This is a genomic window from Gilliamella sp. B3367, from assembly GCF_026536825.1.
Taxonomy (GTDB): Bacteria; Pseudomonadota; Gammaproteobacteria; order Enterobacterales; family Orbaceae; genus Gilliamella; species Gilliamella apicola_E.
In genome coordinates, this window is sequence record NZ_JAFNNJ010000003.1 from 230685 (window position 1) to 325922 (window position 95238).

The following is a 95238-nucleotide window of genomic DNA, read 5'->3' on the forward strand; positions in this document are numbered from 1 at the left end:
TGATACCAACAACGATTGTCATTTCGGCTGTGGTAACCATCATTGCGTGTTTGATTCCGGTAAAACGTGCACTTGAAGTTGAACCAGCATTAGTTTTACGTGGCGAATAGGATAGTAAAGTATGAATATGCTAGAAGTTAATAATGTTTCAAAGATCTATGGCTCTTTACATGCCTTGTCAGAAGTTAACTTAACCGTTGAAGAAGGTAAATGGCTATCCATTATGGGACCTTCAGGCAGTGGTAAAACCACGTTAATGAATATTATTGGTTGCATGGATAAACCGTCGCTGGGTTCAGTAATTCTAGATGGACAAGATATTACCCAACTTTCATTACCCCAACTAACGGAAATTCGGCGTGATAAAATTGGTTTAATCTTTCAACAGTTCCATCTTGTCTCTTATCTAACCGCATTAGAAAACGTAATGGTGGCGCAATATTATCACAGTATGGTAGATGAAAAGGAAGCCTTACAAGCATTAGAACGTGTGGGACTTGCAGCGCGGGCCAAACATTTACCTCGTCAATTATCGGGTGGGGAACAGCAACGCGTTTGTATTGCTAGGGCATTAATTAATTACCCAAAACTGATTTTAGCTGACGAGCCAACTGGTAATTTAGATGAAAGCAATGAAGCAATGGTCATGAACTTACTACATCAACTTCACGAAGAAGGAAGTACAATTATCGTTGTTACGCATTCGTCCGAAGTATCAAAACATGCGCAAACAACGGTAGTTCTTGAACATGGTAAAGTAGCAAGTATTATCAATAATTAATGATTAAAAGGTCTAAATTTATGAAAAATCGCATTGTTTCATCTGTACTATTTATCTTAATCGGAGCGTTACTTATTCTGTTCCCGCTCTATATTTTACCAGTCTGCCCACTACCGGATGTGCAATCTATGCCAGCCGATGCTATGCATTCTGCGCCAATGGATGGGCACATGCACAATGCTGGTGGCAAAATCATGAAATGTTTTTGGACATCAAGGGCGGAAATAGGTATTGGTAGTTTAGTGATAGCCCTTGGTGCCTTAGTATTACTTAGCCGTTCGTTATTTGTACGTATGGGATTAAGTATGGCTATAGCTTGTACTGCGGTCTTAGCAGCTGCGATTCCAACTATTTTAATTGGTGTATGCGGTAATGAGATGATGCGTTGCAATATGGGGGCTAAGCCAGCATTGATATTATTGTCAGTAGTATTAGCGATTGTTGCTATTATCAATGTGATATATTTAAATAAACAAGCTAATCGCTAGTAACTATTAGCAACTATTAAAAGCATTAGTCAGCCTTAACACCAATTATAGAGAACTCCAACATGCAAGAAATAACTATAGCGAATTTAGCATGGCGAAATATCCAACGACGACCATTTCGAAGTTGTTGCTTGATTATCATCATTATGCTTTTTTCCGCTACGCTATTTGGTGGTAGTGTATTGATGAAAAACCTAAGCTTAGGAATTTCAGGCATGGCTAATCGGTTAGGTGCGGACATTCTTATTGTGCCTTATGGTTATGAAAAAAATCTTGAAGTCGCCTTATTAAGAGGCGAACCAAGTAGCTTTTATCTAAAAGCTGACTTAATTGATAAAATCAAAGATATCAAAGGAATCGAAGCGGTCTCACCACAACTATTCATTGCTTCGTTAAGTGCTGGTTGTTGCACATCAAAAGTTCAATTAATTGGTTTTGATCAGCAAAGCGATTTTGTGATCAAACCTTGGCTACAAACACAGTTAGAACAACCACTGCAAGACGATCAGGTCGTGGTAGGCAGTAAAATTACCTCAAATGTAGGTGATGAAATTAAATTTTTCAATCATCCCTTTAAAATTGCCGCTAAAATGGATAGTACAGGAATGGGTTTTGACACCTCAGTTTTTATGACCATCCCTGCTGCTCATTCGCTTATGAAAGAAGCCAATTTAATTGAAGGCGATACTGACCACTTTGCTAACTATGTGTCATCGATTTTTGTTAAAGTCGACCCTGACTATCAGTCTAAAGATATTGTTAATCAAATCATGCCCAAATATGCTATCGATTACAATATTGATTTTGTGATGACCAAAGGTATGTTAAGTAATATATCTAAATGGTTAAATGGCTTCTCAACTATTGTCTATAGCTTATCGGCAATATTTTGGGTGTTAGCGATTATTGTGATCTTTGTAATATTTTCCTCATCCCTTAATGAACGAAAACGCGAAATCAGCTTATTACGTATTTTGGGTGCATCGCGCAGTGATCTGGTTAAAATGTTACTGCGAGAATCCCTTATCATTAGTGCTTTAGGTGGCCTTGCTGGTATAGTGGTTGCTGGCGTATTAATTTATGCCTTCAGCTTATTGATATGCCAAACGATAGGTTTGCCATGTATGAATATTTCAATTACCGATGGATTAATTTATGCCTTCATCGTATTTTTGCTGACATTAATTATTGGTCCGCTGTCTAGTATTTATTCAGCATTATCATTAACTAAGTTTGATACTTATCAAACATTAAGAGAGGGTGAATAATGTTATTGGATATCAAAAACCTTCGCAAAGATTACAAGCGCGGATCACAACACTTTTCAGCGGTGAATAATGTTAGTTTTTCAATGGCACAAAGTGACTTTATCAGCATTATGGGTAAATCAGGTAGTGGTAAAACGACGCTGCTTAATATGATTGCTGGGTTGTTAACGCCTACTCAAGGTAAAATCACGATTAACGGCACCAATTTATTCGATCTTGATGACAAACAAGTATCGGCGTTTCGTAATCAAAATATTGGTTACATTCCACAAGGTAGCAGTTTATTACCTAATTTAACTGCTCTGGAAAATATTCGCTTACCGTTTTCTTTAACGAAACGTGAAAACCAATCGAGCTTAAATTCTGCAATGGAATTGCTAGAAAAAGCCCAAATTAGTTATTTAAAAGATGCTTATCCAGCCAACATGTCAGGTGGTGAAATGCGTCGAATAGCTATTTTACGTGCACTAATTTGCCAGCCACAAATAGTCATTGCCGACGAACCTACCAGCGATCTTGACGATGAAAGTTCAACACAAATTATGGCATTATTAGCCGATATTCATCAACAAGGCACAGGACTATTGATTGTTACTCATGATAATGATGTAGCAAGTTACAGCCAAAAAACATTAAAAATGTCAGCGGGGCGGTTAATCGATTAAATTCGGCGCTGTCATTATCATCAATTATAAAAACAGCGGATTACAGCCCATATCAATCATAATTTTATTTAACTTTATTAGCGGTAATCCGACTAAAGAATTTATATCATCGCCTTCAAGCTTATCGAAAAGAGTAATCCCTAATTCATCACATTTAAAACTGCCAGCACATTGTAGTGGCATCTCTTTAGCGATATAAGCGTCAATTTCTGCATCAGTTAACTGACGAAAGGTGACTTTAAACGGTTCACAAATCGTTTGCGATTGGCCTGTGTGAGTATTAATGACCGTCATTCCAGTATAAAAGTAAAACGCTTTACCACTGCTATTTTTTAATTGTTGCTGGGCGTTTTCAATAGTAAGTGGTTTACATACAATCTTTCCATCTAAAACACCTACTTGGTCGGAACCAATAATTAAACTATCAGGATTGCTTGCCACCAATGACTGCGCTTTAGCATTAGCCAATCGTACCACCAGCTGCTGTGCACTTTCATTTGGTAGAGGTGTTTCATCACAAATCGGTGGCACACAATCGAAAGGAATAGCTAATTTTTCAAGTACTTTTTTACGTGATAGTGATGTTGATGCTAGGATAATTTTCATTTTAACTGTTCTTGTAAAATCCATGCGGAAGGATGAGCATTAAAACCAATATGACCATAATAATCGACTGCTTGAGGTGCTGCAAGCAAAGTAATTGCACATTGATTGTCGGTGTGATTTTGAACCTCTTTTATCAACTGTTTACCAATACCTGATTTTTGATAAGCTTCATCAACGGCTAAATCAGCTAAATAAGTTATGTAGACAAAATCAGTTAAACAGCGGGCAATACCGACAAGTTTCTGATCATGCCATGCGGTAATGACTAAATTAGCATTATCTAACATTGCTTGAAAACGAGGTTTATCACTTATTGGTCGACGTTCCGCCAATGAGCAGCGAGAATATAATAATGTCGCTTGTTCTATACTGGGTTTGATGTCATGGCGATAAATAATATTATCCATAGTTGATCTCCATCATGATTTTGCAAAAAAGTTATTTCAATATTTTAAATTAGCGTTAGGATAACAATATTAGATTTGATTTAAAATTAACACCATCTTAAATTAATTAAGAAAGATAAGTTAAAATGAGGAGGCGGTATGTACAAAAAAATATTAGTTCCGATTGATGTCCTTGAAGATGAACTCACTCAAAAAGTGATCCCACATGTTGAGTGTTTAGCGAAGTTATCCAATGCGCAAGTTATCTTTTTTCATACCTTACCGGTTGCATCGGCTATTGTAAATGCTTACTCATTTGGTTTTGATGAGTTTAAAGATCAAGCTACAGTACAAACAGAGCAATGGCTACATCGCTTGATTGACTCAATTAATTTACCAAAAGAAAATTTATCTTTTTCAATCGCGTTTGGTAATCCACGAGATGAGATCTTACATCTAGCGGAAGAGATTGAGCCCGATCTAATTATCATAGGGTCAAGACGCCCAAATATCTCAACACATCTACTTGGATCAAATGCTTCTGGTGTAGTGAGAGGTGCACAAACATCAGTGCTAGTAGTACGTTAATTTTTATTTTTCTGATGTCCTCCAAAAGGACATCAGTTTTTGCTCAAAATCCTCAACCTTTTTTGATTTTAAAAAAGCTTTTAAGCTCCAATATATTCACAAAAAGTAAGTGCTGGAAACGATAATAAAGAATTTATTTACTCCAAATAAGATTGTTGTGCAAAAGGTTGTCTTTTTATAAATTAGAGATAATTAATGGCATAATCTAGTGTACGCGAAGACGGAATGATGGGGTAGGGGGTATGCCGTCATGATTTCTCGTTGGGCTTTCCTAAAGAATTGAACATCATAGCTAAGCTAAGATTATACCGCCTTTCGGCGGTATTTTATTATTGATGTTTAACAAGAAAACAGCAGTGGATCTGTTTATTGCGTCTGAAATCGAGCGATAAGGTTTTGTCGGTGATGTCTTGAAACGTCAGATTTAATTTTTGCATACCGTCGGCATCCATCTTGAAGCCTCGTTTGTTATTAGAAAAGACAATTACACCGTTTGGTCTTAATAATCGTTTTAAATTACTCATTAATTTAAGATGATCGCGCTGAACATCAAACGTATCGTTCATCCGTTTAGAGTTGGAAAATGTTGGAGGATCGATAAAAATTAAATCAAACTGCTCATCAGCTTGAGATAAATAGAGCAAGCAGTCAGCCTGTATTAATCGATGATTTTTACCGGTTAAGCCATTTTGTTTTAGATTACGATCGGCCCACTCTAAATAGGTGCGTGACATATCAACTGTCGTGGTCGATTTTGCTCCACCAAGACCTGCGTAGACGGTTGCACTACCCGTGTAGGCAAATAGATTTAGAAAGTCTTTGCCTGCACTCATTTGTCCGATCATTTTTCTGGCTAAGCGGTGATCTAAAAATAAACCTGTATCCAAATAATCCACCACATTAACCCAAAACTGCGTTTTTTTGTGATTAATTGGATATTCATGGACTAAAAAATAATCCTGTTTTTGCCCAAGTTTTTGATATTGCTGTTTTCCCTTTTGCTTTTCACGGGTTTTTAGTACCAATTGATCGGCGGTTAATTTCAATACCGACATGGTAGCATTAATAATATCAAACAGTCGTTGTCGCGTTTTTTGTGGATCAATATTTTTAGGTGCAGCGTATTCTTGTACCACAATTTTATCTTTGTAACGATCGATAGCCACATTATATTCCGGCAAATCAGCATCATAAAGACGGTAACATTCAAGTTGTTCTTGGTTGGCCCATTTTTCCAATTTTTGACAATTTTTACGTAAACGATTGGCAAAGTCGGCAGCTGGTAAATTTGTTGATATGACCGCCTGATCCACTTGACGATCCGCAATCGAATAATTTTTTTGTAGACAATCTAAAGGGCCATTTTTGGCTTTAAATTGTTTGTCAGCACGCATTTGTAAACAATCTAAAAGTTGTGGCGCGCCACTAAATAACGATAATCTCCACCCACCAAATTGTTGTTTAATTTGGCGACCGAGTGCTGAGTGTAAGGCAATTAATGCTGGCTCACTTTCTAATCGTTCTCCGTAAGGCGGGTTACTGATGATCATGCCATGTATATGGTGATCAAGTGGATTGGTTAATTGTGTCACATCCTGCAATGCAAACGTAATTAAATCACCAACTCCTGCTTGGATCGCATTTTGTTTGGCTCGCTCCAGTACTGTAGGGTTATTATCATAACCGATAAAAATCGTGTTAGTTTTTTTTACATTATGCTTAGCGCTAAACAGTAAGTCATTCCAAAGTGTCGGGTTAAATTCTTTCCAAGCAAAAAATCCCCATTGTTTGCGTAGCAGCCCTGGTGGGATATGAGACGCCATCATCGCAGCTTCAATCAGTAACGTTCCTGAACCACACATTGGATCGATAAGTGGTTCATCAAACCGCCAGCCAGAACGGAGAATAATAGCTGCGGCTAGACTCTCTTTTAACGGTGCTTGCCCTGTTTGTTGGCGATAACCACGTTGATGTAAGCTTTCACCGCTCAGATCTAATGATAGTGTAACTCGATTTTTGCTAAGATAAGCATGTAAACGAACATCAGGATTTTGCTTTGCAACATTTGGGCGCTGATTGGTTTGTCGCATAAAGTGATCAACAATGGCATCTTTGATCTTTAGCGCGCCATATTGACTGTTACGAATAAAGTCATTAACACCAACAAAGTTGATAACAAATGAGTTATCTACCGCGAAGATATCGGTCCATTTGATATTCATCACACATGAATAAAGATCTAAATCACTATAGATGTCAAACTCGGCAATTGGCAATAAAATACGAGAGGCTAAACGAGACCACAATAACGATTGGTACATAGTTGACTCATTAGCATCAAAATAGACACCACCCTGCGCCACCCGACAATGATTCGCCCCAATATTTTCTAACTCTTTTTTTAATAACTCTTCAAGCCCGCGTGATGTGCTGGCAAATAGCGTTTTCATGCATAATCCACTTAACAATAAAATTGCAGGCATTATACCGACTAATTACCAGAGTGGGAAATGATTGCCCTAAACAACAGCCAATCTAACCAAAAAGCAATCAAAAAAAGTTGAGGAGCGGGGTTTTTGAGCTTAAAAATCGCCCAATTTTTGACTATCTACTTAACATCCTTTTTATATTAATACTTAAAATTCATCTTTATAAATTAATATTACTCAGGGAAATAATCAATTTTCTGTTTATTTACGATACGTAAGGTTAAATCTGTAATGGCGATGATCAACGCTGAGCGAATCATTTGTTGATAACGGTTTTGGTAAATGGATGATTTTAAGGTATCGACAATACCGTTCTCTTGCGGGTTATTTAATGGAGAGTTAGGGGGAAGGATCATGTCGTGCAGTAAGCTGATTGGACCTAGGATTTCGTCATCCAGATAGGTGTAATTTTTATCGTCTTGTTCTAGCTCATCTAAAATTGCCATTAACAATTCAATATCTTCATAATCTTCACGCGTGATGATGCCTAGTGCATAAAGTAATTTCAAACAGACAGAGGTATCATTAAGTGGGCCATTCTTGCCCACCAATGATGGAATAACAAACTTGATAGCATGAGGCTCTTTACGAAAAACCTTTAAAATCAATTGATTGACACTGTCATTAATCAAATTGATCGCAACCTTTAGCAAGCTGTGTATATCCGCTTGCTGATTGAGTTTTTCGAGGATGGTGTCTTCTGCTAATGTTTGCATTGTCACTTAAAATTGATGATTTTGCATAGCAGTATAAAGTTGTTCGATTTGGCTAACAACTGGATTATCACTTTCAATACCAGAAATATCGCAAAATGCTTGTTTTAAACCCTTGTTAGCAATTTGATTTGCCAGTTCGATTGCTTGTTCGTCGTCATCATTACGATAGTTAAGTGCAGCTGCAATACCGATAAGCAGATTTTGATTGCTAAGTTTATATTCAAATGTGCCAAGTAATGGTTTGATCAAACGATCGCCAGGACCTAGTTTGCGTATTGGTTGACGTCCTACTCGTGCGGTATCATCATGTAGATAAGGATTCTCAAATCGAGTTAGGATTTTTTCAATATAGGCTTGATGTTTGGCTGGATCAAAATCATAGCGTTTGATCAGTACTTGTCCACTTTCTTCCATGGCTCCACGTACAATTTTACGAATTTTATCGTTTAAAATCGCATCCCGAATGGTTGCAATATTGTTATAAAAACCGAGATAGGCTGTAATAGCATGTCCGGTATTTAAGGTAAATAGTTTACGCTCCACAAAGGCCATTAGGTTATCAACGGGCTCCATACCTTTGATTTGAGGGATTGTGCCAATAAATTGAGTTTTATCGACAATCCATTCAGAGAATGTTTCAACCGTCACCTCTAAAATATCACCTGTTTTAGAAGTTGCAGGTGGCACAATGCGGTCAACCGCAGAATCAACAAAACCAATATGCTCATTAACCCATTGGTGAAGATTTTCTGGTAGATACTTTACGATTTCCTGTTTGAACTGGCTTGTGCCACGTACCATGTTTTCACAAGCAATAATATTGAGTGGAGCGTTATTACCTTGAGCATGTCGAGCAATAATGCCTTGTGCCACACTTTGCGCAATGCGTGCTAAAATTTGAGGACCGACCGCAGTGGTAACTAGATCAACTTTCGCGATGTAATCAGCGACTTTAGGTGAAGTACTGTTGATGGCATCAACATTCTTCACCGTTTCGGTAACCGATTGCTCACCAACCACATTGACTGGATATTGATGACGGCTAGCAAGTTCATCAATAACTTGTTGATTAACATCTGCAAAAGTGACGTGGACACCGGCATCAGATAATAATTTACCAATAAAACCACGACCAATATTGCCGGCGCCAAAATGTAATGCTTGCATAATAATAATCCTTAATTTTGAATCATTTTTAATCTGTTAAAACACTTCCTACCTTCGTAGGAAAGTTAGCTTAATATTGCTAGGACTTCTTCAATATCATTAGTGGTAGTCAGTTTTGCAATAATCTTTTCGTCATCAAGTGCATTGGTTAACTTGGCGATAACATCAAGATGTTCATTGTTACGAGCAGCAATTCCAATTACGATTTTTGCTTTATCTTGCTCTTCTTCGCCAAACTGTACACCTGCTGGATATTGGCAAAATACGATACCTGTATTAATCACATCATCTTTAGATTCAATTGTGCCGTGAGGTACAGCAATCGATTCGCCTAAATAGGTGGATGTTAATCGTTCACGTTCTAACATGGCATCAATATAAGCTGTTTTTACGTAACCATTTTCGACTAGTTTTTGGCCTGCAAAACGGATGGCTTCTTCTTTAGTTTGCGCCGTTAAACCTAAAAAGACATTTTTTGCATTCAACTTAAACAGCGGTTGGTGGGTAGGTGTTGGTTGTACAACTTGTTGACCACCTTTTGCTTTGACTAAATCATTCACTAACTGAGTATATAAATCACTATCTAAAAAGTTAGTTAATGAAATATGATAAGCGTTTGGTGCATATTGTTTTGCTCGTGCGGTTAAATCTTTATGTGTGATGATGATATCCGCATCAGTTGGCAAGTTATTAATTGCTAAATTGGTAACACTGATATCTAAATGAGCATCTTCTGCTTTTTTACGTAAAACACCCGCACCCATAGCACTTGAGCCCATACCTGCATCACAAGCAACGATGATTTTTTTCACTTTAGCAAGATCAAGTTTACTATTTTCGCTTACTCCTTTGGCTTCGCTTTTCATTGCAGTGACATCAGACATGGCTTCGTCTAAACTTTTGCCATTATCTTTTGTTGTTTTTAATAAAATAGCCGACACAATAAATGATACTGTAGTTGCTGCAAGCACAGATAACGTTACACCTAAATATGAACCTTTTGCCATACTCATTACCGCAAAAATAGATCCTGGTGATGCTGGTGCTGTTAAACCTGCATTAAATAAAGTTAAAGTAAATACACCTGTCATGCCACCTAAAATTACAGCAATGATTAGTCGAGGATTCATTAAAACATAAGGAAAGTAAATTTCATGGATACCACCAAAGAAGTGAATAATTGCAGCACCGCTAGCAGATCCTTTTGCCGCACCTTTACCAAAGAACATATAAGCAAGTAATAAACCTAAACCTGGACCAGGGTTCGCTTCAATCAAGAAGAAGATTGACTTACCTGTTTCTGCTACTTGTGTTACACCTAGTGAAGTAAATACACCATGATTGATAGCGTTGTTAAGGAAGAGTATTTTTGCAGGTTCAACCAAAATTGAAGTAAGTGGTAATAAACCATGATCAACCATGAATTGTACTGCAACAATAAGTACATTAGTTAACGAAGCAACAGCTGGACCGATTCCAAAATAAGCGATAAGCGCAAGAATCATACCAATAATGCCAGCTGAAAAGTTATTAACTAACATTTCAAAGCCACTTTTGATTTTACCATCAATGAATTTATCGAACTGTTTAATGCACCATCCACCTAAAGGTCCAGAGATCATTGCGCCTAAAAACATTGGAATCGATACGCCAACAATTACCCCAATTGTGGTGACCGCACCAACTACACCACCACGATCACCGTAAACCAATTTACCACCAGTATAACCAATTAATAATGGAAGTAGATAAGTGATCATTGGTCCAATAAAAGCAGTTGATACGCCTTCATTTGGGAACCATCCTCCAGCAGATGGATCGTTAGCATTATATAAAAAAATTGCAGTAATAAAGCCCCAAGCAATAAATGCGCCGATATTGGGCATCACCATATTACTCAGAAATCGCCCAAAATTTTGGACTTTAAGTTTAATGTTTGATGTACTCATACAAATCTTTCCTTATTGATTGATATAATCATTATGCTGTTATTGTAGAAGCATTTAGTTACACGATTCATCCAAAATAATCAAAAAATGTGACATACATCACACTGTTAAAAGTGGGGTATTTTTAGGTTTTGTGATCTGGATCACGTTTTATTGTCGGATAGAATAAAAATAGAGGGATTTGATAGTGATTTAATCAGTGCTATATTCCTTTCAGCAATATTAGCACTCATTGCATCTGAAATGCATAGCACAGAAGAAAATGGAATCAGCATGTATCTGTTTCATATGGGGGACATGTTGTGTTAGGGGGGTATCATATTTTATAACGTTTTTTATCTCTAAAAAGATATAAGAAAAGTTTTTTTCTATTTATTTAAATGATGTTGAGGATGAACATTATTAAATGTAAAGAAATAAATATTATTCAGTTACACCAGGAAAATTATTTTAGAAATATTCAAAGGAAAGCCTAAAAACGCTATATTTTTTATTGCAAAAATGAAATTAAATCGTTTGTGAGCGATTAAAAATACGTTATTATGATCGTAAATGTCAATTTATTCGATTATTGTAAAAGATTCAATATTTGATATTGAACCGATAAAGCAATAATTATGAGAGGAAAATAATGAAAAAATTATTAGTATTATTGTCTTGTTGTGTTTTGTTATCCGCTTGTAAAGTAGAGTTATCACCAAGTGTTAATTTAAGTGACCTGAGTAGCGAAACACCTAAAATAATTAAATCAGATCTTACTTTAGAAGTTACTGCTTGTGGTGATTATCAAGATTCTAGAAAAGAATCTTCTTCTTTAATTGAAGCAAAACAAAAAATTACAGAAATATTTCCAAATGCAGAATATGTCGAGTGTTACAAAGAAAAATTTGATTCAAAAGCTTTATTTAAAATTCCTGTTGTTGTGGGTGGTAAACAACCTTCTGGTGATATTCAAATCACTAATGGTAACTGGGGTGATGGAATGATTGTACTTGTTTCAAAAGAATTAAGTAATAAAATGAATAATATGAAAAAATCGCCAGTAGGAAAGTTAGACTTCGATATTAAAATAAATCTTAACAATGATTCTGGTAATGAACGAAATATTACTGCAAATGGAGTATATATTGATGAAAATCCTGTTCTTCTTAACCAATATGTACTTCAAAAAGGAAATAATACATTTCGATTATCAAATGTTTCCGTTGATTTTCTTTTAAAAAATAACATAACGTTTATTTATGAAGATTATAAAAAGAAGGGCGAAACTCAGTAAGGTTTAAGTCTAAGTAACTTTAGTTAAATGAGAAGGCATCTTAATTGATGCCTTTTTAAATAGATTATAATTAGCTAGGCGTTATCAATATTATTACAAAAATAAATCTTCATTTGCTTTTAAAATATATAGGTATTTTTGTAATTATTATTTTGTAAAACATCCTTTAAATAGTCTATCAATAAGTAACAACTGTCCATGTTGCATACAAATTTGCAAAATAAACTATAATAAAATCAGATATATTTTTTATCGAAATACATTGGGTTTTATTACACAGATAAAATAAATTCGGGCAGATGTGAAAATATTCGGTGTATAACCATTCTAAATAAATTCAGATGATTTGCCAATTTACTTGAAAACCATCCTTTATTAACTAGAGCTAAAATATTTTTTAACAACTTGAGATAGTGGTTTCTATCTATATGCAATTGATTTAATGTGAGAAAATTGGTTTTGATTATGATATCAAAACCATCCACTAACTTCTCACATTAATACAACGAACTTTACTCCACAGTCACAGATTTTGCCAAATTACGAGGCTGATCGACGTCTGTGCCTTTGATTAAAGCTACATGGTAAGCAAGCAATTGGGTTGGTACCGTGTAGTAGATTGGCGCTGTAAGTTCTTCAATATGAGGTAAGTTGATGATATGCATTGTGTCATCACTCACAAAGCCTGCATCTTGCTCTGCAAATACATAAAGTTGTCCACCACGGGCACGAACTTCTTCGATATTAGCTTTAAGTTTTTCGAGTAGGTCATTGGTCGGAGCCATAACAATAACTGGCATATCTGCATCGATAAGCGCTAAAGGACCATGTTTTAATTCACCTGCGGCATACGCTTCTGCATGAATGTAGGAGATCTCTTTTAGTTTTAATGACGCTTCCATTGCGATTGGATATTCATCGCCACGGCCTAAAAATAGGGCGTGATGTTTATCGACAAAGTGTCCAGCAAGTTTTTTGATTTCTGGCTCGGCCATTAACACTTGCTCAATGCGATTTGGCAAAGTTTGTAAGGCATGGACGATCGCTTGTTCAGTGATTTCAGCCATGTCATTAAGTCGGCCTAATTTGGCAACTAAAAGCAATAATACGGTTAATTGCGTGGTAAAGGCTTTAGTTGAAGCAACGCCAATTTCAACGCCAGCTTTGGTTAGTAACACCAAATCAGCTTCACGAACTAAGGTCGAGGCAGCCACATTACAAACGGCAAGAGTGCTTAAGTAATTATTCTCTTTTGCTAAGCGTAATGCTGCAAGCGTATCTGCCGTTTCACCTGATTGTGATAGGGTGATGAATAAACTGTTTTTACGTCGAGCGGGTTTTCGATAGCGAAATTCCGAAGCGATCTCCACATCACAAGGAATACCAGCTAATGCCTCAAACCAATAACGAGCAACCATTCCGGCATTATAGGCGGTACCACAAGCAACAATTTGCACATGTTCAACTTGCTTAAGAATATTTTCCGCATCATCGCCAAGTTCAGATAAATCCACTTTGCCATGAGCCATTCGTCCTTCAAGGGTATTTTTTATAGCATTAGGTTGTTCGTAAATCTCTTTTTGCATGTAGTGATTAAAGCCAGCTTTACTGCCTGCGTCATATTTCGCATCAGATTCGATGCATGGACGGTTAACTTCTTGATGGTTTTTATCAAAAATATTCACAGTGCGGTGGGTGATTAGTGCAATATCACCCTCTTCTAAGAAGATAAATTGACGAGTAACCGGTAATAAAGCTAATTGATCTGAAGCAATAAAGTTTTCACCAACGCCACAACCAATCACTAGTGGACTACCTGAACGTGCCGCGACAAGAATATCGGGATTACGCGTATCCATTACAACGGTGCCATAAGCACCTCGTAATTGTGGGATTGCTTTTTGTACTGCTTCAAAAAGTGAGCAATCTTCGGTTGAGATAATATCGTGAATTAAGTGGGCAATAACTTCGGTATCGGTTTCTGAACGGAATTGATATCCTTTTGCGATGAGTGTTTCACGCAGAGGCTCAAAATTTTCAATAATACCATTGTGCACAACGGCAATAAAACCCGATACATGAGGGTGTGCATTGTGTTCGACTGGTTCGCCGTGCGTCGCCCAACGAGTGTGAGCAATCCCAGTTGAACCTTTGATTGGATGCTCATCTACCGCATCTTTAAGCGCTTTTACTTTTCCGACACGTCTTACTCGCTGTAATTCACCGGTTGGAGAGATAATAGCAAGCCCAGCAGAATCATAACCACGATATTCTAATCGTTTTAAACCTTCTAATAATATTTCTGCCACATCACGTTTGGCGATCGCGCCCACAATACCACACATTGTTTATTCCTCTTTCAATTTAGTTGGTCTTTTCCAACCTGCAAGTTGTTTCTGTTTTACCCGGCTAACCACAAGCTCATTGTCATTGACATCATTGGTTACCGTTGTTCCAGCTGCAATGGTTGCACCTTTGCCAATTTTAACTGGTGCAATTAGTTGAGTATCGGAACCCACAAATACATCATCCTCGATCACGGTTTTAAATTTGTTCGCACCATCATAGTTACAAGTAATTGTGCCTGCACCAATGTTGACGTTACAGCCAATTTCGCTATCACCTAAATAACTTAAATGTCCTGCTTTGGTAGCATGACCAAGATGAGCTTTTTTCAATTCGACAAAGTTACCAACATGGGCATGATCATCCAGTTGGCTACCAGGTCTTATTCGAGCAAAAGGTCCGATAGTACAGTGTTTGGCAATGATTGAATCTTCAATTACTGAGAAAGGGCTAATTACGCTATCATCAGCGATGGTGCAGTTTTTTAAAATACAACCTGAACCGATAACGACATTGTTTCCCAATGTAACATCACCTTGAATAATCACATTTGTATCAATAGTGACATCCTTGCCATGAGTCAATTTACCACGTAAATCAAAACGCGCAGGGTCAAGCAACGTGACACCGGCAAGTAAAAGTTGCTCAGCTTGATGCTGTTGATAATGCCGTTCTAAAGTTGCAAGTTGCAAGCGATTATTGACGCCTTCAACTTCGAATTTTTTAACTGGGTGAGACGTTAAAATGTCGTAACCATCTTGGTGGGCAAAGGCAATAATATCGGTCAAATAATACTCTTTTTGCGCATTATTATTAGTTAAGCGAGATAGCCACTTTTTAAGTAACTTGCCGGTAACCAGCATAATACCGGTATTAATTTCGTTGATTTTTTGTTGTTCAACATTGGCATCTTTTTGTTCAACGATCGCTACCACTTTACCGTCTTTGCGTTCGATTCGCCCATAGCCAGTAGGATCATCTAAAATCACTGTCAATAAGGCAATGCCTTCATGTGGTTTACTGGCAATTAAATTCTGCAAAGTTTCAATTGAGATAAGAGGTGTATCACCATATAAAATCAAGATATCTTCATCATCTTCAATAAAGGGAATAGCTTGTTGAACAGCATGTCCTGTACCCAACTGTTCTGCTTGATAAACAAGTTGCACAGGTTGATCTTGTAACGATTTTTCTAACTCGCTTTTGCCATGACCATAAACAATATTGATGCGATCAGTATTAAGTTGTTGAACTGTATCAATAACATGTTGTAACATCGGCTTACCGCCGATTTTATGTAAAACTTTAGGTAGGTTGGAATACATCCGTGTGCCTTTTCCTGCCGCCAAAATAATTGCACTACGTTTTGGAGGTGAAATTGCCATAATCAGTTCCGGTCTGGTTAAATAAGGCTAATACTATAATCAAAGTTTTCCACGAAATCATCCCGTAATTGTTAATTTTTATCCTAAAAAAAGAATTATTGAAATTTACCAAGTGTTTTAATAAAAGGAAGCATTGTTATGAATAGCATTACCAAGGTCTTATTGCTTTACACCACTCACGAAAAGCAAACCCTTAAAATTATGCAACGAATAAAAACACATCTTGAGGGTAAATGTGATTGTGATTTGATTGAGTTATTGCCCGATACCAAGATTGATCTTGGTAACTACAAAGCCGTATTAATTGGTTGTTCAATTCGATATGGTTTTTACAGTAAAACCATGAAGAAGTTTATTGATGCCAATTATCAGCAATTAAATGCGTTAAAAACTGGTTTTTTTGGGGTAAATGTGGTGGCTAGAAAACCAAATAAAAATACACCTGAAACTAACTTATATACTAAAAAATTCCTTGCCAAAATTGCCTGGCAACCGACTATCAAAGCGGTATTTGCTGGTGCGCTTTATTATCCTAAATATAACTGGTTTGATCGTAATATGATTCGATTTATTATGTGGTTAGGTAAGGGTGATACAGATGTGACAAAAGAAGTAATAGAGTACACAAATTGGACAAAAGTGGATGAATTTGCCGAGCAATTTGTGGAACTTATTGATAATTAATCTTAGTTATCTTGATAAAATAAGTCACTATTTTCGTTAAATATCAAGTCTTAAAGTTGTTTTGAAGAAACTTTGTGATATAGATCAACTTTTTTACTAAAAAGGTGTACAATATTGCGCCTAAAGAATCTGTCTCCTAACTGGGATTTTAATTGTGATTGAAAATTTAAGAAATATAGCCATTATTGCTCACGTTGACCATGGTAAAACAACCTTGGTTGATAAACTATTAAAACAATCAGGCACGCTTGATAATTTGCGTGGTGATGACAATGAAAGAATAATGGACTCAAATGCGCTTGAAAAAGAGCGTGGTATTACTATTTTAGCTAAAAATACGGCTATCGATTGGAATGGTTACCGAATTAATATCGTTGATACTCCAGGCCATGCCGATTTTGGTGGTGAAGTTGAACGTGTAATGTCAATGGTTGACTCTGTACTACTGCTTGTTGATGCAATGGACGGACCAATGCCACAAACACGTTTTGTGACTCAAAAAGCATTCGCTCATGGTTTAAAACCAATTGTGGTTATTAATAAAGTTGACCGTCCGGGTGCGCGCCCAGATTGGGTTGTGGATCAAGTATTCGACTTATTCGTTAACCTTGGTGCAACTGATGAACAACTTGATTTCCCAATCGTTTATGCATCAGCTTTAATGGGGATTGCAGGTCTTGATCATGAAGATATGGCACAAGACATGACACCACTATTTGAAGCAATTGTTGAACATGTAGAACCACCTAAAGTTGATTTAGATGGTCCATTCCAAATGCAAATTTCTCAACTTGATTACAACAATTATGTTGGTGTTATTGGGATTGGTCGTATTAAACGCGGTCGCGTTAAACCAAATCAACAAGTTACTATTGTCGATAGCGAAGGTAACAAACGTACTGGCAAAGTCGGACAAGTATTAGGTCACCTAGGCTTACAACGTTATGAAGCTGAAGTTGCAGAAGCAGGGGATATCATTGCTATCACTGGATTAGGTGAACTTGGTATTTCTGACACAATTTGTGATAACAGCTGTGTTGAAGCTCTGCCAGCACTAAGCGTTGATGAACCAACCGTTACCATGTTCTTTAATGTAAATAGTTCACCATTTGCAGGTAAAGAAGGTAAATATGTAACTTCTCGTCAAATTCTTGAACGTTTAAATAAAGAACTTGTACATAACGTGGCTCTTCGTGTTGAAGAAACCCCAGATCCAGATGCATTCAAAGTTTCTGGTCGTGGTGAATTGCACTTATCTGTTCTTATTGAAAATATGCGTCGTGAAGGTTATGAACTTGGGGTATCTCGTCCTAAAGTTATCTACAGAGAAATCGATGGCAAAAAACAAGAGCCTTTCGAACAAGTTACTTTAGATATCGAAGAACAACACCAAGGTTCAGTGATGGAAGCCTTAGGTTTACGTAAAGGTGATTTGACCAATATGTTACCTGATGGTAAAGGACGTGTACGTCTAGATTATGTGATTCCTAGCCGTGGTCTTATTGGATTTAGAACTGAATTTATGACCATGACATCAGGTACTGGTTTACTTTACTCAACATTTAGCCATTACGATGATGTGCGTCCGGGTGAAATCGGCCAACGTAATAATGGGGTAATGATTTCAAACGGTACTGGTAAAGCTTTGGCTTATGCGCTTTATAGCTTGCAAGATCGTGGTAAATTATTCCTTGGTCATGGTGCTGAAGTTTATGAAGGGCAAATTATTGGTATCCATACTCGCTCAAATGATTTAACCGTTAACTGCTTAACGGGTAAAAAATTAACTAACATGCGAGCATCAGGTACTGATGAAGCGACGACCTTATCACCACCAGTAAAAATGTCGTTAGAACAAGCGTTAGAATTTATTGATGATGATGAATTAGTTGAAGTAACACCATTATCTGTTCGTCTACGTAAACGTCATCTAACTGAAAACGATCGTAAACGTGCATTTAGAAGTAATAAAGAATAATGTGAATTATGATTTAAATAATCAAACAACAAAACCTCGCTAATTAGCGAGGTTTTTTTTGGCTCTAACGCGAGCAATAGCATCGGCAATCGATTGTTTACGATCTTTCTGAGTAGTCGCACTGCTTGCTGGCATCGACTTAGGAAATAAAATAGTCGGCGGAACCAATTGATTACGATTTAAGCGTTGTTGTTTCTTCTCAGTTAACAGCAACTCTTCTTGCTCACTTAATTCAACGCCAAGAGTGCTTAAGGTAATACAATCAGTTGGACAGGTATTAATACAATTACTACACGCAGTGCAAAATTGCGGTAATACCGTATGTAACACCTGTTTACTACCAACAATAGCATCAGTAGGGCAAACACGGATACATTTACCACAACCAATACAATTTTCTTCATCAATAAAGGCTTTATATTGCATAATAAAATTTAAATTAACTTAAACCAACAATATTACCATCTTTGTCAATATCAATATGTCGATAAGCTGGATTCGTGCCAAGCCCTGGCATTGTCATCACATTACCAGCATAAACTCGAATAAAACCAGCACCGGCTGAAATGGCTAAATGGCTGATATCAACATCAAAGTCAGTTGGTACATTCTTTAAATTAGCATCAGCGCTAATCGACATCGGCGTCTTGGCAATACAAAGTGGTAAGTGATCAAGTTTTAACGCTTCAATCTCTTTAATATTTTTAAGCGCGGTTTCAGACAAGTTCGCTTTATTGGCGCCGTACTTTTTAACCATGGTTTGGATCTTATCCATCAATGACATACTGTCAGGATAAGGTAATTTGATTTCGCTTGGCATATCACATGCCTCAATAACATGTTTAGCAAGTTTTTCAGCACCTTTACCACCTTGAGTGAACACTTCGCTTACTTCGCAAGCAAAAGCACCATGTTCAACGGCATATTTTTGTAAAAACGCCAACTCTTCTTCACTATCATGTGGGAATCGATTGATCGCAACAATCACTTGTAAACCATAGCTCTTGGCATTCTTAATATGCCAAGCTAAATTGGCCGCACCAATTTCAAGTAACTCCACATTTGATTCTGAAATCTCTTTAGGGATAGCTTGTCCTGGTTTGATATTATATTTACCACTATTGGATTTTAAGCTACGAACCGTTGCCACTAAAACCACGCAAGAAGCCTTAATGCCAGCTTGACGATATTTAATATTAAAGAATTTCTCCATACCCATGTCAGAACCAAAACCAGCTTCGGTTATCACATAATCGGCTAAATTCATTGCAATGCGATCAGCGATAACTGATGAATTACCATGAGCAATATTAGCAAATGGTCCAGCATGGATTAGTACAGGCGTATTCTCAACGGTTTGCATCAAGTTAGGATTAATCGCATTTTTAAGAAGTACTGTCATCGCGCCTGCAACTTCGAGCTGTTCAGCTGTGATTGGCTCGCCTTGCGTATTATAGGCCAAAATAATACGACCAATACGCGCACGCATATCATGTAAATCAGAAGCCAAAGCCAAAATTGCCATTAGCTCAGACGCTGCCGTAATCTCAAATCCGTCACGGCGTTCAACACCATTCACACCGCCACCAACACCGACAGTGATATTACGCAGAGCACGATCATTGTGATCGATAACCCGTTTCCATACAATGCGATTAACATCAATATTTAAACGAGGTAAACCGGTTTGTGCGGTAAACTCATCGCCAAGACGATCTTCATGATAAAGACGAGAATCCAACGCGGCAGATGCTAAATCATGTGCTGCAGTTATTGCATGAATATCACCAGTAAGATGAAGATTTAGCGTCTCCATCGGCAAAACTTCTGCTTGCCCACCACCGGCTGCACCGCCTTTTACGCCAAAAACAGGTCCTAAGCTTGGTTGACGAATACAAGCGATAGCTGATTTACCTAAATAATTAAGGCCTTCACTTAGACCAATGGTATTGACGGTTTTACCCTCACCGAGTGGTGTTGGTGTAATAGCGGTAACTAAGACTAATTTACCATTAGCGCGATTTTCCTTTGCATTAAGGATTGATAAATCAATTTTGGCAACATATTTACCGTAAGGAAGCACGTATTGTTCAGGGATCTGACATTGTTTAGCGATTTCAGTTATTGGGCGTAGTGGCATTTTCATTCTCGTATAACAATAAATTAGGCTGTCAGTATAAAGAATTTAAAATGCCGAATAAAGCAACAATTTAATCTTTATTGATTTTCGGCACAATCTCTAATTATCTTGTTATAATAGCGAAAATTTTCAACTAAAGGATAATGATTAAATGAACTGGTTTTCGCAGTATTCTCTCTTCTTGGCTGAAACAGCAACGGTGGTTATTGCTATTTTAGCGGTATTAATTTTTATTTTAAGTCAACGCCGAAAATCATCAACAATTGCTGGACGTTTATCTGTCAAAGATATTAGCGAAGAATATGAACAAGTCAAAGATGACATGCTAACGTCGAGCATGGATGAAATCGAAGCTAAACAGTTTACAAAAGATCTCAAAAAACAAAAAAAACTTGAAAAGAAACAAGCTAAACAAGCGGCTAAAAAGAAAGATGATAATGCTAAATCATCAGATGCAAAGCCTAAATTATTTGTCTTATCGTTTAACGGCAGTATGGATGCACATGAAGTTGAAGAACTGCGTCAAGAAATCACTGCTGTACTAGCTATCATTAAACCAGATGATCAAGTTGTCGTAAAACTTGAAAGTCCTGGTGGAGTAGTGCATGGATATGGCCTTGCTGCCTCACAACTATTACGATTTAGAACGCGTAACATTCCATTTACTGCTGTAGTTGACAAAGTTGCAGCCAGTGGCGGTTATATGATGGCCTGTACTGCTAGCAAAATTGTCGCAGCGCCATTTGCAATTGTGGGTTCAATTGGTGTTGTTGCCCAAATTCCTAACTTCAACCGATTGCTAAAAAAACATGATGTCGATATTGAATTACAAACGGCAGGAGAATACAAACGAACCCTAACTATGTTTGGTGAAAACACGGACGAAGGTCGCCAAAAATTCAAACAAGAACTTGAACAAACGCATCTATTATTTAAAGACTTTGTAAAAGAATATCGACCAAATATCGATATAGATCAGGTTGCAACAGGCGAACACTGGTTTGCTACTCAAGCCAAAGAAATGGGGCTGGTTGACGAAATTAGCACCAGTGATGATTTTATCTTATCGCACCTAGAAACGCATAAAATCATTGCCGTTAACTATCAACGCAAACAAAAACTGTCCGAAAAACTCTCCAAAAATGTCGTGAAAGGCATGGAAAAGTTATTTTTTAGACAAGGAAACGGACTGTAAAAGGTTTAACCTAAAATCACTATTTTACATCTTTAAAACCCCGATTCCTCAAAAAAAAGTTGAGGAGCGGGGTTTTTTAACCCTAAAATTTGATCTAAAAATCTCAAAATTACTAAAAAGTCTAATTTCTAATACAAAACAATTTATCTTAAAAATGTGATCCTTTAAGAATTGTAAATGAACTGTTTTTAAATTAAACCGCATCTGCTCGGTTATTTTTGTTTTTTTAGATGTTTTTCTTTACAAAGATTAACGATCTTAAGTGAAAAATTGTTGCATCGTATTTTTTCAGTCACTATACTTTTACACCGTTTTATATAAGCGATCCAAATTTAAGTAAAAACATAAAGAGTAAATAAATCATAAATTTAGTTGACAGGATTAAGTAATATGCACTATAATTTTCAACAGGCAACAGGCAACAGGCAACTTGGCCAACCTATAAGTTAAATTCGTCAAAGTTAAGCTCTTATTTTTCATTTTTCACTAAAGTCTATTTTTTCACCAAGATCTATAAAATTACGCAAAATTTTTCGCGATCATCACATAGATCAATATCATCCCGACAGATCTTATTACCTTTAGTACCTAGTATATTGTTAGCGTTTTCATTTACTAGTACAGCGTTAACATCCACAACATCTAATTTTATTCACGGTGAAGTGCCTTATTTTACGTTCGACGGTGGTAATACACGAGTAACGGATACCGAAGGTTTGCTCGGGATCCATCTTTCTAATGGTCAACAATACTCGCCATCAAATAATAATTCTAGTGCAACCAATCCTATCGAATTACCAACTATTGATGAAAGTTTTGCTGATATTAGCATGTTGGTGCCAGTTGATAGTAATACCGTTGATTTAAACACCATTGTCGCTGCACCATATAATTATTGGGGCGATGATGATGGAGATAGTGAAGTCACTGCTACTGGCAGTATAAGCTTGTCTATTGTTGATAAAAACAATCAAACTGTATCACGAAATACTGTACCGATGTATTGTAAAGCGCCTTATAAAGCGACATTAACTAATACTGAAGGCACATTGACCACTCGTTATGGCGTTCCTAATAGCATTAAGTTCGGAGCAGGTAGTGTTACCTATTATTTTAAGCCTAAAGAATCACCAGCGATTTGTTTTGCTAAACCGAATAATCTAGCGTATACCGCACCTCCCTATGTAGGCCCCGAAACTGTCTGGAATTATGGTAAAGGCTTTCTAACTCAAACCGCGACGCCATCATCTTATGGTTTAAATTTCCCGACTACTGGCGCTAATGGTTTGTACTTTGATTTAGATATTAGCAATAATGATCAGGCATTAACGTGGGATCCGGTTTCTCATAGTGGAATTACTGCGACGATGACCAATTCAACAAATACTAGTGTCCGCGTTACATTAACGGGCCCTGCTGCAACCTTAGAACAGTGGAATTCTAGTAATCCGGAAAAAGTAGCTAAACCATCTTTACCCCAGACATTCGAGATAGTCGGTCGTGACAGTAGTGGTAACGCTGTCGTTAAATATGGATTTGAATTAAAGCAGTGGTTTGTCAATCGTGGGAACGTTATCGGAAATCACGACAACCAATTATCTTGGTGTACAAATATAGGTTATCACCTTCCTAATGTAAGGGATTTAACCAATGCGGTTTATCCATCAAATGACCAATTGATTACCGCTACACCTCCATCACCGGGTAATCATTACCAACGTAACATTGGGGCAGGTCTTATTACCGAGTGGGGCTTTCTGTTATATTACGCGAATACTAACTTTAATTTGTATTATTGGACTAATGACATGTACACCCATGGTGGTGATTATAAGTATTACTTTTACGCGCACGCCGACCACGGACTTATTCATTGGGTAGATCCTGCAACCTTCTACAACGGGGTTTGTGTTTCAGATCTCACCCCTTAATTCTTATTTTTTGAGGGAGAGATAGTAAAATAGCTTATATTTTTCTAGTAACTTATGGTGTCGAAACTTAAACCATCCGCCTCAATTGGGGCGGTTTTTTGAGTTTTTTATTGCAAAAAAAGTTGAGGAGCGGGGTTTTTGAGGTTTTAAATTTCACTTAAAAACTTTTAAATGATCAAAATCACTAAATTTCTAATCCAAAGCCTTAGAATAAAATTCTTGAGGATCAATTGCTCTAATTTTAAAGATTTATAACTGCGATATATTCAATTAAAACAATAATTAAATAATTATAACCCAGATCCTTTTTAGATCCTATTTACAAAAGTTAACGTAAATGAGCGAAAAAAAGTGTTGCATCGTGTTTTTCCAATCACTATACTTTTTACACGGTTTTAGCTACGAGGCTAAAATTTAACAGAAAAGTATAAAATTGTAAATTAATCAAAAAATTACTTGACAGGGTAGTCTAAAATGCATTATAATTTTCAACAGGCAACAGGCAACCTGGCCAACCTATCTTTTAAATTCGCCTAAATCCATCTCCCAGTTTAAATTTTTCACTGAAGCTTATTTTTCTACTCAATCAAGTGAAATTCTGCGAATTTTCGCGCGATCGCTTCCGCGATCCTCTTTTCGAACGTTTTTCCGATCGTTTTCCGGATCCATTTTCAGATCCTTTTCTCGATCCTTTTTCGGATCCTGTTTTCGATCCTTCGATTTTTCCGAATTATCCCGGCAGATTGTTTTTTTCGTGGTCTTTTTCCTTCCTTTTTCGGGTCACGCATTGACATCACAGACAACAGCAAATCAGATACAGGGTAGTGCACCTTATCTGACTTTCGACGGTGGTCGTACTCGTGCAGTTGATGCTAACGGTCTGCTTGGGATTACGCTATCTAACGGAGCTAATTACACGCCTTCAACCAATACTTCATCTTCTTCAGCACCAATCGTCTTGCCGGTTGCGGGTCAGAGTTTTGCTGATATAAGTATGTTCGTTCCTACTGATACTAATTCAGTCGCTTTGAGTTCTCTTATCGGTCCTCCTAATAATTATTGGGGTGATGATGATGGAGATTCGGGTGTTAGTGCTACAGGTTCATTAAATTTATCTATCGTCGATAAAAACAATCAAGCTGTATCACGTAATTCCGTGTTAACAATTTGTAACGCACCTTATAGGATTAAGTTATCTAGTACTGACGGTACATTATCTACTCGTTATGGTTTTCCTAATCGTAGTACTTTCAGTGCTCGTAATGTGACTTATTACGTCAATCCTAAGGCTTCGCCTGTGGTTTGTTTTGCCAAACCAAATACGTATCACTATGATTCTAGCCAAAATGGCCCAGCTTCAATGTGGGACCCAGCTAATGGTTTTCTCACTCAAGAAACAGACCCGTCACTTTACGGTAGAAACTTTCCTACAACTGGTGCTAATGGATTGTACTTTGATTTACTCATTAGTGGTGTAAGTCAGCCATTGTCTTGGTCTCCTGTTTCCCATGGAGGTATCACTGCTACTATGTCTAATCCTACTGCTACAAGCATACGCGTTACTTTAAGTGGTCCTTACGCTACCGAATCCCAGCATAGTTCAGACAATCCTGGTCCTATTTCTAAACCTACTTTGCCTCAGACCTTCGAGTTGGTTGGTCGTGATACTAATGGTGCTCCAGTCGTCAGATATGGTTTTACTTTAAAGCAGTGGTTCGTGAACCGTGGTTCTAAGCTGGACAATTATGCTAATACATTATCTTGGTGTAATAGTATTGGTTATCGCCTTCCTAGCGTAAGGGATTTAACCAACGCGGTTCGTACATCCGATGGAGTTATCTCTGGCGCCACCCCTTCCTCGCCGGGTAATCATTTTATGCGTCATATAGGTTCTGGTTTTTTCACTGAGTGGGGCAAAATGTATGATTATTCAGGCGTTGGCTTCTACTCCGATTGGTGCTGGACTAGTGACCCGAATGGTAGGTACCAGTTTGTCGTGGATACATACTACGGTAGCGTGACTTGGTACTACGCCTACCCTGACAACTACGGACTTTGCTCCCATCCTTAGTTCTTATTTCTTCGTCCTTAATCCTTAGGGCGGGGGTTGGAGTGATAAAAAATAGTATTAGGTGATTAAAAGTAAGCTGACTCAAGGAGTCAACGTCGTTTAGCCATAAAAAGCGATTTTGCGGCTAAGCGGCGCTTCAATTACCCGCTTCGGCGGGTTTATTTTTGAGGCGATTTTATCGCAAAAAAAGTTGAGGAGCGGGGTTTTTGGGGTTCAAAATTCTGCTTTGCAATGTTGCCTCAAGTAAATAATTCCGCTTTAACTGTGGTGCTTTTTAGTAGTTCTATTTTTCCATCAAAAAAGTTGAGGAGCGGGGTTTTTGAGGTTTTAAATTTCACTTAAAAAGTTTCAAATGATCAAACTTACTAAATTTCTAATTCAAAGCCCTAAAATAAAATTTTTGAGGATCAATCGTTCTAATTTTAAAGATTTGTAATTGCAATATCTCTAATTAAAACATTAATTAATCAATTATAATTTAGATCCTTTTTAGACCTTATTTACAAAAGTTAATGTAAATGAGCGAAAAAAAGTGTTGCATCGTGTTTTTCCAATCACTATACTTTTTACACGGTTTTAGCTAACAGGCTAAAATTTAACAGAAAAGTATAAAATTGTAAATTAATCAAAAAATTACTTGACAGGGTAGTCTAAAATGCATTATAATTTTCAACAGGCAACAGGCAACCTGGCCAACCTATCTTTTAAATTCGTCTAAGTCCAGCTCCCAGTTTAATTTTTTCACTGAAACTTATTTTTCCACGCAATCAAGTGAAATTCTGCGAATTTTCGCGCGATCGCTTCCGCGATCCTATTCTCGATCTTTTTTCCGATACTTTTTCCGGTCGTTTTCCGGATCCTCTTTCAGATTTCGATCCTTTCCCAAATTATCCCGGCAGATTGTTTTTTCCGTGGTCTTTTTCCTTCCTTTTTCGGGTCACGCATTGACATCACAGACAACTAGGAATGCGATACAGGGCACTCCTCCTTATCTGACTTTCGACGGTGGTCGTACTCGTGCAGTTGATGCTAACGGTCTGCTTGGGATTACGCTATCTAACGGAGCTAATTACACGCCTTCTAACAATTCATCATCTGCAACTCCAATCGTCTTGCCGGTTGAGGGTCAGAGTTTTGCTGATATTCGTATGTTCGTCCCAACTAATACAAATTCAGTCGATTTAAGTGCTCTTATCGGTCCTCCTAATAATTATTGGGGAGATGATGATGGTGATTCTGGTGTTACTGCTACTGGTCGTTTAAGTTTATCTATCGTCGATAAATACAATCAGGCTGTATCACGTAATTCCGTGTTAACAATTTGTAACGCACCTTATAGGATTAAGTTATCTAGTACTGACGGTACATTATCCACACGTTATGGCGTTCCTAATCGTAGTACTTTCAGTGCCCGTAGTGAGACTTATTACGTCAATCCTAAGGCTGAGCCGGTGGTTTGTTTTGCTCGGCCTAACTTATTGTATGGTAAGCCTAATGAGAATGGTTGGGGTATGTATTTCCAAGGCCCAGCTTCGATGTGGGACCCTGCTAAGGGTTTTCTCACTCAAGAAACAGACCCGTCACTTTACGGTAGAAACTTTCCTACTACAGGTCTTAATGGATTGTACTTTGATTTAGATATTAGTGGTAGTAGTCAGCCATTGTCTTGGTCTCCAGTTTCTCGGAGTGGTATCACAGCTACAATGTCTAATCCTACTGCTACAAGCGTACGCGTTACTTTAACTGGTCCTTACGCTACTCCATCCCAGATTAGTTCAGCCAATCCTGGTCCTCTTTCCACTATTTCTTTGCCTCAGACATTCGAGTTGGTCGGTCGTGATAGTAGTGGTAATCCAGTCGTCAGATATGGTTTTACTTTGAAGCAGTGGTTCGTCAACCGAGGTTCTAAGTATGACACTTATCCTAATACATTATCTTGGTGTAATAGTCTTGGTTATCGTCTTGTTAAGGTAAAGGATTTAACCAACGCATCTTGTCCTAGCAATAGTTCTGCCTGTCGTGGTTCAGTCGGCGCCACTCCTTCCTCATCTGGTAATTATTACCAGCGTAATATTGGTGCTGGATTTTTCACTGAGTGGGGTCGTATGTATGATTATTCAGGCGTTGGCTTCTACAACTCTTGGTACTGGACTAGTGGCCCGAATGGTAGTACCCAGTTTATCGTGAACACAAGCTACGGTGGCGTGGATTGGAACTACAACTACACCCACGGACTTTGCTCCCATCCTTAGTCTTTATTTCTTCGTCCTTAATCCTTAGGACGGGGGTGGGGGTAATAAAAAATAGTATTAAGCAATTAAAAGCAAGCTGACTCAAGGAGTCAACGTCGTTTAGCCATAAAAAAGCGATTTTGCGGCTAAGCGATGCTTCAATTACCCGCTTCGGTGGGTTTATTTTTGAGTTTTTTTATTGCAAAAAAAGTTGAGGAGCGGGGTTTTTGGGGTTTTAAATTTCACTTAAAAAGTTTTAAATGATCAAATTTACTAAATTTCGAATTCAAAGTCCTAAAATAAAATTTTCGAGGATCAATTACCATATTTTTAACTATTTGTAATTGCAATATATTTAATTAAAAAAAGTAATTAACCAATCATCAGTTAGATCCTTTTTTAGATCCTCTTTACGAAAGTTAACTGTACTGAGTGAAAAAAAAGTGTTGCATCGTGTTTTTCCAATCACTATACTTTTACACGGTTTTGGTTAAGCAGCTAAAACCTGACCTAGAAGTATAAAATCTTAAATAAATCAAAAAATTACTTGACAGGATTGTCGTATATGTTTTATAATTTTCAACAGGCAACAGGCAACAGGCAACTTGGCTAACCTCTAATTTAAATTCGTCTAAGTTAAACTTCCAACGTTCATTTTACACCGAGACTTATTTTTCCACGCAATTATGCAGAATTCTGCGAATTTTCGTGCGATCCTCTTTTCGATCCTTTCATTCTTCCAGTTTAGTTCTGAGGATTATTTTAGGTTTATTCGTGTCGTTTTTGCTTTCTATTTCTTTTTCCGGTCAGGCATTAACTTCACAAACTACAAATAATCAGATTCAGGGTAGCGCGCCTTATTTAACTTTCGACGGTGGTCAGACTCGTGCCGTTAATACCGACAGTCTGCTCGGGATTACGTTATCTGATGGTACGCAATATACGCCATCAACCAATCCCTCTTCATCAACAACACCAATTGTGTTACCTGCCACAGGTCAGACTTTTGCTGATATTGGTATGTTGGTTCCTACAGATACTAATTCAGTTGCTTTAAGTACGCTTATTGGTCCACCTTATAACTATTGGGATGATGAAGACGGAGATGGTGATATTAGTGCTACTGGTAGTTTAAGCTTGTCTATCGTGGATAATAATAATCGACCTGTATCGCGTGATACTTTACTAACGAATTGTAATGCAGCTGCACCTTATCGAGTAACATTAACGAGTACTAATGGTACATTAACTACCCGTTACGGAGTTCCTAATAGTAGTAATTTCAATGCAAGTAATGTGACTTATTATGTTAAGCCTAAGCTTGGGCCGGTGGTTTGTTTTGCGAGGCCTAACTTAAAATATGGTAAACTTAACGAAGATGGTTTCTCTTACGATTTCCGTGGTCCTGCTACAATATGGGATGAAAATAAAGGTTTCCTCACACAATCAACTGCACCATCATCTTATGGTTTAAACTTCCCTACAACTGGCGGACATGGTTTGTACTTTGACTTGCTCATTGATGGTAATAATCAGGCCTTGTCTTGGGCACCTGTTTCACATAGTGGTATAACAGCTACTATGACTAACTCATCAAGTACGAGTGTACGGGTTACATTGACAGGTCCTGTTGCGACAGAATCTCAATGGCGTTCGAGTAATCCGGGTATTATACCTAAACCAACTTTGCCTCAGACCTTCGAGTTAGTTGGTCGCGACAGTCATGGTAAAGAAGTTGCCAAGTATGGTTTTGTCTTAAAACAGTGGTTTGTCAATCGTGGTCCTTACAATTCTTCTTATACAATATCTTGGTGCAGTAACATAGGTTATTTTCTTCCTAAACATCATAACGAATTAACTAATGCTACGCGAATAACTGCAAGTACTCCTAGTTCGTCACCAGATAATCATTACCAACGTAGAATTGGTGATGGATTTTTTGCAGAATGGGGCAAAATGCCTGACTACTCTGGAGCTAACTTCAGCGGTGATCCTTATCCGCTTGGACCTCATGATAGTTCCTATCATTATTACATTAACCCGTACGATGGTTCTCAAGGTTGGTTAAATGTTCAGCTTCCTGATAGACTTTGTGTTTCAGACTTATTACAGCCATGATGATTATTACCAATCTAGGTTTGGCGATGGGATCTTTGTGAATTAGGGATATATGGTCTTACTATTCTAAGGTTAACTTTATTTAAAGTTAACCGATTGTATCCTATACTTGTTTTTACTACTTTTAATTGATGTGAATATTTTCGAGACGCTATAAGATATAAGCCGAATACCCCTCTTTTCACCCCCTAAAACATTAAGTAACCCTTTTTTTAAAGTTCCAAAAAGCAATCTCCATTTTAAGTTATACAACTCTATGTTATCCTTAACGCAACATTCGATCACAGGACGTTCTATATGATAAAAGATCCATTTTATGATCGTGAGGCGAAAAAGTATGAATCGCCGATCGCCAGTCGTGAACTGATTTTGGATTATCTTACCAAAGAAGCAAAACCAGCCAGTTTAGAAAAAATAGCTAAAGCCGTATCAATCAAATCTGACGAGCAAAAAGAGGCTTTACATCGCCGATTGCGAGCGATGGAACGTGATGGTCAGGTGGTTTACACGCGTCGTAAATGTTATGCCTTACCTGAAAAATTCGATATGGTTAAGGGCAGTGTTATTGCACATCGTGATGGTTATGGCTTTTTACGGGTTGAAGGTAAGCCGGAAGACTATTTTTTGTCACACGAGCAGATGAAAAAGGTTTTACAAGGCGATGTTATTTTGGCTCAGCCAATCGGTAGTCAATACCGTGGTAAGACTGAAGCGCGAGTGGTGCGGATTTTAGAGCCGCGTACTAATCTGATTGTTGGTCGTTATTTTATTGAGCAAGGCGTTGGTTTTGTGGTGCCGGATGATAGCCGTTTGAATTTTGATATTTTAATCGCTGGCAAGCCAAATCGTACGGTTAGAATGGGCTCAGTTGTTGTGGTTGAATTGCAGCAAAGACCTGAACGACGCCAAAAAGCGGTCGGTGTGATTAAGGAAGTGCTTGGCGAGGTAATGGGCACGAATTTAGCCATCGATATTTCATTACGTAATCATGAGATCCCTTATGAATTTCCAAAAGCGGTTGAAAACGCGGCTAACAAGTTTAGTGAGCAAGTACCTGAAAGCGCTAAAAAAGGCCGTAAGGATCTACGTGATTTGCCGTTAGTAACCATTGATGGTGAAGATGCACGAGATTTTGATGATGCGGTCTATTGTCAAAAGAATCGTGGTGGTGGCTATCGTTTGTGGGTGGCGATTGCTGATGTGAGCTATTATGTGCGAACCGGTAAGGCGCTTGATAAAGAAGCTTGTTTGCGTGGGACTTCAGTCTATTTTCCGTCGCGCGTGGTTCCGATGTTGCCGGAAGTTTTATCCAATGGCCTTTGTTCGCTCAATCCTCAAGTTGATCGCTTGTGTTTAGTGTGCGAAATGACCGTGTCGAATAAGGGGCGTTTGACCGGTTATCAATTTTATGAAGCGGTGATGAATTCACACGCGCGTTTAACTTATACCAAGGTAGCTAAGATTTTGGAAGGTGATAAGGATTTGCGTGAGCATTATCGTGAGTTGGTTCCTCACCTTGAAAATCTTTATGGTCTTTATAAGGTGCTTAATAGTGCTCGAATTGCCCGTGGCGCAATCGGGTTTGAGTCGGAAGAGCCTAAATTCATCTTCAATGCTGATAAACGTATTGAGAGCATTGAGTTAGTTCAGCGAAATGAAGCGCATAAGATCATTGAGGAGTGTATGATTTTGGCCAATGTTGCCGCAGCAAAATTGGTGATTGATGCTGAGATTCCGTCGCTATTTCGTGTGCATGATAAACCGGATGAAGATCGCATAAATAATTTACGCAGTATTTTAAGTGAACTTGGTTTGTCTCTCGGCAAGGGTACCAGTCCAAAAGATATCGCTAAGTTGATGGTTGAGGTTGAAGCAAGACCTGATCATGAGATGTTGCAAACGGTCATTTTGCGCTCAATGAAGCAAGCAATTTACGATCCTGAAAATCGTGGGCACTTTGGGTTAGCACTTGAGGAGTATGCGCACTTTACATCGCCAATTCGTCGTTATCCTGATCTGTTATTGCATCGTGCGATTAAATGGGTTATTGCTGATCAGCAACATAGTAAACAACATGATAAAACCGGTGGACACCGTTATACGACTAGCGAGATGCTCTATTTTGGTGAACACTGTTCAATGACTGAGCGCCGAGCGGACGAAGCGGTTCGTGATGTCGTTGATTGGTTGAAATGTGATTATATGCAAGATCATGTCGGCGAGGTATTCAATGGCACTATTTCGAGCGTTGTTAATTTCGGCTTTTTTGTGCGATTAGATGATCTATTTATTGATGGTTTAGTGCACGTTTCATCACTCGAAAATGATTATTATATTTTTGATGCATCACGTAATCGTTTAATTGGTGAAAATACCCGTTTTATTTATCGTTTAGGTGATAAAGTTCAAGTAACAGTCGTAAATGTTAACCCTGACGAGCGTAAAATTGATTTTTCATTGGTTGGCAGTAATAATAAGCCACAACGCCAAGGTAAGACAGCCAAAGATAAGGCGAAGAAAGTCGATAGTGATGCTGAACTGCCAGTTAAGCGCAAAAATAAAAGCCAAGCTAATAGTAAAAAAACGAGCGCAAAGGTTGTCGCAAAGAGTAAAAAACGCAGTAAGCCAAAAACAGCTGCTAAAAAAACGTCTAAATCAGCATCGACCTCAAGCAATCAGAGAAAAAAGAGTAAAAAATAGATGAGTGAAACAGTTTACGGTATCCACGCGATTGAAGCTTTGTTAGCGCGTGCACCAGAAAGAATTATTGAAGTTTTTATCGTTAAAGGCCGAGAAGATAAGCGCCTTAATGACCTTGTTCGTGAGTTGGAGCAGTTGGGTTTAGCAGTAAAAGTGACCAATAGGCAGTATTTAGATGAAAAAACGAAAAATGGTGTTCATCAAGGTATTTTGGCGATGGTTAAACCAAGCCGTGGTTATCAGGAAAATGATATTCCATTATTAATGGAGCAAAATTCCAATCCGATTATTTTAATTTTAGATGGTGTGACTGATCCACATAATTTAGGCGCTTGTATTCGTACTGCCGATGCCGCTGGTGTGAGCTTTATTGTTGTTCCTAAAGATCGTTCTGCACCACTTAATTCAACCGCTCAGAAAGTTGCATGTGGCGCGGCTGAAAGCGTGCCAGTGGTTAGAGTCACCAATCTGGCGCGTACTATGCGTATGTTACAAGATGAATATCAAGTTTGGATTGTGGGTACCGCTGGTGAAGCAACCAGCACACTTTACCAAACTGACTTTTATAAAAATTCAACAGCATTGGCCTTAGTGATGGGGGCAGAAGGTGAGGGGATGCGTCGCTTAACCAAAGAGCATTGTGATGAGTTAGTCAGTATACCGATGGCAGGTATTGTTTCTTCGCTTAATGTGTCTGTTGCAACAGGCGTTTGCTTATTTGAGATTGTTAGACAAAAAAATAAATAGTTAGAGTTATAGTATGTTAGGATTTTTGAAAAAGCTTTTATCAGGGAATAAAGAAAAAAATGCTCCGGCGCTGTCTGAGCGAGATTTGAATGGTCGTAATCGTGTCGGATATCCGACAATGCAATTATCGCGTGAGATTGATAATTTAGTTAAATTGAAATACCGTCCTCTTAAACGTGTAATTAAGGTGTATAGAGACACGCTGTTTTTTAAATGGGGTCCTGCAGTTATCAATAATACTTTATCAGATGAGCAGTTGGCTAATTTGTCCGGACGGAATGTTCAGATGGTTTATTTATTGCTGTTTCGTGATATGTTAAGACATATTTCAGGTTTAGCTAAATTTAAGCATTTTGCCGAAGATTGGCCGGAACAATTTGCGAATGAGTTATTAGATAATTGCAAAATGTTAGGCGATAGTGATGATGTTGATGTCGCTAAAAAAGAAGCGTTATTTGCTAACACTGAGCTTTATAATGTTGATAATCCCATCGATCCTAAACACCCAGAAAATACGCAAATCCCTGATTGGACAGCGCCATTAGCGGAATTAATTATGCTGCCACCGGATATGATTTATAAGTGTCATCGTCCTTTAATGGCTGCAATTGACCGTCGCAAAAAGCGCTAACTTTAACGATTGATTGAGTTGAAGCTGTAATATCGATTCACTCAATCAATTTTGTTAACTTAATTTATTCCCTTTCCTAAATAACGTTATTTATTACCAATAACTTTGCAATTTATCTTTGTAACAATACCCACAGCAAATTCCTCTCACTGCTTGAATTTTGCATTTATACAATTCAATTTCTTTTGTCATAACTAGTCAGCCCGATAAGTTCGACAAAGTCTAACAATTATGTGAGGAGAGATAGTAAAGGTATTAACACTTATTTCTATTAAGATAAAGGTCAATGCCGACACAATGGTGTCGGCACGATTATTTTGCTTTTTAGCTTTTGATTAGATCAACTTCAATACCTAACCCTTTTGCTACACCTGAACCATAATCGGGATGGACTTTATAGAAGTGTTTAAGCTGTCTAATTTGAATATCACGATCGACGTTTTTCATCGAAGTGACAATATTATCAATAAGCAGTTGTTTTTGATCTGGACGCATTAAATTAAATAATGCACGTGGGTGCGAATAGTAATCACCATCAACACGATGATCGTGTTTATCCATTGTGCCGGCAGGGACATGCATCGGTGGCTCAGCATACTGCGGTTGTTGTTTAGGTGCACTATCAACACTATTTGGTTCATAGTTTGGTGCATTATCTGGCGTATAAAAGCGCATAGCTCCGTCACGTTGATAATTGTGTACCGGGCATTTAGGTGCATTGATTGGTAATTGTTGGTAGTTTGTACCGATACGATAACGGTGCGCATCAGCATAAGCAAATATTCGCCCTTGTAACATTTTATCCGGTGATAAGCCAATACCAGGTACAATATTACTTGGTTCAAATGCAGATTGTTCTACTTCAGCAAAATAGTTTTCCGGATTACGGTTAAGCTCCATAACACCGACTTCAATAAGCGGAAACTGTTTTTGCGACCAAACTTTTGTGACATCAAATGGGTTTTCTGGATGGTTATTGGCTTGTTCTTCACTCATCACTTGTATATAAAGTCGCCATTTAGGGTAGTTACCTTGTTCAATGGCATTAAAGAGATCTTCTTGCGCTGAATCAGGGTTGCTTCCGTCGAGTTCTGCGGCTTTTTTAGGATGAATATTTTTAATGCCTTGTTCTGTTCTAAAATGCCATTTTACCCAAGTTCGTACATTATCTTTATTGATTAAACTATAAGTATGGCTACCAAAACCATGCATATGTCGAAATCCGTCTGGAATGCCTCGGTCAGAAAATAGAATTGTTACTTGATGAAGTGATTCTGGCGATAAAGAGAAAAAGTCCCACATCATTTGCGGATCTTTTAAGTTGGTCTTAGGATCGCGTTTTTGGGTGTGGATAAAGTCCGGGAATTTGATTGCATCACGAATAAAAAATACTGGCGTGTTATTACCGACAATATCCCAGTTACCTTGATCTGTGTAAAATTTTACTGAAAATCCACGTGGATCACGTGCCGTGTCAGATGAACCACGTTCACCTCCAACAGTTGAAAATCGAGCAAAAACGGGAGTTTGTTTGCCAACTTCGGCAAAAATGCTGGCATAGCTATATTGAGTAATGTCATTGGTGACGGTAAATGTTCCGTGTGCGCCAGAGCCTTTGGCATGGACTCGTCTTTCCGGAATATTTTCACGGTTAAACTGAGCGAGTTTTTCGATTAATTGATAGTCGTCAATCAATACCGGTCCACGAGGGCCAGCAGTGCGAGAGTTTTGATTGTCGGCAATAGGGGCACCATTATTGGTGGTGAGTTCTTTTTTTTCTGACATTGCAATACTCCTTATTAGATTGTAACTTTATAGTTAAAGAGTTGTGATTGATTTTATTGAAAAACTAATTTACTAAGGAATAAGATAAAGACGGTGATGCGTGTAAAAAAAGATATTGCTCGATTTATTATATAACTAAATTGGCTGTTAATTGTAGAAAAACGAATTAATTATTTTTTAATCTAGTAATGAGCGATAGTGAATATAAAAATGGGTCCTTAACCCGATTAAGCATAAATGATTTCCGGTAATTTAACATCCCAATGCTGATTATCAACATGATCAACTTTTTGGCAGGCAAATGCTAGCCCAATAGGATAAATTTGCTGTTGTTGGTAGTTTTCAAGCAAGCGATCATAATAGCCACCGCCCATACCAATACGAAATCCTCGGTCATCAAAAGCCACAAGTGGCGTAAAGATGATATCAAGTTGTTCTATATTTATGATTTTAGTTTTATCGATTACTGGTTCTAAGATACCAAAGCTATTTCTTACTAGTGGTGTATTTGGGGTGTAATTTAAGAAGATTAGTTTATGTTCAGCAACTGGGACAGGTAAATAGACCGATTTATTTTGTTGCCATAGATATTCAATAATCGGTTTAGTGTCGACTTCTCCATCAAATGATAAGAATATTGCAATATGTTGTGCTTGGCTGACGGCAGGATGGTTTTTTATTTGTTGGTAGATTATGGCCTGTGCGCTGTCGCGTTGTGCCTGAGATAATTCACGTCTTTTTTGACGTATAGTTTGCCGAATGTCCATAAGTTTTTATTTGAAAGAGAGAAGGAATAAAGACTCCAAGATGCCGTTAGGGGCGTAACCCTTGAACCCGAGGTTCAAGGTGAATAGCATGTTTTAATTTTTAGGTTTCCTAAGTTAATTAGGCATACACACCAATTAAAAATCACACCATTCTAAATTAAAGATTATCGGCTCAGGGGACTAACCCATATCGCGAACATCTCAGAGATGTTTACTATGATACAAAATTTAGAAAATCATACAATAGTCTTTGTGGTTTATTTACATTTCATCTAACTAATTGTTAGTATTTAATGCGGAATCAAGTAATTGCTGTAGCATTTTTAGTCGATTTGCAAATTCATCGCTTTTTTCTTTTTCTTTCGTTAGTTCGTAAGAGATATTCAATGCAGCAGTCATGATAAGTTGATCGCTTCCAACTTGGGGGGATTTTTCTCGTAAATTTGTTAATCGCGCATCTAAATCTTTAGCTGCATTTGTAAGTGCGTCAACTTCATCGACTGGACAATTAAATTTTAACGTTCGCCCAAAAATCTGAACGGTGACAGCTTGATTTTCCATATTTAACCTATAGTTTGATAAATTTATTAATTTTGTCGATTATATGTTTAGCGTTTAATCCGACTTCATCGCGCATTTCTTGCTGTGAGCCTTGCGGGATAAAAATATCAGGCAATCCGATATTTAAAATATCACATTTTATTTTTTTCGATAACAAAAATTCATTAACAGCGCTTCCTGCTCCACCTTTGATGCTGTTTTCTTCGATGGTGACCAGTATATTATGGCTTTGGCTAATGTGCAAAAGGACTTTTTCATCAAGTGGTTTTACAAAACGCATATCTATCACTGTAGCATTTATTTGTTCGGCTACTTGTAAAACTTCAGGTAATAGTGTGCCAAAATTGAGTAAAGCGATCTCTTCGCCCTGCCGGCAGCATTTTGATTGCCCTAGTGGTATTGTTTTTAGTGGCTCTAAATGTGCGCCAGTGCCTTCGCCTCGAGGGTAGCGTACTAATGCTGGTCCATCATGTAAATAGCCTGTATAGAGCATTTGTCGGCATTCGTTTTCGTCACTTGGGGTCATGATGACTAAGTTTGGAATACAGCGTAAAAAGCTTAGATCGAACGCACCTTGGTGGGTTTCACCATCAGCCCCCACAATGCCCGCGCGGTCTATCGCAAATAAAACCGGTAAGTTTTGGATGGCAATATCATGAATGACTTGATCGTAAGCTCGTTGCAAAAAGGTTGAGTAGATAGCAACCACTGGTTTTAATTCGCTAATAGCAAAGCCGGCAGCTAATGTGACTGCATGTTGTTCAGCAATGGCGACATCAAAGAATTGATCTGGAAATCGTTTAGCAAATTCAGTCATGCCAGAACCTTCGCTCATGGCTGGCGTGATTGCCATTAGGCGTTTGTCTTGCTCTGCTATTTCACATAGCCAGTCACCAAAGATTTTGGAATAAGTTGGGGTAATTTTATTTGTGCTTGGTAATATTCCTTCATTTGGATTAAATTTAGGAACGCCGTGCCATAAGGTTGGGTTTTGCTCGGCTGGAGCATAACCTTTTCCTTTCTGGGTGATAATATGCAGTAATTGTGGGCCTTTTAGTTGTCTGACTTTTTGTAAGGTGGCAACTAATGTTTCAATATCATGTCCATCAACAGGACCAATATAGTTAAAACCTAATTCCTCAAATAAAATAGCCGGAGTGACTAAGCCTTTTAGGTGCTCTTCCGTTTTTTTGAATAGTTCTTTTAATGGTGGAATATTGGAAAGCACTTTTTTGCCACTTTCACGAAGTGAGGTGTAGGCTTTGCTTGATAATATTTGTGCCAAGTGTTGATTAAGTGCACCTGTGTTTTCTGAAATGGACATATCGTTGTCATTAACGATAACTAGCATATCTGGTTTTATGTGCCCAGCATGGTTCATCGCTTCAAATGCCATACCAGCAGTTAAGGCCCCATCACCAATAATAGCGGCGACTTTTTTACCTGACTGTTTTTTTTGCTCTGCGATCGCAATACCCAGCGCTGCACTTATTGAGGTTGATGAATGTCCTGTTGTTAATACATCATATTCACTTTCATTTCGGTGAGGAAACGGGTGTAATCCCCCTTTTTGGCGAATAGTTAGCATCTGATCGCGTCGACCCGTTAGAATTTTATGTGGATAAGCTTGATGACCTACGTCCCATATAATTTTGTCAAATGGTGTTTGATAGACGTAATGCAACGCGACTGTTAATTCGACCACACCAAGACCTGAAGCTAAATGACCACTAGATTGGCTGACACTGTCTAATAAAAATTGTCGTAGTTCCTGACTAATTGCTGGCAATTGTGCGAGCGGATATCGCCTAAGATCCGCAGGTGAATTGATTTGCTTTAATAGAGGATATTTGTTTAAATTCATTTTTATCATCTAGTTATTTAGTTAACTATTTCGATTAATAATAAAACCAGCAAGGTCTTGTAATGGTTGGCTATTATAAGGTATTTGCGTCAGACTATCGATAGCTTGTTGATATAACTTGTGTGTCATTTCGATGGCATTTTGTAAACCCATCAATGCTGGATAAGTGCTTTTTTCTAGCTTAAGATCAGAGCCTTGTGGTTTACCCATCAGCTCTTGTTCACCAATGACGTCTAATATGTCATCTTGTATCTGGAATGCTAGTCCGATTGCTTTAGCATAGTTGTCTAACATTGGGTAATAGGGTTGAGATACCTCATCGCATGAATAAGCACCGAGCCTTACTGCCGCTTGAATTAAGGCGCCAGTTTTATAGTTATGGATAGTTTGTAAGTGTTCCAACGTGACTGTTTGGTGTTCTGCTTGTAAATCCAGTGATTGACCTAAACACATTCCAGCAAGGCCACTTGCACTTGCTAGTTCAGTAATCATTTTTATTTTGCTTTGGTTGCTGATTTGTTGGTTTTCGGATAATAGGCTGAATGCTAGTGATTGTAGTGCATCACCAGCGAGGATGGCTTGTGCTTGGCCAAATTTTATGTGGCAGGTTGGTTTTCCTCGCCTTAGATTATCATCATCCATTGCGGGTAAGTCATCATGAATTAATGAGTAGGTATGCATCGATTCAATGGCTGCAGCAACTGAATCGAGTTTGGTTAGCGGACAATTAAACATTTGTCCGGTTAAATAGACCAGAATAGGGCGTATTCGCTTGCCACCAGCAAGCAGGCTGTAACTCATCGCTTGTTGCAAATTAGATGGTGCAAACTGCGAAATATATGTTGTTAGATAGTTATCAATACGTTCTTGTAATGGTTTTAGGCTATTCATTATTATCAATGGAAAATTCAGATAATTGTGCATCACTATTTTCAGATAATAAAATTTGGATGCGTTGCTCAGCTTCATTAAGTTGTTTTTGACCAGAACGAGCTAGTTTGATGCCTTTTTCGAATTCATTTAGTGCTTCATCTAATGGTAAATCACCATTTTCAAGTTGAGTGACAATTGCTTCAAGTTGCTTGATGGTTTCTTCGAAACTGACTTCATTATTGTTTGACATATCGTACTCCTTCTTATACCAAATGAGTATACACGTATTTTTTATGATGGTGAATTAAGATGTTTTAGTTAACAATTTAACTAAGCTGTTCTTTTTCATTTTCAAGTTCATCAACTGATAGTTGAGCAATATCCGGATTAATTGGTTTTTTTACTTCAATCCCTAATTCCCTAAATCGTTCTATTTGACCAATCACGTTACCACGTCCTTTCGAGAGTTTGTTCATTGAGTTTTGATAGGTCTGTTGGGCTTTATCCAAACAGTTGCCTAGATTTTCCATATCTTCGATAAATCCACGTACTTTGTCATATAGTTTACTGGCTCTATCAGCAATAAGCTCAGCATTGCGATTTTGGTATTCAAAACGCCATAAATTATGAATAGTTCGCAAGGCAACCAATAGGGTAGTTGGGCTAACAATCATGATGTTACTTTTTAATGCATCATTGATTAATGACGGATCTTGATCGATGGCGGATAAAAATGCCGGTTCGACAGGAATGAACATTAGAATGTAGTCTAATGATTGAATGCCATTTAGTTTATGGTAATCTTTTTGACTAAGTTGTTTTAAGTGATTACGCACAGCAATTAAATGATCAGCAATGGCTCTAGTTTTTGTCTCTTCATCATCACTATTAAAATAACGTTCATAGGCAACTAAGGTGACTTTGGAATCGATGACCACATCACCGCCTTGGGGTAAGTGAACAATTACATCTGGTTGTAGACGTCGGTTATCTTCATTAGTTAGATTAACTTGAGTGTGATATTCGTAACCTTGACGCAATCCGGAATTATCCAATATTTGACTAAGAATAAATTCACCCCAATTACCTTGGGTTTTGTTATTGCCTTTTAACGCATTGGTTAAATTGGTGGCTTCTTTCGTCATGAGTTCGTTAAGCTGTTGTAAGTTGCGAATTTCGTGAGTTAAGGTATGGCGCTCTTTGGCTTCTTGACCAAAGCTATCTTGAACTTGCTTTTTAAAGCCTTCTAATTGTTGTTTAAGTGGTGAGAGTAAAAACTCTAAGCTTTGTTTATTTTGTTGCTCAATTTTTTTGCCACTGTGCTCAAAAATTCGATTTGCTAAGTTTTCAAATTGCGTGGTTAATCGTTGCTCGCTTTGTTCTAAAACTGTCTGTTTTTCATGTGCGGCATTGATAATCTCTTCTAAGCGCGTTTTTAATTCACTAATTTTGATATTTTGAGCAACATTTTGTTGTTGGTATTGGCTCAACTCTTGTTCTAATTGAGTGATATTTGCCATTAATGACTGATTTTCTTTATTTCTTTGATTAAGTTGTAAATCATATATGGCATGTAGGTTATTCGCTTTAAATTGCGCTTTTAGCATGGCAATTAGTAAGGCGATAATGGCAATAATTACAATAATGACTACTGCCCATTCACTTAAGCCTAAACTTCCTAACATGATTAAGCCCTTTCAAACGTGAATGAAATCACATCATCTAAATTCATAGCATCAAGTGCTAACATAATTAAGCGGTCAAGCCCAACGGCAACACCTGCACAATCGGGTAAACCTGCTTCCATAGCCGCGATTAATTCAATATCGATGTTTTGTGGTGGTAAGTTTTGATTTGCTCGATCAATATTATTTTGTTCAAAACGCATCTTTTGTTCTTGCGGATTGGTGAGTTCTTTAAATCCATTAGCTAGTTCAACCCCTTTGTAATAAAATTCAAAACGGCTTGCTACACGATGATCTTCTGAACTGATCGCTGCTAAAGCTGCCTGTGAGGCAGGGAAGTTATAAACAGCGATAGGTTTTTCTTGTCCAATATGCGGTTCAACGCCAAAACTAAATAAACATTGTAATAAGGTGTCGCGATCATAATCATCAGTATTGAGTTCAATATTTAGTTGTTTGATAGCTTCAACTAAAGTTGCGTGATCAGCTTCTAGTGGGTCAATATTAAGATGACGTTGGAATGCCTTTTGGTAAGAGATTCGTTCCGCAGGTTCACAATCTAGGATGCTTTGCAGTAGATCATCCACTTCGTTGATCATTTGCATCATATCAAATTGAATACGATACCATTCGAGCATTGTAAATTCAGGGTTATGATAACGGCTTACTTCTTCATGATTGCGAAAACATTTACAGATTTGATAAATCGGTCCACTTCCAGCAGCTAATAACCGTTTCATATGATATTCAGGGCTAGTGATTAATGACATTTTTCGCCCTTGTTGTTCATCGTTTTCACCAGGTTTTAAAAATAAGGTATGAAATGAACTAAGATGTACATCGGTTACCGCATATTGACTTAGGGTCGGGGTTTCCACTTCCAAAATACAGCGGTCAGCAAAAAACTGTCTTACTTTAGATACAATTTTAGCGCGCTTAAGTAAATTATTAATAGATGCAGTAGGTTGCCAAGTCATAAAAAATATCCATGCATATTGATTAATTTCTAAAAGACGAAATAGGGCATTAAGCCCTATTTCTTATTGCTGGCATTCATTTTGCCACAATGTGAACAAATTGTCGTATTTTTCTTGTTGATGCCAGATATGGCGATGAAGTGCAGAAAGAATAATTGGATCTTCTAAGATCGCTAATTGTTGTTCTTTACTAATTTTTTCTAAATCCACTTGTTGATAATGCTCAATAAGTTGTTTTCGCAACTGTTGATTTTTTGAGTTAGGTAAATGACGAGAAGTCGATAATGCACAGGCTAACGCATTATAAATTGGATCGACAAGCGCCATAATAAAGCCATGTTCAATAAAAGCAGCTTCGGTTTGGACTAAATAGTCACCAGTTAGTTTTACTGCTCGCGACGGATGGGTTTCTTCCGGTGTTAAGAATAACCCTGCTTTTTTGGCTTTCATACCAATACTTGATAAGCCAGAAATACGAACAACTAATGGTGAAATGGTTAATGGAATTAATATCGCTATATACCAATAAGTAAATTGAGGATTTAACCAAATAATCACACATAACCAAACTATGCCTAGTAGCGATAATGGCCAACAGAAGTAGAATGATTCGCCCCAAGTTAAGGCATCATCGTTTCTTGCTGGTGATTTCCATTGAATTTTGCTACCCAGCCATGCTTTAACCACAAACTTGCTGTGGAAGATCATGCGGATTGGTGCAAGGATCATCGACCATACCATTTCAATTAAAATCGATAATGATAATTTGAATATTCCACCCACATCTTTTGCACCTGTTCGAGCAATAATAATGCCATAACTAAACAGTTTAGGTGCAAATAGCAATACCATTGTGGTTGAAAGTAATTGAATAGCTAATTGTTCATCCCACTTTGGCCACGTTGGATAAAATTGGTTAGGTTGGAAGAAGTATTGTGGTTCAGATATATTGAACACTAATAATAAGAGTGTAGAGAAGATCAAGAAGATTAACCACAATAGTGACGAGATGTAAGCCATACCACTGGTTAAAAACATCACACGGTGAGTTAACGTAATTCCACTTTTAAAGATTAATCGCAAATTAATCAAATTACCCATACACCAACGATTATCGCGTTTGAGATCTTCTATCATGTTTCCTGGTAGCTCTTCATAACTACCATTCATATCATACGCAATCCATACGCCATAACCTGCACGACGCATTAACGTCGCTTCAACTAAATCGTGCGATAAGATATGAATAGGGCCTTTACGTTTTTGTAATGGCGATAAAATACAGTGCTCAATAAATGGTTTTAGGCGAATCATAGCATTGTGACCCCAATATTGGGCTTCACTTAATTGCCAGAAGTGAGTACCTGAGCAAAAAATATCACTGTATATTTGATTGGCAAATTGTTGAATACGACCATATAAGGTTGTCATTCTGACCGATTTAGGCGGAGACTGTAAAATACCTGCTTTTGGATTCATTTCCATCATTGCGATCATTTTTAAGATACAATCACCGGTCATAATACTATCGGCATCAAGAATCATCATGTATTCATATTGGTGCCCCCAACGACGGCAGAAGTCATCGATGTTACCACTTTTACGTTTTACGCGACGCTTACGGTGGCGATAAAAGATATTACAACCATTGTCAGCTTTTTTAGCGTTAAATTCAGCCCATGCTTTTAATTCATTGACATAGAGATCGGGATCATTGGTGTCGCTTAGAATATAAAAATCACAACACTGCGCATGTCCTGTCTCAACTAGCGATTCATAAGTTGCTTCTAGCCCTGCAAATACCCGTGAAACATCTTCATTACAAATTGGCATGACTAATGCAGTACGATGTTTGGCGTCAATGTGGTTAGCAGGATCATTGGGGATGGCAATAGTGTAGCGATCTTTTTTGATCACCGCCAAAATAAGCCCCATGATGCTAGTCCAAAATCCTATTGAAATCCAACAAAATAGGATAGCAAATAAGGCAATGATAAAACCTTGTATGATATAAGGAATGATGCTGTAAATGGCAAGTTCTGGGTTGATATCCCAATTTGCCATAAAATTGATTTGTTGCCAGCTTTGATAAGGTAATAAGGTTGATAAGTAAGTTGTGCCGTAATAAGTTTGTATGGCAATAAGCACAAACATAATTAAACGACGAATAAGTGCGATGATATTCAGACCAGGTTTGGATTGAGGACTATAACGTTCATTCCAAATTTGTGGTTGAACCGAAACACGCTCAACTTTTGGATAAGTTGGTTGTTGTTTTCTTTCATCATTAAAATGATCAGTTTTGCCAACTTGATTGAGTCGATATTTTAGAAATTCGAGTTTATCGTTTGGCAAGTCTTCCGATTTCTGACGCCAATATTCGGCGTCAGATAGGTTTTCGAAATAATCTTTTTTCATGTTATGTGCTTATTATTAAGATCATTGAGCCGGAAATTGTCCGCTCCAAGTTTCGGACACGATCGTATGTGATTTTTTCGACGATAATTGAAGGCGAATGTCAGTTGGTTTTTTGTTATCTTCAACGTTGAATCGCACTAGTACTCGCCAACCTTTTGTTACAGAGTTGTATTGTGTATCACAGCTAACTATTGAACCATTATTAATACTTGAAATAACGTCAACTGGGTCTTGCTCTGATAAGTTTGGACCAACAAAATCTACAACATAAGCATTAGAACCATCAAGTTTACGTATTAAGTTTGCTTGTTTTATATCACCTAATGATAAGCGCGTACTTTCTGCTCTAGCTTCATTTTTTGGATAACGTTGTTGTTCGTTGAGTGAATAATGTAATCGATATTTAACATCTAACACATCACCAGCTTTATATTGTTTTTCGGGTACCCAGTAGGTAACGATGTTGTCGTTGGTTTCATCTGCGGTAGGGATTTCAACCAATTCAACTCGACCTTTATGCCAATCATTCAATATTTCAACCCATACACTTGGACGAAGTTCGTAATGGTCGTCGAGATCTTGATAGTCATCAAAACCTTTGTCACGTTGAATTAAACCAAATGCTTTAGGGCTTTCTAAACTATATGATGAAAAAGATAAGCGTTTAGGATTATTTAATGGACGCCAAATCCACTCATTTTTGGCCTGAATTGAAAGTCCATTAGAATCGTGCATTGCTGGACGATAGTTTAATAGTGGTGATGGTTGGTTAGGGCCAAATAAGAACATACTAGTCAGTGGTGCCACACCAAGTTTTTTAACTGAATCACGGAAGAATACTTTGGCTTCTACAGTAATAGTAGTATCAACACTTGGGATTAAGGTAATTTTGTAAGCCCCTGTTACACTTTTAGAATCAAGTAGGGCATAAATGACTAAATGTTTTTGATTTGGTTCTGGGCGTTCAATCCAATACTCTTTAAAACGTGGAAACTCTTCGCCAGACATTTCGCCTGTATCAATCGCAAGTCCACGCGCTGAAAGACCATAATGCTGATTTTTACCAACAGCACGGAAATAGCTACCACCTAGTGCGGTAAATATTTCATCGTCGGTTTTTGCTGGGTTATTGATTGGATAGTGCACTTTAAATCCAGCAAAGCCTAGTTTTTTAGTATCTAACTTATCTAAATTAATAGGACTTAAATCGAAGTAATCTGGGCTAAATTTAATTTCATTAACTTGATTGTTTACAATCTCATTAATTTTGACAGGTACATCAAAATACATACCTTCATGATAAAATTCGAGTTTGAAACGACTTTTGCGATCGCTCCAATATGCTTTATCATGCTTAAAATAAATCTTTTGATAATCGGCAAATTGTAGTGACGATAATTCACTAGGAATATTTTTAGATGGTTGGACGTAAGCTTTTTTTGATAGTTTTTCTGCTTGTGTCACAACATCGTTAAATGTAAAAGCCCATGAAGAAAAACTTAAACAAGATAAAGATGCGATACAAACTATCTTGCAAGTTAATGTTTTACTAAATCGACTAATAGGTAATAAATTGTACATAAAAAGACTCACTTGAGTATTATCTAAAAATATTGTTGTAATTGATAATATTGTCTTTAGGGCTACTTAAGCATTTTTCCATAAAGTCGCTTCTCATCTCTTGAAGAATACTTGGGTTTTCATCAATCAAAAAGTGAGAGTAGTTATCTTTGAGAATTTTAGCTTTTAAAGCGGCCAAATCTTGCACTGACATCTTAAATAAAGTTTGATAACTTTGGATTATATTATTGGTATCATTAGTATAAACTGCTTCAATAAAATCTGCTGACCATTGACAGTAATTTTTAACATTACTATCAGTTGGTGTGATTTTTTTCAACTCAAGATTATGTTCAGCTTGGTTTTCCTCGACGACTCTTTTAAGTTGAATGTCATATTTTAGCTTGTAGAATTCTTTGAGATAAAAATTTAGCACACAGGCAGATTGGTTGCTGTCACCTTTACAGTTTAAAATACCGTGTTTGGTTATATAGCTGTCAAAGTGTTTGTCTCCAACGAGTTGAAGTAATTGTTTTTTTGCGTCCACAACAAACGAATTATTTTGTTCAGATTGTTGCTTTAAAATCGCTAACTGATCAACTTTAGTTTTACCATCGGTTGAAGACGTATTGTTTTTTACACAGCCTGCGGCAAGAATAGAGACAATGGCGCATGTAAGGATATTACTTATTTTCATATATCAAATTCCACGAATATATTCTTGAGTTGTAATTTCAGGATGAGCAACTTACACTTTTTAGTGGAGCCGTAGCGCGAAATTATATACTCTTATTCTTTTAAAAACACTAGATGATTACATTAAATTTATAAAAACGCATTTATTATTCTTTTGTAAGTTTTTATTAATGTCGACATATTTTTCGAACATCGACGGTAAATTGTGAATCATCAATTGAAGCCGGCTTAAATTTTCCTTTTGCTTTTAAAAAGGCAATAAGTTGCTCGGCATTCATATCGGAGTTGGAACAGGTATGAAATTTAGCCTCGGTACCGAATTTTTTGTGTATGGCTTCTAGTAAAGATGATTCAGTATAATCATTCCCATCCATCATTTGTAACACTTCGTGGCCGTGAATTGACATCTTTTTTCCTCTCCATATAGCAGTTTAAACTAGCTTTATTTTTTATTTTTTTGAGCGGTGAAAGATAGCAGATATTATTATTAAAAAAAAGAGGATAAATGTTAAAAATATTATTAATATTTTTTAGCTTAACCCTGATAATTATCAGGGTTATTAATCATAGTTTGTAACTGATTAAATTGACTAGGGAATTTAAGAGTTAGATTCATTCAGTTTCACAATAACCGATAGATTTTCCATTTTAATTTCATGAATTTTAACAGTGATCAAATCAGCAATTTTGTATGCAGTTTCGCCTTTAATTTTAATTAGCCCTTCATCCGGACTAGTTGATATTTCATCGCGCACGGCATGAATCATTGACAGTGGTAAAAATGCTAATGCGCCAATATCATTTAAACGAACTCTTGCACCGCCACGGTTGATATCTAATATTTCCGCTGCGAACTCTTGTCCTATTTTGTTAGATAAATATTGGCAATAAAGGTTTTCGGCAATATCACGCTCAGCTAAACGTAATTTTTTACGTCTATCAGCCATGCTCTCTAATTGTTCGTTTGATGGAGCTGTTGAGGCTTCTGCTTTAAGCGAGGCTTTAAGTATACGATGGTTTATCATATCACCATATTTTCGAATTGGTGAAGTCCATGTTGCATAAGCATCAAATCCTAAACCAAAGTGAGGTTCTGGTTTTATAGAGAAATCAGCAGGTGTTTGGAACTTTCTTAATCGTGTTGATAAGAAGTCATTATCATCACTTAATCGGCGGAATTTAACATAGCCTTCAAATGAAGTAAGTGATTCTTTATCAAAATCTGTAATGCCATTGTCTGCTAATATTTTTAATATTTGTTCAATGTATTTGGTATCAAAGCCTGAATGAGTGTTAAATACGCCAGTACCTACGTTTTCTTTCAAATACATGGTGAGCGCTAAATTAGCGATAATCATCACTTCTTCAACAATATTATTGCCGATGCCACGTGATTCTTTAATGATTGTTTTTACTTGACGATTATTATCAAGAATAAATCGATAATCATTGTTCACTTTGAAAACTAACGCATTTTGTTGGCGCCAATTTATCCGTGTTTTTGCCAATTCTGATAATAATTTTAGTTGGTTTTTTATTGCCGCGTCATCGATATTTAAATCACCACGATTCTCTAAAAATTCAGACACATTGTGGTAAGAAAGCTTAGCTTTCGATTCAATCCATGCGGGTAAAAAACTGATATCATCATTCGTAAATTCGCCATTTTTATCAATTTTAATTTTACAAACCATAGCTGGACGTTTTTGATTAGCTTTTAATGAACAAAGATCGTCCGCTAACTGTTTTGGTAACATTGGAATATTAAAGTCGGGCAGATAGGTGGTAAAGTTTCGGTTTTTTGCGATATTGTCGATTTCACTATCTTGCTCAATATATGCGGTTGGATCAGCGATGGCGATCATCAGGTTATAATTACCCATATCATCTTGTGAAATGGTAATCGCATCGTCCATATCTTCGGTATTTTCACTGTCAATTGTAAAAAATTGAATATCCGTTAAATCTTGACGATTTTCTTTTTCAGTCTCTGAAATTATTAAAGATTCAGCTTGTGGAGCTTTGTCTTCTAAATTATAACGAGCCAAAGTTTTAAGCCATAGTTGATAAATTGAATCAGCACTGGCAATAAATTTTGTTATTTCAGCAAGAAAATGATTTTTATTTTTTTCTAATGGATGAGATTGTAAGGTGGCAACAACCCAATCACCTTCTTTTAATTTTTGCTTTACTTCAGGATTAACTTTACAGCGAATGGCAAAATTGACAGGTATATTTTCGGGATAAATGACCATCGCATTATCTAAAAAACCAATTTTGCCAATAAATTTTTGTAAACTACTTTCAATTAATACTTCAGGTTCAAATGATGTTTTATCGTTAATGGTGGAAATAGTGCCAGAAACTTTATCACCATGACAAACCATTTTCATTTTCGAAACAGCAATAAAGTAGTCAGTTTTGTTGTCAACATTTAGAAAGCCAAAACCTTTTTCATGCGCTCGGACGATACCTTCAACACGAGGTTTTTGCTCATATAATTCTTTTTTTAGTTGGGCTAGTAACGGGTTATTTTGAAACATAGTTTTTAATATTAATTGAAAAATTTGAACTAAATTCTATCATAGTTATGCTTTTGGGGTTATTGAATTGTTTATTAGTGATGACGAAACAGTCTTAATTACAATAAATTGTAGAGTGGCATAATGAAATTAAACTATAAAATACAGGGTGATAATCAACCAATTTTATTGATGCATGGTTTATTTGGAAGCTTAGATAATTTAAATATGTTAGCTAAAGATCTGTCTAGTCATTACCAAACTATTCAGGTTGATTTGCGCAATCATGGTCAATCACCATGGTCAAATGTCATGAATTATGAAGTGATGGCTGAAGATGTTGCTGAGTTATGTCATGATTTGCAGTTACAAAATATTATATTAATCGGCCATTCAATGGGAGGAAAAGTTGCCATGCAATTAAGCCAACTTATTCCTGTTTCTAAAATCTGTGTCATTGATATTGCGCCAGTTAAATATACTCAAACGGCAAATGCACCTGTTCTTAACGCTTTAGAAAAATGTATTAATCAACAATTAACTGATAAAAAGCAGATTATTGAACTTATGCATGATTTAAGTGCCCCGACCATTTCATTTTTACTTAAATCTTTTAAACATCAGCATTGGTTGTTTAATGCTCAAGTCATTATTGATCAATATGACAATATATGCGATTGGCACACAATTTCACCTTGTAACGTACCGACATTATTCATCCGAGGTGGAAATTCAAACTATATTACTGATAAGGATTATCCAGCAATATTTAGCCAATTTCCAAATGCTCAAATTGAAATAGTAGAAGGTGCGGGTCATAATGTTCATGCAGAAAAAACTCAGCAAGTTTTACAACTTTTACATACAAAAAGCTTCATCTAATCGATTGTGGTTGATGCATTGTTTAAAATGAGCTTATGGTCGTCATCCAACACAATAATGCTATCATTTATCACGTTAACTTTTGAAAAGTCTGGGATCACAGTTTGTGCTCCGTGTTTGATAAGCTCAGCATCGCCTATTCCAACACAATAGGCGCCAGCTTCAACTGCTGAAGTCACGCCACTTATTGAGTCTTCAAATACTAACGTTTCAGCGGGTGGTAGCATAAGGCGTTTAGCGCCAAGAAGATAAGGATCGGGGTAGGGTTTTCCACGAGCCACATCGTTTCGTTCCACTATCACAGAAATACATTCCTGAATATTCAACATTGCCATTATTCGATCTATTTTTTCGCGCCAACCACTGGTTACAATCCCCACCCTAATTTTGGCTTTCGCTAAGGCATGTATTAATTGTGCAACACCTGGTATTGGATCATAATCAGCAGTATTTTCAGCGTGCATGATATAGTCTTGAACACTTTTTTGCGCTTCAGTTGATAGATGCCCAAACAGTGCTTTAATCGTATGTGGCCCGGGTTGGCCATGAATATGTTTAATAATATCGTCATCCTTGACGGTTATTCCATATAACTTGCCAGCCTCAATCCATGCTTTTTCAATAACGGTATTTGAATCAATTAGAACCCCATCCATATCAAATAAAACCGCAGAAATTTTTTTTATTGCCTTACTCATAAGTTTTTTACCCCGTGCGTTAACCTTAGCCAAGAATTTAACTATTTACATTGAATCTTTGGACTTATAGAAGAGCGTCCATTTAACAATAAATATCTTAATTTTATTCATAACTAATTGTACTTATTGAAATTAATATAAATAGTAAAAGTAATTATGTATAATGAAAAAAATGACTGATTTGATAACAATTAGGAATGGATATGGACATTGAAATGAAGTTGCTACGAGCTTTCGTCGCACTTGTTGAGGTAGGGAATTACCGTGTCGCTTCTGAGCAATTATTTATAACACAACCCGCGTTAACTAAACAAATTCAAGCATTTGAACGAGCAATTGATCGAAGACTGTTTGTTCGTGGTCGAAATGGCGCAAAGTTAACTGAAGTTGGGAAGGCGCTATATCCTGAAGTAAAAAAACTATTACAACAGAATAAGAAATTTTTACTCTTTGCTAATAATATTAAAAAAAACATGAATGGAGTTCTTTCAATCGGTTTTGGCATATCTTGTTTTCAACATGTTCCTAAATGGATTCGAACTTTTTCTGAAAGAAATCCGCAATGCCATGTTTCAGCAAAACAACTTCCCTCAAACGAGCAAGTTACTCTGCTAATGCAGGGGGAATTAGATATTGGTTTTGTCCGTATGCCTGTGCCAGAGTCATTGAGTTCAATTATGTTATTTAAAGAGTATATCGTGCTAGCAGTACCAAATAATCTAAAAGTCAGTAGGAACAATCTTAAAGATGTACTAGAAACGCATCCCTTATTACATATAAACCCCTGCTTGGCGCCTTGTTTGACCGAGCAAACAAAATTATTACTTGAGGCTATAAACGCTATACCAAAACAGGGCGGGGCGACGAATGATCTTCCCTCTCTTTTGGCTTTAATTGCTGCCAAAAATGGCATTGCTTTTGTGCCCGCTAGTGTTTGTCATTTTTTACCTAAAGGTGTAAAACTTGTCACGCTTGAATTAGTTCAAACGGGATGGGATATTGCGGTTGCATGGAATGAAAAAATTGAAAATAAACAGCGTAATTTATTTTTAGAAATGAACATCAATCACATAACAAACGTTGTTGTTTAATCGTTTTATGATTCGGTGGGGTGATATCAATAAAAACCATTTTACAAGGTGCACTATAAGGTTGGCTGTAAACTTGATATTGCCACTCTTTTGGTATGATTTTATCTACCGTATGAGGGTAACTATCAAGTAAAGCAAACGCCATTTGCTGTGCTTTGAAATGTTGATGAAAATAGTGGTGTTGATGAATAATTGAGGTTAAATAACGAATAAAACCCAGCATGATGATGGCAAACATTAAACATGACAACATAACTTCAATTAAACTAAAGCCAGCTGTTTTTTTATTACTTATATTTTTACTATTCACAATCAATCATCTTCTTTTCAGGGCAATAATCTAACCAATGACCTTTTTCAACAATAAGTTGGTTATCTTCAAAATGCATTAACATATAAAGGTAATAATCATCATTAGCCTGTCCACGTACTAGGGTGTAGTTATCCACTTTTAATCGCGATTTTTTTATACATGCTTTTAATTGATATTGAGTATCAGATAAGCATTGCCACTCTTCAGTTGGCGGTTGCCAAATTTGTTTGGTTGCCCAATTTAAACTGGAACTAGCTTGATTAAACTGACGATAATATTGGATTTCAATCAAATAACTCCTTTTTATCGAATCAATGGTAGTTTGAAACCCCGTTAACAATAGAAGTCCGACAATGGTTAATATGATCACCATCAAAAGCGTGCTAAAGCCATCATATTGAGTTACTGAACGATTAAAAGGGATTTTCATTTTTAATAATGGTTGTTGTTTGATATTTAATTTTTTTGTTTTTCTTCAACTGAGCACTAATATCTATCTCAAAATGATTATTTTGTTTTTTGATTGAAAATTGAGTGATTTTAATGTCGTGAGGATCGAAAATTTTCTCCCAATTGACACCTTCGCAATTGATTGTTCCAACCTTATATTCCAAATTATTATTATAAAGCCGATACGCAAAGATATCTGATTTGGTTGGAATAGTCGTATTATAAACCCAATCATTACGGATCTCGCTATCGTAACGGATGATATAACAATTTTTTGCTGGGTTGATTTCAATTGGTTGCTGACTCATCTTTTCTGGTTTATTGGCGATAAACCCAGCACGTTTCAAATCTTTGGAAATACTAACAATTCCTTGATGAATATTCCTTTGTAGATGAGTATTAAGATTTTGCTGAAGTATAATCGATTGTAATTTACTATAAAAAGCTGTAATGCCAATGAAGATTAAGCTAGAAAAGGTGATGCTTAACATCATTTCAAATAACGAAAAACCATCTTGCTTTAACATCGCGGCAGCCCTGGTAAATAACTATTTTTCTTACAAAACCGAATCCGCCCTCGATATGAAATAATAATTTGTGTGGTGCCAATGGCATTATGCAATTCGAATGTACCGGTTTGAGCCATATTTTTTCGCCCCCAAAAAGAGATGGTTTTTTTATCGGCTAAATCATTTAATTCAACAGAATTGTTGGGTTTAATAAAATAGCTAGAGCCTTCTTGGCAAGTCGCTGGTTTTTCGCCTTTGCTGATGCTTAAGCACCAAGGTGTCAAAAAATAATAGATGTGGACATTTTCGTTAGCGTTATAAGCTTTGGCTTGGACTTCCTCCAAAAAATAGGCTAGCTGTTTTGTGGTAGTAGTAAGTTCGTTACGGAGCTGTAATTCCTTCCAATGTTGCACGCCTATTGAAGCCAAAATAGCACCAATACAGATAACAAATAAAAGTTCTACTAAAGAAAATCCATCGTTTTGCATTATTTTTTGTTACAAGATTTAATGAGGATTCAACTTTATATTCAAAGAAAACAACTGTATTAAATATTGTTCAGATTTTGTGAAAGGTATTCCAAATAATTTATCCTTTTTGAGAAATCTCAATGATACGATAAACCACTTAAAAATAACTGCATATTATATTATACTGTTTGCCCAATTAAATTTGCTAACGGACTTAAAGTTAAAGGAAACGAGAAATGCAACAATTACAAACTATTATTGAGGCAGCATTTGAACGTCGTGCTGAAATTACGCCTTCAAATGTTGATACTGTAACACGTGATGCAATTAATCAATGTATCGCTCTATTAGACAGCGGTAAAATGCGTGTCGCGGAAAAGATTAATGGCGATTGGGTGACTCATCAATGGTTAAAAAAAGCGGTATTGCTCTCTTTCCGTATTAATGAAAATCAACTTATTGATGGTGGCGCAACAAATTATTATGACAAAGTGCCATTAAAATTTGCTGATTATGATGAAGCTCGCTTCCAACAAGAAGGCTTCCGTGTAGTTCCATCAGCAATTGCGCGTAAAGGTGCTTATGTTGCTCGTAATACCGTATTAATGCCATCTTACGTAAATATCGGTGCTTATGTTGATGAAGGCACGATGGTTGATACTTGGGTAACTGTTGGTTCATGTGCACAAATTGGTAAAAATGTTCACTTATCGGGTGGTGTTGGTATTGGTGGTGTGTTAGAACCATTACAAGCAAACCCAACTATTATCGAAGATAACTGTTTCATTGGTGCTCGTAGTGAAATCGTTGAAGGTGTGATTGTTGAAGAAGGCAGTGTGATCTCAATGGGCGTATTTATTGGTCAAAGTACTAAAATTTATGATCGAGCAACTGGTGAAGTTCATTACGGACGTGTTCCAGCTGGTTCGGTTGTGGTATCAGGTAACTTACCAACTAAAGATGGCAAATATAGCCTTTATTGTGCAGTTATTGTGAAAAAAGTCGATGCTAAAACTTTAGGTAAAGTTGGTATCAACGAATTACTTCGTACTATCGATTAATCTTAATAATAATGCCGCCGTAAATATTGTGGCGGCAATTAAAAGAGTTGTTTAAAATAAGTAATATTTATAACGATTAGAAGAGGAAAATTTATGCCTTCTTTTGATATTGTGTCAGAAATTCAAATGCCAGAAGTTAAAAACGGTGTCGACAATGCGACTCGTGAACTGACTACTCGTTGGGACTTCAAAAATGTCGAAGCATCTTTTGAGCTCAATGAAAAAAATGAAACCATCAAAGCAACTAGCCAATCCGATTTCCAAGTTCAACAGCTATTGGATATTTTACGTGATAAGTTGGCTAAACGTGGTATTGATGGCGGAGCGCTAGAAATTCCGGAAGAGCTGGAACATAGCGGAAAATTTTATAGTATTACGGTCAAACTAAAACAAGGTATCGATAAAGAGTTAGCTAAAAAAATAGTTAAGCTGATTAAAGACAGTAAACTTAAAGTGCAAGCTCAAGTACAAGGTGAGCAGGTTCGCGTTACAGGTAAGTCTCGTGATGATTTACAAGCAACCATGGCACTAGTCAAAAATGGTGAATTAGGGCAACCTTTCCAATTTACTAATTTCCGCGATTAATAGATCTTCATTCATTATTATTGCCGACTTGATGATTCCCTTTTAAAGCATTTTTCGGCAATATTTTTTTATCTATTTTCTTAATAAATCTTAAAAAAAGTTGAGGAACGCACTTTTTGAAGCTTATATTTTTAAGAATAAATGCTTTTATCTTTATTTTTAGGGATGTTATTTCTAAATAACGAGATTTTTTTAGTTAAATACGTTATGCTATCCGCTTGTCTATCCTCTTAAATTTAAAAATACTTATTATTATGAAAAAATTCGTGTTATTTTTCGTTTTTTTTATTTTTTCATCCCCTTTATTTGCTCAAAATCCCAATAGTGAAGAAAAGAAAGCGTTTATTGATGACTTGATGTCAAAGATGACGATTAAAGAAAAAGTAGGGCAACTGCGATTAATCAGTGTGGGTGGCGATCTTACACTAGACAAAGTCCTTGACCAAATTGAAGCGGGTGAAATTGGTGGTATTTTTAATACTGTAGTTGAGCCCGATCTATCACAAATGCAAGAAAGAGCATTAAAATCGCCGAATAAAATCCCTGTTTATTTTGGTTTTGACATTATTCATGGTCATCGTACGGTATTTCCTATTAATTTAGGGATTGCTGCAACTTGGGATCGTGATGCGATAGGTAAAGTTGCTGAAGTATCGTCTGATGAAGCAACTTCTGATGGGCTTAATGTAACTTGGGCGCCAATGGTCGATATTACGCGAGATCCAAGGTGGGGCCGAGTGTCAGAAGGATTTGGTGAAGATCCTTATTTAGCGTCGGAAGCAGGACGTATTTTTGTCGAAAAAATGCAAAAACAGTCTCTTGAGGATAAAAAATCATTAGTGACAACCGTTAAGCATTTTGCGCTATATGGTGCGGTTGAAGCTGGTCGTGAATATAATAGTACGGATATGAGTGAACGAAAAATGTTCCAAGAATATCTTGTACCATATAAAGCGGCTGTAGATGCAGGCAGCCGAGCGGTTATGGTTGCACTTGTTAGTGTAAACGGTATTCCTGCTACCTCTAATCATTGGTTATTAACCGAGGTACTGCGTGATCAATGGCATTTTGATGGTGTAGTGGTTAGTGATCATGGTGCTATTCGTGAATTAATTAATCACGGTGTGGCAAAAGACGCTAAAGATGCAGTTAGAATTGCGATCCTAGCTGGTATTGATATCAGTATGAATGATGAGTATTTTTTACAGTTTATACCAGAACTAGTTAATGAAGGTGCAATCTCTCAAGAGCAGATTAACCAAGCGTGTCGTCATGTATTAGAACTGAAGTATGATATGGGATTATTTAAAAATCCTCATCGAAATTTAGATCCTAATTTTGATATTGAAACCATGTTCGCCAACGATCGTTTACATCGTGCAGAAGCAAGGGATGTTGCGCGTCGTAGTATTGTATTGTTAAAAAATGAAAACAATGTTTTACCGTTGAGCAAAAATAAAAAAATTGCGGTGATTGGACCGTTAGCAGATTCAAAACGCGATATTTTGGGTAGTTGGTCTGGTGCTGGGCGAGCTAATTTAGCCGTAACCCCTTTGGAAGGGATTAAGAATGCTGTGGTTAATCCAAAATTAGTTAGCTATGCATGGGGTGCCAATATTTCAGATGATCCAAATCTTTATAAATTCTTAAATTTATATGAAGAGATCACTAAATTTGATAAAAGACCTGCTGATAAAATGATTGCCGAAGCGGTTGCTCAAGCTAAAAGATCAGATGCTGTTGTTTTATGTGTTGGCGAAGCCGAAGGGATGGCGCATGAATCATCAAGCCGAACTGACCTCAATTTACAAGCAAGCCAAAAACGTTTAATTACAGCATTAAAAGCAACAGGTAAACCACTAATTATTGCATTGATGAATGGGCGCCCACTTACCGTGAAAGAAGAATATGAACAAGCCGATGCGATGCTTGAAACTTGGTTTTTAGGTACTGAAGGTGGTAATGCTGTAGCTGATGTTCTCTTTGGTGATTATAACCCTTCAGGTAAATTACCGATGTCTTTCCCAGATAATGTTGGTCAAATTCCTGTTTATTATGGTCAATTAAATACTGGTCGACCTCATGGTACGGTCAATATGGGTAAATACACCACTTCTTATTTTGATAGTCCAAACGAACCGTTATTTCCATTTGGTTATGGTTTGAGTTATACCAATTTTACGATTGATTTTTCACTATCAAAAACTGAAATGTCGCCAAATGGTGAAATCGAAGTGATAGCCAATGTAGAAAATACTGGTGATAGAGAGGGGACGCAAGTTGTCCAATTATACTTGCAAGATGTGACTGCTTCAGTTAGCCGTCCTGTCAAAGAGTTAGTTGGATTTGAGAAAATAGCACTTAAACCTCACGAAAAAGGCCAAGTAAAATTTGTTATCAAATATGACATGTTAAAATTCTGGAATGACAAAATGCAATATGTTGCAGAACCAGGCAAATTTAATGTGTTTGTAGGCTCAGATTCGACAACCAAACAAAAGCAAACATTCACTTTACTTGACAAATAAACACAAAAACCGTCGGTTTTAATCGACGGTTTAGTTCTTTTATTCAATCTTTCAATCTTTCAACCTTTAAGACTATATTTACTGATATCGTTTACGTTTTTAAGGTAAAAAAATACGAGTCAATGACTCGCATTTAATCCATTTATTATTACAATTATCTATTGAGTGCTTTTACTTTCAGAACTAATCCATCAACAGCAATCACTTCAACAGGTTGTCCAACTTCTAGATCTTGGTTACATTTTGCTGACCATGTGCCATCTTTTATTTTTACCCGACCCGAACCATTAATTATAGCCTCGGTAACGATGGTTTTGATTCCGATTAATTCTTGTTGGGGTTGATTGATTTCACTTTTACCAGATTTATCTTTACCATGTTTTTTTAACCACACCCACCAAAGATAAGCCGATACCAAAGTAAAAATAGCAAATAAAATCCATAGAATTGGCCAAGATAAAGGGACAACCCAAGCTATTAAACCAACAACAATGGCTGCAATCCCACTCCAAAGCCCATATCCGGAAGTTCCCAATAGCTCAAGGATCAGTAAAATACCACCTAAAGCAATAAATACCCAGTGAGGATAATCATAAATAACCGTTAAAAAATCAGTCATTGATTGTTACCTAATTCATTGAAATATAATATCTTCCTAATTAGATTAGGAAGAATTGTTTCACTAAAGCAAATTATTTAGAGTTTTTAATTAATTCTGCAATACCGCCAATGCTACCCATTAAGCTAGAAGCATCTAGTGGCATCATCACTACTTTACTGTTATCTGAAGCACCGATTTGTTGTAAAGCTTCAGTATATTTTTGAGCAACGAAGTAGTTGATCGCATTAATGTTACCAGCAGCAATCGCTTCTGAAACCATTTGTGTAGCTTTTGCTTCGGCTTCGGCAGCACGTTCACGCGCTTCTGCTTGTAAAAATGCAGCTTGTTTTTCACCTTCTGCTTTTAATATTTCTGACTGTTTTTCACCTTCAGAGCGTAAAATAGCCGCTTGGCGGATACCTTCTGCTTCAAGGATCTCAGCACGTTTGTTACGTTCAGCTTTCATTTGCGCGTTCATGGCTGCAATAAGTTCTGCTGGTGGGCGAACGTCACGAATTTCGATACGGGTAATTTTAATTCCCCAAGGGCTAGTTGCATCATCAACAATGCTAAGAAGTTTTGAGTTGATGTGATCACGTTGTGATAACATTTCATCAAGTTCCATACTACCAAGTACAGTACGAATGTTTGTCATCATCAGATTAATAACCGCACGCTCAAGTTGATTAACTTGGTAAGCAGCTCTTGCAGCTTCTTGTACTTGAATAAAGCAAACCGCATCAATTTGTACATTCGCATTATCTTTAGAAATAACTTCTTGAGATGGGATATCAAGAACTTGTTCCATCATATTAATTTTGCGACCCACACCATCCATAAATGGGATAATGATGTTTAAGCCAGGCTCAAGCGTATGAGTGTATTTACCAAAACGCTCGATGGTATATTGGTATCCTTGTGGAACAATGGTAATAGCTTTAAAAACGGTTACGATAGCTAATAAAACTATTATCGCAATAAGAATATAAAATATAGGCATATATCAAAATCTCTAAATTTTATTAATGTATTGATTATTCTAATTGGTATTAGAATATTTGACAAACTATTAGTTTTTAACCATTTGAAATCAAAACAACCTAATAGATCATTTGTTAAATACGGCAACGTAGAAAATTATCTTGAAAAGATCAATCTTGCTCCTCGATTTTAATTTCATCATTAAGTTATTGAGCACTGCTTTATTCGCTGGTCTGAAATCATATAGGTTAAAATCGTTCAATCATCAATGTCATTAATTTAAAAAATGAGTCTAAATAAACCTATTTTTTATAAAGGCTAATTTTATTTATTGAATATAAAATATTCGCTTGACAACACACTAATGAACTAGTTTAATAGTACAACATCTTTTTTAAGCAGATATAATAATGATAAATCATCAAAATCCTATAACTCACTATAAAAAAACTACTGTTTTGAGTTGGTGGCGCATCACTTTCTGCGGGTGATGTGATGATGTCCTTTTTTCGCAAGACCCGCTAAATGCGGGTTTTTTAGTTTAAAAAAAAGATAAAAAATAATTTTATATAAAGAGAGTCAACAATGAATAAGCCTACATTAACACAAATAATCAAAACCATTGGTTATTATCAGGATCCGACTCAGGTATTTTATCAACTTTGTGATAATAAACCGGCAACATTGTTGCTTGAATCTGCCGAAATTGATAATAAACAAGGGATTAAAAGCGTAATGATCATTGATAGCGCTTTAACTATTTCGGCCCTAAACAACGAAGTGACTTTTCAAGCTTTAACCAGCAACGGGCAAAAATTATTACCTTTGTTAGAGCAAGCATTTCCTGATAACGTCACTAAAACAAAAATAGATGAACATAATCTTAAGTTAGTGTTTCCACCCATTGATGGTTTGCAAGATGAAGATTCTCGCTTGAAGTCATTATCGATTTTTGATGCATTAAGAACATTATTAAATATCGTTAATATTCCCGAAAAAGCGAGTTCAGATGCCGTTTTTGTTGGTGGATTATTTGCGTATGATTTAGTGACAAATTTTGAACATTTACCAATATTACCAACTGAACAACGTTGCCAAGATTTTCGTTTTTATTTAGCTGAAACTTTATTGGAAATTAATCACAAAGATCGCGTTTCATTATTAAAAGCAACGGCCTTTACTTCTTGTCCTGATGAAGTTACACGCTTAAATCAACGATTAGATGAATTACAAAATAAACTCAATCAACCAATGAGCACAATTAAAAGGCAATCGTTGGCTGAAATGGATGTTGCTTGTAATAAGAGTGATGATGATTTCAATACCATTGTTAAGAAAATGCAAGATGCGATTCAACAAGGTGAAATCTTCCAAGCTGTTCCATCTAGACGTTTTTCATTACCTTGTCCTCAACCATTATCTGCATATCAAGTCTTAAAAAATAATAATCCAAGCCCTTATATGTTTTATATGCAAGACGAGGATTTTGTTTTATTTGGTGCCTCACCTGAAAGTGCACTCAAATATAATAAAGCCAATAATCAAGTTGAAATTTATCCAATTGCTGGTACTCGCCCACGTGGTTTAAACACTAATGGCGAGATTGATTACGATTTGGATAGTCGATTAGAGTTGGAAATGCGCACCGATAAAAAAGAGTTAGCTGAACATTTAATGTTGGTCGATTTAGCACGAAATGATTTAGCTCGAATTTGTCAGCCAGGGACGCGATATACCAAAGAGTTATTAAAAGTTGATCGTTATTCTTACGTTATGCATTTAGTTTCAAGAATTGTTGGTCAACTACGTCAAGATCTTGATGCACTACATGCTTATCAAGCTACCATGAACATGGGAACATTAACTGGAGCGCCAAAAGTTAGGGCAATGCAGTTAATTGCCGAATCGGAAAAAATAAAACGGGGTAGTTATGGTGGGGCAGTTGGATATTTTACTGCCAATGGTGATCTTGATACTTGTATCGTTATTCGCAGTGCTTATGTGGAAGATGGTGTTGCAACCGTACAAGCTGGATGTGGCGTGGTTTTAGATTCAGAACCACAAGCAGAATCGGATGAATCACGTAACAAAGCACGTGCTGTTGTTCGCGCGATTATGGCAGCACATAATGTAGAAGGTGTATTCTAATGGCTAATATCTTATTTCTTGATAACGTTGATTCGTTTACTTATAACTTAGTCGATCAGTTACGTCACAATCAACATAACGTGACAATTTATCGCAACACAATTCCAGCTGATGTGATCATCGAAAAATTATCACAAATGCAAAATCCTATCCTAATGTTATCACCAGGACCTGGAGCACCGAGTGAAGCAGGTTCAATGCCTGAATTACTTAAACGTTTAAAAGGTAAATTACCGATCATTGGTATCTGTCTTGGACATCAAGCGATTGTTGAATCTTATGGTGGTATGATTGTCCCTGCGGGCGATATTTTACATGGAAAAGCTTCATTAATTGAACATGATGGGCAAGCGATGTTTAAAGACTTACCCAATCCATTACCGGTCGCGCGCTATCACTCATTAAAAGGTGAAAACATACCGAAAACATTAACCGTCAATGCCATGTGTAATAACATCGTTATGGCAGTACGTAATGACCAAGATCGGGTTTGCGGTTTTCAATTTCATCCTGAATCAATTTTAACGATTCAAGGGGTAAAATTATTAGAACAAACCATTGAATGGGCACTGAATCCACCACAAAAACAGCCAGAAGCAAAACAAGAAGCCATTGTTGATAAGCAAGAATACAATATTCAACCGATTTTAAATAAATTGTACTTAGGGCAAGTATTGTCTCAAGAAGAGAGTAAAATACTGTTTAATTTAATTATTCAAGGTAAAATAGAACCAACGGTACTAGCAACCGCTATCATTAGTATGAAAGTTCGGGGTGAAAAACCTGATGAAATTGCCGGAGCAGCTCAGGCCTTACTTGAAAATGCTGATCCATTTGAAGTGCCTGATTATGATTTTACCGACATCGTTGGGACTGGTGGAGATGGAACTAACAGCATCAATATCTCTACAGCCAGTGCTTTTGTTACTGCGGCATTAGGGTATAAAGTTGCTAAGCATGGTAACCGTGGTGTGTCGAGCAAATCAGGATCATCAGATGTTTTATCCGCTTTAGGTATTAAACTAAACATGTCAGCGGAAGCATCTCGAAAAGCGCTTGATGAATTAGGTGTGTGTTTCTTGTTTGCTCAGCAATATCACTCAGGATTTCGCCATGCTGCACCAGTACGTCAGCAACTTAAAACACGAACGATTTTTAATGTTCTTGGGCCGTTGATTAATCCATCACGACCAAAACGTATTTTACTTGGTGTTTATCATCCTGATTTGATAAAACCGATTGCAGAAACATTAAAAATGTTAAACTATACCCATGCTTATGTGGTACATGGCTCAGGGATGGATGAAGTCGCTATTCATGGCGAAACTCAAGTTGCCGAAGTAAAAAATGGCGAAATTCGCTATTTTACTTTGACACCAGAAGATTTTGGTCTACAGCAATATACTTTGAAAGATATTGAAGGTGGAACACCAGAAATGAATCGTGATTTATTGTTAGCGATTTTACAAGGACATGGTAAACCAGCGCATGAAGCAGCTATTGCTGCAAATGTGGCGATGTTAATTAGCCTATTTGGTGAACCAGACTTAAAACAAAATGCTAAGCGTGCAATAGAATTAATGCGTAGCGGTAAAGCTTATGAGCTATTACAAAAGTTAGCAGCAAGATAATGAGTGGAGAATAAGATGGCAATTGCAGCATTAACTGAAAATGTTGAAATGGCAACGGTCTTAAAAAAGATCATTGAAGATAAACAGCTATGGCTTGCCGAGCAACAAATTAAAAATCCACTGGCTAATTTTAAAAATAAAGTCGTACCTAGTGATCGTGATTTTTACCAAGCGTTAAATCAACCGAAAACGGTATTTATTTTAGAATGTAAAAAAGCATCGCCATCCAAGGGATTAATTCGAGATGATTTTGACCCAGCAAGTATAGCCAAAGTTTACAAAGATTATGCTTCGGCAATCTCAGTTTTAACTGACGAAAAATACTTTCAAGGTCGTTTTGAGTTTTTACCAATAGTACGTAATGAAGTCACCCAACCCGTACTTTGCAAAGACTTTATTATCGATGAATATCAAATTTACTTAGCACGTTATTATCAGGCTGATGCCATCTTGTTAATGTTATCGGTAGTCAATGATGATGAATATCGCCACTTAAGCCAAGTTGCTCACCAACTTAATATGGGGGTACTGACGGAAGCGAGTACCGAACAAGAAGTTGAACGAGCTATCAAACTTGGCGCTAAAGTGATTGGTATTAATAACCGTAATTTACGCGATCTGTCGGTTGATCTCAATCGGGTAAAAACTTTATCAAAAACAATCCCTGATGATCGAATCATTATTAGTGAATCAGGTATTTATACGCACAATCAAGTTAAAGATCTTAGCCATTATGCTAACGGTTTTTTAATTGGTAGTGCACTTATGTCTGAGCCAAACTTAACCTTAGCTATCCGTAAAGTAATGCTAGGTGAAAATAAAGTTTGTGGCTTAACCCAACCACAGGATGCAATAACCGTCTACCAAGCTGGTGCGGTTTATGGTGGATTAATTTTTGTGCCTAAATCACCAAGATATATAACACCGACTAAAGCGCGTAGTGTTATCGCATCGGCACCCTTGAATTGGGTTGGTGTTTTTAAAGATAGTGATATAGATGAAGTATGCGAAATAGCTAAACAACTATCACTTTATGCAGTGCAATTGCATGGTCATGAGGATGATAACTATATCAAAACACTTCGCCAAAAATTACCCTCAACCTGTCAGATCTGGAAAGCGTTAAGTATTAGCGATAACATCCCAAATCATGATAACCCACTAGTATCACGTTACATATTTGATAATGGTGCCGGTGGAACAGGTAAAAGTTTTGATTGGTCACTTTTACGTGACAAAGATTTAAGTAATGTCATTTTGGCTGGTGGTATTAACCCACAAAATGTGAGTGAGGCGCTCACTACCGATGTTATTGGTGTTGACCTTAATTCGGGCGTTGAAGTTTCACCAGGAATTAAAGATAAACAAAAAATCAAATTAGTATTTGAACAAATTTAACTGATTACATTAAAGGAATGGTTATGTCTAAATTAAATCCTTATTTTGGCAAATTTGGTGGTCAATATGTGCCACAAATATTGATGCCTGTGCTTGAACAACTTGAGGATGCTTTTATATCGGCGATACACGATCCAAGTTTTCAAAAAGAATTTAACGATCTTTTGGTTAACTACGCTGGTCGCCCGACAGCATTAACACTGTGTAAAAATCTTACCGCAGGGACCAAAACAAAACTATATCTAAAACGTGAAGATTTAGTTCACGGTGGTGCGCATAAAACTAATCAAGTATTAGGCCAAGCATTACTCGCTAAAAGAATGGGTAAAACTGAAATTATTGCCGAAACTGGCGCAGGTCAGCATGGCGTTGCTTCAGCATTGGCGTGTGCATTATTGGGTTTAAAATGCCGAATATATATGGGGGCTAAAGATGTTAAACGCCAAGCTCCGAACGTATTTAGAATGCGACTCATGGGGGCAACAGTTATTCCGGTTGAAACCGGCTCTGCAACCTTGAAAGACGCTTGTAATGAAGCATTGCGAGATTGGTCTGGTAGTTATGAAACCGCTCACTATATGTTAGGTACAGCTGCTGGACCGCACCCATTCCCGACCATAGTGCGTGAATTCCAACAAATAATTAGCCGTGAAGCAAAACAACAAATTTTGGAAAAAGAGGGTCGATTACCTGATGCTGTCATCGCTTGTGTTGGTGGCGGTTCAAACGCAATTGGGATGTTTGCTAATTTTATTGATGATAAGTCAGTAAAATTAATTGGGGTTGAACCAGGAGGCCATGGCATCGAAAGTGGCGAACATGGTGCATCACTTAAACATGGTAAACTCGGTATTTACTTCGGTATGAAAGCCCCAATGATGCAAACTGATGAAGGCCAAATTGAAGAGTCTTATTCGATTTCTGCAGGCCTTGATTTTCCAGCTGTTGGACCTCAACACGCTTATTTAGATAGTATTGGTCGGGCAGATTATGTCTCTATCACTGATGATGAAGCGCTTGAAGCGTTTCAGGCCTTATCACGCAATGAAGGAATTATTCCGGCTTTAGAGTCATCTCATGCCTTAGCCTATGCACTTAAGATGATTAAAGAAAATCCAAACAAAGAACAACTATTAATTGTCAATTTATCAGGTCGTGGCGATAAAGATATTTTTACGGTTTACGATGTATTAAAAGCAAAAGGAGAAATAGAATGAGCCGTTATCAAAAACTGTTTGACCGCTTAACAGTCGAAAAACGAGGTGCATTTGTTCCTTTTGTTCCAGTTGGTGACCCTAATCCACAGCTTTCCTATCAAATTATTCAAACAATGATTGATGCAGGGGCTGATGCGTTAGAACTAGGCATTCCTTTTTCTGACCCAATGGCAGATGGTCCAACTATACAAAATGCTAATATTCGTGCTTTTAATGGTGGCATAACCGTTGCAAAATGCTTCGAAATCTTAACCAAAATCAGGGAAAACAATCCTGATATTCCAGTTGGATTATTAATCTATGCCAATTTAGTATTTAAAAATGGTATTGATAACTTCTATGCGAAGTGTGCTAAAGCAGGGGTGGATTCAGTATTAATTGCTGATTTACCTGTAGAGTATGCCGAAGAGTTTACGGGTGCTGCTGAAAAACATGGCATCGCACCAATATTTATCTGTCCACCTAATGCGGACGATGAAGTGATTGAAAATATTGCTAAACGAGGCAAAGGTTATACTTACTTAGTATCACGAGCAGGAGTAACCGGTACAGAAAACCGTGCTAATAAACCACTCACTCATTTACTCGAAAAACTAACTGAATTTAAAGCACCACCAGCAATTCAAGGTTTTGGTATTTCAGAACCCGCTCAAGTTAGTGAAGCAATTAAATCGGGTGCAGCGGGAGCTATTGCTGGATCGGCAACGGTTAAAATCATTGAAAACAATCTTAATAATCCAGACAAAATGCTGAGTGAATTATCAACTTTCGTTAAAACCATGAAAGCAGCAACGCAAAAGTAACATTAACCAATGATTAATCCGCTGAATATTAGGCGGATTAATTCACTTGAAAAACGAATAATTATACATATATAAAACCTAACTATAGATTAATCATAATTGTTCACCAGTTAAAAATCATAGCCCCTTAGTTTCAATAACTTTAAGCTTTTTGTGAATTCTGATATGATTTTGGGTTGCAATTTTTACAAAATACAGTATAATCTTCAGCCATCTATCGCGGGGTGGAGCAGCTTGGTAGCTCGTCGGGCTCATAACCCGAAGGTCGTTGGTTCAAATCCAGCCCCCGCAACCACTTAAATTTTCATTCATATTAATCTATCCTATTTTTATTGTCTGAAAGTTCGAATCAAGTGGCTTCATTATATTATGTTTTATATGTAGCCTCGCTTGTCGGGGTTTTTTTATATGATTTAAACGTTAGTTTAAAAGGAATGTTGGGCTTTATGCCCTTTTTTATTTTCTGCAGTGGAGGTTTGTTTGGCTAATTTAGAACAGCAATTGACCGAAATCATCCAAGAGCCTGTTAATGCACTTGGCTTTGAGCTAGTTGGGGTTGAATACATTCGTGGTCGTTACCCAGTTTTGCGCGTATATATTGATAGTGAAAATGGTATTACCGTTGATGATTGTGCTGATGTTAGTCGACAAATTAGTGCGGTACTTGATGTAGAAGACCCAATTAAAGATGCTTACAATCTTGAGGTCTCCTCACCAGGTATGGATCGACCTTTGTTTACGCTTGAACATTACCAACGTTTTATTGGTGAAGAAGTCACAATAAGTTTGCGTATTCCTGTTGCCAATCGCCGCAAGTGGAAAGGAAAGATTAAATCCATTGATAATGAAATGATTACATTAATCGTGGATGAAAATGATGAAGTGTTTGCTTTTAGTAATATACAAAAGGCGAATATTGTACCTAATTTTAACCTTAAATAGAGTACGGGTGTAAAGGATGAATAAAGAAATTTTAGCTGTTGTTGAAGCGGTATCTAATGAAAAGGCACTTACACGTGACAAAATTTTCGAAGCGCTAGAAACCGCGTTAGCAACGGCCACTAAAAAGAAACATACTGTTGATATAGATGTTGTCGTAAAAATTGACCACAAAACGGGTGATTATGATACGTTCCGCCGTTGGTTAGTGGTTAATGAAGTGACTCAACCTACTAAAGAAATCACATTGGAAGCAGCTCAATTTGAAGATCCTAATGTAAAAGTAGGTGACTATGTTGAAGAACAAATTGAATCAGTCGCATTCGACCGCATTACAACACAAACAGCTAAACAAGTCATCGTTCAAAAAGTACGCGAAGCTGAGCGTGCTATGGTTATTGACATGTTTAGAAACCGAATTGGTGATATCGTAACGGGTATTGTTAAAAAGACCAACCGTGATAGTGTTATCCTTGATTTAGGTAATAACGCTGATGCAATGATGTCTCGCCATGATATGTTACCACGTGAAAACTTCCGAATTGGTGACCGTGTTCGAGGTATTTTATATCTTGTAGAACAAGATAATAAACCAGCACAACTCTGTGTTAGTCGTTCAAATCCTGAAATGATGGAAGAACTATTCCGTATAGAAGTACCTGAAATTGGCGAAGAGATGATCGACATCAAAGGTGTTGCTCGTGATCCAGGTTCTCGCGCTAAAATTGCTGTTAGCAGTAATGACCGCCGTATTGACCCTGTTGGTGCATGTGTCGGCATGCGAGGTGCTCGCGTTCAAGCTGTTTCGAATGAATTTGGTGGTGAACGTATTGATATTGTTTTATGGGATGATAACCCAGCTCAATATGTTATTAATGCTATGGCACCAGCCGATGTAGTATCTATCGTAGTTGATGAAGACAAACACACTATGGATGTTGCCGTTAATGCCGATACCTTACCGCAAGCTATCGGCCGTAATGGACAAAATATCCGTTTAGCATCACAACTTACTGGTTGGACGTTAAACGTCATGAGTACTGAAGATCTTCAAGAAAAACACCAAGCAGAATCTTTCGCAGCAATCAATAACCTAATGAAACATTTAGATATTGAAGAAGATCTTGCACAACTTTTAGTTGAAGAAGGATTTACTTCACTTGAAGAGCTTGCTTACGTACCAGTAGATGAGTTACTTGAAATTGAAGAACTTGATGAAGAACTGGTTGATGCATTAAGAAATCGAGCAAAAGATGCCTTAACGACTATCGCACTTGCTCACAGTGGTGATAAACGACCTGCACAAGATCTATTAGATCTACCAGGTATGACACAAGAATTAGCCTATCAATTAGCACAACAAGATATTGTGACTCTAGAAGATTTAGCTGAACAAGGTACAGATGATCTTACAGACATTGAAGGTTTAACAAGCAAACAAGCTGGCGATTTTATTATGGCTGCCCGTAATATTTGTTGGTTTGCAAATGAATAATTGAGGGAAAGTTATACATGACCAAAGTATCAATCGAAACACTGGCTCAAGAAATAAATACACCAGTGCAAACACTTTTGCAACAGTTTGCTGATGCCGGAATGAAAAAGACTGCATCAGATACTGTTACTCAAAAGGAAAAAGAAGCTTTGCTTGCGCATTTAAAACCTCAGCAAGGCCCAACAAAATTAACTTTACAACGTAAAACACATTCAACACTAAATGTGTCAAGCGGTGGTGGCAAAAGTAAAGAAATCAAAGTTGAAGTTCGTAAAAAACGCACTATCGTGAAACAAGATCCTGCTGAATTAGAGAAAGCGCGTCTTGAAGCGGAACAAAAAGCGAAACAAGAAGCTGAATTGAAAGCACGTAAAGAGGCTGAAGAAAAAGCTAAACAAGAGGCTCAAGAGCAGAAGAAACGCGAAGAAGCCGAAGCTAAAAAACGCAATCAAGAAGAAAAAGCGAAAGTTGCTCAAGAACAAGCAGCTGATCCAAAAGTGAAAAAAGCGCAAGAAGAAAAAGCTCGCTTAGAAGCCGAAGCAAACGAAATCAAGCGTAAAGCGGAAGAAGAAAACCGTCGTAAACTTGAAGAAGAAGCCAAACGTATGGCGGAAGAAGCGCGCAAACTTGCTGAACAATATAACGATAGTGATGAAACAGATAACAGTGATGATGATGATTATCATGTCACTACATCTAAATATGCTCGTGCAGCTGAAGATGATACCGACCGTGAAGTTGAAGGTGGTCGTGGTCGTGGACGCGGTAGTAAACAGACTAAACAGAAAAAATCGAGCAAATTATCAGAAGGTAAAGCAGAACGTGAAGAAGCGCGTGCCGTAACGCGTAGTAGCCACAAGAAGAAAGGCAAAAGTACGTTACAACAAAGCTTTACTAAACCAGTACAAGCAATTAACCGCGATGTGGTTATTGGTGAAACCATTACTGTTGCCGAACTTGCTAACAAAATGGCAGTAAAAGGTTCAGAAGTGATCAAAACCATGATGAAAATGGGTGCAATGGCAACCATCAATCAGGTTATCGACCAAGAAACCGCTCAACTTGTTGCTGAAGAAATGGGACACAAAGTGGTACTTCGTCGTGAAAACGAACTTGAAGAATCACTAATGAGCGACCGTGATACTGGTGCAGAAAAAGTTTCTCGTGCACCTGTTGTGACTATCATGGGCCATGTTGACCATGGTAAAACCTCACTACTTGACTATATTCGTAAAGCAAAAGTTGCTTCAGGCGAAGCTGGTGGTATTACTCAGCACATCGGTGCTTACCATGTTAAAACCTCAAGCGGAGAAATCACATTCTTAGATACTCCAGGCCATGCTGCATTTACATCAATGCGTGCTCGTGGTGCTAAAGCAACCGACATCGTGGTATTAGTTGTTGCAGCTGATGATGGTGTGATGCCACAAACAATTGAGGCGATTCAACATGCGAAAGCGGCAAATGTACCAATTGTTGTTGCAGTAAACAAAATTGATAAGCCAGAAGCCGATCCGGAACGTGTCAAAGGTGAACTTGCTCAATATGGCGTGATGTCAGAAGATTGGGGCGGTGATACTCAGTTCGTTCATGTTTCAGCAAAAGCTGGTACGGGAATTGACCAACTACTTGAAGCGATTTTATTACAAGCAGAAGTACTTGAACTTACTGCTTATGAATCAGGTATGGCTAGCGGTGTCGTTATCGAATCATTCCTTGATAAAGGTCGTGGTTCTGTTGCTACAGTACTTGTTCAATCAGGTACCTTACGTAAAGGTGATATCGTATTATGTGGATTTGAATATGGTCGTATTCGTGCAATGCGCAACGAATTAGGTAAAGAAGTTACCGAAGCGGGCCCATCAATTCCGGTTGAGATTTTAGGTCTTTCAGGTGTACCGTCAGCAGGTGATGAAGCAACAGTTGTACGTGATGAAAAGAAAGCTCGTGAAGTTGCCTTATATCGTCAAGGTAAATTCCGTGATGTTAAACTTGCACGTCAACAAAAAGCGAAACTTGAAAACATGTTTACTAACATGACTGAAGGTGACGTATCTGAACTTAATATCGTCCTTAAAGCTGACGTACAAGGTTCGGTTGAAGCAATTTCTGATTCATTACTTAAACTATCAACAGATGAAGTTAAAGTTAAAATCATTGGTTCAGGCGTAGGTGGTATCACCGAAACTGATGCATCACTTGCAGCAGCATCTAATGCTATTATCCTTGGTTTTAATGTTCGTGCCGATGCTTCAGCGCGTAAAGTTGTTGAAGCTGAAAACTTAGATTTACGTTACTATTCAGTTATTTATGACTTAATTGATGAAGTTAAACAAGCCATGAGCGGTATGCTTGCTCCAGAATACAAGCAAGAGATTATTGGTCTTGCTGAAGTGCGTGATGTATTTAAATCACCTAAATTTGGTGCAATCGCTGGTTGTATGGTAACTGAAGGCGTAGTTAAACGTCATAACCCAATTCGTGTATTACGTGATAACGTGGTTATCTATGAAGGCGAACTTGAATCATTACGTCGCTTCAAAGATGACGTTAACGAAGTTCGTAACGGCATGGAGTGTGGTATTGGTGTTCGTAACTACAATGATGTTCGCGTTGGCGATACTATCGAAGTCTTTGAAACTGTCGAAATCCAGCGTACTATTTAGTTAATACGCTAAATAAGCAAGGTTTTTATAAACCTTGCTTATTCACATTTTAAGGAAAATAGATATGGCAAAAGCATTTAATCGATCATCTCGGGTCGGACACGAATTACAAAAAGAGATTGCGATTATTTTACAGCGTGAAATCAAAGATCCACGTTTAGGCATGGTAACGGTTTCGGGTGTAGATATTTCACGTGATCTCTCTTATGCAAAAGTGTTTGTAACGTTTTTAAACGATGATGATCCACAAGTTATCGAGCAAGGATTGACTGTCTTAAATGATGCTAAAGGGTATATTCGAACACTCATTGGTAAAGCAATGCGTTTACGAATTATTCCTGAAATTAAATTCTTTTATGATGAATCACTTGTTAAAGGTATGCAGATGTCTAGTCTAGTATCTGATGTTATTAAACAAGATAACGAACGTCATAAAGATTAATAATAAAATTGCTCAATATTGTAAAAAATATTGAGGAGTGTGATCCGTTTCAAATAAAATATCGATGATGAATATAAAAAAAACTCGCCGTGATGTTCACGGCGTTTTGTTATTAGACAAACCACAAGGCATGACATCAAATGATGCCTTACAAAAAGTGAAAAGATTATTCAACGCAAAAAAAGCAGGGCATACTGGCGCGCTAGATCCATTAGCCACTGGGATGTTACCTATCTGTTTTGGTGAAGCGACGAAATTTTCACAATACTTATTAGATTCTGACAAACGCTATCGCGTGATCGCCAAATTGGGTGAGCGTACTGACACGTCTGATGCGGATGGTCAAATAATTTCAACTAGATCGGTTAATATTACTCAATCACAAATCGAAGAAGCATTAACTCATTTTCGCGGTGATATTTTACAAGTTCCAACCATGTTTTCGGCTTTAAAATATCAAGGCAAACCACTTTATGAATATGCTCGCCAAGGTATTGTTATAGAGCGAGAAGCTAGGCCCATTACAATTTATGAAAACCAGTTTATCCAATACGATTCAACTAAGCACGAATTAACCTTAGAAATCCATTGTTCAAAAGGGACTTATATTCGTACCATTATTGATGATTTAGGTGAATTACTTGGCTGTGGGGCACATGTAATTTATTTAAGACGTCTACAAGTATCAAATTATCCTATCGATAACATGATCACCCTAGATGAATTGCAAAATGAACCAATGCTTATGCCAGTCGATAGCCCACTACAAGATCGCCCTAAAGTGGTATTAAGTGAAAGCCAAGGTAAAGACATTTTATTAGGTAGAACCGTAATTGTTGAAAATAGTGTAAGCGTTGAAACATTAGTAAGAATTTATCAAGGCCAACAATTTATTGGTGCAGGAACTCAAATCCTTAATAAATTGTCACCTAAAAGATTAATTTCAACATCCTAATTAAAACGTTAATCAATTTAAAATATTAGCAATTAGTAAAAAACATTTCGGTATCAATAGTATGGCATTGTGATAATGATGTCATATTATGTTCAAGAAGATCACATAACAATTGTGCTGATTTACATCCCATTTTGTATAAAGGCTTATTGACTCTACTCAATTGATCTAATTCATTATATTGAAGATCATTGGTATGGCTAATATAAGTAATTGCAAGCGGATGTAGTAATTGTGATTGGCTCTTTTTGACTTGGTGTAATGCGCCAAAAAGTGAACGATAATTCGATAAATAATTTTGCGTATGATAATAATCATAACAAGAGAGACTACTCAAATCCTCAAAAATAACGGCTGTCGGCGGCTTATTGCTTTGAAGTAGTGTCTTAATGGCATCTCGCCCATGTTCATACGTAAGGCAACCTTGAATGACATAATCACTATCGATCGGCATATTGATTCGTTGAAAAGCCTGTTGATAGCCTTGCAAGAAAAATGAGGAGTTAGTATTTTTATCGCTATTAATAAAAATTGCGATCTTATTATGCCCCTGCTCAATTAAATGCTGAGTGGTTTGATATCCAATTGTCAGATGATCGAAATGAACACAGGTAAAATTCTTCTTAAAATGATTAACAAATACAATGGGTGGTAATGAATTTTTATAACTATATAGCTGGGTAAGGTAGGGAGCTTGATTTATAATGATAATGCCAATAAAACAATTTTGCTTAATATATTGAATTAAATAATAGAGATCATTTTTAACCTTATAAGGAAATTGTAAATAAAACAGTTGAAACCCAGCTTCATGTAAAACTTGCTCAATACCAAAATTGATTAAGCTTTTAGAGATAAGCTGATTATCAACAACTAAAATTTTATTGCTTTCATGAACGGGTTGATAATCTTTTAAATTTTTTGATAGATCAACATTTAAAGCCTTCATCGCCTGATAAACAAGAAATTGAGTTTGTGGAGATGTTAGGTTGGGTGTTCTTAATACTCTTGATACAGATGCGATTGAAACCTTTGCCTCTTTCGCTATCATCGATAATGAGATCTTCGCCATAATTATAAATTTAGTTAAATATAAAATTACTTTAACGAGGATTATTAAAATTGTAATCAAAAAAAATTCAATTTTTCGAGCAAGATTCCAAAATTTAGAAAATATCTTTTTTCCAAAATCTTTAACAATAAAGTGGTATAATTGCCATAAAATACTTTAATTCGGGTTTATCATATGTCTGCATGGAATATCGCCATTGTTGGTGCGACAGGACAAGTAGGTTCTGCGCTAATTGAGTTATTAAATGACTCAAAAACTATTGAAATTGAAAATCTTTATTTAGTCGGTAGCGATAATAGCGCTGGCGAAGTAGTTCGTTTTGCCGGTAAAAATTTAACCGTCATTGATAGCGAGCAAATGGATTGGAGCCAATGCCATTTTGCCTTTTTTGTTGCAGGTACTAAAACTAGCGAAAAATATGCTCAAACAGCTGCTCAAGCAGGCTGTATCGTTATTGATGCGAGCGGATTTTTTGCTGATCAAGACCATATCCCATTAATTGTACCTAAAGTAAATAACAGCGTATTAACCGAATATCGCAATGAAAATATCATTGCTGTTGCAAGCCCAACCGTATCTCAATTATTACGTTGCGTTGCATCACTAACCGATATTCAATTACTGACTAATCTCCATTTAACCAGCTTTATTCCTTCATCATTATATGGCAAGCCAGGTGTGGATGAACTGGCAGGACAAAGCGCTAGATTACTCAATGGAATGCCAGTTGATAACGAGCTATTTGACAATCAACTTGCTTTTAACTTATTACCGCTTTCGCATGAGTCTGATCACCAAAGTTTAGGTGAACACACTCAAATTAACCAAATTCGTAAAGTGATAAGTAATTATGATTTACCTATCTCAATTGAATCCGTTATTGTGCCGGTATTTTATGGACTAGCTCAAGCGGTGAATGTTTCCAGTAGCTTACCCATTGAATTAGACATGGCTCGTTTTAGTGAATTTGGCGTTGAAGTAAAAAGTGAAGATTTACCAACCCCAGTAACCGAAGTCAATACCGAAGGTGAAAAGAACTTAACCATTAAACTCGCTAATTTACGACACAGCTATGGAAATTATGAACAAATTCAATTTTGGTCAGTAGCAGATAATATCCGTTACTTAGGTGGACTAATGTTAATCGAGACACTTGAGATCCTGATTAATGACTACCTCTAAAATTGCATTAGGTATCGAATATGATGGTAGTGGCTATTTTGGTTGGCAACGACAACAGCACGTTGACTCTATTCAAGAAAGATTAGAATCGGCTTTGTCTGTCATAGCTAACGAGCCAATAGCCGTATTTTGTGCAGGACGAACCGACGCTGGTGTACATGCCACAGGGCAAGTAATTCATTTTGAAACCAACGCTCAGCGCGGTGAGGCAGCATGGACAATGGGCGTAAACTCTCATCTTCCTGACAATATCGCTGTACGGTGGTCAAAAAGTGTGGATGACAGTTTTCATGCTAGATTTAGCGCAACGGCTCGACGTTACCGATATGTGATTTATAATCATCGTTATCGTCCAGCAATTTTGGCCAAAGGCGTAACGCATTATTATCTGCCATTAAATGAAGAACTGATGCACCAAGCGGGGCAATATTTATTAGGTGAAAATGATTTCTCATCATTTAGAGCTGCGCAGTGTCAATCACGAACGCCCTGGCGTAATATTCATCATATTCAAGTTACAAGACAGGGTGAATATGTTATTGTCGATATCAAAGCAAATGCCTTTGTACATCATATGGTACGCAATATTGTCGGAAGTTTGTTAGAAGTTGGTGCAGGTAATCAACCGCCACAGTGGATTGATGAGCTATTAAACGCGAAAGATCGTACTCAAGCTGCAGCAACCGCGAAACCTGAAGGTTTATATTTGGTTCAGGTAGATTATCCATTAGAATATCAAATTCCTGATTGCGCTTTAGGGCCATTATTTATAAAGTAAGCAAATTAGCTATAGATTAAATTAAATAAAAAGATGAATGCAATGAATACTGATGATTCAAATAAAGAACTCAAAAATCAAGACGCAAAAAAATCAAAAGTACAAAATATAAAATTACCACCTCACTCAATCGAGGCAGAACAAGCTGTGCTTGGTAGCCTAATGCTGGATAATCAGCGTTGGGATGTTGTTGCTGAAATGATTACCGACCGTGATTTTTATTCTCGTCATCACCAACTCATATTTTCAGAAATGCATACCTTAGTCAGTCGTGGTACCCCGATTGACTTAATCACTTTGTCTGAAAGCTTAGAAAGTAAAGACTTACTTGTTGATGTGGGGGGATTTGCTTATTTAGCTGAGTTATCGAAAAACACACCAAGCGCCATTAACGTAGTGGCCTATACCGATATTATCCGCCAGCAAGCGATATTGCGGGAACTGATTAGTGCTTCAAATGAAATTGCTGATAACTGTTACTCAACTGAAGGCCGAGACAGTACCGAAATTTTAGACTTAGCTGAAAGCAAAATCTTCCAAATTGCCGAAAGCCGTACTAAGCAGGGTGAAGGACCGAAAAATATTACCGATGTGCTAGAAGCTACCGTCGCAAAAATTGAAGAGTTATTCCAGCGTCCACATGATGGCGTGACAGGGGTCTCAACCGGCTTCCTTGATTTAGATAAAAAAACCGCAGGATTACAGCGTTCAGACTTAATTATTATTGCCGCTCGTCCATCAATGGGTAAAACCACATTTGCGATGAACCTTTGTGAAAACGCCGCTATGATGCAAGATAAGCCGGTACTAATCTTTAGTTTAGAAATGCCATCAGAACAGATTATGATGCGTATGCTGGCCTCGTTATCACGTGTTGATCAGACTCGTATTCGTACAGGCCAACTACAAGATGATGATTGGGCAAGAATATCGAGCACCATGGGATTACTGCTGGAAAAGAAAAACATCTACATTGATGACTCATCAGGATTAACCCCTATGGAGCTACGCTCACGAGCAAGACGAATTTACCGTGAACATAAAGGATTAAGTATGATCATGGTCGATTACTTACAGCTGATGCGAGTACCAAACATATCAGAAAACCGAACGCTTGAAATCGCCGAGATCTCACGCTCATTAAAAGCATTAGCCAAAGAGTTACAAATTCCGGTTGTTGCTCTTTCACAGCTAAACCGAAGCTTAGAACAACGCGCCGATAAACGACCTGTTAACTCCGACTTACGTGAATCAGGATCTATCGAACAAGATGCCGATGTAATTATGTTCATCTACCGTGACGAAGTATATAACGAAGCATCAGAACATAAAGGTATTGCCGAAATCATCTTAGGTAAACAGCGAAATGGTCCAATTGGTAAAGTACGCTTAACTTTCCAAGGTCAATTCTCAAGGTTTGATAATTACGCTGATACGGGTAAATATTTGGATGACGAATAATTGAAGTATCGTAAATGTGAAAAACAATACTTCAATTAACGCCTTATTTTTTTATTAGCGTAGATCCGATAAAACTGGGCAAGAGTAAAAATCACTGCTTGTAAAATCACAATACAAGCACTGGTTGACGCATCTATATGAAAACTGATTAAAGTACCCGTTACTGTCGAAAATACCGATACAATTACTGCAATCACTAACATCTTTTCAAAACGTTTAGTCAATAAAAATGCGGTTATGCCAGGCGCAATTAACATCGCAATAACTAAAATAACACCTGCAGCTTTAAGTGATCCAACAATAGTCAATGCTAAAATACTTAATAAACCGTAATGTAATAATTTAACTGGCAAACCAACTACTCTTGCTTGTACGGGATCAAAACAATACAGCATTAAATCCCGGCGTTTAATGATAACTAAAATCGAAACAATGCTTGCAATCGTAATAATTTGGATGAGTTCTTGATAGCTTGTTCCCAACACACTACCAAATAAAATATGATTCAAATGTTGCGACGTTTCCACTTTAGAAAACAGCACTAAACCAAAAGCAAACATTCCCGAAAAAACGATGCCCATCACAGTATCTTCCTTTATTCGACTGTTATCTTTAATGTAACCAGTAGCAACCGAACAAAATAACCCCGACGCAAATGCACCAATTATTAAAGGGATCCCAGCTAAATAAGCAAGTACAATACCGGGTAATACCGCGTGAGAAATAGCATCGCCCATCAACGACCAGCCTTTTAACACTAAAAAGCATGACAGTAGGGCGCAAACAATACCAGTAGCTAGCGCAGCTAGAATGGCACGTTGAACAAAAGGAATTGTAAGAGGATGATAGATAAGTTCCCATATCATACTGAACCTCCTTGTCTTGCTTGGCTGATTCGGCGTGAAATCACCCCTTGTCTTGGTGCAAATAAAAATGCTGCCAAAAAGACTAAAGTTTGTAATGTCACAATCACACCACCTGTTTCACCATTAAGGAAATAACTGATCCAAGCGCCAATTGCACTCGTCAGCGCACCGATGATAACTGAAATAATTAACAACCGTGAAAATCTATCGGTAAGTAAGTAAGCTGTCGCGCCAGGGGTTACTACCATCGCTATGACCAAGATTGCACCGACCGTTTGCAGTGCAGCAACAGTACAGGCACTTAAAATAGTAAAAAAAAGAATCTTTAACTGTAATGGTTTTAAGCCAATTGAACGAGCATGAGTTTCATCAAAAAAGACCACTAACAGATCCTTCCAAAAAAACAGTAGCAAAATCAGTGAAACTAAAATAATAATTTGCACTTGCCACATATCACTATCATCAATTCCCAAAATATTACCAAAAATAATAGTTTGCACATTAACAGAAGTTGGATTTAGTGAAATGATTAAAAGACCAATAGCAAAAAAGGTCGAAAAGATAAAACCAATAATAGCATCTTCTTTTAAACGAGTGAAAGCACGTACAATTGTTATTGATAAAGCTGCTAACAAACCGGTAAAAAAAGCGCCCACTGAATAAGGTAAGCCAAGCGCATAAGCACCTGCCACACCGGGCACTACTGAATGCGAAAGGGCATCGCCCATTAAAGACCAGCCCTTTAACATCAAAAACGCCGACAAAAATGCGCAAGCTGCACCAACAATACTACTTACCCAAATGGCTTTTAACATAAAGCCATAAGTAAAAGGTTCAAGAAGCAGTTCCATTTAGTGTTGCCCTTTAGTTTCAATAACAGTTGGTTCGACTAGAAAATCTTTGTGAGCCGAGTCATCATTGCCTTCACCATAAAATATAGCTGCCCGCTCATCATCAGTTAAAATAGACATTTTACGAGGATCTTCATCTTGGTGTAATTGTTCACCAGACAAGCTTAAATAACGTAGTGCGCCACCAAATGTCATCATCAAATTTTGTGGGGTAAATGTTGTTTTAGTTTCACCAAAAGCCAACACGGTTTGATTAATCAACACTACCTGATCACAAAACTCTGGCACACTACCTAAATTGTGGGTAGAAACTAAAATCAAATGGCCTTCATCACGAAGATCTTTAAGCAGATCGATAATGGCATTTTCGGTTTTCACATCAACGCCCGTAAATGGCTCGTCTAACAATAACACCTTACCTTGTTGAGCCAAAGCTCTAGCTAAAAAGACACGTTTTTTTTGACCGCCAGAAAGTTGACCAATCTGGCGATGCTTAAAATCCAACATATTGACTCGTTCTAGTGCCAGATCGACTTGTCTTTTATCTTCCTTACTTGGTATTCGTAAAAAAGACATATGACCATAACGCCCCATCATCACCACATCCGATACCAAAACCGGAAAATCCCAATCGACTTCTTCAGTTTGAGGAACATAGGCAATAATATTTTGCTTTAATGCTTGTTTTACCGAAATATCATTAAACGTCACTTGTCCTTTAGTGGGTTTTATCATCCCCATAATGCTTTTAAATAGTGTCGATTTCCCACTACCATTAACGCCGACAAGTGCACAGATAGTGCCACCATTCAAACGAAAACTCGCATCATGAATTGCTGTATGACCATTATTATAGGTCACGGTAATATCATCAACATTTAAGCAAATTTGAGTCATTATTTTTCGAATCCTTTAGCGATTGTTTCAACCGTCACTTTTAATAAATCGATATAAGTAGGAACAGGGCCATCTTTAGTAGAAAGTGAATCAACATACAACACACCACCATAAGTAGCGCCAGTTTCTTTACTTACCTGCTTAGCAGGTTTATCAGAAATCGTACTCTCACTAAATAAAACAGGTATATTATTAGCACGCACTAAATCAATAAGATGCTTAACTTGTTTAGGTGTACCTTGTTGCTCGGCATTAATCGGCCAGAGATACGCCTCTTTAAGATTATAATCACGTGCTAAATAACTAAAAGCGCCTTCACTGGTCACTAACCAACGCTGTGATTCAGGGATCTTAGCTAAACGCTCACGAAGTGGGGCATCAAGCGCCTTAATTTTTGCCACATATTCTGAGGCATTCTTATTATATATTTCGGCGTTTTTCGGATCATATTTAACCAAAGCCGCACGAATATTTTCGACATAAGTTAAAGCAAGTGTTGGTGACATCCAAGCATGAGGATTTGGATTACCTTTATAGCTACCTTCTTGAATCGGCATTGGCTCAATGCCTTCTGTTACGACAACTGAAGGCACATCTTTAATATCTTCAAAAAAGCGCTCAAACCAAAGTTCTAAGTTTAAACCATTCCACAACACCAAATCGGCAGACAGTGCTTTATTAATATCTTGTGGTGTAGGATCGTATTCATGAATTTCGGCGCCAACTTTAGTGATAGACTCCACAACCGCGGCATCACCAGCCACGTTTTGGGCAATATCTTGTATAACGGTAAATGTGGTAACAACTTTAAATTTTTTCTCATCAGCTGATGATGAATTGGTCAGACCCGTCAAAACCAGTAGCGATGCTAAAATCGCATTTAATAATGTCTTACGGCTTTTAAAAAAATTGAATTTCATTGATTAATCCTTATTGTATACTATCTGTTCGAACTCAATCAAGTACAGAAAATAAGCTGTAGATAAACGATCAGAAATGTACGAAATCCTTTTCTAGATTACTCCCTATTACTTTAAAAATGCAAAAATGATATTTTAAATGTTAATGAGAATTATTATCATTAATAAAATAAAAGTCAAATTTTTTATTACTCAATATTAAACAAAAATACAAAAAAAGCGTAGCCAGATACATCTATTAGAACGATAGATAATGTAGTGTTAAACTGGAGATGATATCGCACTCCATCAAAAAAGTAGAATGACAACTTATAAATAACGAGGCTAAATATGAAACTACGTAAAGTAATGATTATTGGTGTAGGAAATGTCGGTTCAACCACCGCTTATACATTAGTCAATCGTGGATTTTGTGAAGAGATCGCACTAGTCGACCTTAATAAAGACTTAGCCTACGGTCACGCACAAGATCTACTCGATGCCGCCGCTTATCGCCAAAACATGATAAAAGTCAGTTTACGTGAATCGACGGACTGTGCTGATATCGATATAGCCATTATTACTGTCACCTCAGGACTGGCACAAAAAAGCAGGGCAGAAGAGCTGTCAGGCACATCTAAAATCATGGCTAATCTTATTCCCAACATGATGAAAAGCGGATTCAAAGGCATATTCCTAATTGCCACAAACCCGTGTGATGCAATTACTTATCAAGTCTGGAAACTATCTGGTTTACCTCGTCATCGCGTCATTGGTACGGGTGTTTGGCTCGATACAGTTCGCTTGCGACGATTACTCGGCGAACAAATGGATATCGGACCACAAAGTATTGATGCTTTTATTGTGGGAGAACATGGTGACTCACAATTTCCGGTATGGTCACACTCTTCAATTTATGGCATAAATCTTAATCAACTTGAAAAAAATAAAATTAATTTTGCTGACATTGGTACTAAAGCTAAAAATAAAGGCTTTGAAATCGTCAAATACAAACACTGCACCGAATACGGCATTGCCAGCACGATTGCTGAAATTTGCCAACACATCTTCACCAACAGCCATCGAGCATTAGCATTAAGTTGTATTTTAGATGGTGAATATGGGTACAAAGATGTCGCTATAGGGGTACCGGCAATTTTAGATCAGCATGGTATTAAAAAAGTGATACAACTTGATTTTAACGATCAGGAAAAACAGCTATTTGATACAAGTATTAATATTGTGAAAGGTTATATTCAACATATTAATTAATCTTATTAAAGTTAAAACTTATGTCATACTTTTATCAGCCAATAGCGATAAGCATTTTATCTGATTCTATTTAAAGCCGATTAATAAATCGGCTTCTTGTACAATTTGATTTTTGATGATTGGGTAAATTAACGTCATAAAAATGGTGTATAGTCATTGTTGCAATTAATATGCAATCTTTTCTTACCACATTGAACACACTCAAAGAGATAACCAGTCAATGCGCCATCTTTGGATAATGACGTTCTTACTCCTCAATAATACGAATTGTTTCATGCAATTTTTTTAATTCAGCAGAACTAAGAAAATAACTTCTAGCATTATTAATATATTCAGCGATTTGTTTATATGTTTGCAAATTATCGGATATAGGATAACAGTCAATATAATCACTAAATGCCACGATATCATCAATATCGGCAAACTCTTGCTCGGTAAGTTTATTCAAATATTGCTGTAAATTTACAGTTTGACAGTCTACAGGAGGTTTTTTTAACCAAAACTGATTGTCACGAAACTGATAAGTTAAATCAATCGTTGTTTTATCTTCGTCATCATAAACAGAGTCTAGTTTAATATGAAATAGCTGATCTTTAATCATGGATGAAAAGTAAAATATGTGATCTTCATGTCTATCTTTTCCTGCTACCATTAATTCATCTAGATATTTTCCATTTTTGTCAAAAGCATTAATTAATTTGTTATCTTCGTTGAAACCTTCGCCTAGACTATCAAAAGCAAAAGTATAATCATAAAGTATAAATTTGATATCACCCATTTCAAAGCGACCAATAGCTTTTAGATTTTTTAGCGTATAATATTTGTCGACTTCAACAATTGGTTCATCATAATAGCTATAATCATTATCATCGAAATGAAAAAATTTGCTATCAACATATATTCCATTGGCGGTACTATTGCTATCAATAGGCATGGATAAAACAGGTAAACTTTGATAGAAGTCATCGAAGGAATCAAAATGCTTTCTATGATTAAATGAGTGATCATCCGCAAACACTACATAAGTGTTAAACAGAGTAAAAAATATCGCTAAATACAAAGTTGAAACTATTTTTTTCATTTTCCTATAAAATCCTTTTTATTACTAAATATTTACAATTTTTGCAGTCAGTATATTTCATGAAATAAGTTTTTCTTTCTGCAATGTTACATCTTTATAACTATTTAATCATGTAGATAAATTATGGCATTACTATTAACCAAAAATCCAGATTTATCTGATTGTTGAGACTAAAGCATTTAGTAATGGGATAATTATTGGAAATTATAGAAATAATGGAAAGTGGTGTTGTGATAGCAGCAATTTCGCCAATAAATTTAGGAAAGGTATCAGGTTTAGTTGAATAGAATAGTTAAATTAAACTGACTAGATTGTATTTTATTTGCCATTATATCGTTAACACTAAACGATATAATGGCATTTCTAGATTAAGCTTATTTTATCTATTTTGCCAAAAACTATTTTTTATCTGGTAATGCATAAGCAATAACATAATCGCCACGCACAGGAGATTGTCTTGCGCCACTAGCGGAAATCACAATATATTGTTTACCTGTTTTTGGTGAGATATAGGTTATTGGAGTACCTTGACTACCCACCGGTAATCTCGCTTTCCAAACTTCTTCACCTGTAACCGAATCAAAGGCTCTTAGGTAAAAATCTTGCGTAGCAGCAAAGAATAATAAACCTGATTTAGTCGCCATTGGTCCACCAATGGTCGGCATACCGATTGGAGCAGGTAAATGCATAGGTATACCTAAAATACCCGTATCCATAACTGTACCTAAAGGTTTTTGCCAAACCACTTGACGTGATTTAAGATCAATAGCTGTCATTGTGCCATACGGTGGTTTTTGACATGGCACGCCAAGAGGTGAGGTAAATCTTAAACGCATTGCACCAAAAGGTGTTCCTTTTTGTGGAACAATACCCATCTCAATCCCGCTTGAATTTTTCGGAATTTGGTCTTGAGGAATCATCCAATTTTTCAAGCCAATACGCATATCATTAACAAACATCAAATTGTTTTGAGGATCAACTGCCACGCTACCCCAGTTCATACCACCCAACGATCCTGGATATTGTAACGTTTTAGTCATACCCGGCGGAGTGAACAGACCATGATATTCAGAACCAACAAAGTCAATACGACAAAGAAGCTGATCATATGGTGTTGCTCCCCACATATCGAACTCAGTTAAGGTTTCATTACCAATTGAAGGCATCCCCACTGAAAATGGTTGAGTCGGAGAATAATATTCACCCGGAACATTACCTTGCGGAACTGGTTTTTCTTGGACTTCTGCAACAGGTTTACCCGTTACGCGATCAAGCATAAAAATTTGACCGGATTTTGTGGTTTGTACAATGACTTTTGTCACGCCACCATTTTCATTTGGAATATCATAAAGTAATGGTTGGGAAGGTAAATCATAATCCCATAAATCATGATGAGCCGTTCTAAATGTCCAACGAATTTGTCCTGTTTTACGTTCTAAAGCCACAATAGACGAATTAAAATCATCATCATAATGAGTTCGACCACCACCAAAAAAGTCTGGGGTTGCATTACCGGTTGGAGCATAAACAAGATCGAGCTCTGGATCGTAAGCTGTTGTTGCCCAAACGTTAACGGTACCGCGAGTATAAGTTTCATTTGCAGGTGGTACATCGGTAATATTTGGATTACCCGGATCCCACGCCCAAACCAAATTACCTGAATGAACATCAAAAGCTCGAACTACCCCGCCAGGTTCATTGATTGAAAAGTTATCGGCAACCCGTCCACCAACAACAATAACATCTTTGGCAACTAACGGTGCAGCAGTCGGTTCGTAATAGCCAGGCGGAATATCACCCATATTTTTCTTAAGATCCACAACGCCTTTATCACCAAAATCTTCACATAATTTACCGGTATTGGCATCGATGGCCATTAAACGGGCGTCAATAGTGTTCATAATGATTCTAGCTGAACAAGTCGCATTACTATTGCTAACATTATCTAAACTATCTTCATAATAAGCTAAGCCTCGACAACGCTCCCAGTTTGGAGTTGATGCTTTAGGATCATAGCGCCATTTTTGTTGACCTGAATCTGCATCTAAAGCAATCACAATATTTGTTGGGGTGCAGAGATAAACATTTTGGCCAATTTGTAATGGCGTATTTTGATCTTCCGGACCTGAACCGCTGTTATAAGGCACATAACCGGTACGATAAGTCCATGCGACTTGAAGATCTTTAACATTCTCTTTGTTAATTTGATCCGCTCCGGAAAAACGCGTCCCTTTAGTGGTATTCGCATATTGTTTCCAATCAAGCAGATTGTCTGTAGGTTTCAATTGATTGTTGGCTAAAGGTACTGCATTTTTAATTACATTATGTTCTTGGAACATAAACCCGAGCGAAACACAAAGCGCAACAAAAATAAACATACCGACAGCATACCCACCTTTGCCAGCTTTATTATCGCCTGTTTCATGTCTCTTTAATGTTGGATAAGCAAATGCAATAAGCATTGCAAAACCACCAAATACCATTAAACGAGAAAATAACGGCCAGAACTGCAAACCAACTTCATATAATGCCCAAACAATTGTTAAGGGATAAGCTAAAGCATAAAGCCATGCACCTTTTGTGTTTTGCTTAAATAAAAGAAATGAGGAAACGATTTGCACCAACCCCATTAATAAAAAATACCAACTACCACCAACGGCAACAAGTCGCACACCGTTAATGGTCAAAAACAGCCCGCTGATTAATAAAATTGTGGCAACAAGCCATAAATAAAATTTTTTAGCACCATTTATCTTTATCATGAATAATCCTTATACTTAATATTAATCTTACTATTGATTAAATTTCTCAGTTTAACTTGACGTTGTTTAATGAGTAATGGTAGAAAACGACGGGGGTAAAAGATGAACTCCTTAATTATTTATCATCATCCATCAACAAGGCAAAAACTTGTCTGATAAATATGCAATTAATATGCTCTCAATAATTGAGAAAAACAATAGGGGCATGAAAAATTTTTTTGACTTTTTTGCGACTAAAATTCACGTATTTTAGTATCCAAAAAAAATAAATTTTATGCTTAAAAATCAAATTATTAGTATAAATTTAACGCATACTTTATCACATAAAGCATATTAGTCTGATTGAATGTTTCGCCAGTTTAAACAAACTGAAAGGATTTCTTGCGTTTTTTATAACCAAAAAAAGTTGAGGAGCGGGGTTTTTTAATTCCAAAATAAATAGCTTAATAACCCTTTTTTCTATTAAAAAATAAAATCATTAAAAACCATAGGATTGTAAATCTATTAAAAAAAGGGTTTTTAATTTCCAAAATGTCTTTTGCCTTTGTGCAAATAATGTTTATAGTATGCAGTGTTCTAAATTTATGCCGAGTAGGTAGTTTAGAAATGCCTCCTGCGTTATATCGTGGGCAAAAATTTAATTTATGCCGAGTAGGTAGTTTAGAAATGATAACGTTAATGTTAAACAAGATAATGTAAGATTTATGCCGAGTAGGTAGTTTAGAAATTTGTAGTTAGCCCACTAATTTGAAATATACAGATTTATGCCGAGTAGGTAGTTTTCCCCTCCAAAATTTGAGGAACGTTTTTTTTGAAGTCCGAATATTTCGTTCCTTAAATTCACAAAAAACTAATATCAATCGCGTGTTATTTTTTGTAAACGCTTTTCTTTACGATGACTGGTTGTTAAAAAAATATATTGTCCTTAATTTTTTTAGTCACTATACTTTTTACATTGTTTTATTTAGACGACTAAAATTAAATCGATAAATAATATCAATAAATCTAAAGGACAATTGATAGGGTGGTCGAACATGAGTGATAATTTTCAACCGGTAACCGATAACTTAAATTCGTCTAAGCAAAGCTCAAAATATTTATTTTTCAAGAAAGCTTATTTTTTCTCATACTTAAGCACCATTCAGCTAACTATTGCGTACTTCTTTTGTCGATCCAATTTATTCCAGCAGATTTTTTTTGCGCTTTTATTTTCTCTCTCTTTTTACAGCCACGCACTAAAACCTAAACAGACAAATGTTATTAACGATAGCAAGCCGTATTTAACCTTCAATGGTAATCGTACCTGTACCGTTAATATCGACAACCTGCTCGAAATATCTTTATCAGATGGAACACGATACACGCCTTCAACCAATAACTCATCAATTAACAACCCAATCAAGCTGCCTGGTCGGAGTTTTGCCGATATTAGTATGTTAGTCCCAACTAATATCAACTCAGTCGCATTAAGTACCTTTATCGGTTCGAAGTATACTCATTCGGGGGATGATGTGAACACAACCGGCACTTTAAATGTATCTATCGTCGATAAAAATAACCAAGCGGTATCACGCAATACCGTGTTAGATATTTGTAAGGCACCTTATCAGGTTAAATTAAGCAGTACAGCTGGTTCGTTTAATAATGGCGAGTCTACTAGTTGTAATTTCAGTGCCAGTAATGTGACATATTATATTACTCCTAACGAATCATCAGCAGTATGTTTCGCTAGGCCTAATTTAAGATTAGGTAAACTTAATGAGAAAGGTCTTTCTCACGACTACCGTGGTCCGGCTTCAGTGTGGAATCCTGATAAAGGTTTTCTCACTCAATCATCTTACAACTTAAACTTCCCTACTACTGGTGCTCATGGTTTGTACTTTGATTTACTCATTGAAGGTAGTAATAAACCGTTGTCTTGGTCACCGGTTTCTCATGGTGGTATAACCGCTACCATGACCAATTCTACAGCTACAAGTGTACGCGTAACCTTAACCGGTCCTGTTGCAACTGAATCACAATCGAATTCTAGCAACCCTGGTCTTATTTCTAAGCCTACTTTGCCCCAAACATTTGAGTTAGTCGGTCGCGATAGTAGTGGTAACCCTGTCGTCAAGTATGGATTTGAGTTAAAGCAGTGGTTTATCCATCAAGGTATTAGCACTTATTTAGATACATTATCTTGGTGTAAGAGTATTGGTTATCGACCTACTAAAATTAATGATCTAACAAATGCATCTTGCCGTGGGACTAATCACGGTTCTTGGTGTAAAGATTCAGTCGGCGCTACACCGTCGTCACCTAATAATTTATACCAGCGTCAAATCGGTGCTGGTCTTTTTACGGAGTGGGGCGCAATGGATTACTACTCGGGAGCTGGGTTTTACCTTTATGGGTACTGGGCTAATGACTTGACGACTGACTTAGATATCCTCAATACTCTTGGTCAGTTTTACGTGGCCTCAGGTAGTGGTAGTATCGATAGGATCGACACTATCCATAGCATCTATGGAATTTGTACCTACCCTTAGTCCTTACTTCTAAATCCTTATGACTGGAGCTTTTGGGATAGTAAAAATAGCGTCAAAAAAGGTAGCTGATTCAAAGAGTCAACGGGGTTGTCCTATAAAAAGCGATTTTATAGCATAGATTCGCATAAACTACCTCGACTGAGGTAGTTTAATTTGAGTTTTTTTAAAGCAAAAAAAAGTTGAGGAGTGGGGTTTTTGGGGATTCAAAATCCTGCTTTGAAATATTGTCTTAAATAAATAATTCCGCTTTAAACTTTGGCGTTTTTTAGTAGCCGTTTTTTTGCATAAAAAAGTTGAGGAACGGGGTTTTTGGGATTCAAAATTTCACTTAAAAAGTTTTAAATGATCAAACTTACTAAATTTCTAATTCAAAGCCCTAAAATAAAATTTCCGAGGATCTTTAATCATTTATTTAAAGATTTATAATGACAAAATTTTCAATTAAAACAATAGTTAATCAATTATGAATTAGATCCTTTTTAGATCCTGTTTACAAAAGTTAACGCAACTGAGCGAAAAAAAGTGTTGCATCGTGTTTTTCCAATCACTATACTTTTTACACGGTTTTAGCTACTAAGCTAAAATTTGACATAAAAGTACAAAATCACAAATAAATCAAAAAATTACTTGACAAGGTAGTCTAAAATGCATTATAATTTTCAACAGGCAACAGGCAACAGGCAACCTGGCCAACCTATCTTTTAAATTCGTCTAAGTCCATCACCCAGTTTAAATTTTTCACTGAAACTTATTTTTCCACGCAATCAAGTGAAATTCTGCGAATTTTCGCACGATCGCTTCCGCGATCCTCTTCTCGATCTTTTTTCCGATCCTTTTTCGGATCCAGTTTTCGATCCTTTTCCGAATTATCCCGGCAGATTGTTTTTTCCGTGGTCTTTTTCCTTCCTTTTTCTGGTCACGCATTGACATCACAGACAACAGCAAATCAGATACAGGGTACTCCACCTTATCTGACTTTCGACGGTGGTCGTACACGTGCTGTCGATGCTAACGGTCTGCTTGGGATTACACTATCTGATGGTACAGAATATACGCCATCAACCAATCCTACATCTTCTTCAGCTCCAATCGTCTTGCCGGTTGAGGGTCAGAGTTTTGCTGATATTCGTATGTTCGTTCCTACTGATACAAATTCAGTCGCTTTGAGTACACTTATCGGTCCTCCTAATAATTATTGGGGTGATGATGATGGTGATTCTGGTGTTACTGCTACAGGTTCTTTAAGTTTATCTATCGTCGATAAAAGAGGTCAATCTGTATCACGTAATTCCGTGTTAACGACTTGTAATTCTCCTTATAAGGTTACGTTATCTAGTTCTGACGGTACATTATCTACACGTTATGGATTTCCTAATCGTAGTACTTTCAATGCAAGTAATGTGACTTATTACGTCAATCCTAAGGCTGGGCCAGTGGTTTGTTTTGCTCGACCTAATTTGAATTACGGTACAGGTAATTATGCTGGCCCAGCTTCAATGTGGGACCCTGCCAAGGGTTTTCTCACTCAAGAAACAGACCCGTCACGTTACGGTCAAAACTTTCCTACTACAGGTCTTAATGGATTGTACTTTGATTTAGATATTAGTGGTAGTAGTCAGCCATTGTATTGGTCTCCAGTTTCTCGGGGTGGTATCACAGTCACAATGTCTAATCCTACTGCTACAAGCGTACGCGTTACTTTAACTGGTCCTTACGCTACTCAATCCCAAATGACTTCATCCTATCCTAGTAGTATTGCTAAACCTACTTTGCCTCAGACCTTCGAGTTGGTCGGTCGTGATAGTAATGGTACTCCAGTCGTCAAATATGGTTTTACTTTGAAGCAGTGGTTCGTGAACCGTGGTGATAGGCTGGCCACTCCTTCTAATACATTATCTTGGTGTAATAGTCTTGGTTATCGAATGCCTAGCGTAAAGGATTTAACCAATGCATCTTGTCGTGGTCTTAATTCAGGCGATTGGTGTCGTGGTTCAGTCGGCGCCACCCCTTCCTCCTCTGATAATTATTTTATGCGTCATATAGGTTCAGGTTTTTTCACGGAGTGGGGTCGTATGTCTGCTTACTCTGGCGTTGGCTTCAACGACGGTAACTACTGGTCTAGTGCCCCGGCTGCTGGTAGTCGCCACTTTAACGTGAGCGCCTTCAAGGGTAACGTGTATTGGCACTACGACTTCACCTCCGGACTTTGCTCCCATCCTTAGTTTTTATTTTTTCGTCCTTAATCCTTAAGGCGGGGCGGGGGGGATAAAAAATAGTGTTGAGTGATTAAAAGCAAGCTGACTCAAGGAGTCAACGTCGTTTAGCCATAAAAAGCGATTTTGTGGCTAAGCGGCAAAAATGCTGGGCACCGAGGTGGTGGTTAAAAATATTGATATTAAAGGAGTAATATAAAATGAATATTGAAGACAAAATAGCGTTAAGTAAAAGTCCGGTTCAGTTTATTGCCGAAGGTAATTTTTTAAAGCTTTATAATCAATCATTATATGTGGTTGAGCAATTATTGGGTTTTAGCTTAAAGGTAACGGCAAAGTATATAAAAAAAATAGACCAAATTATCGTTTGCGGTGGGTTTCCTACCCGTTCTATTACTAAACGCTACCCTAATGCCAGCCCTAATTTAACGGGTTATGAGTTATTGGGTGATTATGATTTAAGTGGCTATGATTTATGGTACCAAAAGCATTGCCAAATACCGAAGCAAAAAACACCACAATCCCTTCTCACAACATCTCAAGAGGTAAACGAACAGTTAAACGAACTCCACGATATGAATAAACCCTTAACGGTTCAGCATCTATTATTTTTACAATCATGGCAGGCAAATAAATATCCTGCTATGGTAGATAGTGCGTTTATTCAGGAATTAAAAAACTATTTTAGTGATTAATAGCAGAGTGATGTCGAAAATAAATCATCCACCCCAACTAGGGTGTTTTTTTTAAGTTTTTTATCGAAAAAAAGTTGAGGAGCCGGGTTTTTAGGGGGTAAAACACGTTTTTACAGCTCCGCATACATCGCTTAACACATTTATTTTTTAGGTGCTTCATAGAAATTTGAAGAGCGGTTTTTTTGGAGGTATCTAAAATCAAAAAAATCACAAATTTTTATGGCGATAAAGTGACCAATTTTTAAAGGTATGTAAAGTCGATATTTTTAATTAGCACAATAGTTAACCGATCATTTTTTAGATATTTTCGTGATTCTCTTTACGAATGTTAGCAATTAAGTCTAATGAGAGCTATTGCATCGTATTTTTGCCGTCACTATAATCTTTAACAGTTCTAGCTTTGAGAATTAAACTGCAAAGCATTAATTAAATTCAAAATTTACTTGACAGGAATGTTGTTATGCATTATAATTTTCACCATGCACCATGCACCATGCACCTTGGTCAACCTATAATTTAAATTCGTCTAAATTAAGCTCCCAATTTTCATTTTTCCGAGAACTTCATTTTTTCATCTGTTCAAGCAAAATTCTACGAATTTTGGCGCGATCGTTTCATCGTTCCAAATTATTTCGGCTGATCTTTGTCGTACTATTACTTCCTTCTTTTAGCCATGCATTAACCGTTAATACCTCGAATTCTATTCATGGAAATGAGCCATATTTAACTTACGATGGCGGTCGTACTCGTGCGGTTAATAATGACGGTTTGCTCGGGATTACACTATCTGATGGTACACATTATACGCCTTCTACCAATTCTTCATCTATAACTCCAATCTCCTTGCCTGTTGAGGGACAGAGTTTTGCTGATATAAGTATGTTCGTCCCAACTAATACTAATTCAGTCGATTTAAATTCTCTTATTGGTCCTCCTAATAATTATTGGGGAGATGATGATGGTGATAGTGATGTTACTGCTACAGGTACGTTAAGTTTATCTATCGTCGATAAAAGCGGTCAAACGGTATCACGTAGTACAGTGCCAGAGATTTGTAACGCACCTTATCGTGTTATGTTATCCAGTACTGACGGTACATTATCGACTCGTTACGGTATTCCTAATCGTAGTGATTTCCGTGCTAGTAATGTGACTTATTACGTCAATCCTAAGGCTGCGTCTGTGGTTTGTTTTGTCAGACCTAATTTGGATTACGGTACAGGTAATTATGCTGGTCCGGTTTCGATGTGGGACCCAGCTAAGGGTTTTCTCACTCAAGAAACAGACCCGTCACGTTACGGTCAAAACTTTCCTACTACAGGTCTTAATGGATTGTACTTTGATTTAGATATTAGTGGTAGTAGTCAGCCATTGTCTTGGTCTCCTGTTTCTCATGGAGGTATCACAGTCACAATGTCTAATTCTACTGCTACAAGCGTACGCGTTACTTTAACTGGTCCTTACGCTACTCAATCCCAGATTAATTCATCCAATCCTAGTCGTGTTTCCACTCCATCTTTGCCTCAGACATTCGAGTTGGTCGGTCGAGACAATAATGGTAATCCAGTTATTAAATATGGTTTTACTTTGAAGCAGTGGTTCGTCAACCGAGGTTCTAAGTATGACACTTATCCTAATACATTATCTTGGTGTAATAGTCTTGGTTATCGAATGCCTCGCGTAAGGGATTTAACAAATTCAAATTATAATAATTTAGGCACCACCCCTTCCTCACCTAGTAAGTATTACATGCGTCATATAGGTTCTGGTTTTTTCACGGAGTGGGGCAAAATGGATGATTATTCAGGCGCTGGCTTCGGCTACGGTTGGGTCTGGACTAGTGACCCGAATGGTAGTGACCAGTATGTCGTGGACACCAACGACGGTGACGTGGGTTGGTTCTACTACGACATCTACGGACTTTGCTCCCATCCTTAGTTTTTATTTCTTCGTCCTTAATCCTTAGGGCGGGAGTGGGAGTGATAAAAATAGTATTTAGTGATTAAAAGTAAGCTACGAGTCAACGTCGTTTAGCCATAAAAAAAGCGATTTTGTGGCTTAGCGACGCTTCAATTACCCGCCTAGGCGGGTTTATTTTTTTGGTATTTTATCTCAAAAAAAGTTGAGGAACCGGGTTTTTGGGGTTCAAAATCCTGTTTTGCAATGTTGCCTCAAGTAAATAATTCCGCTTTAAACTGTGGCGCTTTTTAGAAATCCTGTTTTTCCATCAAAAAAAGTTGAGGAACGGGGTTTTTGAAGTTTTAAATTTCACTTAAAAACTTTTAAATGATCAAAATCACTAAATTTCTAATCAAAAACCTTAAAATAAAATTTTTGAGGATCAATTACCCTAATTTCAAAGATTTGTAATAACAATATATTTAAATAAAACAGAAATTAACCAATTATAAATTAGATCCTTTTTAGATCCTATTTACAAAAGTTAACGTAAATGAGCGAAAAAAAGTGTTGCATCGTGTTTTTCTAATCACTATACTTTTTACACGGTTTTAGCTACGAGGCTAAAATTTAACAGAAAAGTATAAAATTGTAAATTAATCAAAAAATTAC

78 protein-coding genes, 1 tRNA gene and 1 other RNA gene (1 of these 80 cut by a window edge) are annotated in these 95238 nt (G+C 37.1%); 42 read left to right on the forward strand and 38 right to left on the reverse strand.

All coding sequences use genetic code 11. From position 1 onward, the window contains the following. From J3U23_RS06980 to J3U23_RS07000, 5 genes are all read left to right on the forward strand, one after another. On the forward strand, positions 1–110 hold the end of the coding sequence (locus tag J3U23_RS06980; protein WP_267338865.1) for an ABC transporter permease. Its footprint begins 1036 nt before the window's first position; 110 of the gene's 1146 nt are visible here — the last part of the coding sequence; its start codon lies off the left edge, out of view; the stop codon is at positions 108–110. A gap of 11 nt (positions 111–121) precedes the next feature. Then, complete coding sequence (locus tag J3U23_RS06985) at positions 122–781, forward strand: ABC transporter ATP-binding protein (protein ID WP_267338866.1); 660 nt, start codon at positions 122–124, stop codon at positions 779–781. A 20-nt stretch (positions 782–801) separates the two neighbouring features. Further along, positions 802–1269, forward strand: a complete 468-nt coding sequence (locus tag J3U23_RS06990) for a DUF4418 family protein (protein ID WP_267338867.1) — start codon at positions 802–804, stop codon at positions 1267–1269. Between the two features lie 62 nt (positions 1270–1331). Next, the gene (locus J3U23_RS06995) at positions 1332–2537 is read left to right on the forward strand and encodes an ABC transporter permease (protein WP_267338868.1); all 1206 of its coding nucleotides are present in this window, start codon (positions 1332–1334) and stop codon (positions 2535–2537) included. Then, positions 2537–3202, forward strand: coding sequence for an ABC transporter ATP-binding protein (locus J3U23_RS07000; RefSeq protein ID WP_065563561.1), 666 nt, complete (start codon positions 2537–2539; stop codon positions 3200–3202). Before J3U23_RS06995 ends, J3U23_RS07000 begins: the two co-directional genes overlap by 1 nt. A 24-nt stretch (positions 3203–3226) precedes the next feature. Here the strand turns inward: J3U23_RS07000 and J3U23_RS07005 are convergent, their stop codons facing one another. Both J3U23_RS07005 and J3U23_RS07010 read right to left on the reverse strand, forming a co-directional pair. Next, positions 3227–3808, reverse strand: a complete 582-nt coding sequence (locus tag J3U23_RS07005; protein WP_065734637.1) for a Maf family protein — start codon at positions 3806–3808, stop codon at positions 3227–3229. Beyond that, on the reverse strand, positions 3805–4215 hold the full coding sequence (locus J3U23_RS07010) for a GNAT family N-acetyltransferase (RefSeq protein ID WP_267338869.1): 411 nt from the start codon (positions 4213–4215) through the stop codon (positions 3805–3807). The genes J3U23_RS07005 and J3U23_RS07010 overlap by 4 nt, the downstream gene beginning before the upstream one ends. 138 nt (positions 4216–4353) lie before the next feature. On the opposite strand from J3U23_RS07010, the gene J3U23_RS07015 reads away from it, so the two are divergent. After that, positions 4354–4782, forward strand: coding sequence for a universal stress protein (locus J3U23_RS07015; RefSeq protein WP_065734636.1), 429 nt, complete (start codon positions 4354–4356; stop codon positions 4780–4782). 329 nt (positions 4783–5111) lie between these two features. On the opposite strand, the gene rlmKL is transcribed toward J3U23_RS07015, so the two are convergent. The 4 genes from rlmKL to J3U23_RS07035 all read right to left on the reverse strand — a co-directional run bounded on the left by rlmKL (position 5112) and on the right by J3U23_RS07035 (position 11103). Further along, positions 5112–7232 (reverse strand): bifunctional 23S rRNA (guanine(2069)-N(7))-methyltransferase RlmK/23S rRNA (guanine(2445)-N(2))-methyltransferase RlmL, encoded by a 2121-nt coding sequence (gene rlmKL, locus J3U23_RS07020; protein ID WP_267338870.1) that lies wholly within the window; start codon positions 7230–7232, stop codon positions 5112–5114. A 212-nt stretch (positions 7233–7444) separates the two neighbouring features. Further along, positions 7445–7987, reverse strand: a complete 543-nt coding sequence (locus tag J3U23_RS07025) for an MltR family transcriptional regulator (RefSeq protein ID WP_220225735.1) — start codon at positions 7985–7987, stop codon at positions 7445–7447. 6 nt (positions 7988–7993) lie between these two features. Next, positions 7994–9154, reverse strand: a complete 1161-nt coding sequence (locus tag J3U23_RS07030) for a mannitol-1-phosphate 5-dehydrogenase (protein WP_065734634.1) — start codon at positions 9152–9154, stop codon at positions 7994–7996. Positions 9155–9219: 65 nt separating this feature from the next. Further along, positions 9220–11103, reverse strand: a complete 1884-nt coding sequence (locus J3U23_RS07035) for a PTS mannitol transporter subunit IICBA (protein ID WP_267338871.1) — start codon at positions 11101–11103, stop codon at positions 9220–9222. Between the two features lie 153 nt (positions 11104–11256). Between J3U23_RS07035 and J3U23_RS07040 the strand changes: the two genes are divergently transcribed. Further along, complete coding sequence (locus J3U23_RS07040) at positions 11257–11412, forward strand: hypothetical protein (protein WP_267338872.1); 156 nt, start codon at positions 11257–11259, stop codon at positions 11410–11412. A gap of 322 nt (positions 11413–11734) precedes the next feature. Beyond that, the gene (locus J3U23_RS07045) at positions 11735–12379 is read left to right on the forward strand and encodes a DUF7424 family protein (protein ID WP_267338873.1); all 645 of its coding nucleotides are present in this window, start codon (positions 11735–11737) and stop codon (positions 12377–12379) included. 512 nt (positions 12380–12891) lie between these two features. Here the strand turns inward: J3U23_RS07045 and glmS are convergent. Beyond that, positions 12892–14724 (reverse strand): glutamine--fructose-6-phosphate transaminase (isomerizing), encoded by a 1833-nt coding sequence (gene glmS / locus J3U23_RS07050; protein ID WP_267330499.1) that lies wholly within the window; start codon positions 14722–14724, stop codon positions 12892–12894. 3 nt (positions 14725–14727) lie between these two features. Beyond that, positions 14728–16104 (reverse strand): bifunctional UDP-N-acetylglucosamine diphosphorylase/glucosamine-1-phosphate N-acetyltransferase GlmU, encoded by a 1377-nt coding sequence (gene glmU, locus J3U23_RS07055; protein WP_416379890.1) that lies wholly within the window; start codon positions 16102–16104, stop codon positions 14728–14730. 153 nt (positions 16105–16257) lie between these two features. On the opposite strand from glmU, the gene hemG reads away from it, so the two are divergent. After that, positions 16258–16794: a menaquinone-dependent protoporphyrinogen IX dehydrogenase gene (gene hemG, locus J3U23_RS07060; RefSeq protein WP_081299578.1), complete on the forward strand. Its 537-nt coding sequence runs from the start codon at positions 16258–16260 to the stop codon at positions 16792–16794. A 154-nt stretch (positions 16795–16948) separates the two neighbouring features. Next, positions 16949–18772: a ribosome-dependent GTPase TypA gene (gene typA, locus J3U23_RS07065; protein ID WP_065563548.1), complete on the forward strand. Its 1824-nt coding sequence runs from the start codon at positions 16949–16951 to the stop codon at positions 18770–18772. A gap of 39 nt (positions 18773–18811) precedes the next feature. Here the strand turns inward: typA and J3U23_RS07070 are convergent, their stop codons facing one another. Next, on the reverse strand, positions 18812–19198 hold the full coding sequence (locus J3U23_RS07070) for an RnfABCDGE type electron transport complex subunit B (protein WP_267338874.1): 387 nt from the start codon (positions 19196–19198) through the stop codon (positions 18812–18814). Positions 19199–19211: 13 nt separating this feature from the next. Next, a complete protein-coding gene (locus J3U23_RS07075; protein WP_220225742.1) occupies positions 19212–20912 on the reverse strand; it encodes a formate--tetrahydrofolate ligase in 1701 nt (566 codons plus the stop codon). Positions 20913–21063: 151 nt separating this feature from the next. On the opposite strand from J3U23_RS07075, the gene sohB reads away from it, so the two are divergent. The 8 genes from sohB to J3U23_RS07115 all read left to right on the forward strand — a co-directional run bounded on the left by sohB (position 21064) and on the right by J3U23_RS07115 (position 34536). Next, positions 21064–22107, forward strand: coding sequence for a protease SohB (sohB, locus tag J3U23_RS07080; protein ID WP_267338875.1), 1044 nt, complete (start codon positions 21064–21066; stop codon positions 22105–22107). 596 nt (positions 22108–22703) lie between these two features. Continuing rightward, positions 22704–24038 carry a hypothetical protein gene (locus tag J3U23_RS07085; protein ID WP_267330510.1) on the forward strand — a complete coding sequence of 445 codons (1335 nt, stop codon included), beginning with the start codon at positions 22704–22706 and terminating at the stop codon, positions 24036–24038. Between the two features lie 754 nt (positions 24039–24792). Continuing rightward, positions 24793–26109: a hypothetical protein gene (locus J3U23_RS07090; protein ID WP_267338876.1), complete on the forward strand. Its 1317-nt coding sequence runs from the start codon at positions 24793–24795 to the stop codon at positions 26107–26109. 911 nt (positions 26110–27020) lie between these two features. Continuing rightward, the gene (locus tag J3U23_RS07095) at positions 27021–28361 is read left to right on the forward strand and encodes a hypothetical protein (RefSeq protein ID WP_267338877.1); all 1341 of its coding nucleotides are present in this window, start codon (positions 27021–27023) and stop codon (positions 28359–28361) included. A 753-nt stretch (positions 28362–29114) separates the two neighbouring features. Next, positions 29115–30458 carry a hypothetical protein gene (locus J3U23_RS07100; protein ID WP_267331754.1) on the forward strand — a complete coding sequence of 448 codons (1344 nt, stop codon included), beginning with the start codon at positions 29115–29117 and terminating at the stop codon, positions 30456–30458. A gap of 297 nt (positions 30459–30755) precedes the next feature. Then, on the forward strand, positions 30756–33158 hold the full coding sequence (gene rnr, locus J3U23_RS07105; RefSeq protein ID WP_267338878.1) for a ribonuclease R: 2403 nt from the start codon (positions 30756–30758) through the stop codon (positions 33156–33158). Beyond that, complete coding sequence (gene rlmB / locus J3U23_RS07110) at positions 33159–33905, forward strand: 23S rRNA (guanosine(2251)-2'-O)-methyltransferase RlmB (protein WP_267338879.1); 747 nt, start codon at positions 33159–33161, stop codon at positions 33903–33905. A 13-nt stretch (positions 33906–33918) separates the two neighbouring features. Further along, positions 33919–34536 carry a hypothetical protein gene (locus J3U23_RS07115; protein ID WP_220225747.1) on the forward strand — a complete coding sequence of 206 codons (618 nt, stop codon included), beginning with the start codon at positions 33919–33921 and terminating at the stop codon, positions 34534–34536. 324 nt (positions 34537–34860) lie between these two features. On the opposite strand, the gene J3U23_RS07120 is transcribed toward J3U23_RS07115, so the two are convergent. From J3U23_RS07120 to J3U23_RS07185, 14 genes are all read right to left on the reverse strand, one after another. Continuing rightward, complete coding sequence (locus J3U23_RS07120; RefSeq protein WP_267338880.1) at positions 34861–36321, reverse strand: catalase; 1461 nt, start codon at positions 36319–36321, stop codon at positions 34861–34863. A 227-nt stretch (positions 36322–36548) separates the two neighbouring features. Next, positions 36549–37088 carry a 5-formyltetrahydrofolate cyclo-ligase gene (locus J3U23_RS07125; RefSeq protein WP_267338881.1) on the reverse strand — a complete coding sequence of 180 codons (540 nt, stop codon included), beginning with the start codon at positions 37086–37088 and terminating at the stop codon, positions 36549–36551. Between the two features lie 28 nt (positions 37089–37116). After that, positions 37117–37299: non-coding RNA, 6S RNA (gene ssrS / locus J3U23_RS07130), on the reverse strand. 65 nt (positions 37300–37364) lie between these two features. Then, the gene (gene zapA / locus J3U23_RS07135) at positions 37365–37649 is read right to left on the reverse strand and encodes a cell division protein ZapA (RefSeq protein ID WP_065563351.1); all 285 of its coding nucleotides are present in this window, start codon (positions 37647–37649) and stop codon (positions 37365–37367) included. Between the two features lie 7 nt (positions 37650–37656). Next, on the reverse strand, positions 37657–39519 hold the full coding sequence (gene dxs, locus J3U23_RS07140; RefSeq protein WP_416380096.1) for a 1-deoxy-D-xylulose-5-phosphate synthase: 1863 nt from the start codon (positions 39517–39519) through the stop codon (positions 37657–37659). A gap of 15 nt (positions 39520–39534) precedes the next feature. After that, the gene (ispA, locus tag J3U23_RS07145) at positions 39535–40407 is read right to left on the reverse strand and encodes a (2E,6E)-farnesyl diphosphate synthase (protein WP_416380097.1); all 873 of its coding nucleotides are present in this window, start codon (positions 40405–40407) and stop codon (positions 39535–39537) included. Then, entirely contained in the window at positions 40397–40636 is a 240-nt protein-coding gene (xseB, locus tag J3U23_RS07150; protein ID WP_065563353.1) for an exodeoxyribonuclease VII small subunit, read from the reverse strand. Before xseB ends, ispA begins: the two co-directional genes overlap by 11 nt. A gap of 76 nt (positions 40637–40712) precedes the next feature. Then, positions 40713–42071 carry a DNA recombination protein RmuC gene (rmuC, locus tag J3U23_RS07155; RefSeq protein WP_267337721.1) on the reverse strand — a complete coding sequence of 453 codons (1359 nt, stop codon included), beginning with the start codon at positions 42069–42071 and terminating at the stop codon, positions 40713–40715. A 2-nt stretch (positions 42072–42073) separates the two neighbouring features. After that, on the reverse strand, positions 42074–43048 hold the full coding sequence (gene epmA / locus J3U23_RS07160) for an elongation factor P--(R)-beta-lysine ligase (RefSeq protein WP_065563355.1): 975 nt from the start codon (positions 43046–43048) through the stop codon (positions 42074–42076). Positions 43049–43111: 63 nt separating this feature from the next. Further along, positions 43112–45466, reverse strand: a complete 2355-nt coding sequence (mdoH, locus tag J3U23_RS07165) for a glucans biosynthesis glucosyltransferase MdoH (RefSeq protein WP_267331040.1) — start codon at positions 45464–45466, stop codon at positions 43112–43114. 21 nt (positions 45467–45487) lie between these two features. After that, on the reverse strand, positions 45488–47047 hold the full coding sequence (locus J3U23_RS07170) for a glucan biosynthesis protein G (RefSeq protein WP_065563357.1): 1560 nt from the start codon (positions 47045–47047) through the stop codon (positions 45488–45490). A 19-nt stretch (positions 47048–47066) separates the two neighbouring features. After that, positions 47067–47723 carry a hypothetical protein gene (locus tag J3U23_RS07175; protein WP_220225756.1) on the reverse strand — a complete coding sequence of 219 codons (657 nt, stop codon included), beginning with the start codon at positions 47721–47723 and terminating at the stop codon, positions 47067–47069. Between the two features lie 166 nt (positions 47724–47889). Further along, the gene (locus J3U23_RS07180) at positions 47890–48129 is read right to left on the reverse strand and encodes a YecH family metal-binding protein (protein ID WP_065563359.1); all 240 of its coding nucleotides are present in this window, start codon (positions 48127–48129) and stop codon (positions 47890–47892) included. Positions 48130–48321: 192 nt separating this feature from the next. After that, complete coding sequence (locus J3U23_RS07185; protein WP_267338883.1) at positions 48322–50265, reverse strand: exoribonuclease II; 1944 nt, start codon at positions 50263–50265, stop codon at positions 48322–48324. A gap of 123 nt (positions 50266–50388) precedes the next feature. Here J3U23_RS07185 and J3U23_RS07190 point away from each other — a divergent pair, with 123 nt between their 5' ends. Continuing rightward, positions 50389–51126, forward strand: coding sequence for an alpha/beta fold hydrolase (locus tag J3U23_RS07190; RefSeq protein WP_220225758.1), 738 nt, complete (start codon positions 50389–50391; stop codon positions 51124–51126). Here J3U23_RS07190 and J3U23_RS07195 read toward each other — a convergent pair. Then, the gene (locus J3U23_RS07195) at positions 51123–51824 is read right to left on the reverse strand and encodes an HAD family hydrolase (RefSeq protein WP_267338884.1); all 702 of its coding nucleotides are present in this window, start codon (positions 51822–51824) and stop codon (positions 51123–51125) included. The two genes, J3U23_RS07190 and J3U23_RS07195, sit on opposite strands and share 4 nt — an antisense overlap. Before the next feature lie 203 nt (positions 51825–52027). On the opposite strand from J3U23_RS07195, the gene J3U23_RS07200 reads away from it, so the two are divergent. After that, positions 52028–52915 (forward strand): LysR family transcriptional regulator, encoded by an 888-nt coding sequence (locus tag J3U23_RS07200; RefSeq protein WP_267338885.1) that lies wholly within the window; start codon positions 52028–52030, stop codon positions 52913–52915. Here the strand turns inward: J3U23_RS07200 and J3U23_RS07205 are convergent. From J3U23_RS07205 to J3U23_RS07220, 4 genes are read right to left on the reverse strand one after another with little or no spacing between them, the layout of a single operon-like run. Next, on the reverse strand, positions 52887–53225 hold the full coding sequence (locus tag J3U23_RS07205) for a type IV pilus modification PilV family protein (protein WP_267337725.1): 339 nt from the start codon (positions 53223–53225) through the stop codon (positions 52887–52889). The two genes, J3U23_RS07200 and J3U23_RS07205, sit on opposite strands and share 29 nt — an antisense overlap. Next, entirely contained in the window at positions 53218–53658 is a 441-nt protein-coding gene (locus J3U23_RS07210; protein WP_267365107.1) for a DUF2509 family protein, read from the reverse strand. The genes J3U23_RS07205 and J3U23_RS07210 overlap by 8 nt, the downstream gene beginning before the upstream one ends. After that, complete coding sequence (locus J3U23_RS07215; RefSeq protein WP_267338886.1) at positions 53642–54205, reverse strand: prepilin peptidase-dependent protein; 564 nt, start codon at positions 54203–54205, stop codon at positions 53642–53644. Before J3U23_RS07215 ends, J3U23_RS07210 begins: the two co-directional genes overlap by 17 nt. Continuing rightward, on the reverse strand, positions 54199–54675 hold the full coding sequence (locus J3U23_RS07220; protein ID WP_267337728.1) for a prepilin-type N-terminal cleavage/methylation domain-containing protein: 477 nt from the start codon (positions 54673–54675) through the stop codon (positions 54199–54201). Before J3U23_RS07220 ends, J3U23_RS07215 begins: the two co-directional genes overlap by 7 nt. A 218-nt stretch (positions 54676–54893) precedes the next feature. Here J3U23_RS07220 and dapD point away from each other — a divergent pair, with 218 nt between their 5' ends. From dapD to bglX, 3 genes are all read left to right on the forward strand, one after another. Continuing rightward, on the forward strand, positions 54894–55718 hold the full coding sequence (gene dapD / locus J3U23_RS07225; protein ID WP_065563367.1) for a 2,3,4,5-tetrahydropyridine-2,6-dicarboxylate N-succinyltransferase: 825 nt from the start codon (positions 54894–54896) through the stop codon (positions 55716–55718). 93 nt (positions 55719–55811) lie between these two features. Then, a complete protein-coding gene (locus tag J3U23_RS07230; RefSeq protein ID WP_065563368.1) occupies positions 55812–56303 on the forward strand; it encodes a YajQ family cyclic di-GMP-binding protein in 492 nt (163 codons plus the stop codon). A gap of 266 nt (positions 56304–56569) precedes the next feature. Beyond that, positions 56570–58831 (forward strand): beta-glucosidase BglX, encoded by a 2262-nt coding sequence (gene bglX, locus J3U23_RS07235; protein ID WP_267338887.1) that lies wholly within the window; start codon positions 56570–56572, stop codon positions 58829–58831. A 154-nt stretch (positions 58832–58985) separates the two neighbouring features. Here the strand turns inward: bglX and J3U23_RS07240 are convergent, their stop codons facing one another. Both J3U23_RS07240 and J3U23_RS07245 read right to left on the reverse strand, forming a co-directional pair. Continuing rightward, positions 58986–59450, reverse strand: a complete 465-nt coding sequence (locus tag J3U23_RS07240; protein WP_065563370.1) for an NfeD family protein — start codon at positions 59448–59450, stop codon at positions 58986–58988. 73 nt (positions 59451–59523) lie between these two features. Further along, positions 59524–60432, reverse strand: coding sequence for an SPFH domain-containing protein (locus J3U23_RS07245; RefSeq protein WP_065563371.1), 909 nt, complete (start codon positions 60430–60432; stop codon positions 59524–59526). Between the two features lie 566 nt (positions 60433–60998). Here J3U23_RS07245 and J3U23_RS07250 point away from each other — a divergent pair. From J3U23_RS07250 to truB, 11 genes are all read left to right on the forward strand, one after another. After that, the gene (locus J3U23_RS07250) at positions 60999–62561 is read left to right on the forward strand and encodes an anthranilate synthase component 1 (RefSeq protein WP_267338888.1); all 1563 of its coding nucleotides are present in this window, start codon (positions 60999–61001) and stop codon (positions 62559–62561) included. After that, positions 62561–64192 carry a bifunctional anthranilate synthase glutamate amidotransferase component TrpG/anthranilate phosphoribosyltransferase TrpD gene (gene trpD, locus J3U23_RS07255; protein WP_065563373.1) on the forward strand — a complete coding sequence of 544 codons (1632 nt, stop codon included), beginning with the start codon at positions 62561–62563 and terminating at the stop codon, positions 64190–64192. The genes J3U23_RS07250 and trpD overlap by 1 nt, the downstream gene beginning before the upstream one ends. A 15-nt stretch (positions 64193–64207) precedes the next feature. Next, positions 64208–65590 (forward strand): bifunctional indole-3-glycerol-phosphate synthase TrpC/phosphoribosylanthranilate isomerase TrpF, encoded by a 1383-nt coding sequence (trpCF, locus tag J3U23_RS07260; RefSeq protein WP_065563374.1) that lies wholly within the window; start codon positions 64208–64210, stop codon positions 65588–65590. Between the two features lie 23 nt (positions 65591–65613). Continuing rightward, on the forward strand, positions 65614–66807 hold the full coding sequence (trpB, locus tag J3U23_RS07265) for a tryptophan synthase subunit beta (protein ID WP_267338889.1): 1194 nt from the start codon (positions 65614–65616) through the stop codon (positions 66805–66807). Then, on the forward strand, positions 66804–67610 hold the full coding sequence (gene trpA, locus J3U23_RS07270) for a tryptophan synthase subunit alpha (RefSeq protein ID WP_267337732.1): 807 nt from the start codon (positions 66804–66806) through the stop codon (positions 67608–67610). Before trpB ends, trpA begins: the two co-directional genes overlap by 4 nt. Before the next feature lie 218 nt (positions 67611–67828). Further along, positions 67829–67905, forward strand: a tRNA-Met gene (locus J3U23_RS07275). A gap of 185 nt (positions 67906–68090) precedes the next feature. Then, entirely contained in the window at positions 68091–68552 is a 462-nt protein-coding gene (rimP, locus tag J3U23_RS07280; RefSeq protein WP_065563377.1) for a ribosome maturation factor RimP, read from the forward strand. Between the two features lie 16 nt (positions 68553–68568). Continuing rightward, complete coding sequence (gene nusA, locus J3U23_RS07285; protein WP_065563378.1) at positions 68569–70044, forward strand: transcription termination factor NusA; 1476 nt, start codon at positions 68569–68571, stop codon at positions 70042–70044. Positions 70045–70061: 17 nt separating this feature from the next. After that, positions 70062–72710, forward strand: a complete 2649-nt coding sequence (gene infB / locus J3U23_RS07290) for a translation initiation factor IF-2 (protein ID WP_267331030.1) — start codon at positions 70062–70064, stop codon at positions 72708–72710. A 64-nt stretch (positions 72711–72774) separates the two neighbouring features. After that, positions 72775–73152 carry a 30S ribosome-binding factor RbfA gene (gene rbfA, locus J3U23_RS07295; protein ID WP_065559531.1) on the forward strand — a complete coding sequence of 126 codons (378 nt, stop codon included), beginning with the start codon at positions 72775–72777 and terminating at the stop codon, positions 73150–73152. A gap of 64 nt (positions 73153–73216) precedes the next feature. Beyond that, positions 73217–74107, forward strand: coding sequence for a tRNA pseudouridine(55) synthase TruB (truB, locus tag J3U23_RS07300; protein WP_267331732.1), 891 nt, complete (start codon positions 73217–73219; stop codon positions 74105–74107). Between the two features lie 25 nt (positions 74108–74132). On the opposite strand, the gene J3U23_RS07305 is transcribed toward truB, so the two are convergent. Beyond that, the gene (locus J3U23_RS07305) at positions 74133–75179 is read right to left on the reverse strand and encodes a LacI family DNA-binding transcriptional regulator (RefSeq protein ID WP_267338890.1); all 1047 of its coding nucleotides are present in this window, start codon (positions 75177–75179) and stop codon (positions 74133–74135) included. 174 nt (positions 75180–75353) lie between these two features. Here J3U23_RS07305 and J3U23_RS07310 point away from each other — a divergent pair, with 174 nt between their 5' ends. The 3 genes from J3U23_RS07310 to dnaB are packed head-to-tail and all read left to right on the forward strand — an operon-like array spanning position 75354 to position 78600. Next, a complete protein-coding gene (locus J3U23_RS07310) occupies positions 75354–76361 on the forward strand; it encodes an aspartate-semialdehyde dehydrogenase (RefSeq protein ID WP_220225772.1) in 1008 nt (335 codons plus the stop codon). Next, positions 76348–77139, forward strand: coding sequence for a tRNA pseudouridine(38-40) synthase TruA (gene truA, locus J3U23_RS07315; RefSeq protein ID WP_267338891.1), 792 nt, complete (start codon positions 76348–76350; stop codon positions 77137–77139). The genes J3U23_RS07310 and truA overlap by 14 nt, the downstream gene beginning before the upstream one ends. Before the next feature lie 33 nt (positions 77140–77172). After that, positions 77173–78600, forward strand: a complete 1428-nt coding sequence (gene dnaB / locus J3U23_RS07320; protein WP_416380095.1) for a replicative DNA helicase — start codon at positions 77173–77175, stop codon at positions 78598–78600. 35 nt (positions 78601–78635) lie between these two features. Here the strand turns inward: dnaB and J3U23_RS07325 are convergent, their stop codons facing one another. Genes J3U23_RS07325 through J3U23_RS07340 form a run of 4 tightly spaced genes read right to left on the reverse strand, consistent with a single transcriptional unit; the run spans position 78636 to position 82134 of the window. Then, on the reverse strand, positions 78636–79466 hold the full coding sequence (locus tag J3U23_RS07325; protein WP_324169849.1) for a metal ABC transporter permease: 831 nt from the start codon (positions 79464–79466) through the stop codon (positions 78636–78638). Then, positions 79463–80317 (reverse strand): metal ABC transporter permease, encoded by an 855-nt coding sequence (locus J3U23_RS07330; protein ID WP_267338893.1) that lies wholly within the window; start codon positions 80315–80317, stop codon positions 79463–79465. The genes J3U23_RS07325 and J3U23_RS07330 overlap by 4 nt, the downstream gene beginning before the upstream one ends. After that, a complete protein-coding gene (locus J3U23_RS07335; protein ID WP_081303320.1) occupies positions 80318–81214 on the reverse strand; it encodes a manganese/iron ABC transporter ATP-binding protein in 897 nt (298 codons plus the stop codon). Further along, positions 81214–82134 carry a metal ABC transporter substrate-binding protein gene (locus J3U23_RS07340; RefSeq protein ID WP_267338894.1) on the reverse strand — a complete coding sequence of 307 codons (921 nt, stop codon included), beginning with the start codon at positions 82132–82134 and terminating at the stop codon, positions 81214–81216. Before J3U23_RS07340 ends, J3U23_RS07335 begins: the two co-directional genes overlap by 1 nt. 330 nt (positions 82135–82464) lie before the next feature. On the opposite strand from J3U23_RS07340, the gene J3U23_RS07345 reads away from it, so the two are divergent. After that, complete coding sequence (locus J3U23_RS07345) at positions 82465–83385, forward strand: L-lactate dehydrogenase (RefSeq protein ID WP_220225776.1); 921 nt, start codon at positions 82465–82467, stop codon at positions 83383–83385. 247 nt (positions 83386–83632) lie between these two features. Here J3U23_RS07345 and J3U23_RS07350 read toward each other — a convergent pair whose 3' ends face one another. After that, a complete protein-coding gene (locus J3U23_RS07350; RefSeq protein WP_267338897.1) occupies positions 83633–84466 on the reverse strand; it encodes a hypothetical protein in 834 nt (277 codons plus the stop codon). Positions 84467–84864: 398 nt separating this feature from the next. Beyond that, the gene (locus J3U23_RS07355) at positions 84865–87228 is read right to left on the reverse strand and encodes a membrane-bound PQQ-dependent dehydrogenase, glucose/quinate/shikimate family (protein ID WP_267338898.1); all 2364 of its coding nucleotides are present in this window, start codon (positions 87226–87228) and stop codon (positions 84865–84867) included. Positions 87229–88262: 1034 nt separating this feature from the next. Between J3U23_RS07355 and J3U23_RS07360 the strand changes: the two genes are divergently transcribed. From J3U23_RS07360 to J3U23_RS07375, 4 genes are all read left to right on the forward strand, one after another. Next, the gene (locus tag J3U23_RS07360; RefSeq protein WP_267338899.1) at positions 88263–89759 is read left to right on the forward strand and encodes a hypothetical protein; all 1497 of its coding nucleotides are present in this window, start codon (positions 88263–88265) and stop codon (positions 89757–89759) included. Positions 89760–90649: 890 nt separating this feature from the next. After that, positions 90650–91981 (forward strand): hypothetical protein, encoded by a 1332-nt coding sequence (locus tag J3U23_RS07365; RefSeq protein ID WP_267338900.1) that lies wholly within the window; start codon positions 90650–90652, stop codon positions 91979–91981. 191 nt (positions 91982–92172) lie between these two features. Continuing rightward, on the forward strand, positions 92173–92667 hold the full coding sequence (locus J3U23_RS07370) for a hypothetical protein (protein WP_267338901.1): 495 nt from the start codon (positions 92173–92175) through the stop codon (positions 92665–92667). 600 nt (positions 92668–93267) lie between these two features. After that, on the forward strand, positions 93268–94605 hold the full coding sequence (locus tag J3U23_RS07375; protein ID WP_267338902.1) for a hypothetical protein: 1338 nt from the start codon (positions 93268–93270) through the stop codon (positions 94603–94605). Positions 94606–95238 lie beyond the last annotated feature (633 nt).

Bases quoted from the DNA above. Each gene is read 5' to 3' on its own strand.
- trpA (WP_267337732.1), top strand. From the start codon at position 66,804: ATGAGCCGTTATCAAAAACTGTTTGACCGCTTAACAGTCGAAAAACGA.
- J3U23_RS07330 (WP_267338893.1), bottom strand. From the start codon at position 80,317: ATGGAACTGCTTCTTGAACCTTTTACTTATGGCTTTATGTTAAAAGCC.
- epmA (WP_065563355.1), bottom strand. From the start codon at position 43,048: ATGACTTGGCAACCTACTGCATCTATTAATAATTTACTTAAGCGCGCT.
- truB (WP_267331732.1), top strand. From the start codon at position 73,217: ATGATGAATATAAAAAAAACTCGCCGTGATGTTCACGGCGTTTTGTTA.
- sohB (WP_267338875.1), top strand. From the start codon at position 21,064: ATGAACTGGTTTTCGCAGTATTCTCTCTTCTTGGCTGAAACAGCAACG.
- J3U23_RS07215 (WP_267338886.1), bottom strand. From the start codon at position 54,205: ATGTTAAAGCAAGATGGTTTTTCGTTATTTGAAATGATGTTAAGCATC.
- J3U23_RS07250 (WP_267338888.1), top strand. From the start codon at position 60,999: ATGAATAAGCCTACATTAACACAAATAATCAAAACCATTGGTTATTAT.
- J3U23_RS07070 (WP_267338874.1), bottom strand. From the start codon at position 19,198: ATGCAATATAAAGCCTTTATTGATGAAGAAAATTGTATTGGTTGTGGT.
- rmuC (WP_267337721.1), bottom strand. From the start codon at position 42,071: ATGTTAGGAAGTTTAGGCTTAAGTGAATGGGCAGTAGTCATTATTGTA.
- J3U23_RS07230 (WP_065563368.1), top strand. From the start codon at position 55,812: ATGCCTTCTTTTGATATTGTGTCAGAAATTCAAATGCCAGAAGTTAAA.
- J3U23_RS07340 (WP_267338894.1), bottom strand. From the start codon at position 82,134: ATGAAATTCAATTTTTTTAAAAGCCGTAAGACATTATTAAATGCGATT.
- J3U23_RS07350 (WP_267338897.1), bottom strand. From the start codon at position 84,466: ATGAAAAAAATAGTTTCAACTTTGTATTTAGCGATATTTTTTACTCTG.
- J3U23_RS07175 (WP_220225756.1), bottom strand. From the start codon at position 47,723: ATGAAAATAAGTAATATCCTTACATGCGCCATTGTCTCTATTCTTGCC.
- mdoH (WP_267331040.1), bottom strand. From the start codon at position 45,466: ATGAAAAAAGATTATTTCGAAAACCTATCTGACGCCGAATATTGGCGT.
- J3U23_RS06990 (WP_267338867.1), top strand. From the start codon at position 802: ATGAAAAATCGCATTGTTTCATCTGTACTATTTATCTTAATCGGAGCG.
- J3U23_RS06995 (WP_267338868.1), top strand. From the start codon at position 1,332: ATGCAAGAAATAACTATAGCGAATTTAGCATGGCGAAATATCCAACGA.
- trpB (WP_267338889.1), top strand. From the start codon at position 65,614: ATGTCTAAATTAAATCCTTATTTTGGCAAATTTGGTGGTCAATATGTG.
- J3U23_RS07125 (WP_267338881.1), bottom strand. From the start codon at position 37,088: ATGGACATTCGGCAAACTATACGTCAAAAAAGACGTGAATTATCTCAG.
- J3U23_RS07025 (WP_220225735.1), bottom strand. From the start codon at position 7,987: ATGCAAACATTAGCAGAAGACACCATCCTCGAAAAACTCAATCAGCAA.
- J3U23_RS07115 (WP_220225747.1), top strand. From the start codon at position 33,919: ATGTTAGGATTTTTGAAAAAGCTTTTATCAGGGAATAAAGAAAAAAAT.
- zapA (WP_065563351.1), bottom strand. From the start codon at position 37,649: ATGGAAAATCAAGCTGTCACCGTTCAGATTTTTGGGCGAACGTTAAAA.
- J3U23_RS07015 (WP_065734636.1), top strand. From the start codon at position 4,354: ATGTACAAAAAAATATTAGTTCCGATTGATGTCCTTGAAGATGAACTC.
- J3U23_RS07305 (WP_267338890.1), bottom strand. From the start codon at position 75,179: ATGGCGAAGATCTCATTATCGATGATAGCGAAAGAGGCAAAGGTTTCA.
- J3U23_RS07195 (WP_267338884.1), bottom strand. From the start codon at position 51,824: ATGAGTAAGGCAATAAAAAAAATTTCTGCGGTTTTATTTGATATGGAT.
- J3U23_RS07245 (WP_065563371.1), bottom strand. From the start codon at position 60,432: ATGCCTATATTTTATATTCTTATTGCGATAATAGTTTTATTAGCTATC.
- truA (WP_267338891.1), top strand. From the start codon at position 76,348: ATGACTACCTCTAAAATTGCATTAGGTATCGAATATGATGGTAGTGGC.
- J3U23_RS07355 (WP_267338898.1), bottom strand. From the start codon at position 87,228: ATGATAAAGATAAATGGTGCTAAAAAATTTTATTTATGGCTTGTTGCC.
- J3U23_RS07310 (WP_220225772.1), top strand. From the start codon at position 75,354: ATGTCTGCATGGAATATCGCCATTGTTGGTGCGACAGGACAAGTAGGT.
- glmS (WP_267330499.1), bottom strand. From the start codon at position 14,724: ATGTGTGGTATTGTGGGCGCGATCGCCAAACGTGATGTGGCAGAAATA.
- J3U23_RS07170 (WP_065563357.1), bottom strand. From the start codon at position 47,047: ATGTACAATTTATTACCTATTAGTCGATTTAGTAAAACATTAACTTGC.
- J3U23_RS07180 (WP_065563359.1), bottom strand. From the start codon at position 48,129: ATGTCAATTCACGGCCACGAAGTGTTACAAATGATGGATGGGAATGAT.
- J3U23_RS07120 (WP_267338880.1), bottom strand. From the start codon at position 36,321: ATGTCAGAAAAAAAAGAACTCACCACCAATAATGGTGCCCCTATTGCC.
- trpD (WP_065563373.1), top strand. From the start codon at position 62,561: ATGGCTAATATCTTATTTCTTGATAACGTTGATTCGTTTACTTATAAC.
- dapD (WP_065563367.1), top strand. From the start codon at position 54,894: ATGCAACAATTACAAACTATTATTGAGGCAGCATTTGAACGTCGTGCT.
- xseB (WP_065563353.1), bottom strand. From the start codon at position 40,636: ATGTCAAACAATAATGAAGTCAGTTTCGAAGAAACCATCAAGCAACTT.
- J3U23_RS07045 (WP_267338873.1), top strand. From the start codon at position 11,735: ATGAAAAAATTATTAGTATTATTGTCTTGTTGTGTTTTGTTATCCGCT.
- rbfA (WP_065559531.1), top strand. From the start codon at position 72,775: ATGGCAAAAGCATTTAATCGATCATCTCGGGTCGGACACGAATTACAA.
- J3U23_RS07005 (WP_065734637.1), bottom strand. From the start codon at position 3,808: ATGAAAATTATCCTAGCATCAACATCACTATCACGTAAAAAAGTACTT.
- J3U23_RS07200 (WP_267338885.1), top strand. From the start codon at position 52,028: ATGGACATTGAAATGAAGTTGCTACGAGCTTTCGTCGCACTTGTTGAG.
- J3U23_RS07325 (WP_324169849.1), bottom strand. From the start codon at position 79,466: ATGATATGGGAACTTATCTATCATCCTCTTACAATTCCTTTTGTTCAA.
- J3U23_RS07360 (WP_267338899.1), top strand. From the start codon at position 88,263: ATGAGTGATAATTTTCAACCGGTAACCGATAACTTAAATTCGTCTAAG.
- J3U23_RS07240 (WP_065563370.1), bottom strand. From the start codon at position 59,450: ATGACTGATTTTTTAACGGTTATTTATGATTATCCTCACTGGGTATTT.
- J3U23_RS07335 (WP_081303320.1), bottom strand. From the start codon at position 81,214: ATGACTCAAATTTGCTTAAATGTTGATGATATTACCGTGACCTATAAT.
- J3U23_RS07190 (WP_220225758.1), top strand. From the start codon at position 50,389: ATGAAATTAAACTATAAAATACAGGGTGATAATCAACCAATTTTATTG.
- rlmB (WP_267338879.1), top strand. From the start codon at position 33,159: ATGAGTGAAACAGTTTACGGTATCCACGCGATTGAAGCTTTGTTAGCG.
- J3U23_RS07010 (WP_267338869.1), bottom strand. From the start codon at position 4,215: ATGGATAATATTATTTATCGCCATGACATCAAACCCAGTATAGAACAA.
- J3U23_RS07220 (WP_267337728.1), bottom strand. From the start codon at position 54,675: ATGCAAAACGATGGATTTTCTTTAGTAGAACTTTTATTTGTTATCTGT.
- nusA (WP_065563378.1), top strand. From the start codon at position 68,569: ATGAATAAAGAAATTTTAGCTGTTGTTGAAGCGGTATCTAATGAAAAG.
- J3U23_RS07370 (WP_267338901.1), top strand. From the start codon at position 92,173: ATGAATATTGAAGACAAAATAGCGTTAAGTAAAAGTCCGGTTCAGTTT.
- J3U23_RS07035 (WP_267338871.1), bottom strand. From the start codon at position 11,103: ATGAGTACATCAAACATTAAACTTAAAGTCCAAAATTTTGGGCGATTT.
- rnr (WP_267338878.1), top strand. From the start codon at position 30,756: ATGATAAAAGATCCATTTTATGATCGTGAGGCGAAAAAGTATGAATCG.
- J3U23_RS06985 (WP_267338866.1), top strand. From the start codon at position 122: ATGAATATGCTAGAAGTTAATAATGTTTCAAAGATCTATGGCTCTTTA.
- rlmKL (WP_267338870.1), bottom strand. From the start codon at position 7,232: ATGAAAACGCTATTTGCCAGCACATCACGCGGGCTTGAAGAGTTATTA.
- dnaB (WP_416380095.1), top strand. From the start codon at position 77,173: ATGAATGCAATGAATACTGATGATTCAAATAAAGAACTCAAAAATCAA.
- J3U23_RS07345 (WP_220225776.1), top strand. From the start codon at position 82,465: ATGAAACTACGTAAAGTAATGATTATTGGTGTAGGAAATGTCGGTTCA.
- J3U23_RS07030 (WP_065734634.1), bottom strand. From the start codon at position 9,154: ATGCAAGCATTACATTTTGGCGCCGGCAATATTGGTCGTGGTTTTATT.
- J3U23_RS07185 (WP_267338883.1), bottom strand. From the start codon at position 50,265: ATGTTTCAAAATAACCCGTTACTAGCCCAACTAAAAAAAGAATTATAT.
- J3U23_RS07000 (WP_065563561.1), top strand. From the start codon at position 2,537: ATGTTATTGGATATCAAAAACCTTCGCAAAGATTACAAGCGCGGATCA.
- J3U23_RS07075 (WP_220225742.1), bottom strand. From the start codon at position 20,912: ATGCCACTACGCCCAATAACTGAAATCGCTAAACAATGTCAGATCCCT.
- J3U23_RS07210 (WP_267365107.1), bottom strand. From the start codon at position 53,658: ATGAAAATCCCTTTTAATCGTTCAGTAACTCAATATGATGGCTTTAGC.
- trpCF (WP_065563374.1), top strand. From the start codon at position 64,208: ATGGCAATTGCAGCATTAACTGAAAATGTTGAAATGGCAACGGTCTTA.
- infB (WP_267331030.1), top strand. From the start codon at position 70,062: ATGACCAAAGTATCAATCGAAACACTGGCTCAAGAAATAAATACACCA.